General features: G+C 35.7%; 95 protein-coding genes (2 of these 95 only partly in view). 67 read left to right on the forward strand and 28 right to left on the reverse strand.

Annotated elements, in window-relative coordinates; genetic code table 11:
• From AC1RNE_RS16550 to AC1RNE_RS16565, 4 genes are all read left to right on the forward strand, one after another.
• Positions 1-1,171: the final stretch of a 2-oxoglutarate dehydrogenase E1 component gene (locus AC1RNE_RS16550; RefSeq protein WP_492802347.1), read on the forward strand. Its footprint begins 1,577 nt before the window's first position; 1,171 of the gene's 2,748 nt are visible here — the last part of the coding sequence; the start codon falls outside the window, past its left edge; the stop codon is at positions 1,169-1,171.
• A 210-nt stretch (positions 1,172-1,381) separates the two neighbouring features.
• Positions 1,382-2,953 carry a 2-oxoglutarate dehydrogenase complex dihydrolipoyllysine-residue succinyltransferase gene (gene odhB, locus AC1RNE_RS16555; protein WP_492802349.1) on the forward strand — a complete coding sequence of 524 codons (1,572 nt, stop codon included), beginning with the start codon at positions 1,382-1,384 and terminating at the stop codon, positions 2,951-2,953.
• Positions 2,954-3,137: 184 nt separating this feature from the next.
• Positions 3,138-4,538: a dihydrolipoyl dehydrogenase gene (lpdA, locus tag AC1RNE_RS16560; RefSeq protein WP_492802351.1), complete on the forward strand. Its 1,401-nt coding sequence runs from the start codon at positions 3,138-3,140 to the stop codon at positions 4,536-4,538.
• 89 nt (positions 4,539-4,627) lie between these two features.
• Positions 4,628-5,419: a hypothetical protein gene (locus AC1RNE_RS16565; protein WP_492802352.1), complete on the forward strand. Its 792-nt coding sequence runs from the start codon at positions 4,628-4,630 to the stop codon at positions 5,417-5,419.
• A 180-nt stretch (positions 5,420-5,599) separates the two neighbouring features.
• Here AC1RNE_RS16565 and AC1RNE_RS16570 read toward each other — a convergent pair whose 3' ends face one another.
• The 5 genes from AC1RNE_RS16570 to rsmA are packed head-to-tail and all read right to left on the reverse strand — an operon-like array spanning position 5,600 to position 8,964.
• A complete protein-coding gene (locus tag AC1RNE_RS16570) occupies positions 5,600-5,926 on the reverse strand; it encodes a nucleotide pyrophosphohydrolase (protein ID WP_184132504.1) in 327 nt (108 codons plus the stop codon).
• Positions 5,923-6,243 (reverse strand): hypothetical protein, encoded by a 321-nt coding sequence (locus tag AC1RNE_RS16575; RefSeq protein WP_492802353.1) that lies wholly within the window; start codon positions 6,241-6,243, stop codon positions 5,923-5,925. Before AC1RNE_RS16575 ends, AC1RNE_RS16570 begins: the two co-directional genes overlap by 4 nt.
• Positions 6,244-6,253: 10 nt before the next feature.
• On the reverse strand, positions 6,254-6,706 hold the full coding sequence (gene dtd, locus AC1RNE_RS16580; protein WP_492802355.1) for a D-aminoacyl-tRNA deacylase: 453 nt from the start codon (positions 6,704-6,706) through the stop codon (positions 6,254-6,256).
• Between the two features lie 3 nt (positions 6,707-6,709).
• Positions 6,710-8,092 (reverse strand): magnesium transporter, encoded by a 1,383-nt coding sequence (mgtE, locus tag AC1RNE_RS16585; RefSeq protein ID WP_492802357.1) that lies wholly within the window; start codon positions 8,090-8,092, stop codon positions 6,710-6,712.
• Positions 8,093-8,142: 50 nt separating this feature from the next.
• On the reverse strand, positions 8,143-8,964 hold the full coding sequence (gene rsmA, locus AC1RNE_RS16590) for a 16S rRNA (adenine(1518)-N(6)/adenine(1519)-N(6))-dimethyltransferase RsmA (RefSeq protein ID WP_309958959.1): 822 nt from the start codon (positions 8,962-8,964) through the stop codon (positions 8,143-8,145).
• Positions 8,965-9,069: 105 nt separating this feature from the next.
• Here rsmA and AC1RNE_RS16595 point away from each other — a divergent pair, with 105 nt between their 5' ends.
• On the forward strand, positions 9,070-12,456 hold the full coding sequence (locus AC1RNE_RS16595) for a PAS domain S-box protein (protein WP_492802359.1): 3,387 nt from the start codon (positions 9,070-9,072) through the stop codon (positions 12,454-12,456).
• Between the two features lie 346 nt (positions 12,457-12,802).
• Positions 12,803-13,999: a nucleoside permease gene (locus AC1RNE_RS16600; RefSeq protein ID WP_492802360.1), complete on the forward strand. Its 1,197-nt coding sequence runs from the start codon at positions 12,803-12,805 to the stop codon at positions 13,997-13,999.
• Between the two features lie 221 nt (positions 14,000-14,220).
• Here AC1RNE_RS16600 and AC1RNE_RS16605 read toward each other — a convergent pair whose 3' ends face one another.
• A complete protein-coding gene (locus tag AC1RNE_RS16605) occupies positions 14,221-14,472 on the reverse strand; it encodes a hypothetical protein (RefSeq protein WP_492802361.1) in 252 nt (83 codons plus the stop codon).
• A gap of 228 nt (positions 14,473-14,700) precedes the next feature.
• On the opposite strand from AC1RNE_RS16605, the gene AC1RNE_RS16610 reads away from it, so the two are divergent.
• Entirely contained in the window at positions 14,701-15,036 is a 336-nt protein-coding gene (locus AC1RNE_RS16610) for a helix-turn-helix domain-containing protein (protein ID WP_492802363.1), read from the forward strand.
• Between the two features lie 70 nt (positions 15,037-15,106).
• Here the strand turns inward: AC1RNE_RS16610 and AC1RNE_RS16615 are convergent, their stop codons facing one another.
• From AC1RNE_RS16615 to AC1RNE_RS16625, 3 genes are all read right to left on the reverse strand, one after another.
• Entirely contained in the window at positions 15,107-16,255 is a 1,149-nt protein-coding gene (locus AC1RNE_RS16615; RefSeq protein ID WP_492802365.1) for an acyltransferase family protein, read from the reverse strand.
• Positions 16,256-16,324: 69 nt separating this feature from the next.
• Entirely contained in the window at positions 16,325-17,833 is a 1,509-nt protein-coding gene (locus AC1RNE_RS16620) for a glycosyltransferase family protein (protein WP_492802367.1), read from the reverse strand.
• Positions 17,834-17,893: 60 nt separating this feature from the next.
• On the reverse strand, positions 17,894-19,078 hold the full coding sequence (locus AC1RNE_RS16625) for a sensor histidine kinase (RefSeq protein ID WP_492802368.1): 1,185 nt from the start codon (positions 19,076-19,078) through the stop codon (positions 17,894-17,896).
• A gap of 690 nt (positions 19,079-19,768) precedes the next feature.
• Between AC1RNE_RS16625 and AC1RNE_RS16630 the strand changes: the two genes are divergently transcribed.
• From AC1RNE_RS16630 to AC1RNE_RS16670, 9 genes are all read left to right on the forward strand, one after another.
• The gene (locus AC1RNE_RS16630) at positions 19,769-20,743 is read left to right on the forward strand and encodes an N-acetylornithine carbamoyltransferase (protein ID WP_492802369.1); all 975 of its coding nucleotides are present in this window, start codon (positions 19,769-19,771) and stop codon (positions 20,741-20,743) included.
• A 54-nt stretch (positions 20,744-20,797) separates the two neighbouring features.
• The gene (gene argB, locus AC1RNE_RS16635) at positions 20,798-21,583 is read left to right on the forward strand and encodes an acetylglutamate kinase (RefSeq protein ID WP_492802371.1); all 786 of its coding nucleotides are present in this window, start codon (positions 20,798-20,800) and stop codon (positions 21,581-21,583) included.
• Between the two features lie 105 nt (positions 21,584-21,688).
• A complete protein-coding gene (locus AC1RNE_RS16640) occupies positions 21,689-21,922 on the forward strand; it encodes a hypothetical protein (RefSeq protein ID WP_492802373.1) in 234 nt (77 codons plus the stop codon).
• A gap of 3 nt (positions 21,923-21,925) precedes the next feature.
• Positions 21,926-22,300 carry a type II toxin-antitoxin system VapC family toxin gene (locus tag AC1RNE_RS16645; protein WP_492802374.1) on the forward strand — a complete coding sequence of 125 codons (375 nt, stop codon included), beginning with the start codon at positions 21,926-21,928 and terminating at the stop codon, positions 22,298-22,300.
• Between the two features lie 23 nt (positions 22,301-22,323).
• Positions 22,324-23,250 (forward strand): ADP-ribosylglycohydrolase family protein, encoded by a 927-nt coding sequence (locus tag AC1RNE_RS16650; RefSeq protein WP_492802375.1) that lies wholly within the window; start codon positions 22,324-22,326, stop codon positions 23,248-23,250.
• Between the two features lie 34 nt (positions 23,251-23,284).
• Complete coding sequence (locus AC1RNE_RS16655) at positions 23,285-24,364, forward strand: M20 family metallo-hydrolase (protein ID WP_492802377.1); 1,080 nt, start codon at positions 23,285-23,287, stop codon at positions 24,362-24,364.
• Between the two features lie 17 nt (positions 24,365-24,381).
• The gene (locus AC1RNE_RS16660; protein WP_492802379.1) at positions 24,382-25,566 is read left to right on the forward strand and encodes an acyltransferase family protein; all 1,185 of its coding nucleotides are present in this window, start codon (positions 24,382-24,384) and stop codon (positions 25,564-25,566) included.
• Positions 25,567-25,589: 23 nt separating this feature from the next.
• Entirely contained in the window at positions 25,590-26,927 is a 1,338-nt protein-coding gene (gene argH / locus AC1RNE_RS16665; protein ID WP_492802381.1) for an argininosuccinate lyase, read from the forward strand.
• 92 nt (positions 26,928-27,019) lie between these two features.
• Positions 27,020-27,163, forward strand: a complete 144-nt coding sequence (locus AC1RNE_RS16670; RefSeq protein ID WP_309912195.1) for a hypothetical protein — start codon at positions 27,020-27,022, stop codon at positions 27,161-27,163.
• 133 nt (positions 27,164-27,296) lie between these two features.
• On the opposite strand, the gene AC1RNE_RS16675 is transcribed toward AC1RNE_RS16670, so the two are convergent.
• Positions 27,297-28,085 (reverse strand): LytR/AlgR family response regulator transcription factor, encoded by a 789-nt coding sequence (locus AC1RNE_RS16675; RefSeq protein WP_492802383.1) that lies wholly within the window; start codon positions 28,083-28,085, stop codon positions 27,297-27,299.
• A gap of 70 nt (positions 28,086-28,155) precedes the next feature.
• On the opposite strand from AC1RNE_RS16675, the gene AC1RNE_RS16680 reads away from it, so the two are divergent.
• Positions 28,156-28,707, forward strand: a complete 552-nt coding sequence (locus AC1RNE_RS16680; protein ID WP_492802384.1) for a GNAT family N-acetyltransferase — start codon at positions 28,156-28,158, stop codon at positions 28,705-28,707.
• Positions 28,708-28,745: 38 nt separating this feature from the next.
• On the opposite strand, the gene AC1RNE_RS16685 is transcribed toward AC1RNE_RS16680, so the two are convergent.
• From AC1RNE_RS16685 to AC1RNE_RS16695, 3 genes are all read right to left on the reverse strand, one after another.
• Complete coding sequence (locus AC1RNE_RS16685; protein WP_492802386.1) at positions 28,746-29,822, reverse strand: sensor histidine kinase; 1,077 nt, start codon at positions 29,820-29,822, stop codon at positions 28,746-28,748.
• 53 nt (positions 29,823-29,875) lie between these two features.
• Complete coding sequence (locus tag AC1RNE_RS16690) at positions 29,876-30,520, reverse strand: hypothetical protein (RefSeq protein WP_492802387.1); 645 nt, start codon at positions 30,518-30,520, stop codon at positions 29,876-29,878.
• A gap of 153 nt (positions 30,521-30,673) precedes the next feature.
• Positions 30,674-32,878 carry a TonB-dependent receptor gene (locus AC1RNE_RS16695; RefSeq protein WP_492802389.1) on the reverse strand — a complete coding sequence of 735 codons (2,205 nt, stop codon included), beginning with the start codon at positions 32,876-32,878 and terminating at the stop codon, positions 30,674-30,676.
• A 272-nt stretch (positions 32,879-33,150) separates the two neighbouring features.
• On the opposite strand from AC1RNE_RS16695, the gene AC1RNE_RS16700 reads away from it, so the two are divergent.
• The 9 genes from AC1RNE_RS16700 to AC1RNE_RS16740 all read left to right on the forward strand — a co-directional run bounded on the left by AC1RNE_RS16700 (position 33,151) and on the right by AC1RNE_RS16740 (position 48,104).
• A complete protein-coding gene (locus AC1RNE_RS16700) occupies positions 33,151-33,579 on the forward strand; it encodes a MarR family winged helix-turn-helix transcriptional regulator (RefSeq protein ID WP_492802390.1) in 429 nt (142 codons plus the stop codon).
• Between the two features lie 71 nt (positions 33,580-33,650).
• Complete coding sequence (locus AC1RNE_RS16705; protein ID WP_492802391.1) at positions 33,651-34,982, forward strand: TolC family protein; 1,332 nt, start codon at positions 33,651-33,653, stop codon at positions 34,980-34,982.
• A gap of 11 nt (positions 34,983-34,993) precedes the next feature.
• Entirely contained in the window at positions 34,994-36,049 is a 1,056-nt protein-coding gene (locus AC1RNE_RS16710; protein ID WP_492802392.1) for an efflux RND transporter periplasmic adaptor subunit, read from the forward strand.
• Positions 36,050-36,060: 11 nt separating this feature from the next.
• Positions 36,061-39,165 carry an efflux RND transporter permease subunit gene (locus AC1RNE_RS16715; protein WP_492802394.1) on the forward strand — a complete coding sequence of 1,035 codons (3,105 nt, stop codon included), beginning with the start codon at positions 36,061-36,063 and terminating at the stop codon, positions 39,163-39,165.
• A gap of 1,076 nt (positions 39,166-40,241) precedes the next feature.
• Positions 40,242-40,610, forward strand: a complete 369-nt coding sequence (locus AC1RNE_RS16720) for a PadR family transcriptional regulator (RefSeq protein ID WP_492802395.1) — start codon at positions 40,242-40,244, stop codon at positions 40,608-40,610.
• Positions 40,611-40,683: 73 nt separating this feature from the next.
• Positions 40,684-43,119 (forward strand): PspC domain-containing protein, encoded by a 2,436-nt coding sequence (locus AC1RNE_RS16725; RefSeq protein ID WP_492802397.1) that lies wholly within the window; start codon positions 40,684-40,686, stop codon positions 43,117-43,119.
• A 107-nt stretch (positions 43,120-43,226) separates the two neighbouring features.
• A complete protein-coding gene (locus AC1RNE_RS16730) occupies positions 43,227-43,943 on the forward strand; it encodes a head GIN domain-containing protein (protein ID WP_492802398.1) in 717 nt (238 codons plus the stop codon).
• A 206-nt stretch (positions 43,944-44,149) separates the two neighbouring features.
• Entirely contained in the window at positions 44,150-45,145 is a 996-nt protein-coding gene (locus AC1RNE_RS16735) for a YpdA family putative bacillithiol disulfide reductase (RefSeq protein ID WP_492802400.1), read from the forward strand.
• A 370-nt stretch (positions 45,146-45,515) separates the two neighbouring features.
• Positions 45,516-48,104 carry a TonB-dependent receptor gene (locus AC1RNE_RS16740; RefSeq protein ID WP_492802402.1) on the forward strand — a complete coding sequence of 863 codons (2,589 nt, stop codon included), beginning with the start codon at positions 45,516-45,518 and terminating at the stop codon, positions 48,102-48,104.
• Between the two features lie 176 nt (positions 48,105-48,280).
• Here the strand turns inward: AC1RNE_RS16740 and AC1RNE_RS16745 are convergent, their stop codons facing one another.
• The gene (locus AC1RNE_RS16745; protein WP_492802404.1) at positions 48,281-49,105 is read right to left on the reverse strand and encodes an RpnC/YadD family protein; all 825 of its coding nucleotides are present in this window, start codon (positions 49,103-49,105) and stop codon (positions 48,281-48,283) included.
• Between the two features lie 187 nt (positions 49,106-49,292).
• The gene (locus tag AC1RNE_RS16750) at positions 49,293-50,177 is read right to left on the reverse strand and encodes an AraC family transcriptional regulator (RefSeq protein ID WP_492802405.1); all 885 of its coding nucleotides are present in this window, start codon (positions 50,175-50,177) and stop codon (positions 49,293-49,295) included.
• Positions 50,178-50,619: 442 nt separating this feature from the next.
• Between AC1RNE_RS16750 and AC1RNE_RS16755 the strand changes: the two genes are divergently transcribed.
• The 8 genes from AC1RNE_RS16755 (at position 50,620) to pdxH (ending at position 60,911) form a co-directional block, all read left to right on the forward strand.
• The gene (locus AC1RNE_RS16755) at positions 50,620-53,406 is read left to right on the forward strand and encodes a DUF1553 domain-containing protein (protein ID WP_492802406.1); all 2,787 of its coding nucleotides are present in this window, start codon (positions 50,620-50,622) and stop codon (positions 53,404-53,406) included.
• Between the two features lie 136 nt (positions 53,407-53,542).
• On the forward strand, positions 53,543-55,024 hold the full coding sequence (locus AC1RNE_RS16760; RefSeq protein ID WP_492802407.1) for a DUF1501 domain-containing protein: 1,482 nt from the start codon (positions 53,543-53,545) through the stop codon (positions 55,022-55,024).
• A 76-nt stretch (positions 55,025-55,100) separates the two neighbouring features.
• A complete protein-coding gene (locus tag AC1RNE_RS16765) occupies positions 55,101-56,423 on the forward strand; it encodes an alpha-L-fucosidase (RefSeq protein WP_492802408.1) in 1,323 nt (440 codons plus the stop codon).
• 1 nt (position 56,424) lies between these two features.
• On the forward strand, positions 56,425-56,796 hold the full coding sequence (locus tag AC1RNE_RS16770) for a glyoxalase superfamily protein (protein ID WP_492802409.1): 372 nt from the start codon (positions 56,425-56,427) through the stop codon (positions 56,794-56,796).
• Positions 56,797-56,799: 3 nt separating this feature from the next.
• Complete coding sequence (locus tag AC1RNE_RS16775; RefSeq protein ID WP_492802410.1) at positions 56,800-57,873, forward strand: NHL repeat-containing protein; 1,074 nt, start codon at positions 56,800-56,802, stop codon at positions 57,871-57,873.
• A 234-nt stretch (positions 57,874-58,107) separates the two neighbouring features.
• On the forward strand, positions 58,108-59,598 hold the full coding sequence (locus tag AC1RNE_RS16780) for a c-type cytochrome domain-containing protein (RefSeq protein ID WP_492802411.1): 1,491 nt from the start codon (positions 58,108-58,110) through the stop codon (positions 59,596-59,598).
• 127 nt (positions 59,599-59,725) lie between these two features.
• Positions 59,726-60,037, forward strand: a complete 312-nt coding sequence (locus tag AC1RNE_RS16785) for a LytR/AlgR family response regulator transcription factor (protein WP_492802412.1) — start codon at positions 59,726-59,728, stop codon at positions 60,035-60,037.
• A gap of 229 nt (positions 60,038-60,266) precedes the next feature.
• Positions 60,267-60,911 (forward strand): pyridoxamine 5'-phosphate oxidase, encoded by a 645-nt coding sequence (pdxH, locus tag AC1RNE_RS16790; protein WP_492802413.1) that lies wholly within the window; start codon positions 60,267-60,269, stop codon positions 60,909-60,911.
• Between the two features lie 72 nt (positions 60,912-60,983).
• Here the strand turns inward: pdxH and bshB1 are convergent, their stop codons facing one another.
• From bshB1 to AC1RNE_RS16810, 4 genes are all read right to left on the reverse strand, one after another.
• On the reverse strand, positions 60,984-61,703 hold the full coding sequence (gene bshB1 / locus AC1RNE_RS16795; RefSeq protein ID WP_492802415.1) for a bacillithiol biosynthesis deacetylase BshB1: 720 nt from the start codon (positions 61,701-61,703) through the stop codon (positions 60,984-60,986).
• A 125-nt stretch (positions 61,704-61,828) separates the two neighbouring features.
• Positions 61,829-62,947, reverse strand: coding sequence for a peptidoglycan DD-metalloendopeptidase family protein (locus tag AC1RNE_RS16800; RefSeq protein ID WP_492802417.1), 1,119 nt, complete (start codon positions 62,945-62,947; stop codon positions 61,829-61,831).
• Positions 62,948-62,995: 48 nt separating this feature from the next.
• Positions 62,996-63,934, reverse strand: a complete 939-nt coding sequence (gene trxB / locus AC1RNE_RS16805) for a thioredoxin-disulfide reductase (protein ID WP_492802419.1) — start codon at positions 63,932-63,934, stop codon at positions 62,996-62,998.
• Between the two features lie 375 nt (positions 63,935-64,309).
• The gene (locus tag AC1RNE_RS16810) at positions 64,310-65,269 is read right to left on the reverse strand and encodes a purple acid phosphatase family protein (RefSeq protein ID WP_492802420.1); all 960 of its coding nucleotides are present in this window, start codon (positions 65,267-65,269) and stop codon (positions 64,310-64,312) included.
• Positions 65,270-65,475: 206 nt separating this feature from the next.
• On the opposite strand from AC1RNE_RS16810, the gene AC1RNE_RS16815 reads away from it, so the two are divergent.
• From AC1RNE_RS16815 to AC1RNE_RS16855, 9 genes are all read left to right on the forward strand, one after another.
• Complete coding sequence (locus tag AC1RNE_RS16815; protein ID WP_492802422.1) at positions 65,476-66,054, forward strand: RNA polymerase sigma-70 factor; 579 nt, start codon at positions 65,476-65,478, stop codon at positions 66,052-66,054.
• 34 nt (positions 66,055-66,088) lie between these two features.
• Positions 66,089-66,994 carry an Rpn family recombination-promoting nuclease/putative transposase gene (locus AC1RNE_RS16820; protein WP_492802424.1) on the forward strand — a complete coding sequence of 302 codons (906 nt, stop codon included), beginning with the start codon at positions 66,089-66,091 and terminating at the stop codon, positions 66,992-66,994.
• An 11-nt stretch (positions 66,995-67,005) separates the two neighbouring features.
• Entirely contained in the window at positions 67,006-67,176 is a 171-nt protein-coding gene (locus AC1RNE_RS16825) for a hypothetical protein (RefSeq protein WP_492802426.1), read from the forward strand.
• 179 nt (positions 67,177-67,355) lie between these two features.
• Positions 67,356-68,333, forward strand: coding sequence for a FecR family protein (locus AC1RNE_RS16830; protein WP_323249314.1), 978 nt, complete (start codon positions 67,356-67,358; stop codon positions 68,331-68,333).
• A 115-nt stretch (positions 68,334-68,448) separates the two neighbouring features.
• On the forward strand, positions 68,449-71,487 hold the full coding sequence (locus AC1RNE_RS16835) for a TonB-dependent receptor (RefSeq protein ID WP_492802428.1): 3,039 nt from the start codon (positions 68,449-68,451) through the stop codon (positions 71,485-71,487).
• 90 nt (positions 71,488-71,577) lie between these two features.
• The gene (locus AC1RNE_RS16840; RefSeq protein WP_492802429.1) at positions 71,578-72,492 is read left to right on the forward strand and encodes an AEC family transporter; all 915 of its coding nucleotides are present in this window, start codon (positions 71,578-71,580) and stop codon (positions 72,490-72,492) included.
• 251 nt (positions 72,493-72,743) lie between these two features.
• A complete protein-coding gene (locus AC1RNE_RS16845; RefSeq protein WP_492802431.1) occupies positions 72,744-74,006 on the forward strand; it encodes a cation:dicarboxylate symporter family transporter in 1,263 nt (420 codons plus the stop codon).
• Positions 74,007-74,162: 156 nt separating this feature from the next.
• On the forward strand, positions 74,163-75,032 hold the full coding sequence (locus AC1RNE_RS16850; protein WP_492802432.1) for an aldose 1-epimerase family protein: 870 nt from the start codon (positions 74,163-74,165) through the stop codon (positions 75,030-75,032).
• Positions 75,033-75,171: 139 nt separating this feature from the next.
• Complete coding sequence (locus tag AC1RNE_RS16855; RefSeq protein ID WP_309912127.1) at positions 75,172-77,445, forward strand: NADP-dependent malic enzyme; 2,274 nt, start codon at positions 75,172-75,174, stop codon at positions 77,443-77,445.
• A gap of 88 nt (positions 77,446-77,533) precedes the next feature.
• Here AC1RNE_RS16855 and AC1RNE_RS16860 read toward each other — a convergent pair whose 3' ends face one another.
• The gene (locus tag AC1RNE_RS16860; RefSeq protein ID WP_492802434.1) at positions 77,534-78,541 is read right to left on the reverse strand and encodes a helix-turn-helix transcriptional regulator; all 1,008 of its coding nucleotides are present in this window, start codon (positions 78,539-78,541) and stop codon (positions 77,534-77,536) included.
• 141 nt (positions 78,542-78,682) lie between these two features.
• Here AC1RNE_RS16860 and AC1RNE_RS16865 point away from each other — a divergent pair, with 141 nt between their 5' ends.
• The 11 genes from AC1RNE_RS16865 to AC1RNE_RS16915 all read left to right on the forward strand — a co-directional run bounded on the left by AC1RNE_RS16865 (position 78,683) and on the right by AC1RNE_RS16915 (position 90,362).
• Positions 78,683-80,203, forward strand: a complete 1,521-nt coding sequence (locus tag AC1RNE_RS16865; protein ID WP_492802435.1) for a TROVE domain-containing protein — start codon at positions 78,683-78,685, stop codon at positions 80,201-80,203.
• A gap of 370 nt (positions 80,204-80,573) precedes the next feature.
• Positions 80,574-82,112: an RtcB family protein gene (locus AC1RNE_RS16870; protein ID WP_492802437.1), complete on the forward strand. Its 1,539-nt coding sequence runs from the start codon at positions 80,574-80,576 to the stop codon at positions 82,110-82,112.
• A gap of 176 nt (positions 82,113-82,288) precedes the next feature.
• A complete protein-coding gene (locus AC1RNE_RS16875; RefSeq protein ID WP_492802438.1) occupies positions 82,289-82,879 on the forward strand; it encodes a hypothetical protein in 591 nt (196 codons plus the stop codon).
• Between the two features lie 248 nt (positions 82,880-83,127).
• Positions 83,128-83,964 carry an alpha/beta hydrolase gene (locus tag AC1RNE_RS16880; RefSeq protein WP_492802439.1) on the forward strand — a complete coding sequence of 279 codons (837 nt, stop codon included), beginning with the start codon at positions 83,128-83,130 and terminating at the stop codon, positions 83,962-83,964.
• A gap of 253 nt (positions 83,965-84,217) precedes the next feature.
• Entirely contained in the window at positions 84,218-84,832 is a 615-nt protein-coding gene (locus tag AC1RNE_RS16885; RefSeq protein WP_492802441.1) for a hypothetical protein, read from the forward strand.
• Between the two features lie 283 nt (positions 84,833-85,115).
• Positions 85,116-85,553 (forward strand): VOC family protein, encoded by a 438-nt coding sequence (locus tag AC1RNE_RS16890; RefSeq protein ID WP_492802443.1) that lies wholly within the window; start codon positions 85,116-85,118, stop codon positions 85,551-85,553.
• Between the two features lie 172 nt (positions 85,554-85,725).
• Positions 85,726-86,205 carry a group II truncated hemoglobin gene (locus AC1RNE_RS16895; RefSeq protein ID WP_492802445.1) on the forward strand — a complete coding sequence of 160 codons (480 nt, stop codon included), beginning with the start codon at positions 85,726-85,728 and terminating at the stop codon, positions 86,203-86,205.
• A gap of 379 nt (positions 86,206-86,584) precedes the next feature.
• Complete coding sequence (locus AC1RNE_RS16900) at positions 86,585-87,043, forward strand: SRPBCC domain-containing protein (protein ID WP_492802446.1); 459 nt, start codon at positions 86,585-86,587, stop codon at positions 87,041-87,043.
• 177 nt (positions 87,044-87,220) lie between these two features.
• Positions 87,221-87,862: a 7-carboxy-7-deazaguanine synthase QueE gene (locus AC1RNE_RS16905; RefSeq protein WP_492802448.1), complete on the forward strand. Its 642-nt coding sequence runs from the start codon at positions 87,221-87,223 to the stop codon at positions 87,860-87,862.
• 88 nt (positions 87,863-87,950) lie between these two features.
• Positions 87,951-89,849, forward strand: a complete 1,899-nt coding sequence (locus AC1RNE_RS16910; protein ID WP_492802449.1) for an OmpA family protein — start codon at positions 87,951-87,953, stop codon at positions 89,847-89,849.
• A gap of 3 nt (positions 89,850-89,852) precedes the next feature.
• Positions 89,853-90,362: a HEAT-like fold family protein gene (locus AC1RNE_RS16915; protein WP_492802451.1), complete on the forward strand. Its 510-nt coding sequence runs from the start codon at positions 89,853-89,855 to the stop codon at positions 90,360-90,362.
• A gap of 17 nt (positions 90,363-90,379) precedes the next feature.
• Here the strand turns inward: AC1RNE_RS16915 and AC1RNE_RS16920 are convergent, their stop codons facing one another.
• From AC1RNE_RS16920 to AC1RNE_RS16940, 5 genes are all read right to left on the reverse strand, one after another.
• Positions 90,380-91,114, reverse strand: a complete 735-nt coding sequence (locus AC1RNE_RS16920; protein ID WP_492802453.1) for an acyl-[acyl-carrier-protein] thioesterase — start codon at positions 91,112-91,114, stop codon at positions 90,380-90,382.
• Positions 91,115-91,368: 254 nt separating this feature from the next.
• On the reverse strand, positions 91,369-92,094 hold the full coding sequence (locus AC1RNE_RS16925; protein WP_492802454.1) for a carboxypeptidase-like regulatory domain-containing protein: 726 nt from the start codon (positions 92,092-92,094) through the stop codon (positions 91,369-91,371).
• Between the two features lie 123 nt (positions 92,095-92,217).
• Positions 92,218-93,054 carry a phosphatidate cytidylyltransferase gene (locus tag AC1RNE_RS16930; protein WP_492802455.1) on the reverse strand — a complete coding sequence of 279 codons (837 nt, stop codon included), beginning with the start codon at positions 93,052-93,054 and terminating at the stop codon, positions 92,218-92,220.
• 23 nt (positions 93,055-93,077) lie between these two features.
• Positions 93,078-93,305, reverse strand: a complete 228-nt coding sequence (locus tag AC1RNE_RS16935) for a putative signal transducing protein (RefSeq protein WP_309912103.1) — start codon at positions 93,303-93,305, stop codon at positions 93,078-93,080.
• 37 nt (positions 93,306-93,342) lie between these two features.
• Positions 93,343-94,275: a CPBP family intramembrane glutamic endopeptidase gene (locus tag AC1RNE_RS16940; RefSeq protein WP_492802457.1), complete on the reverse strand. Its 933-nt coding sequence runs from the start codon at positions 94,273-94,275 to the stop codon at positions 93,343-93,345.
• A gap of 124 nt (positions 94,276-94,399) precedes the next feature.
• On the opposite strand from AC1RNE_RS16940, the gene dusB reads away from it, so the two are divergent.
• From dusB to frr, 5 genes are all read left to right on the forward strand, one after another.
• On the forward strand, positions 94,400-95,398 hold the full coding sequence (dusB, locus tag AC1RNE_RS16945) for a tRNA dihydrouridine synthase DusB (RefSeq protein WP_492802459.1): 999 nt from the start codon (positions 94,400-94,402) through the stop codon (positions 95,396-95,398).
• Between the two features lie 413 nt (positions 95,399-95,811).
• Entirely contained in the window at positions 95,812-96,723 is a 912-nt protein-coding gene (locus AC1RNE_RS16950; RefSeq protein ID WP_492802460.1) for a DMT family transporter, read from the forward strand.
• Between the two features lie 6 nt (positions 96,724-96,729).
• Complete coding sequence (locus AC1RNE_RS16955; protein ID WP_492802462.1) at positions 96,730-97,227, forward strand: acyl-CoA carboxylase biotin carboxyl carrier protein subunit; 498 nt, start codon at positions 96,730-96,732, stop codon at positions 97,225-97,227.
• A gap of 78 nt (positions 97,228-97,305) precedes the next feature.
• Positions 97,306-98,016: a UMP kinase gene (gene pyrH, locus AC1RNE_RS16960; protein ID WP_492802464.1), complete on the forward strand. Its 711-nt coding sequence runs from the start codon at positions 97,306-97,308 to the stop codon at positions 98,014-98,016.
• A gap of 84 nt (positions 98,017-98,100) precedes the next feature.
• Complete coding sequence (frr, locus tag AC1RNE_RS16965) at positions 98,101-98,661, forward strand: ribosome recycling factor (RefSeq protein ID WP_492802466.1); 561 nt, start codon at positions 98,101-98,103, stop codon at positions 98,659-98,661.
• A 234-nt stretch (positions 98,662-98,895) separates the two neighbouring features.
• Here the strand turns inward: frr and AC1RNE_RS16970 are convergent, their stop codons facing one another.
• Together AC1RNE_RS16970 and AC1RNE_RS16975 are read right to left on the reverse strand one after the other, a co-directional pair.
• Complete coding sequence (locus tag AC1RNE_RS16970) at positions 98,896-99,951, reverse strand: serine hydrolase domain-containing protein (RefSeq protein WP_492802467.1); 1,056 nt, start codon at positions 99,949-99,951, stop codon at positions 98,896-98,898.
• A gap of 238 nt (positions 99,952-100,189) precedes the next feature.
• Entirely contained in the window at positions 100,190-101,134 is a 945-nt protein-coding gene (locus AC1RNE_RS16975) for a patatin-like phospholipase family protein (protein ID WP_492802469.1), read from the reverse strand.
• A gap of 178 nt (positions 101,135-101,312) precedes the next feature.
• Between AC1RNE_RS16975 and AC1RNE_RS16980 the strand changes: the two genes are divergently transcribed.
• Positions 101,313-102,287, forward strand: coding sequence for a polyprenyl synthetase family protein (locus AC1RNE_RS16980; protein WP_492802470.1), 975 nt, complete (start codon positions 101,313-101,315; stop codon positions 102,285-102,287).
• A gap of 128 nt (positions 102,288-102,415) precedes the next feature.
• On the opposite strand, the gene AC1RNE_RS16985 is transcribed toward AC1RNE_RS16980, so the two are convergent.
• On the reverse strand, positions 102,416-103,450 hold the full coding sequence (locus tag AC1RNE_RS16985) for a LacI family DNA-binding transcriptional regulator (RefSeq protein ID WP_492802471.1): 1,035 nt from the start codon (positions 103,448-103,450) through the stop codon (positions 102,416-102,418).
• 492 nt (positions 103,451-103,942) lie between these two features.
• On the opposite strand from AC1RNE_RS16985, the gene AC1RNE_RS16990 reads away from it, so the two are divergent.
• From AC1RNE_RS16990 to AC1RNE_RS17020, 7 genes are all read left to right on the forward strand, one after another.
• Complete coding sequence (locus AC1RNE_RS16990; protein ID WP_492802472.1) at positions 103,943-105,223, forward strand: MFS transporter; 1,281 nt, start codon at positions 103,943-103,945, stop codon at positions 105,221-105,223.
• A gap of 353 nt (positions 105,224-105,576) precedes the next feature.
• Positions 105,577-107,544: a glycoside hydrolase family 88/105 protein gene (locus AC1RNE_RS16995; protein ID WP_492802474.1), complete on the forward strand. Its 1,968-nt coding sequence runs from the start codon at positions 105,577-105,579 to the stop codon at positions 107,542-107,544.
• Between the two features lie 33 nt (positions 107,545-107,577).
• The gene (locus AC1RNE_RS17000; protein ID WP_492802476.1) at positions 107,578-108,006 is read left to right on the forward strand and encodes a nuclear transport factor 2 family protein; all 429 of its coding nucleotides are present in this window, start codon (positions 107,578-107,580) and stop codon (positions 108,004-108,006) included.
• Positions 108,007-108,193: 187 nt separating this feature from the next.
• Entirely contained in the window at positions 108,194-110,446 is a 2,253-nt protein-coding gene (locus AC1RNE_RS17005) for an OmpA family protein (protein WP_492802477.1), read from the forward strand.
• Between the two features lie 378 nt (positions 110,447-110,824).
• Positions 110,825-111,427 carry an RNA polymerase sigma factor gene (locus AC1RNE_RS17010; RefSeq protein WP_492802478.1) on the forward strand — a complete coding sequence of 201 codons (603 nt, stop codon included), beginning with the start codon at positions 110,825-110,827 and terminating at the stop codon, positions 111,425-111,427.
• Positions 111,428-111,537: 110 nt separating this feature from the next.
• The gene (locus AC1RNE_RS17015) at positions 111,538-112,653 is read left to right on the forward strand and encodes a FecR family protein (protein WP_492802480.1); all 1,116 of its coding nucleotides are present in this window, start codon (positions 111,538-111,540) and stop codon (positions 112,651-112,653) included.
• Positions 112,654-112,867: 214 nt separating this feature from the next.
• Positions 112,868-115,343, forward strand: the 5' portion of a protein-coding gene (locus AC1RNE_RS17020) for a TonB-dependent receptor (RefSeq protein ID WP_492802482.1). Its footprint extends 971 nt past the window's final position; only the first 2,476 of its 3,447 coding nucleotides appear in the window; it begins with the start codon at positions 112,868-112,870; its stop codon lies off the right edge, out of view.

Below are 115,343 nucleotides of genomic sequence, written 5' to 3' on the forward strand. Positions count from 1 at the left end.
TGCTAATTTAGCTGATTTTGATAGCTCTCCGAAAACAAGTATTTCAAAAGAAGCCATTGATAAAATTGCTGCATCACTTTCAAAATTGCCTGCTGGTTTTACTGCCTTAAAGCAAATTGAAAAAGTATTATCAGATAGAAAAGGATTCTTTGAAAATGGATTATTGAACTGGGCAACTGCTGAAGCACTGGCGTATGGTTCATTATTGTTGGAAGGCAAACCTGTAAGAGTATCAGGACAAGATGTACAGCGCGGAACGTTCTCGCACCGTCATGCTGTATTACATGATGCTAATACGAACGAATCATATACTTCTTTGAATTATATTGAAGAAGGACAAGAGCAATTACAAATCTTCAACTCATTATTGTCAGAATATGCAGTATTAGGTTTTGAATTTGGTTATGCTTTAGCAAACGCTGATACATTAGTTATTTGGGAAGCACAGTTTGGTGATTTCTCAAACGGCGCCCAAACAATGATTGACCAATTTATTGCTTCTTGTGAGTCTAAATGGGGAACAATGAATGGTTTGGTCATGCAGTTACCACACGGTTATGAAGGTCAGGGACCTGAGCACTCAAACGCTCGTCCAGAAAGATACTTACAATTAGCTGCTGAGGAAAACATTGTAGTAACAAACCTTACTACGCCAGCTAACCTTTTCCACGCTTTGCGTCGTCAATTAGCTTGGGAATTCCGTAAGCCGTTAATAATGATGTCTCCAAAATCATTGTTCCGTCATCCAAAAGTAGTTTCACCAATCAGTGACTTTACAGATGGAAAATTTGAGGAAGTTTATGGAGATACTTTTGTGGAAGCTAAAAAAGTGAAGAAAGTATTGCTTTGTAGCGGTAAAGTTTATTTTGACTTGCTAGACAAGCAAGCTAAAGATAACCGTACAGATGTAGCCATCATTCGTATAGAACAATTACAACCTTTCCCTACTACGAAAGTTCAAGCAGAGATAGATAAATATCCTAAAGCAAAAGTATACTGGGTACAAGAAGAACCAGAAAACATGGGATATTGGTCATTCGTTATTCGTGAATTTGGCTGGAAACCATTTGAAGGCTTAGTAGCACGTAAAAAATCAGCTTCGCCTGCTACAGGTTTCTTAAAAGTTCATAATGAAGAACAAGCAGCATTAATAGAAAGAGCATTCGCGTAATAATAAATTTGTTGGTTACTCATGCTTGAATGGGTAACCAACTTTTATTAATTTATAGGGTTATTAGTGTGTTAGATTAGTTTTAAAGACAACACTTGTAATTCATCAATCAACTTAAATTATAGTAACTAAGTATTTTAATCATATAGTTTTGGTTTTTAGAGATATCATCAATTCTAAAATCTAAATTCTAAATTATAAATTCAGAATATGGCAATTGAAATGAAAGTACCGCCAGTAGGCGAGTCAATAACAGAGGTAACCATCGCCGCTTGGAATAAAAAAGACGGAGATACTGTTAAAATGGATGAAGTTTTGTGTGAACTAGAATCAGACAAAGCCACTTTTGAACTCCCAGCCGAAGCTGAAGGCGTCTTGAAAATCGTTGCTAAAGAAGGTGATACTTTACCGATTGGTGCTGTTATATGTATTATTGAAACAGTGGGAGGACAAGCTGCTCCAACTCCAGCAGAGCCTGCTCCAGCTACTCAAGAAGCACCTGCGCCTGCACCTACTACTGCCCCTGCACCTTCGCAAGCACCAGTAGCTAGTACAGAAGCACCCAAAACGATTGAGATTAAAGTTCCTACTGTCGGAGAATCAATTACAGAAGTAACGGTTTCTTCATGGAATAAAAAAGAAGGAGATTCAGTAAACATGGACGAAGTATTATGTGAACTAGAATCAGATAAAGCAACATTTGAACTTCCTGCTGAAGCAACAGGAACATTACATATTGTAGCCGAAGCAGGAACTACCTTGCCAATCGGTGGAATAGTAGCTACTATCACAGTAGGTGCTGGTCAGACTGTAACGGCGGCTGCACCAGCGGCAGCTCCTGCGCCAGAAGCACCAGCTTCAAGCGCATCAGCTACTAGTTATGCAGCAGGACATGCTTCGCCAGCAGCAGCTAAAGCATTAGCAGAAAAAGGTATCGACCCAGCAAATGTTCAAGGTTCTGGTGTAGGTGGTCGTATTACGAAAGAAGATGCACAATCAGCACAAAAACCAGTAGCTGTGCCAACGCCAGCGCCTGCTAAAGCAGCTGAGCCAGCTCCAGTGGCAGCTCCATCAACATCAGGTAGAGGAGAAAGAACGGAGAAAATGACTTCTTTGCGTAAGACAGTTGCTCGTCGTTTGGTTCAAGTGAAAAACGAAACAGCGATGTTAACTACTTTCAACGAAGTAGACATGAAACCAATCATGGATCTTCGTGGAAAATACAAAGACAAATTCAAAGAAAAACATGGTGTTGGTTTAGGCTTTATGTCGTTCTTTACCAAAGCGGTTTGTGTAGCGTTAAAAGAATTCCCAGCAGTGAATGCGTCAATTGATGGAGAATCAATTGTTTATCATGACTATTGCGATGTTTCAATTGCTGTTTCTGCTCCAAAAGGTTTAGTAGTTCCAGTTATCAGAAATGCTGAGCAATTATCTTTAGCAGGTATTGAATCAGAAGTAATTCGTTTGGCTTTAAAAGCAAGAGATAATAAATTGACTTTACCAGAAATGACTGGTGGAACATTTACGATTACTAACGGTGGTGTATTTGGTTCGATGTTATCAACGCCAATTATCAATGCTCCTCAATCAGCTATTTTAGGGATGCACAATATCGTAGAACGCGCTGTAGTAGTTGGTGGACAGATTGTTGTTCGTCCGATTATGTACATTGCTCTTTCTTATGACCACAGAATTATCGACGGTAGAGAATCAGTTTCATTCTTGGTAAGAGTAAAACAACTTCTTGAAGACCCAACACGTCTATTATTAGATGTATAAATAAAAGGCTGATGGCTTTCAGCAATCGGCAATCAGAACAGATAGCTAAAAATTCCTTAGAAAATAAGGAGTTTTTAGCTATCTTTTTATGAAAGAAAAATAAGAGTCCCCATTTTATAATAAAGTAAATCAACTTATAACTTGATGGTCGTCAGTTAACCACTGAATGCCAAAAGCTAATAATATGCAATACGACGTAATAGTAATCGGTTCTGGGCCGGGTGGCTATGTAGCTGCAATCCGTGCCGCACAATTAGGCAACAAAACTGCCATCATTGAGAAATATTCAGTTTTGGGAGGTACTTGCCTAAATGTAGGTTGTATTCCTTCAAAAGCTCTTTTAGATTCTTCAGAGCATTTTCATAATGCAGCGCATACTTTTGCTGACCACGGTATCGAAATCTCTGCTCCAAAAATTAATATCGAGCAAATGATTAACCGTAAGGCAGGGGTTGTGAAGAAAATGAATGACGGGATTAATTTCTTGATGAAGAAAAACAAGATTACTGTTCATAATGGTTTAGGCTCATTCGTTGACAAAAACACCATTAATGTTGCTAAGGCTGACGGTACTTCTGAACAGATTACAGGTAAAAATATTATCATTGCTACGGGTTCTAAACCAACAGCATTGCCTTTTATTCCTATTGATAAAAAGAGAGTAATTACTTCAACGGAAGCCTTGAATTTACAAGAAGTTCCAAAACACCTTGTGGTGATTGGTGCTGGTGTAATTGGGGCAGAATTAGGTTCTGTATATGCTCGCTTGGGTGCTAAAGTAAGTTTTGTTGAATTTGCTGATTCGATGATTCCTACGATGGATAAAACAATGGGTAAGGAATTGCAAAAAGCAGTTAAGAAATTAGGGGCTGAATATTACTTCTCTCATAAAGTTACGAGTGTTGTAAACAATGGAGACGATGTAACGGTAACAGCTAAAAATAGTAAAGATGAAGACGTACAAATCACAGGCGACTATGTGTTGGTTTGTATTGGTCGTCGTCCATATACTGATGGCTTGAATCTTGAAGCAGCAGGTTTAACAACTGAGCGTGGTAAGATTGAAGTAGACGAGCATACTTTGCAAACAAAAGTACCAGGAATCTATGCCATTGGTGATGTGATTCGTGGAGCCATGTTAGCACACAAAGCAGAAGAAGAAGGTGTTTTTGTAGCAGAGACTATTGCAGGACAAAAACCTCACATCAACTATAATTTGATTCCAGGTGTAGTTTATACTTGGCCAGAAGTAGCTTCTGTAGGTAAAACTGAGGAAGAATTGAAAACTGCTGGAAAGGCTTATAAAGTAGGTTCATTCCCGTTCAAAGCGTTAGGTCGTGCTACAGCATCAGGTGACACTGACGGATTAGTGAAAGTATTAGCAGATAAAACTACTGACGAAATCTTAGGCGTACACATCATTGGTGCAAGAGCAGCGGATATGATTGCCGAAGCAGTAGTAGCGATGGAATATCGTGCTAGTGCAGAAGACGTAGCAAGAATGTCTCACTCGCACCCAACTTACACAGAGGCGATGAAAGAAGCTTGTTTAGCAGCGACTGAAAACCGTTCAATTCATTCTTAATCTAAGAATAAATGATAAAAATCAAAGGCTTGGAGGGTTGTCCCTCCAAGCCTTTTTTATTAGCTTTGGGAAATAAACCAATAATAATCATGGAAAAACCGTTTGTAAGTTTTTTTACTTTAGTTAGAATTTCAATAATTTTTATTTCAGTAGTGTGTTTGAATGGCTGTAGCCAAAAGAAAAATGAAGAGAGCAAGGTAGATTCGAGTACAAATACAAAGCGACATTCAAAAATTATTGCAAGACCAGATACCATTCAAGAACTATATTTAGAGGATATTTTAGCTTGTGTGAATTTTGATGGACTTACTAAAAAGTATGGAGCTGATAATGTCAAGAAAGAGGTGATGATAGAAACTGGTGAAGGACAGTTTAAAATAACAAAGCTTTATCCTGATACTGAAAAGGAAGTAGAAATTTATTGGAAAGACGGCAAAGAATATCAACAGATTCAGGATGTAATGATACGAGTACGTTATACCAAAGATGAGAAAACAGATTTTAGTTCGCCTTGGAGCTCTAAGAATGGCATTCATTTAGGCATGAAGCTGGCTGAAATCGTTCAGTTAAACGGCAAAACGTTTACAATTACTGGCTTTGGATGGGATTTAGGGGGAAGCGTAGTAAGTTGGGAAGGAGGAAAGCTCGCTGGTAAAAATATCAATGTTCGCTTTAATGATTTTTCAGATGATAACGGTGGATTAACTCCTCAAGAATTCAATGCTATTTCAGGTGAGATGGAGTTTGATGTTTTGCATTCGTCTATCACAAAGTTAAACCCTTCAGTTGACCAAATTTCTGTTTTTATTAAACCTGAAATAACAAAAGACCAAGGACAAAAAATGGTAAAAGAAGTAGAAGCTAAGCAGGTGAAGAAGTAGCTTTTAGCTTTCAGAAGTGAGCTATCAGCTATAAGCTTATTGCCTTTAGATTTTTTTAAAAATGTAGATAATACTCATCTAACAGACATAATGTCGAAGTCTTTCTATTAGGGTGCGACTTAAGTCGCACCCTAATAGAAATTATCTCAAAGCTTAAGGCTCAAAGCTCATAGCTGACCGCTATTTAAGCTTCTCATTCTCCAAATGCCTAGTAGCATCCCGTTTAGTTTTCTTGTCTAGGTTTTTTTGTAAAGCTTCTGTCAAATTTATCCCTGTTTGATTCGCAAGACATATCAGCACGAACAATACATCTGCCATTTCATCCCCTAAATCTTTAGCCTTGTCAGATTCTTTTTCAGATTGTTCGCCATATCTGCGAGCAATTATTCTGGCTACTTCGCCCACCTCTTCAGTAAGCATCGCCATATTAGTCAATTCATTAAAATAACGAACGCCAATGGTTTTTATCCAATTATCAACCGTACTTTGTGCTTCTTCGATAGTCATTTTTGATGCATTGTTTTACTGAAAAAACTACCCATAAAGCCACCAAACAAACAAGGGAGAGGCGAAATATAAGTAGAGAATTGATTGATATTAGGAAACTTGGCTTCTATCCCTAAGAACTGCGCAAGATAAAAACCAGCAAAAATTCCGACTGTTAATTGAATAGCTGAAATCCAACCCTTTTTAGGTTCTAAGTAGCCAATTAATAAAGCCGAAAGTAGAATAACAAAAAGCGGCCAATGTACTACATCAGCATTCAGGTTTACTGCTACAATTACCAAAGTGGCAGCAACCGTTACAATAGTATTGCGTATCATTTTAAAAAGACTAAATTTTATGCTTCGAATCTATCACAATCGTAACAGGACCATCATTAATAAGGGATACTTTCATATCAGCCCCAAATTCACCTGTTTGTATATTCTTACCCAAATCTTTCGATAACTGTTGTATCATTTGTTCGTACAAAGGAATAGCAACCTCTGGGCGAGCCGCCTCAATAAAACTCGGTCTGTTGCCCTTTTTGGTACTGGCGTGTAATGTAAATTGACTAATCAGTAAAATATCACCATTTATTGCATTGATGTCGAGATTCATTTTACCTTCTTCATCAGCAAAAATTCTCATGCCAACAATTTTTTTTGAAAGCCATTCTACGTCATCCAAAGTATCTGCATGAGTAATCCCTAATAATATCAAAAAGCCAGTTTGGATACTCCCTTTTATATTCCCTTCTATTTTTACCGAAGCCTCAGCAACTCTTTGTATAACTGCAATCATAATCTACATCAAGAAAAAAACAATTAATAAATAAATGCCATAGCCTAAAAGGTCGTTGGTGGTGGTGATAAACGGCCCCGAAGCAATGGCTGGATTAATCTCAAACTTATTCAGTACCAAAGGAGTAATTGTTCCCATGAAAGATGCTAATAAAACAACTGCAAATAACGATAAAGACACCGTTAGCGATAATTGAACATTAGCACCATCCACCGCTAATGAACCTACAAAAGCTACTACACCAGCGATAAAGGCATTTAATAAAGCTACTTTTAAGACCTTCCAGAGACGTTCCTTTAAAGGAATATCAATACCAGATTTATCGGCTAAACTTTGTACAATCAGTGAAGAAGATTGAATACCTACATTTCCACCTGTTGAACCAATTAAAGGGATAAAGGCAGCAACTGCGGCCGTGATTTCAATGATATTACCAAGCGTGTCGATGAGTTTTGCCGCAATAAAGCTCCCAAACATACCAGCAATCAACCAAGGCAAACGAGAACGCACCAAAAGCCAAACGCTATCGTCTTCTTCTACGTCTTCCGAGATACCAGTCATCGCTTGTACGTCTTCTTGTGCAGACTCCGTAATAAAATCGACCACGTCATCAATGGTAATTCTACCTAACAAACGCCCTTGGATATTTACCACAGGGACAGCATCCAAATCGTATTTCTGCATCACATCAGCAACCTCTTCACCTTTGGCTGTCGTTTTTACAGAAACAATATCTTCATCATATATATCCGATACTTTCGCCCCTCTTTTAGCAAGAATTATTCTTTTTAAAGACATCCTTCCTAATAGAATACTCTCATCATCAACCACATAAACGGCAGATACATTTTCTACATCCTCGGCTTGTCTTCTTATTTCTTCAATACATTCTGTGATAGACTGCTTTATGTTGATTTTGATTAACTCTTTTTGCATCAAACCACCTGCTGAGTCTTCGTCATAGTGCATCAAATCGTTCACAAAACGAGCTTGCTCTCTGTCTTTCAACAAACCGATAATATCCTCAGAAATATCTTTAGGTTGTTCGTTCAGAATATCAACGGCATCATCTGAATCCAACACATCGATGTATTCCGCAATTTCCTTTGCTGAAAAATTCTTGAGGAATTTCTTGCGATCATCGGCATCAAGATTCGTGATGATTTCAGCACCTAATTTTTTGTCTAATAATCTTACTAAATAATGAGACTCTTCACCGTTCAACTCATACAAAATATTAGTTATATCTGCTGGATATAACTCTCCCATTTCAGCGATGATTAACTCATTTTCTTGCTCAGTAATGGCAGTCTGTATTTTTTCTAAGTATTCCTTTGTGAGTTCAAAAGGAGTAAGTTCAAAAGGTTGTTGATTTGTCGATTCCATGATTTTGTAGTCCCAACAATTATTTGGATGGACTAAATAGTTAGAGGATTTTACTCAATAATAGGAGCATTATCTTCGGCTAGCCGAGTTAATTCAAGAAAATCGGCCACAGATAATTGCTCTGCTCGTTTATTTAAAAACGGATTTTCTGGTAATTGTAAGGCTCTCAAGGCATTTCTTAGTGTTTTACGACGTTGATTAAAACCCATTTTTACAATAGCCTTAAATTTACTTTCTGATACGCCCAAATCCGATACATTATTTCTTTTTAGTCGAATTACGCCAGAATTTACTTTTGGCGGTGGCGAAAATACTTCAGGACCCAACGAAAAGCAGTATTCGATATCATAAAATGCCTGTAAGAGGACACTCAGAATACCGTAATCTTTATTACCTGGCTTTGAAGCAATCCTTACCGCTACTTCTTTCTGAAACATACCCGCGATTTCTGGTACATAATCTTTATAGTCGAGGACTTTAAATAAAATCTGTGAAGAAATATTATAAGGAAAATTTCCTACAATGCCGAATTTTTGACCGTTGAAGAAGGTCGATAAATCCTGATGTAAGAAGTCAGCTGAATGGATTCTTCCCTTCAATTGTGGATAATGTATATTGAGGTATTCAACCGACTCACGGTCTAGTTCTACTACCGAAGTTTGATATTCTGTATGTTGTAATAAAAATTGAGTAAGTACGCCCATTCCTGGTCCAATTTCCATCACTTGGTCGTAGCCCCCATGAAGTGACATCAGCTCTACAATTTTTCTTGCTGCCTCTAAATCTCTTAGAAAATGTTGTCCTAGACTTTTTTTAGCTCTTACGTCTTTCAATGATTCTGTCGTTGGTTTTTGGATGTTAAATAATGTCAAAAAGACTAATGAATTGCTTTTATTCCTTAAAATTACGCCGTTTTTTGTACTTTTAAGATAAAATTTCGTTAAAATCGAAAAGGAAAATAACCAAGAACAAAAGCTATGCGTTGGTCTCATAAAACAAAAGAAGAATTAATCATAGAAATTCGTCACCTCAAAAAAGAATTAAGAGTATTAGAAGCCAATGAAAGAGCAGGCGAAATGCCCCCTTCAATGGCTGCTGAGTTAGAAAAGGCTGTAGAGAATCTTAATTTAGTAGGGATGGTGCTAGAGGATAACGGTACGATATTGTATTGTAATGCCTTTTCAATGAGGATGTTAGGGTATCAGCCAGATGAATTGATTGGAAAAAACTTTTTTGATGTATTGGTGCCTAGTGAAGAGAAAGTACAAAGAATAACCTCTTTTCAAGATGCCATGGAAAAAGGAGGATTGTTTGACCAAAAAGAAAGAACAATGCTTGCAAAGAGTGGGCAAGTAAAATATGTTGAACTGAATTCTACTATTTTCAATGACTCAGGCGATGATACAAGATACTTAACCATCATAGGTGAAGATGTTACTGAACGTAGAAAAGTAGCCGAAGCCTTAGCACGTTCGAATGCTCAATTGCAGGATTTGATTACGAATACTACCGACGTAATTCAAATCACGAGTATTTCTGGGCGATTTTTGTATGTAAATAAGTCGTGGTTAGAAACCATGGGTTATGAGTCGAATGAATTAGCTGCCTTAAGACTAAAAGATATTCTTCATCCAGACTTTGCCAAAGATGCCCTTGAAAAATTTGAGAAGGTAAAAAATGGAGTAAATATACCAGACTTTGAAGTAGTTTTTAGAAGAAAAGATGGTCGCCGACTCTACTTAGCGGGTTCAGTAAACTGTCGTTTTGAGAAAGACGTACCAACCGCTTTTCGCTGTATTTTTCATAACTCAACGGCCAAAGTAAGGGCAGAGCGAGCATCAAAACTATATGCAAGTATTGCGCAGGCAACGATTCGTTCTACCAATTTAGATGATTTATATGTCAATATTCATAAAGAACTAGGAGAGGTAATTGACGTAAAGAATTTCTTTATCGCTCAATACGATTCTGCAAAATCCTTCTTGTATTTCCCTTATTATGTCGATGAATATTTTGATAGTCGGGTGAATTTTACCAAACGAAAGTTGGGGAATGGGCTAACAGAATATGCCATTGCAGCAAACAGACCTTTAATTTTGAGGGATGATGACATTTTTAAATTGGCCGAAGACAAAACAATTTATCTATATGGTGTAGTACCCAAAGTGATGATTTGTGTTCCTTTGAGGATAGGCAATAAAGTAACGGGAATCATTGGCTTAAAATCTTATGAACGTCAGAACAAGTATGAGCAAAAAGATTTAGAGTTACTAGACTTTATCTCTGGTCAGGTAGCCTTGGCTATTGCTCGTAAACAAGCAGAAGACATTTTGGCGCGTGAAACAGCCCGATTGAATGCTATTATTGAAGGTAGTTCACACTTAATGTGGTCTGTGAACCGTAAGATGTTGTTAACATCTTTCAATAAAGAGTATTCTCAATTGATAGAAAACCAATTAAATGTAAAACCACAATTGATGCTGAGTACCGAGAAAGTTGGTTTCAGAATGGTTTCGACGACAGATAGGAGGGTATTAGAAGAAAAATATAAAGCTGCATTTAGAGGAGAGCAACAACATTTTGAAGTAAAGCTAGATTCGGAAGATGGTAACCCGAATTGGATAGAAATTTATCTCAATCCGATTTTCCTAAATAATGGTATGATTGAGGAGGTATCAGGGATTGGGAGAGATATAACCGATTTAAAGAAATATCAGCAAGACATTGTTAAAGCAAAAGACGAAGCTGAACGTTCGTTAAAAGTAAAGGAGCGGTTTTTGGCCAATATGAGCCACGAGATTAGGACACCTATGAACGGTGTAATCGGGATGATTGATTTATTGAATGACACCGTACTGGATATAGAACAAAAAGACTATGTTCAAACCATCAAAAAATCATCAGAAACACTCTTACATATCCTGAATGACATTTTAGATTTAGCTAAAATTGAAGCGGGAAAAATGGCTTTGCACGAAGCACCAATTGTTTTCAAAGATGTTTTTGATAGATTACAGGCACTTTTCTCGCAGATTGCTGCTAACAAAGGAAATAGAATTATCTGCGAATTTGGTGAGAGTCTACCAGAATTTGTGATTGCCGACGAGACACGTCTTTTACAAATTTTGTCTAACCTTACTTCAAATGCGTTGAAATTTACCGAGAATGGCACAGTAAATATCAAGGTGAATCTAGTACAAAAAAGAGGTAAGTTTAATAGAATACGGGTTGACATAAAAGACTCTGGTATTGGTATTACAGAAGAAAACCTGAAAATGCTTTTCAATGCATTTCAGCAAGTAGATAATTCTACTAAAAAATCCTTTGGAGGAACAGGCTTAGGATTAGCGATTTCAAAAGAGCTTTGTCGTTTGATGAAAGGAGAAATAGGCGTTTACTCTGACTGGGGTAAGGGTTCTACCTTTTGGTTTATCATCGAAATTAAGCAAACAGATATTAGCCCAATGATGGCTAAAAAAGACGAAGTAGCGTTCCAAGTTGTTGGTCATTTTAGCGATATCACCCCTTATATTTTGCTAGTAGATGATAATGCAACCAACCGAAAAGTGGCCAGTGAAATCATGCGAAAAGCTGGATGTGAAGTAATTACAGCCGATTCGGGTAAGAAAGCCATTGCTTTGGTAGAAAAATCATTAGGAGAAAAACCTTTTGATGTAATATTCATGGATATTCAGATGCCTGAGATGGACGGTGTCGAGACTACTCATCGATTAAGAGCATTGTCAGATAACCTGCCACCGATTATTGCCATGACGGCCTATGCTATGCGAGAAGACCGCGACCGTTTTATGGCCAATGGAATGAATGATTATGTACCTAAACCTATCAGAGCCGAAATTTTGGTAAGAAAAGTTAGAGAATGGGTTGAAAGAGGAAACAATCACAAAAAGAATCCTATTAAAACAATTGGTACGGCAGGTTCAATGAAAGCTGAGATAACCTCAGTAACAGATGATAAATCGCTTGAAAAAGTAAATACTCCTGCTGAAATCTCACTAGATTCACTGCCTGTGCTTGATCAAGAAATTATCAAACAGCTTGCCAATAGTGTTGGCGGAGATATGAGTTTCGTAAGTTCTATTCTGGAAGGTTTTGAAGAGGAAGCTACTGAACAGATTCACCTTGCAATTGAAGGTTTTCATTCAAGCAATTGTAAACAAGTACAAAGCGAGCTACATACTTTAAAAGGTAATTCAGGAACATTGGGAGCATCTCGTTTACACGAGATAACAAGGATTATTGAAGAAAAAGCCAAACACTGCGATTTTACGTTTTTTGAGAAGGAAATCTTGATTTTACAAGATGAATTTGAAGCATTTAAAGAAGCTTATAAGAAGTTATAAAAATAGGTACAATGCCTAAAGCATTGTACCTATAATGAGTGTGTTAAGCAGTACTATATTCTAATAGAATTTTAGCAGATAATTATTTTGTTGATGAAAAAGTCAAAAAATGACCTTACTGTAATTCAAAAAAGTTTGACAAAAATAAAACATGTTTTTTGATATTTTCAAATTTTTTAAAATATCAAAACAACACAAGATTAGATAATTGATTGTATTTTAATTATTTAACATTCCAGTTGATAATTTTAGGGTTAGTCATGACAGAATTTATAAATTTATGAATTAAATTACTTGCTTGAAAATCTTCAATTTTAGGTTTTTCTTACTTTATCTAAAACAAAATATGCGATTAACTACTAGAATTCAACTTATGTTTATGATGTTCCTGATGTTTAGTACATGGGGAGCTTGGTACGGTCAAATGGGTAAGTATTTATTTACGTCATTACATGCTAATGGTGATCAAATAGGAAGTGCTTACGCTACTTTTTCAATTGCTTCAATTTTTGCCCCTTTTTTCGTAGGATTAATTGCTGACAGATTCTTTTCGGCACAAAAAGTAATGGGTGTTTTGAATTTATTAGGAGCTGTTATTTTATATTTCTTAATTCAAAACAAAGATGCAGATACTTTCTTTTGGTATATTTTGGCTTATACCTTGACTTTCGCACCAAATTTGGCTTTGTCTAGTTCGATTGCGATGAATCAGATGAAAGACCCAGGTAAGGAATTTCCTCCCATTAGAGTATTAGGAACGATTGCTTGGATTGTAGTAACCAATATTATTGGCGCATATGAGATTGGGGATAAAGTAACGATTTTCCAAATTGCGATGTTTACCTCTATTGCTTGGGGAATTTATGCTTTTACTTTGCCAAATACACCTCCAAAAGCTACTGGTACAGCCTCTGTTTCGCAAATTTTAGGGACAGATTCATTTGTACTTTTTAAAGATAGATCTTTCTTAATATTTTTTATATCATCGGTTTTAGTATGTATTCCATTAGCATTTTATTATGCTCATGCGAATTTATCACTTACGGAATCACACATGACTAACGTAGAGAACAAGATGTCTTTAGGACAAGTTTCTGAGGTGTTATTTATGCTTTTAATTCCTTTCGCTTTGCAAAAATTTGGTATTAAAAAGATGTTAATCGTTGGTCTTATCGCTTGGATTATCAGATTTATCTGTTTTGGCTATGGGGATGGTATTTCATCAGAATGGATTTTGTATTTAGCTATTATCCTACATGGTGTTTGTTATGATTTCTTCTTTGTTACTGGGCAAATTTATACGGATAACAAAGCTGGCGATAAAATCAAAAACTCGGCACAAGGTTTAATTACATTAGCTACCTATGGTGTTGGAATGGGAATTGGCTCGTTTCTTTCTGGGAAAGTATTGACAAAATATACTACTGGCGATGTCCACGATTGGACTTCTGTATGGATGGTACCTGCTGGTATTGCTGCCATAGTGTTAATTCTGTTCGTGATATTTTTTCACGATAAAAAAACAGAAAAATTAGTGGAATAAAAGATTTTAATTATTAATTTTAATACTCCTAGAAAACGCTTATTACTAGACAAAGCTTTTGAAAGCTTATATCTTAAAATTATCATTAGCAAAAGTTAATAATAATTAAATATAAATAATTTAAGATATTAAAAACAATTTCTGGTAATAAGCGTTTATACTTGTAATGTAACAACATTAATTTTGTTGTCGATTACTAATCTGTTCTCTTCTTTATCAAACTATATTTTTTTAGGATTTTGCCCCTTTTTTTGATTAAACTCTTCTACAATTTTTTCAATTAGCTCTGTAAGACGTAGGTCGGAAGAACGGAGTTTGTAAACATTATCCATTAATCTTGCACCCTTTAAACTATCATACTCAGGTGCGATAATGATAATTCTTTGTCTCCAATTATTGGGTAAAGAATCTTTGCAAACTTTTATCCGGCTTTTAAGTAATTCGGATGTTTTTTTTAGGTCATTTGATGGCATACGAATGTCAGAGCGTTTATATTTGTACCCTACAAATTTTGTTAGACATAATTTGTTAGGTACTAGGTCGATTTTATGTATTAATGACGAATAACTTGATAATGCAAAGCTATAGTTATATGAGTATAACTCAAAATTTACAGTAAATAAATAAGAATAAATCAACTTTAATTATTAAAGATAAATACTAATACTTCTTGAGAATTAGATTATTTACCCAGCACACACATGAAACGAATTGAGGACAGAGTAAGAGTACTAATTGTAGAAAAAGGAATGACGTTATTGCAATTAGCGACTCAATCAAAAATTACCGAAGCTACTTTACATGCTATTTTGAATAGAAACGATGCAAAGTATTCTCAGTTGAAAAGAATGGCGGAAACATTGAATGTAAAAGTGGCTTATTTAACAGGTGAAACAGATATTCCTTCGATGTCTGTAGTACAAGAATCAGAAGCTGGCTATGTTGCGTTGAAAGCTGATGATGTAATTGAAATGCAAAAACAAATTATAGAGCTACAAGGTAAATTACTGATGCAAAATACTCCTAGAGAAAACTGACCCAACGTTGGATCATAGTGATTGATAATCAGAATATTATATTGAAATTAATATTCTGATTATCAAATATTTATCGGTTGAATTTTTCTTTTAAACGTAATAATGGCGTTTCGATAAAACGGAAGGATAAGTCACAAACAAGGATGGTTAAACCGATGGCTGACGTGTATAGAATGACGTTAAAAATAGGAAGGCTCAGGCTATTTCCCAGAAAGTAGTGTATCGCATTGATACAGAACACAATAACTGCTGAATGGTAGATGTAAATACCGTAGGAAATCTTGCCCAAGTAATGAATAATTGGGGTTTCTAGGTTTAGGATTGTATTAGGGTTTGCAGCTACATTGATGATGAAATAGCAAAAGAAAAAGCCATGAAATTCAAGATTGAAACCCGGAATATAGACATTTGAACCAATTATCAATACTGTTATCGTATAAACGATAATCTGCGTGCTCTTTTTGAATAAAAAAGATAAAATCTTTTCTTGCTTACTAAAAACTAAATACGCCCCAATTCCTCCAATTACCATTGTTAGTATTCTAAACTGACTAAAAAATAGGGCAAGATTTTCATAAATCTTTGCTTTGGTTGCTTCTGGTAAGTCACTCAATTTTAGAAAATAGAAAGACGTACTCCCTACTATTGCTACAAATACTGCTACTACAATTAAGAATGATTTTAATGGATTTTTCCTTTTAATAATCCAAGGCCAAATGGCGTAAAATTGTTCTTCAATACCAATAGACCAAGTTTGGGCACACAGATAGGGTGCTCTATAAAATACAAAACCTACATTGGGAAGGAAAAGTAAAAAGAAAGGAAGTCTTTTATAAAAATTAGCATCATAATTAAAGTCATTTCCCAGAGGGCCATAGAAGAAAGAAAACTCTGGAAAGACAAAAAAAGCTAACAAGACGATGATATAATACAATGGCCAAATTCTCAGGATTCGCCTGATATAAAAATCCTTGGTAGAAATATCTCCTCTTCTATCTTTTTCACTCAATAAAAGGTAGGTAATCAAGAAACCACTTAATACAAAAAACAAGCCCACGCCCAACTTCCCCATATTTTTTAAGATAAAGAAATCATAAAAATTTTCAAGACCCATCAAATATTTTATTTGTTCTGTATGATGAATGAGTACTGAAAAAGCGGCAATAAATCGAACTCCATTTAAATTAGGGAAATAAACTGATTGATGAGATTTTTGCATTATTTGCTTTAATATTGGTTAGTTTTAATAATGTAAGGATAGTTGAGTCCAAGTATTTTTGAAAAACTACTATCGGACTATTTTGTAAATAAACCAGGTCTCGTTATGATTGTGTGAAGGATTTAAAACGTAAGCAATGTTATCTATAAAACTTGGTTCTATGTTAGTATCGTGTTGTAAGTTGGGGAATATTTTCTTCATCATCGCAAGCCTTGCTTCCAAATCTGCAGAGCCTACCAAAATTAAATAGTTGGGATATACCTTTTTTCCTGATTTAAGCTCGTTAGGTAACTCTTCAAGTTTTTTAGGGGTATCGATATCATAATAGTCTAATCGTCTGTTTAAATAAAAGATAGCCACTGGTTGCGAAGCCTGAAAGTTCTGGACAACAAAATTCTGAAGGTCGCCTTTTTCTCTAAAATAATTCATACTTTCCACCCTCGAACGTTTGGTGTAGGTTACTGAAAGAATACAAAGTAATATAGTATTAAGGACAATAAACCAATAGACCAGCACCTTAGTAGTAGTCCTGAACCATGCTTTGTTTTGTAATGTTTCGTAAATATCTCTGAAGCCAATTACACCCAATATCAAAAAGAAAGGAATAAAAGGCAGGATGAATCTTTCTTGTTTATTGGGATAATAAGAGTGAAAAGCAAAGAAAAATAATGAAGCCAAAAACAGTATTCGTCTGTTGCCAGCTTGGGTTGCTGTTTTGAAATATCCTGCAAAAAATAATAAGGAAGACAATCCTAAGGTTAAGCCCGCCATTGTTCCAATATACCTATGCCAAGGACCATTAGGGTAAATCTCAATATTCTTTGCATCAGCATTGAATGTGAAATAAGCTTTGATGGAAGCAATAGGATTACCCCAATACACATAATCAAAAACGCCCTGAGTGAGTAAATAAAAAACAATGCATCCGAACCCAAATAAGATGGCTTTTTGCCACTGATTTTTGGTCAATAACCACGCTAAACCAATTGTAAAAGGAATAAATACAATTTGATAACGGAATACAAAAGCTATGACAAACCAAAAAGCTGCCCAGAGAACAGATTTGTTGTCTAATTTTGGATTAACAGCATAGTAACAGGCAATCAATAAAGGAGGTATACAAACAAATTCTCTTAGATTTCTAACCGACATAAACGGGAATACCCAAAATACAGCTAATAATAACCCAACGATTTTTGCATCATTTTTTCGGTTACTTAGGCGTTCCGTCAGTTTATAGCCATAATAAATGCTTAATAACGAGAAAAGGCTATTGACGATTCTTGCGAATAACATTTTTGTTTCGGGATTGGTTGTTCCAAACCATTCGCAAGTAGCAAAAATTAAATAATGAATATAGGGATATATTAAACTGAACAGATAGGCTTCGCCATTTACTAAAAAATCTTGTGTAAAGGGAGAGTCAATTTTGTCAAGCAAATTTTGTGCAAGCACAACTACTTCATAATGGTCGTCTGTAAAAGCATATCCTTTAGAAAAAATAATAGATAATACCCTGAAAAAGAGACCAATAAGTAATATCTTCTTAAGATTTAAAGCATCTAAGTATTGTTGCATAATGTAATTGCCTAAATTGTCGTGCAAAATTAGACATTTTAAGAGCAAAAAGAAAGCTGATTAAACATCTAGCAAAATTCTGAATGTAGTCCCTTTATTTAATTCCGACTGTTTTACAAATAATTTACCATCATGGTATATTTCAATAATACGTTTTGCCAACGTTAGCCCTAAGCCCCAGCCTCTTTTTTTAGTACTAAATCCTGGATTAAAAACCTTGCTGACATTTTGTTTAGAAATCCCTTTGCCACTATCACTTATGTCGATGGCAATTTTATTGTTTTTGGTTTCAGATAAAGTAATTTTTAAAGAGCCCACTCCACCCATGGCATCGACGGCATTCTTACAAATATTTTCGATTACCCATTCAAATAGGTAGCGATTGATATTAACGGTTTGCTTTTCGTTAAGTTGATTATCAAATGAAAAAATAATTTTAGTAGAAATCCTTTTTTGCAAATACGACATAAAAGTCTCTATTGTTTCGATAATATTTTCTGGTTTCAATACTGGAATAGAGCCAATGTTTGAAAAACGAGTTGTAATAATATCTAATCGGGTAACATCTTTTTCTAATTCCTTAACGATTTCGGGGTCATAGGTTGGGTCATTTTTGAAATATTCCACCCATGCCGTAAGGGAGGAAAGAGGAGTGCCTAATTGATGAGCAGTTTCTTTGGCCAAACCTACCCAAACTTGGTTTTGTTCCGAACGCCTCGAGGCATCAAAAAACAAATAAGCTGCCAAGCCAAAGACTAATACTACTGCTAATTGAAAAAGGGGATAATAACGAAGCAAATCTAATAAACGGGAATTGCCATAATAAATATATTCCGTGTGCAGTGTCATATCGAGCTCGATAGGTGGGTTATCGTCTCTGATGATTTCCTCTAGTTTTTGCTGTAAAAAGGTTTGTTGTGCTTTAGAACTCAAGCCCTCGGGCATTTCTATATTTCTAGCAGTCAGATACCCGTTTCCGTCTTTATGAATGATGGGAATGGTATTGTTCTCATTCGATTTTTTTATTTTCTCAAAGAAAAAATTTACATCCTGATTGGGGTCGCTGGTCATGGCATATTTCAGCGATTCAGCATATAATTCTATTTGTTGTTTTTCACGTTCTTCGAGTTTTGAAACTATTTTGTCGGTAAAATATAAAGAAAATATACCGACAACCAAACAAAACCCTAAGAAGGCTACTTTCCACCAAGTATTACGGCTATAAATATCTACAGATAAAATCATAAATAATATGCTAAATAAGCGATTTTAATATCAGGCAATTAGTTTTTTCCTTTTCCCTAACGTCAAATCTACTGCTTTATTTTTTAAAAATAAACGATAAAGTTATGCTGACTGAACTAATAGTTTTTTTAGAAAACATTACTCTTATGGATAATTGATTATACCCAATTCTATTGATAAAATAGGCGTAATTTATATCACGAGATTTTAATAATACGCTATTGATATAGTGGTTTTCTTGAAGGACGACTATTAATTGTAGGGTCATGAAAAAAAATATTTAAAAAAAATAAAAAAAAGTTGAGTTTTTGCAATCCTTTCCTCCATTTCTTACGTAAATACTTTTAAGAAATGAGATTTATTATCTTTTTTAAAGGTATAAGTCTATATTTTGGTGTGTTAGTGGTAGTATGGCGAGTCTTTCTAAGGTTCGCCATATTTTTTTTTGCTTCAGTGTAACATAAAATATCTTAAACTCCTGAATTTTGATAAAAATGTTTTTATCAAAATAAGTTTAATCATTATGAACAATGAACCCTCGATTTAATAGTTCTTTAACTGTTTTAACAAAATCATGCATTATTTTAACAATTGAATTAACTTTGCAAAATCTTCTTCAAAAATATTAATCTGCTTAATCAGGCTTGAAGAAATTTAAATAATATCTAAGATTAAATCAGCTTATAAAATATGCAACATTTTCTGTCGGTCAAAGATGCCATTGATGTACAAGCACTTGTGAAAGAGGCCCTATTATATAAAAAAGCTCCCTATGCAGACAAACACCTAGGTAAAAATAGGACTATGGGTCTTTTGTTTTTTAACTCAAGCCTTCGTACTCGTTTAAGTACACAGCGTGCCGCTCAGAACCTTGGTCTGGAGCTTATGGTAATGAATGTTGGACAGGATGGCTGGGGCTTAGAATTTGAAGATGGTGCCATCATGAATGGAGACAAAGCCGAACATATTAAGGAAGCTGCCCCAGTTGTGGGTCAGTATTGTGATATTGTGGGTATTCGTAGTTTTCCGTCATTAGTAAATCGTGAAGAAGATTATTCAGAAAAAGTAGTCAATCAATTTGTAAAACATACAGGTAAACCAATCGTAAGTTTGGAATCTGCTACTCGTCACCCGCTGCAATCGCTAGCCGATTTAATTACGATTGAGGAATTGAAAACGAAGCCTCGTCCTAAGGTAGTACTTACTTGGGCACCGCACGTAAAAGCTTTGCCACAGGCTGTTCCGAATTCTTTTGCAGAATGGATGAATGCTGCTGATGTTGATTTTGTAATTACACATCCAGAAGGCTATGAGCTTGCTCCTGAATTTGCGGGCAAAGCTAAGGTTACTAATAACCAAGAAGAAGCATTTAAGGATGCCGATTTTATTTACGCCAAAAACTGGTCTTCTTATGAACAATACGGAAAAATATTGAATCAAGACCCAGCGTGGATGGTGACGATGGACAAAATGAAGCTGACTAACAATGCTAAGTTTATGCACTGTCTGCCAGTTCGTAGAAATATTGTAGTAGAAGATGCCGTGTTAGATTCTGATCATTCTGTAGTAGTTCAACAAGCAGGTAATAGAGTATGGTCGGCTCAGGTAGTGTTGAAGCAAATTCTACTTAAAATAATCAAAGAAGAAAGTCCTTATTTATTCTAGCTTTTGTTTTTGAAAATGCTTAATAATTGCCAAAAGCGTTTTCTATAAGATAATATGAAATTAACAGTTGTAAAAATCGGAGGGAACGTTATTGATAATCCTGCTTTTTGTGAACAGTTTCTAAAAGATTTCTCAGATATTCCTGCACCCAAGATTTTGGTACACGGCGGAGGTAAAATAGCCACCCAAGTAGCTGAAAAATTAGGCATTGAAACCGTCATGGTTGAAGGAAGAAGAATCACGGATAAAGCCATGTTAGATGTCGTAACAATGGTGTATGGTGGTTTGGTCAATAAATCATTAGTAGCACGTATGCAACAGTTTGGTGATAATGCCATTGGGTTGACTGGTGCGGATGCGGGTGTGATTTTATCGAAAAAGCGACCAGTAAAAACGATTGACTATGGCTTTGTTGGAGATATTGAAAAAATAAATAGTTCTTTCATTGCTAGTTTGTTAGCACAAGATATTGTGCCAGTGTTTGCCCCTTTGACATACGACAAAGAAGGAAATATGCTAAATACCAATGCTGACACACAAGCACAAGCAATAGCTGTGGCAATGACAGAGGACTATGAAGTAAACTTGGTATATTGCTTTGAGAAAAAAGGGGTACTGTCAGACCCAGAGGATGATGAATCTGTAATAGCAGTATTAAAGCCTGCTGATTATGAGCATTATAAAGCTGAAGGAGCTATTAATAAAGGGATGATACCAAAATTGGATAATGCCTTCAAAGCATTAACTGATGGGGTAGCACAAGTAACAATTTGCCATGCTAAAGAAGTAAAATTAGCCGTTAAAGATGGTATCGCAGGAACAAAACTAGTAGGGGTTTGATATAAAAGAGAATAGTAATATTAAAACTTAGCCTTTTTTATTCAAAACATTGTAAAGCCATTATTTAAAAATTATTTTTACGAAAGAAAATAAAAAAGAGGAATAATGAATGTTACATTTGAAGTAAATACCCAAGCAGAATTGGAAAAGCTTTTTTCATTATTTAAGTCTTTCCAATTAGAAAATATCAGCGTAATTTCATCTGACTTGAAAATCAACCCTTTGATTACGAAAGGGGATAAGTCTATTGACCCAAAAGGTTTGTTCGGAATTTGGAAAGAAAACCCTCGGGATTTAGATGAAATGAGAACTCAGTCATGGAAAAGAAACTGGGAATAATTAATGGTACTTTGCGATACTAATATCTTTATAAGTGCTTTTAATGGTAAAGAGCATGCCATTGATGCAATGGGTAAAATAGGTTTTGATAACATCGTGATTTCATCAATAACATTGATGAAGCTTTATCAAGGGATGAGAAACAAAACCGAGCTTGCCCAAATGAAAAAGAAAATAAAATATTTTGATGTAATAGATATTGATTTAGAAACCTCGAAACTGGCAACTTCTCTGATTGAAAAATTTAAATTGAGTCATGGATTACAAATCCCTGATGCTATTATAGGTGCTACTTCTGTGATTCATCGAATCCCACTATTTACATATAACTTAAAAGATTTCAGCTTTATTCCCAATTTGGATTTGTATGAAGTCTAAAAGAGTTCTAAAAAAATCAAATAATGCGCAGTAAAGGACTACTTTTTGGCATTGCCACTGGTGATGCTTTAGGCGTACCTGTAGAGTTTATGAGTCGTAAACATTTACAAGCAAAACCAGTAGTGGGGATGCGTGAATATGGTACGCATCATCAACCTGCTGGTACTTGGTCAGATGACACTTCCATGTCGCTTTGTTTGGCTGAACAACTCATTGAAGGCTATGATATAGAACAATTAGCCAAGCGTTTGTGTGATTGGTATCAATTCAATGTCTGGACACCCCGAGAGGTAGTTTTTGATGTTGGTGTTGCTACGCGAAATGCTATCGATAAAATATTAAAAGGGGTTTCTCCTTACCAATCTGGTGAATGTGATGATTATTCGAATGGAAATGGGTCATTGATGCGTATTTTACCATTGGCTTTTTACCTGAAAAATAAGTCTATTGACCAACGCTTTTGCATGGTCAGAGAAGTATCTAGCATTACTCATGCGCATGTTCGTACCATTATTGGCTGTTTTTTTGCCGTTGAATTTGTCATAAATCTATTAAAAGAAGAAAATAAATTTGAAGCTTATTACGAAACCCAAAATACTGTTCGTGATTATTTGCATTTAATTCAAATAAAAAATGCTGAAATAGAGCTTTATAATAGAATTTTATTTGATGATATTTTTCACCTCTCTCAAGATGAAATTTTCTCTTCTGGATATATTCTTCATACATTAGAAGCCAGCCTCTGGACATTTCTTACGACCGACAATTTTCATGATGCTGTATTGAAAGGTATAAATTTAGGGGGTGATACCGACACTATTGGCTCTGTAACTGGTGGAATGGCTGGTTTGTATTATGGTTTTGACCAAATTCCAGTAGAGTGGATTAATCAATTAGCTCGCAAAGAAGATATTTTGGCACTGGCAAACCGTTTTTCAAAACTCGGATAAAAAGCTACTTGGTTTCAAAACCAAGTCAAACTATATGACCTTACAACAACAACTTACTCAAGATGCTATCGCTCTTTTAAAACAATTGATTGCCACGCAATCGTTTAGTCGTGAAGAGCAACAAACCGGTGATATTCTTGAAGAATTTTTCAGAGAAAGAAATATGCCCTTTCGCAGAAAAATTAACAACCTCTGGGCAAGAAACAAACATTTCAATTCGTCTTTACCAACGGTACTTCTAAACTCACATCACGATACCGTAAAACCTAATCCTTCTTGGACCTTAAACCCCTTCGAGCCACTCGTGCTAGAAGATAAACTATATGGTTTGGGAAGTAATGATGCGGGAGGATGCTTAGTAAGTTTATTGGCTACTTTTTGTTATTTTTATCATAGAAGTGATTTAAATTTCAATATCCTTTTTGTGGCATCTGCGGAGGAAGAGATTTCAGGCGTAAATGGGCTGGAGTTATTATTGAAAGAAAACGATTTGCCCGAAATATCATTCGCCATAGTAGGAGAGCCGACAGAAATGCACTTGGCAATTGCCGAAAAAGGCTTAATGGTGGTTGATTGTACTGCTCACGGAAAGGCAGGTCATGCTGCTCGGGAAGAAGGAGATAATGCCATTTATAGAGCACTTCGTGATATTAATTGGATTCAAAACTATGAATTTCCAAAAGTATCGCCCGTATTAGGCAAAATGAAAATGTCGGTTACCATTATCAACGCTGGTAAGCAACATAATGTGGTGCCTGATACTTGTAGTTTTACGATTGACTGTCGGGTAACAGAGCAATATTCATTAGAAGAAACACTGGATACTATTCGCCAGCATATTGAATCAGATGCGCAGGCTCGTTCTATTCGCTTGAAACCATCATCTATTCCTTTAGAACACCCTATTGTTCAAGCAGGAATTAAGCTGGGAAGGAATACGTATGGTTCGCCTACTACTTCCGACCAAGCTGTTTTAGACTGCCAGTCGTTGAAATTAGGCCCTGGGCATTCTGGTCGTTCGCATACAGCAGATGAATTTATCTATCTTTCAGAGATAGAAGAAGGGATAGATTTGTATATTAAAATGTTGGGAGAAGTAATCATTGCTAGATAAAATAAACTCAAGAAACAATGTCTCAGTCATTGCCCACTAGTCGCCTTAGTTCAGCAGATGTATATCGTGGCTTCGTGATGTTTTTAATGATGGCCGAGGTATTGAGTTTTGATAAAGTATCACAAGCATTACCCGAAAGTTCCTTTTGGAAAATACTAGCGTTTCATCAATCTCATGTGGAATGGATAGGCTGTTCTTTACATGATTTAATTCAACCTTCCTTTTCTTTTTTAGTAGGCGTAGTACTTCCTTATTCAGTGGCTAATCGTTTGCAACAAGAAGAACGTTTTATCAAGGTGTTTAGTCATGTATTGTGGCGTTCTTTAAAGTTGATTTTGTTAGGCATCTTTCTTCGTTCTCAATGGCGAAACCGAACAAATTTCACGTTTGAAGATACCCTTACCCAAATAGGCTTAGGATATTCTTTCTTGTTCCTATTGAATTTCCGCTCGCAGAAAATACAAATTACTGCCTTAATCATCATTCTTCTGGGATATTGGCTAGTTTTTGCAGTTTATCCATTGCCTGATGCTTCTTTTGATTATTCATCGGTTGGTGTGGATAAAGACTGGCCACATCTGCTCAAAGGTTTTGCTGCCCATTGGAATAAAAACAGCAATTTTGCCGCTCATTTTGATCAATGGTTTTTAAACCTTTTCCCTCGTGAAAATCCTTTTGTTTTCAATGGAGGAGGTTATGTTACTTTGAGTTTTATTCCTACTTTAGGCACCATGATTCTTGGACTTTTGGCTGGCAATATGTTGAAATCAACCATGACTGCTAATCAAAAATTGAGAAACTTTATCATACTAGGAATAGCAGGATTAGTACTAGGCTCGTTGATTAATAGCTTAGGAATATGCCCAAATGTAAAAAGAATATGGACACCTACTTGGGTAATCTTTAGCGGAGGCTGGTGTTTTCTGCTAATGGCATTTTTTTACTGGACGATTGATGTCCTTGAAAAAAGAAATTATGCCTATTTTTTGTTAGTAATTGGTACAAATTCTATCGCTGCCTATATCATAGCACATACGGTAGATTCATACATTGCAAAATCTTTATTCATCCATCTCGGGAAAGATTATGCCATGATTTTTGGGATTCCTTATAAAACCTTGGTGCAAGGAACACTCATTTTATTGTTTGAATGGCTAATTTTGCGATGGATGTATCAAAAGAAGATATTTATTAAGGTTTAAAACGCATTATAAAAGATAAAAAATTGAGCAAACTCTGGCAAAAAGATAATGTTTCGGTAAACGAAAAAATTGAAAAATTTACCGTTGGGCGTGACCCTGAATTTGATGTACTCCTCGCTGAATTTGATGTACTGGGTTCTTTGGCTCATACACAGATGTTAGAAAGCATTGGCTTGCTTGAAAAGTCAGAACTATCTGACATTCAACAAGAACTAAAGGCAATTTATCAAACTATTCAAGCAGGGGATTTTATCATTGAAGAAGGTATTGAAGATGTTCACTCGCAGGTAGAATTGATGCTTACGCGTAAATTGGGGGAAGCTGGTAAAAAAATACATTCAGGACGTTCGCGCAACGACCAAGTGTTGGTAGACCTAAAACTTTTTACCCGTACCCGTTTGCAAGAAGTAGCTGAGTCGTCTAACCAATTGTTTGAATTGTTGATTGCTTTAAGTGAAAAATTCAAAGAGGTATTATTGCCAGGCTATACGCACTTACAAATTGCAATGCCTTCAAGTTTCGGGTTATGGTTTGGTGCTTATGCTGAAAGTTTGGTGGATGATATGGAAATGTTGCAAACAGCTTATCGTTTGGCCAACAAAAACCCGCTAGGTTCTGGGGCGGGCTATGGTTCGTCTTTTCCGTTGAACCGCACGATGACTACTGAATTATTAGGGTTTGACAACCTTCATTATAATGTAGTGTACGCACAGATGTCGCGTGGTAAAACGGAATTGTTTGCTACTACAGCCATTGCTCAATTTGCCTCGACGCTTTCGAGGTTAGCGATGGATATTTGCTTGTACAATTCTCAGAATTTTGGCTTTATTAAATTGCCCGATGAAATGACAACGGGTAGTTCTATCATGCCACATAAAAAGAATCCTGATGTAGCAGAATTGTTAAGAGGGAAAACCAATCGTTTGAAAGGTCTTCCTAATGAAATTATGTTGGTAATGAGCAATTTGCCTTCGGGTTATCATCGTGAAATGCAGATTTTGAAAGAAATCTTAATGCCTGCTTTTGATGAGATACTCAATTGTTTGGACATGACTTACTTCATGCTTTCGAATATTCAAGTAAAAGAAGGTATTTTGGAAGACGCCAAATATGATTTATTATTTTCGGTAGAACGAGTAAACGAGTTAGTATTGCAAGGCGTACCTTTCCGTGAGGCTTATAAAATTATCGGTAACGAAATCAATTCAGACACTTATACACCTAATCGTGATTTAAAACACAGTCATGAAGGTAGTATTGGCAATTTGTGCAACGACCAAATTACAGCCATGATGCAAGAAGTAGTAGGAAGATTTGGCTTTGAAAAAGTACAAAATGCCGTAGATGATTTATTAAAATAGTAGATGCTTTTCAACTCAATGAGAGAAAAATCATTGAGTTGAAAACTATTTAAAAGAGAATGGCGTTAAACTGAAAACCATCATTACAAACTTTGGAAAATAATAATCAACCACCCAAAAAGGACTTTCGTGCATGGCTCAAACGCTTAGGTTGGGCAGGTTTTTTCTTTTTCTTAATCAAAGGATTACTTTGGTTAATCGTTCCATATTTAATAGCGAAAGGAATCTTTAAGTAGTTGTGAGTTAGTGAATTGTGAATTAGTGATTTTTTGTCCTAAAGTTCTTCAGTCGCTAACATCAAAAACTTTTACATCTTGTGTCTAGCATCTTTTGTCTAAAGTCTAAAAATCCTAAAATCCCAACAAAAACCTAAATCTCAAACAAAGCCTTAATAGCTTCCCCAAAAGTCCCACCAGACATCATTTTACTTTGTCCTTTATCCTTCATCGTAATCTGAAATTTTCCATTAAAATGCTTTTCTATTTCTTTGATTTTCTGAGTATTCACAATGTTTGCTCTACTAATTTGTAAGAATTGAGGAGAAGGCAATTTCTCTGCAAGAATAGAAATTGTGTAGCTCGTTAAATATTTTTGTCCGTCGAGGGTAATCAAAAAAACATATTTATCATCAGCCTCAAAATGACTAATATCTTGTAAATCAATCAATAATATTTTGTTGCCCGTTTTTACGGAAATAGAACTAATAGCCTTTTTAGGCTTCATAGCCTCAATCATTTTTAGAAGATTATCATTGAATAGGTTTTCTTGATTGATAGGCTGTTCTATTTTGGCAACAATGTTCGACTGCCAGAGCATTAATTTCTGCACAGTTTTATCCAATCTTTCATATTCTATGGGCTTCAAAAGGTAATCTATTGAGTTTTCTTCAAAAGCTTTGATAGCATATTCGTCGAAAGCCGTGGCAAAAACTACCAAAGGCATAAAAGTAAGACGAGAAAGCATTTCGAAGCCTGTCATGACAGGCATTTCAATATCTAAAAAAATTAAATCAGGACGGAGCGTTTCTACTAGCGAAAGCCCTTCGGCTCCATTGTTTGCACGCCCTATTATTTCAAAAGTATCGTTATATTTGCCAAGCAATCTTTCGAGGCGATTGATAGCTAGTTTTTCGTCGTCGATTAATATTGTTTTAAACATAGTTTTTATCACGATTTGCCAAATCGTTGATTACTTTTTGATACACACGATATGGCAAATCGTGGAGATAATGATGATAGAAATATATTCTGAGCGTTTAAAATTAATACCTTTAGATAATGATTTATTAACGCTTTGGTTTATTCAAAGTAGAGATAAGATGGTGGAAAAATTAGGTTTAAATCCATCTACATGGGAAATTAATGATTTTGACAAAGCTGAAACTTTGGATGCTTTAGTTAATTTTTGGCTTCCGATGACGGCTGAAAATTCTGACATTTTTTTTTGGTACACCACTTGGGAAATAGTTTTAGTTGCTGAAAATATTTCTATTGGTGGTATTGGCTTTGCAGGATTTCCAGATCAAGATGGGGTAACCATGGTAGGCTATTTTATTGATGGCAAGCACCGTGAAAAAGGGTACGCTACCGAAGCCCTGAATTGTTTGATAGATTGGGCGAGCCTTGAACCATCATTAAAAACCATTATTGCCGATACTCCATTTTTTAATTTACCTTCTCAAAACGTACTCAAAAAAGCAGGTTTTAGAGAATTTGGCATTGCCGAAGTACAGCACATCGAAAAAATGCAAGTTAAAAACTGGAAACTAAAAATCCGCTAAACTGAGATTTAAAAAGCTCAAAGCTCATAACTGACGGCTCACAGCTTATCACTATCTACAGGCAAAGCAATAATAACAACTTTCTCTGGTTTATTGGTAAGTTCCATCGAAGCATGTTCGCCTGAAAGTAAGCGAAGTTTATCTTGGATAGATTTTAAACCATAGCCAGAAAAAATATTATCTGGAAAGGGAACACCATTATCAAAAATCTTGATAATTAAGTTGTCTTGTTCCTGCGAGACCTTAATTTTCAAGATACCTTGTCCTGCAATTTTTGAAATACCATGTTTGATGGCATTTTCTATAATAGGCTGTAACAAAAATCTCGGTATTTTATATTTTCTAAAAGCTTCGTCTTCAAATTTAACAGAGTAAACCAATCGCTCATCAAAACGGATTTTCTCAATTTCCAGATAAGTCTTTACAATCTCTAATTCGTTCTCTAAGGTATCAAAATGTTCCTGACTTCGTCCTGTTGAATAGCGATAGAATTTTGATAAATTCAATACCATGTGTTCAGCTTTGTCAGGGTCATCGTGTACTAACGAAGCGATAGAATTCAAAGAATTATACAAAAAATGAGGATTGATTTTAGCCTCTAATGCCTCTAATTCTGCCCTGATTTTAAGGTCGTTTAATTGTAATAGCTGATATTCCTGTTCAGTCATTTTAATAAGCCTAGTGCGTTCATGCGTAAACCAATAGTAGATAATATTAGCCCCAAGTATAGGACCTAATACAAAGAATAAATCGTAATTGTCTCTGGAAAAGTTAGAGACTCTCTCAGGAGTATTTTCTTCAAAAAGGCCGTATAGAAAAGAAAAACTGAAAAATTTTAGGATGGCCGAGACAATCATGCAGAGGGTTAAAATACTATGCTTTACTAAGGAAGATTTACTGAAAGAACCAAACTTGATGAATAGCCAGCACAAACCAATCATCATAGTGGCATCATAGATATTGCTGTAAATTACATTAATAAAGAAATCCTTGTATTGGCTTTTCCCTCTGATAATAGCGATGATAAAATAGAAATGTCCATTAAAGGCCATTACAGTAAAAAAGCCTATCAACCAGAAACGCCCCCAAAAACCTGATTTTAATTCCTTTGCCATAAAAATGAATGACGGCTTTTACACCGTCATGATTCTTGTATAAGTTTATTTTCTTAATTACATGCCTTCGCCATGCCCTTGATTTGCTCTATGCCCCAGTTTGGACTGATTGGGCTTATTGCTTTGAAGTTAGCGAATTTTTCTAAGGCTTTTTGGATTTCAGGACAAGCATTTTTAGCACCTCCACCAAATTGTTCTGGCGTATAAAAAATCATTTGAGCTTTTAATGAATACGCTCTAGGGTTTTCAGGATTAATAGCTTTTGCTTTGTTGACAGCTCCTTCAAAAGCTGAACCGTATTTCATAAATCTCGCTTGCCCATCTACTGAAATACGCATCATCGCTATTTGTGCTTTCAATACTTCTACTTCGTCTAAGCTTGTCACTTTTTGCTGTGCTAATTTATCTACAAAAGTGTCGGCTTTATCTAAGTACTTATCGATATCACCACCATTTTTTTGTTGCATCGCAATTAATGTATACGTCAAGCAAGCATAATAATTAGGCAACCATTCTGTAGCTTCTGAACTCGCTATTCTTTCAAATTTATTAGCCACTTCCTGAAATGCTATTACGTCTTTGGCTTGTCCTAATTGTCCCAAGGTTTCGCCCATGGCTTTATTAAAGCGTTCGTTATCGGTAGCCTTTGAGATAAAAACTGTTAATGCAATAACGAAGGTTAAGAATAGATTTTTCATGATAATATTCGGTTATGTTTTTTGTGTGAGTATTTTCTTTTTGATGTTTCAAAAGTAGGTTACGCTAGCTTTTGAATGAATGTAATTCTGATGAACTAAGTATTTCAAGGGGTGAGTTATCGTTTTCTTAGCGTGAAAAATGTTTGTGTTTTATCAATTTTTACGCATATCTTCTGGCAACACTTTTTTCTTAGAAATCGTGATAAATGTACCAAGCATAATCATGCGATAAGCCGCTGGTCTTACTTCTGTGCGTGTCTTGCCATCAGCTGAATAGCGATAATTATAGACATTGTGCGTTCCTAAGATATTATCAACTGAAAAGTAAACTACCATAAAATTACCTTTGATGTTGGTTAAGTAATTAATCCAAATACTAGTATTATGTACAGCAGGCGTGCGGTCGGACATAAAGACTGGATTATTCGGATTATAGTAGGGGCGACCGCTCGTGAAGGAATATGTTCCCGAAACCGTCATCATAGGTTTGGCAATGTATTGTTTGTAAATAACATTTAGGTTATGGTTTGAGACAAAGCTAGGTTGTGTTTCAGTAAGGTAATTGCCAGACAAACGTTTAGAGTCGCAGTAACTATAATTAATCCACAATTGCCCGTTCTTAAATGATTTGTTATCACGAAAGAATACATCAAGCCCTTGAGCATCGCCAAAACCCGAATTATCTGTTCTCCCATTTGGAAAACGTTGAGGATTGGCATCAAAATAATTTTCTTGGGCAGGATATTCACGAACTAAGTTTGAATACTTTTTATAATAAGCCTCAACCCTAAAAGTACGGTTATCTTTAATAACTTGATAGTTCAATACTGCATGAGTGGCTTTTTCATACCCTAACGTTTTGTTATAGTAATAGTATTGAAAATCAGGTGTTTGGTAAAAGCTACCTCCTGCGGCTGATATTTGAGAATAAAGACCTGTTTTATAAGCCAAAGAAAATCTTGGTGCTACATTAAAGCCTGATGCTAAGGATGAATGCTCGGCTCTAACCCCGATTCTGCCCGCCAATTTACGGGTTAAATAAAACTCTGATTCAGAGAATAACGCTTCAAAATTATCCGTTAATTTATATTGCTTTGCATCGCTCAAAGCTTGGGCTATTGTTAAGCCATACTCAGCAATGTGTCCTTCTGTACCAAATAAAATATTTGAACCATTATCAAATGATTTTATCGCTACAGCTCTGAATTGAGAACGCTGTTCAGTTTTTTCAAAAGCATCAGCATTTACGCTTAGGATATCTTTGTTATAAGAATAAGAAGCACCAGATTTTAATACCCATGCTGCATTTTTATCTAATGCTTTTTGATACGTACTTGTTATTAGGATGTTATTGTTTTTTACCCCAAATCGTGAAAGCGAAAGATTTTGTTCGGTATTATTGAACATCATACCAGACTCGCTTTTGGCATATACTGCATCTAGTTTAAAGGCTGCATCTGCCGAAGGTTTCAAGCGATAGGATGCTGCGGCATTAATTTGTTCTGGAATTTTCACCCAATCTATATTTTGTGGGTATATCTTGAATAAGGGTGTAAGGTTAGTATAAGCCAGCGTTCCGCTGATTGAATGATTGTCGGATAAATTTGTGTAAGCAGTAGAAAGTTGTGCAAAATTGGCATTGACAGTATAACTTGATTCCGTCGCTAAATCAGTGGTGTTCATCAATAATACGGCTGATAAAGCCTGCCCATATTGTGCAGAATAACCACCTGTTGAAAAAGCTGAACCTTTGAACTGAAAAGGAGAGAACCGTGAACGAGAGGCTACATCAGGTGAAGCTGTATTATAAGCATTTTGAACAGTTAGTCCATCAATCAAAATTTTAGATTCCTGTGCCGAACCTCCTCTGACAAACATCCCTGTAGATTCACCATTGCGTTGAGACCCTGGTGTTAGCAATGTCATGGTTTGAGTAATGTCGGCTCCACCACCCGCAGTAGTTACAATATCTAGTGGCTTTATTAGCGTTGTTTTCTTTTCGTCTGACGCCTCAAAAGTACCTGCTGTAACAGTGACGGTATTTAGTTCGTTGGCTGATTCTTTAAGCTTGAAAATAATTTCAATATTCTTCTCATTCATCAAAATACTCTTATTGAAAGTATCAAAGCCTACAAAAGTACAAACAAGTACTTGTTCACCTTTTTCAGTAGAGGTGAATTTGAAATTTCCATCCGCATCAGCAGTAGCACCGTCATAAGAGCCTTTTAAAGAGATGTTTGCCCCTGGTAAGCCTTTGCCTTTTTCATCAAGTACTTTACCTGTTACTGTAGTTTGTGAAAAAACTTGCGTAGCAATAAATAAGAAATAGAGGATTAATAGATAAGTAAAGGTTTTCATCATCGTGTTGTTTAATTGACGATTCAAAACAACTTCAAAATGAATATTTATTGAATTGATTTCCGATGAAGTGATGATTATGATGGATGAACTAAGGATTTTTAAGAGGGAATTTTAATTGAATATTGTGAAATCATCCTATTTTATTCGTTGAATGTTTGCAGGAACTAAAAGTTTCTAAAAAATAATGGTGTAGCAATTTGGAAATCAAAACTTTAGTTGTAATTTTGAATCGTTGTATTTGTCAACTATTTATTTTTACAACTAATAACATGGATATTAATCAAAACTCATTTCAATTTTTATTTGCTACCACAATCAAAGCATTGTTTAAGCAAACGGCTAAAAACTTTGAAGAAAATGGTCTGATGATTACTCCTGAACAAAATTTTATTTTGAAAATCCTCTCTCAAGAAGATTCGATTCAGTCAGACTTAGCAGATATTATGAAAAAAGATAAATCTGCGGTAATGCGTCACATCGACCAGCTTGAAAACTTAGGCTTAGTCGTGCGTGTGAATGACTCAATCGACCGTCGTAAAAAGCATATTGTTATTACTGAAAATGGTTCTGAGATGTTGAAAAAATGCGAGGAAATTATCAATCAGAATACTCATAAGAACCTTAAAGATATTTCAGATGAAGATTTAGCTATTTTCAAAAGTGTATTAATCAAATTAAAAGAAAACGCTGAAAAGTAGTTTTTTTTTGCCCAAAAGGTTGACGTTGTCAATCTTTTCAAATTCAATAATAACCAAATCAACTATATTTTATGAAAACGAGAAAATTGCTCTTCTATTTATGGTTCGCCCTGAGTGGATTTTCAACGCAAGCTCAAAAGGTAATGACCCTAAAAGAATGTATAGAGTTTACCTTGAAAAACCATACAAGCAATAGCATTTATGAAAATGAAATAGCGATTGCCAAAGAAAAATCAAGAGAAGCCTTGGCAGGATATTTACCACAAGTAAATACAACCATTACTTTTGATGATAACCTAAAAAGACAGGTTTCTGTGATTCCAGCAGGTGCTTTTAGTCCCACAGAAATTCGTTTACAATTTGGTAATCAATACAATACCAATGGTACGGCTCAGGTAGACCAAGTGATTTATGATAAATCAATGTTGGTAGGTATTAAAGCAGCCGAACCCAACAATCAAGTTTCGTTATTGAAAAGAGAGCAAAATCAAGATAACCTTATCTATAGCACTACAGGGGCATATTTTCAAGTATTGGTTTATGTAGAACAAGAGAAAATATTGCTTGAAAACGAAAAGAAATACCGTGAATTATTGGGAATATTAAAGCTACGCTTGGATAAAGGGGTTATTAAGAAAACAGAATTTGACCGTACTCAAGTAAGCTTGAATAACATCCTGTCTCAGAAATCTATTCTTCAAGCAAATAAACAAGTGGCTATCAATAAACTGAAAAATGCCATGGGAATGCCTTTGAATGAACCTTTGAATGTTTCTGAAATAACCAACTACGAAAGCTTTGTGGCAGTTTCCGCAGAAAATACAGGGGATATTACGAATCTTTTGGATTATAGAATTCAACAAAATAATATTCTTCTCCAAGAATTTGATGTTAAGCGCAAACACGCGGCATATCTGCCTACTGTAAGTGCCTATGCTCGTTATGGAGTGATGGCGTTTGGCAACGAAATCAATCAATCTTTCAAAAACTGGATAGATTTTTCGTCTATCGGTTTGAAAGTAAATGTGCCAATCTTTAGTGGCTATCGCAAGAGCAGCCAAGTACAACAAGCTGAACTGACGCTACAAAATGCAAGAGCTAATCTGAAAATTAATAGTAATACGATGGATATGCAGTTACAGAATACGAATGCTCAACTACAAAAATCATCATCAGATTTAGCCACCAACCGAGAAAACCTGAATTTAGCCAAAGAGGTTTATAATAATAGCGAATTAGAATATCAAAAGGGCGTAGCTACGCTATCTGACTTACTCAATTCAGATTATTCTTATAAAGAAGCACAGAGTAACTATGTTACATCCTTGATAAATTTCTTAAGCTCGAGACTAGAATACGAAAAATCTAAAGGAACCTTAAAAAGCTATATTAGTCAATTTTAATTCAACCAGATATGAAAAAGTCATTAATCGTCACCCTCACAATATTTGCCATCGCAGGCTTGATAGCCTTTACCTTATTCAGAAATAAGAAAAAAATTGAAGCCAATAAAGTAGTAGTAGACCGTTCTGTTATTCCTGTTTCAGTTTCAACAGCCAAAGCTCAACTATTACCTTTTGATGGAAAGGTATCATTGCCAGCTACCTTAGAATTAAGTAATGAAGCAACCATTGCCGTAGGTATCCAAGGTAAAATTCAAAAATTAACCATTGATATTGGCTCACGTGTTGCCAAAGGACAGATTGTCGGTACACTAGATAATCGTTTGAAAAGTATTTCTTTGAAAGCTAATGAATTAACACTTTCTAAACTTGAACAAGATTATGCTAGAAACAATGATTTATACAAAGGCAATGCGGGGACAGAATTGAGCGTGGTGAATGCTAAATATGATGTAGAAAACACTCGTCTACAAATAGAACAAGTAAAACAGCAAATTGAAGACGGCAATATTATTTCCCCGATTAGTGGCGTGGTTACTGCTCGTAAATTAGTTGCTGGTGAATATGTAAGTCCTGGGACAGTCATTGCAACTGTGACAGATGATATTCACTTAAAGACAGTCGTTTTTGTAAATGAAAAAGATGTCTATCAATTACGTTTAGGACAAACAGCTAAAGTTACCTCTGATGTATTTCCAAATAAAAGCTTCTCAGGTCAAATAAAGTTTATTTCACCAAAAGGGGATGAAAACCATAATTATCGTGTAGAACTCCTATTGAATACCAACGTACTCCGTGCGGGTACTTATGTAATGGTTGATTTTGATTTAGGCAGAAAAGCAACTTTACTACAAATTCCTAAGCTAGCCTTAGCAGAAGGTACGAAGAATCCATTTGTATATGTAGTAGAAGGCAATTCCGCTGTACTCCGTAAAATTACTGTTGGTCGTGAGATAGGCGAAAACATAGAAGTGATTAGTGGCTTAGTAGCTGGTGAAGAAGTAGTTACAAGTGGACAAATCAACTTGGCCAATGGCAGTAAAATTACCAAAACCACCAACCAATAATTTTAAGAAATATGTCAATTACTGAAATAGCCATAAAACGACCATTACTGATTACAGTAATTTTCGTGACGTTGATTTTATTTGGTTTTGTAAGTTATAAACAACTGAATTATAATTTATTACCCAAGTTTGAAGCTAACGTAATCATCGTTCAAACAACGTATCGTGGTGCGTCGTCTGAAGAAGTACAAAATGCAATCACCAAACCTGTGGAAGAAGCCGTTTCGGCCATAGAAGGGGTAGATAAAATTTCGTCGTCATCATCTGAAGGTGTATCATTGATCACCATTCAATTGAAAGCAGGGATTAATACACTGAATGCGCAAAGAGATGCTGAAAGAAAGATTAATCAAATTAAATCAACGCTACCTGATGAGATAGACGACCCCGTAGTGAGTAGATTTAATACCGACGAAATACCTGTATTAAGGATAAGTGCTTCGGCAAAAATGTCGGAACCAGCTTTGTACGACCTTATTGATCAAAAGTTAAAACCGATTTTATCAAATGTGCCAGGTGTAGGAACAGTTCGATTGATTGGAGGTAATGAACGAGAAATTCAGATTACTTTTGATAATGATAAACTACAAGCCTACAATATTTCGTCGGCACAGGCAAGTCAATTGATTGCCAATAGTAATAGTTCCTATCCAGCAGGTAGTGTATTGAATAATGAAAACAGAACTTCTATACGTCTGGATGCAAAAATTGTAAAAGTAGAAGACCTTCGTGAACTAATCGTTCGCCAAAATGCTGACGGTAGTAGAGTTTTATTAAAAGACATTGCCATCATTACAGATGCACAAACAGAAACCAAAACCCTTAACCGAAATAATGGTAAGGCTGGTATAGGGATTGAAATTGTAAAACAAGCCGATGCTAATGCTGTAAACGTAAGTAAACTGGTAAAAGAAAAGTTGAAAACGATTCAAGTACAGTATGCCAGCAAAGGATTTAGCTATGATATTGCCGCTGACCAGTCTATTTATACGCTTGCTTCTGCAGATGCAGTAATACACGATTTATTTCTGGCAATTATCATCGTAGGTTTAGTAATGTTGTTCTTCTTACACAGTTTCCGAAGTTCAATATTTGTATTGATTGCTATTCCTTCGGCCATGATTCCGACGTTCATTTTGATGTACTTATTCGGATTCTCGCTCAACTTAATGAGTTTGATGGGGCTTTCTTTGGTAGTTGGTATTCTAGTAGATGATAGTATTGTGGTATTAGAAAACATCTATCGTTACCTCGAAATGGGTAAATCAAAGATGGATGCGGCTATTGAAGGGCGTAGTGAAATTGGATTTACTGCTATTGCCATTACACTAGTAGACGTTGTGGTATTCCTACCACTTTCAATGAGTGGAGGATTGATTGGAAATATTCTTCGTGAGTTCTCTTTGGTAGTAGTATTCTCTACATTAATGAGTTTATTTGTTTCTTTCACGCTTACTCCTTTGTTGGCATCGCGTTGGGGGAAAATAGAAATCCTCAGTGAAGATACCCTTTGGGGAAAAATAAACCTTGGTTTTGAACGCTTTTTAGATGGGCTGAAAGAAGATTATGGTACTATCTTGAGATGGACGTTAGGACATAAACGCTATGTACTTATCGGTATTATCCTGATGTTCATTGGGTCGATTGCATTATTGGCGAAGGGCTTTATTGGGTCATCATTTGCAGGGTCAGGCGACCGTGGAGAGTTTTCAGTACAATTAGAAATGTCTCCGCAAACACCACTAGCACAAACCAATTTAATGGTAAAACAAGCAGAAGCCATTTTATTGAAAAAGCCAGAAGTAACCAAAGTGTTCTCTAATGTTGGTACACAAACTGGAGCCGTGGGTACAGGTAGTGCTAATTCAAACATCGCAGAGCTTTCGGTTACATTAGTAGACAAGGAGCATCGTAAAATTTCTACAGATGCGATGGGAATGTTGGTGCGAGATGAAATATCAAAAATACCAGGTGTAAAAGTTGTTGTTCGCCCTACTTCACTGACTGGTGGTAGCGAAGCGCCTATCCAAGTAGCGATTAAAGGCACAGATATGGATAAGATTTTGGAAACAGCTAAAATTGTGAAAGAAGTTGTTCGTAAAACACCTGGTACTGACTATGTAGAATTTAGTACTAAAAGTCCGAAAACGGAAATTGCCATTAATCTTGACCGTGAAAAAATCACGAAAGCAGGTTTGACAATTCCTGAGGTGGGTTTGGCAGTACAATTAGCTTTTAGAGGAAACGACCAAAGCAAATTCAAGCAAGGAGGAGAGGAATATCCGATTAATATCTCTTTAGAAAAATCTGATAAGCGTTCTATCGAAAATGTGAGAGAGTTGACGCTTAGAAATAGTCGCGGAGCAATCATTCGTTTAAAAGAAGTAGCCAATGTTAGCGAAATTGTAGGACAAGCTGTGTTAGAGCGTTCAGACCGTATGAATTCTATCAAAGTAACAGCATCAACTGTGGGACGTGCCACGGGAACTGTTGTAGCGGATATTCAAAAAACGTTAAGTACTGTAAAACTACCCGAAGACATTATTATTGAATACCAAGGAGAAGCACAACGCCAAGCAGATGCTTTTGGTAGCTTAGGTTTAGCCATGTTATTAGGTATCTTATTGGTTTACTTAATCATGGTGGCGCTGTACGAAAGTACTATTTATCCATTTGTAGTATTGTTTTCTATTCCTGTTGCTTTGATTGGGGCATTGTTAGCCTTGGCTTTGACGATGGAATCACTGACAATTTTTGCTATCGTAGGGTTGATTATGTTATTAGGGTTAGTAGCCAAAAATGGTATCTTAATTGTAGATTTTACTAATCACCTGAAAGAAAAAGGAATGTCTGTAACAGAAGCTTTAATAGAAGCAGGGAAAGAGCGTTTACGTCCTATTTTGATGACTACCATCGCCATGATAGCAGGGATGTTGCCGATTGCATTAGCCAGTGGTTCAGGAGCGGAAGTAAAAAATGGGATGGCTTGGGTAATTATAGGAGGCTTGACTAGTTCGCTATTATTAACTCTGTTGTTAGTACCAAGTATGTACTACATCATCGAGAGCCTTAAAAATAGAGTCTTGAATTGGAGAAGCAAGAAAGCAAACAATTAGTAGGATAATAAAGTATTATTTTTCTAGCGAAAGCTTTCCTTAAAACGTCATTAATCCTTTTTGAGTATTAGTCTTAAAAAGGATTAATGACGTTTTTATTAGTTGTATATAATATTATACTATGACTTTTAGTTATAATATGACTTGAATAAATAGTGCCTTTAAGCAACGCTTCATCATGTGTTTTAGATCGAATAATTACTTCGGGATAATATATAGATAACAATAGATAAAAAAAATCGAACATTTTTTCTCTAAATGTCTGATTATGGCGACACATTAAGTAAAGTGATTAGTTAGACGAGGGGAAATTATGATATAATGTATAATAAAGCATCTAATGCTAAAAAAACAGGATAAAAAAAATCTTAAGCTTGTTACTTTTGTCTTTTCTTTCGTTTAAATATTGTGCAATACTATATTTAAGTAGTGTTATAGTCATTATTGGATAGAATTAATTGAAATAATGGGCTATTTTTTGAGTTAGATATTAACAATTGATAATAAATGGCAAGTTTATTGCTAATAAATAAGAAAAATATAATTCAAATTTGAATTAACAAGTTATTGTTATAAGTTTGTTATTATCATTTAGTTTAGGTTTTATTTAATTCTTTCAAGTGAAGATCAATTTAGCTGTTTACTTATTGGGTAAATAGTGATATCTATAATTTCAAATAGGTTTTTAGCAAGAAGAGTTATGCTCTTCAAACTCGAAACCATATTTTGGTGTGTTAGTGATACATTTTAGCGAACCTTATTAAGGTTCGCTAAATTTTTTTAGCCCAATGCTACTTTTTCCCCTCTTATTTTCCTGACTTTCTTTTGCCTTTCGTAATTATTTTAATCCTTTTGTATAAATCAAAAAATATTTTACCATAGTACCTTGCATCACATAGTACCTTTTTATATCTTTGTTCAAGCTTTAATGCACAAGCTTTATACATTGGGTAATGAAACAACAGTTAGTAAGCCATTTATTCAATATAAAAAGCCTGCATCACAGCCTACAACCAATCGCTTATCATTCAGAGTTGAACACTTTGAGACCAACAATATAAACAGAACATATACATATGGATTTAGAAAATGCCAAAGTGCAGATGCGGAAAGGAATTTTAGAATTTTGTATCCTGCACATCATTTCCAGAGGAGAAGTTTACGCCTCTGATATGCTTGAGGAGCTAACTTCGGCCAAAATAATGGTTGTGGAAGGAACGCTTTATCCTTTGCTTACTCGGTTAAAAAACTCGGGATTATTAGATTACAAATGGGTAGAGTCGGTATCAGGGCCTCCAAGAAAATATTATATCCTTACAGATACTGGAAGAACATTTTTGGTTCAGTTTGGCGAGACTTGGAGTGAATTACAAACATCTGTCAATCAAATAATTCATGATTCTTTTCATCACCATAACAAAGAATCAGAGCAGGAAGGGGTTTAAGAAAATAGTCTAAATACCGACCAGACAAAACTAATAATAGCATTTGGGTATTAACTCATATATTCATTCAAACATGAAAAAGACCATATCAATCAATATTGCAGGCATAGTTTTTCATATCGAAGAAGACGGCTTCGAGCGATTAAATGCCTATCTGAAATCTATTCAGAAATATTTTGCTTCTTATGAAGGTTCAAAAGAAATTGTTGCAGACATCGAGGCCAGAATTGCAGAAAAATTTTGGACAAAACATAAAAGTGAAGACTCTCAAGTAATTACCATTGAAGACGTAGATGGCTTAATTGCCTCAATGGGTTCAGTGTCAGATTTCGCTGCCATCGAAGAAGATGAAGACTTTGCTGTTGGTGGTCAGAAAAAAGAAGAGCCTAAAGAAGAGAAAAAACAAGAGGAATATCAAGAGCGTAAAGCGCATACTTATGAAAATAATAGGTTTGCTTCAGGTGATAGAAAACTCTACAGAGATGTTAAAAGAAAACTATTAGGGGGCGTTTGTGCAGGACTAGCCCATAATTTAGGTTTTGACCCACTTTGGATTCGCCTAACATTTTTGTTTTTCTTATTGGGCATTGGCCCTATTACAGCAGGAATATTAAGCGGCGTAACATTCGTGTTATACATCGCTTGTTGGATTGCTTTCCCTGCTAATGCTGCGTTGGAAGAAGACGAAAGAATCCGTAAATTTTACCGTAATCCAGACGGCAAAGTAATGGGTGGCGTAGTAAGCGGTATAGCATCTTACACAGGTTGGGATTTAGGCATGCTTCGTTTTGTATTTGTACTTAGTATTTTCCTTTTTGGGTCAGGTGTTGTATTATATTTAATACTATGGGCGATAGCACCAGAAGCTAAGTCTTTGACAGATAAAATGCAAATGTCGGGCGAACCTATTACGCTTGAAAACATCGAATCAAATATCAAAAGAACCTTGCATTCGGAAGATAAACCAGAGGATACCCTTACTAGAATCCTATTATTACCTTTCCGTGTTATTTCGCAAGTATTCAAAGCATTGGGGCCATTCACCGTATTTTTAGCATCCATTGCTAGAATCTTTGTGGGAGGGATGATGACTTTCTCGGGAGTAATATTTATCATAGCACTTTTCTTTTCGCTTTTTGTAGGCTTGACAGCATTAGAAAATGGCAATGTATATATCGGTGACCATTTGCCTGTAGGGTTGATTGCCCGTGATGCTTCTCCATTATTATTTTTAGGCGGTTTCCTAACGTTGGCAGTTCCCGCATTTGTAATAGCTTGTGCAGGTATTTCATTGGTAATTCGCCGAAACCTTTTCAATGCAATCATTTGGCAAAGCTTACTAGGGGTGTTTTTGATTGGCTTACTTAGTACAATGTACACGGGAGTAAAGTATGCTAAAAACTTTGCAAAAACAGCCTCTATTGAAGAAAATGTAACGTTTAACTTCAATCAGAGAACACCTATTTTTGATATCAATTATACAGGATTGGATCAAGACTGGGAGCCTTCTGTTGAGCTAATTGGCTATGATGGTGCTGACATTAAAATAGAGAAAATTTTCAGAGCAGATGGTGCTGACAAAAAAGATGCAGAAACCAATGCAATGGCTGTTACGTATAATATTGTTCAGAAAGACTCTGTTTTGAAATTTGATGACAGATTTGAATTCAAAGATGATGCTCATTTCCGTGACCAAAGAATCAGAATGAAAGTATATATTCCTTATGGAAAAACGTTCTCGATGACTCGTGGCTTTGCCAGTTTTGTGGATAATAATTTTGATGGTGGATATTTTGACGAAAGTACTGGAGATTTATTCAAGGGCTCAATCTGGAAGTTTACCAAAGACGGAGACCTTATTTGCGAGAACCGTTTCCCAAAAAGAAATACTTACAATGATTCTGATGACGAACAACACGGTTTTCCTGATGGCGTATCAATTCAGACTTTGCCCTTAAAAGATTTTGAAAACATAAGAGTCAACCTGTCTGGTATATCAAATGTATTGGTAAATCAAGCAGATGAGTTCAGTGTTGAAGTAAGTAGCGCTGGCGAAAATGCCCTTGAAAAATTAAAATATACGGTGTCTGATGGAACATTGATTATTGAAGCTAAAGACGGACAAAAGCCAAGTGATATTTATGATATCCACATTAGCATGCCAAGGTTAAAAGGCTTTACGATTAAAGGTGGAGTAGGTACTAGCAAAATAAAGAATTTTGACGGAGAAGAACTTTTTGTTGACCTTGCCAATGGTGTAAAACTAAAGGTTAGCGGAAATTACAACAAATTGAAAGCTAAATTAGACAACGAATCAAAATTAGAATCATTCGATTTGGATGTTGTCAGTGCTACTTTAGAAGTAAAAGGCACAGCTTCGGCAGAAATCAATGTTCGTGAAAAACTAGATGCCAAAACTGTAGGCTTCGGTTCTATTCGTTATCGTGGCGAACCTTCAGTGAATCGTTCAGTTCAAGAGGGCGGTTCTATTGAAAAAGAACAAGACTAATAATAGCAGTTTTATCATAATACTAAACCTTTCATAAAAAAAAAGAATAAGCGTGCAACCTTTGTAGCATACATTGCATCTTAATAAAAAATAAAAACAACAAAGACATGAATACTAAAACCTACTTTCGTAACACTTTATTATTGAGTTTTTTATTAGGAATTGCCAACGTAATGTTTGCTCAGAATACCAAAGAGTTTTCTTTGAAAGGTTTTGATAAATTAGAAATGTCAAGTGCTTTTGTAATTGATGTTAAGTATGGTAGTGGATTTAAAGTAGTAGTAGATGCTGAACGTTCGGAAGACCTTGATGATTTAGATGTAAGATTGAGCGGAAGTACACTTATCGCTAAATACCGTGAAGGTAAAGGCGGTTGGAAATGGAATAATAACCGTAAGAAAGTATCCTTCACGATTGTTATGCCTAATATAAAACAAGTGGATTTCTCGGGTGCTACTAGATCTAAAATCTCAGGTTTCAATGATTTAGAAGATGTTACGTTGAAATTTTCAGGAGCCGCCAATACTGAAATTAATATTAATGCCGACAAAGTAAACTTAGATTGCTCTGGAGCATCTAGGGTAAAATTGAACGGTAAAACCTCTAAGCTTAACTTTGACCTTTCTGGTGCAAGTAATGTAGATTCATACAACTTTGTAGCAAGAGATGTAGATGCTGAAGTTTCTGGTGCAAGTTCTGCTAGAGTAAACGCTAGTAAAACATTGAATGTAGAAGCAAGTGGCGCTTCATCTGTAAGATACAAAGGTCAGCCATCAGTAAGATCTGATGTGTCTGGTGCTTCATCAGTAAAGAGTGGAGAGTAAACATTGAATGAATAAATACTTAAACCCCGCAAGTGTTGCAGAACTCTTGCGGGGTTTTGTGTGTTAAAAAAACAGATAAACTTGTTTTATTAAAAGATGACAAGTGTCTATGTAAAATAAATGATGTTGTTGAGTGAATTAAGGTACTGCTGTCAGAATCGCAGTGACGGACGACTCACCACTCACAATTCACAATTATTACTTATATGCAACATTACGATTTGGTTATTATTGGTGGAGGGCCTATTGGTTTGGCTTGTGGATTAGAAGCCCAAACAGCTGGATTAAGCTATGTAATTTTAGAAAAAGGGTGTCTGGTAAATTCGCTTTACAATTATCCTTCAAACATGACTTTTTTTAGTACTTCGGATAGACTTGAAATTGGCGATGTGCCTTTTGTGTCAAATAATGCTAAACCAACTCGTTCTGAAGCGTTAGAATATTATCGGAGGGTGGCTATTCATCGGAAATTGCATCTAAAGCTTTTTGAAGCTGTTGAAAAAATCGACAAGTCGGATGAAAAAGAAGATATTCTCTATACCATTAAAACTACTAAAAGCGAATATCAGGCACAGCATATTATTATTGCTACTGGTTTTTATGATATTCCCTATTTGATGAATGTTCCTGGTGAAGACTTGCCAAAAGTAACTCACTATTATGAAGAACCCCATTTTTATGCTTTACAAAATGTAGTAGTTGTTGGCGCCAATAATTCTGCGGTTGATGCTGCCTTAGAAACATGGCGAAAAGGAGCAAACGTAACCATGGTTATCAGACACGATGAAATAGGGAGTAGGGTAAAATATTGGGCTAAGCCAGATATTGAAAATAGAATCAAAGAAGGTTCTATCAAAGCCTATTTCAATTCAGAGGTTGCTAGTATTCGTCCACATGAAATAGACATCCAAACGCCCGAAGGAATCGTTACGATTGAAAATGATTATGTCATTGCGATGACGGGTTATCAACCTAACTTAGATTTTTTACGTAAAATAGGGATTACTTTATCAAATGATGAAATACTAAAACCTACGTATAATGATGATACACAGGAAACAAATTTGCCTAATGTATATTTAGCAGGAGTAATTTGCGGAGGAATGAATACGCACTCTTTATTTATTGAAAATTCAAGGATTCATGCTACTAAAATTCTACAAAAGATAACTGGAAAAGTTATTCATAATGCCAACTACTAATCACTGTTTTTGATAGCTTCCTCCCGAATACACCTATAAAGAAGGTGAGAAAGTAGGTTAAATCAGCAATAAATTTCATAACCATTACTTAGAAAAGGCATTATTTGTTTGCCTTTTCTAGCTTCGTTAAATTGAGTCCTCAAAAAATTGTCATTCACCGACACACTTCTGTATTTGGTCGAAAATTGTCTGAATCTAAGAGCCGACCGTGCAATTTTTGTGTTCTAATAGTGTCTAATCGATAATTTTTGTGGGTTTTCCACTTATCTCAAATTCAATCCATTTGTACTTTTTTAATTCTTACAACAAATTATTTACTCCAACTTTGCTTCTAATTAAAGAAAAGAGCGAACATTTTAAAAATATATTTATGAAAAAAATATTATTATCCTTAACGTTATTTAGCCTTATCTGTACCAACCTTTTTGCTCAATTTCCAGTAGGAGGAATGGGCGGAATGGGTGGCGGACGTCCCAAAGAAGCTACTGCTATTCCGGGAACGGCTCAAGCTGCGCCAAAAGGGTCAGCAAAAATTACTGGTTATATAATCGACTCCTCGGCTACTAAAGCTGTTGAATTTGCGAGTGTGGCATTATTAGCGAAAGCAACTAACAAACCTGTTGATGGAACAGTTTGTGATGATAAAGGTAAATTTACGTTAGTAAAAGTTGCTACTGGAGACTACGTATTGGCTATTTCATTTTTGGGTTATCACTCAAAAAGAATTGATGTGAAAATTGAGAACAAAAACGATGACATTGATTTAGGTGTGATTAAATTAAACCAAACAAGTCAGGTTTTGCAGGAAGTAACCGTAGAAGGTCAGCGTGCTTTGATTGAAGACAAAGTTGATAGAATGGTTTACAATGCTGAAAAAGATGCAACCAACAAAGGTGGAGATGCAACAGACGTATTAAGAAAAGTACCTTCGTTATCAGTAGATTTAGATGGTAACGTTACGCTTCGTGGTAGCCAAAACGTAAAGGTATTAATCAACAATAAGCCTTCTACGATTGTAGCGAGTAGTATTGCAGATGCCTTGAAACAAATTCCATCAGATATGATTAAGTCGGTTGAAGTAATTACTTCGCCTTCTGCTAAGTATGATGCTGAAGGGTCGTCAGGGATTATCAACATCATTACTAAGAAGAATACTTTACAAGGATTGACATTGAATTTAGATAGTAGTGTAGGTATTCGTGGTGGTAACTTATCGTTGAACGGAAACTATAGAAAAGGAAACATGGGTTTCTCGTTAGGTGGTTTCGGACGTGCTAACTATAATGTAAGTGGTGAGTTTGAAAATACACAACTAGCTAAAGCTGATGGAACAATTACTAAACAAAGTGCTTCAACGAGAAACAACGGTTTATTTGGGTCTTATCAATTTGGATGGGATTGGGATATTAACAAAAATAACTCAATTACAGCTTCAGCTCGTTATGGCGCAAGAAATCAGAATACTTTCCAAGATGCATTATCTACCAATATTATCAGAACAAACGGAAGCAATACATCTACTATCCGTGATGTAGAAACGAAAGATAATTCTGGAACGATAGATTTAAACGTTGACTATACGCATACGTTCAAAAAACCTCAGCAAGAATTTAGTTTGTCAGCACAGTATAGCCGTAACGACCGTAAAAATAATTTTACGAACATTATTTATGGTTTATCTGACTCTTTAGTTCAATTAGGTAGAAACCGTATTTCGAATATCAACCCAAGTTATAACCAAGAAACTACGCTTCAAGCAGATTATCAATCACCAATTGGTAAAACACAAATGATTGAATTTGGTGGGAAAGGAATTTTCAGAACAGTAAATAGTACATTTACTCAAGTTGGAAACAATGGAGCATTAGATTACGACCAGAACATTGCAGCATCTTATCTTTCTTATACTTTAACAACTAAGAAAAAATATAGCTTCAAAGGTGGTGTACGTTATGAACATACTGACATCAATGCAATTCAAACAACGGAAGGTGGAGCAAAAAATAATATTGATATTCCAAGCTACGGAACATTGGTACCAAGTTTCAACGTATCAAAAAGCTTGAAAGGTGGAACTACTTTGAAATTGGCCTATAACCGTCGTATTCAAAGACCATCATTACAGTTCTTAAACCCGAACCGTAATGCTTCTAACCCTTCAAACGTTACAGAAGGTAATCCAAACTTATCGCCTGAATTCACAAACAACTATGAATTTACGATAAATACGTTCTTTAAAAATACGTTCTTGACTACAGCATTGTTTATGCGTAATACTACAGGTTCTATCCAAAGTATTCGTACGAATGAAGTAGACGCACAAGGTAGACCATTCCTTTTAACTTCTTACCGTAACATTGGTAACGAAGATGCTTATGGAATGAACTTGTTTGGTAATGTGAATATCTCTAACAAATTCCAATTGGGTGGAGGAACTGATATTTACTACGCTGTTTTGAATAACAACAACCCTGACCCATTGTTGAATGCTAAAAACCAAGGATGGGTAGCAAGCTTTAGAATGTTTGGTAGTTATAACCTTTCTAAAGGATGGGGCTTACAAGCATTCTCGTTCTATCGTGGTAATCAAGTACAATTACAAGGTAGCCAAGGTGGTTTCGGAATTTATAGCTTAAGCGTTAAGAAAGACTTCGCGAACAAAAAAGGAAGTATTGGTTTTGGTGCTGAAAACTTCTTTACACCAGGAGGTTTCAAGATTAATAATAGCATCGAATCTTCAACGATTTCTCAGCAAAGTACTACTACTTTACGTAACATGAACTTTAAAATTAACTTCAGTTATCGTATTGGTAAGATGTCTTTTGATGCTCCTAAGAAGAGAAAGAAATCTGTTAATAACGACGATTTGAAAGATGGTGGCGACGGTGGCGGAAACGGCGGTGGTCAGCAACAACAGCAAGCAGCTCCAGCAGCTACTGGTGGTGGACGTCCAAGATAATCATAGCATTATATTAGAAACAAAAAAGCGACTTTGAGCAATCAAGGTCGCTTTACGAATCAAGGTAAATATGGATATTAAAATCTGGACCATAGTCTCCTAAAAAATAAAAAAGCCTATCAGAGATTTGTTCTTTGATAGGCTTTTTATCTATTAGCTACATCTTTTATTGATAACTAAACGGAAAGTTTTTGCTTTATATTGTTTACAAATTCTATTGAAACTCCCGCTATATCAGCTATTTGTTCGATAGACAAACTCATTTTTGAAAGCAGGTTTTTAACAAATTTGGTTTGTTCTTTTTCTCTCGCTTCTTTTTGTCCTCTGATATAGAGATAATCATTCTCTGCATCAATATATTTTGCCATATTTTGTATCATATCATCAAATTTTATATCTAATTTACGAAGTTTCGACAATACTCGCAATTGTCTTAAATATTTCTGAAACGTTAACTGATTATTTGTAGTTTCTTCGAGTCTATGTATAATTTGATTAAGAGCATTCTCTGGTTTTTCTTTCCCAAAATCGCTTAATATTGCCAAAATAACCTCTTCTGGATTATCAGATATTAAAAATCTTAAATAATCAAACTGGGTAATATTGATAAGCTGATATTGGAAGTAGTTACCATCTTCTGATAATACATTTTTCATTTTTGGCTCTCCACTTCCAATAAAAATAACGTATTGTCTAACAGGAAATTGATATTTAGATTTAAGTAAAGCCCAATAATCTATCATTCTGTAAATCATCTTAGAATAATCATCAACTTGAAATTCAAGGTGCAAAATGAATTTTTGACCAATTGGGTCTGTAACAATCCGTAAAGCATCAGCCTCTTTTTCTTTGGTTTGTTGTAATTTCTCTTTAATAATTACTGATTCCTGTACATTGAATCCCAAAATACTATTCATTAACGCAGGAATAATGCTTTCTATATTTTCTTTTACAATTTTATCATATTGATTGCCTTCCTGTTTAGAGTTTTTTCTTTCCATTAGTATATGTATAAAACCTTAACAAAGTTAAAAATTGCGAATTAAAAACCAAAGCCTAATTGACAAGTAATCAAGTACTTGAAAAACTAAGGTAAGGACGAGAATAAATTCAATAAACGCTGAAATCTTCTAATACGTGCTATTTAAGCAAAAATTCTGTTTTTGTTCTTCTACAATTCCCTCCCCTTCATTCTTTAATTTTTTTACGGAATTCACGAGGCGAAATACCCATCACTGTCGTAAATATTCTACTAAAATGATAAGGGTCGTTATAACCAATTGTATAAGCAATCTCCTTTACTCTTAATTTGCTATGTTCTAACAAGTTACAAGCTTGTTGAACTTTGAGGAAAGTGAAAAAGTTGATAGGAGAACTCTGTACTTTTTGCCGAAAAACAGCCGAAAAATGTGAGGCAGACATGCCTGCTACATCAGCTAATTGTTCTAATGTCAACGTCTCTGTAAGGTGTTTTTTCATATAAGCAATTACCTTACTGATAGGGTCAGTTTCGGTTGATAACGGTGGATTAGGGTTAAAAACTGAAGCTTTGAAAGTAGTAAGAAAATGGGCAAATTGCGAATTAGCATAAACAATGTTATCATCATTGAATGACATCTCGATATGCGAAATAATGTCATCAAACATGGCTAAACGCTGATGGTTGGGGGGTAAGGCTACAGGAGAATAGTCTTTGGTATTCTCAAACAAAAAATTGATATAGTGGGTCGACAGCGTACCAATAAAATGCACCCAATAGATAGTCCACGGATTATCGATATTTGCGCCATAACTATGTGGAACGTTGGCTGGAATAATAAAAAAATGGTCTTGATTGACAAGATACTTCTGGTTATCTATCATATACCATCCTTGACCCTCCACGCAGTGTATCAAAATATGCTGTCCACAGCCATTCTTACGCTCGCAAGCATGATGATTTGCCTTGAGATAATATCCAATATCTGTAATATGTAAGGTCTCAACCAAAGGGTGCTTGGCAACTCTAGTCAGTAATTCATGAGGCATAATGTATGTCCTCTGTCCTAAAAAGCCTTCTTCTTTAATAATCATTCAAATACCTATTAATAATATTATCTATGTTTTTCATAATAAGAGTCATGTAAATGTAAGACTTGAACAGGTAAATTTGCAATTATATGTTGGCATATTTAAATAAATAAGTATAAATCAAGTATAGAAATACGCGATTTATATGACTTGAGTTTTTTGCCATTTCATCCATAGAGATGATATTTTCCAGTACATTATCCATCTTTATAGGATAAAACTAATGGCTGGTGTATGCTATGAACTTTCACTGGATTTAGTATTATATAAATATTTCAAACTCAAAACCTATCATTCACAATTGTTACTTATTGTATATTTCAAATATTATTTTATAAATAGACGGGAAAAAGCGCATTCAAAATCATTTAGCATTTGAATAAAGTTTTGAGTATTAATTGTTTTGATAACTAAGAGTCACTTCATTGTAAGATTCGAAAAAAATATGAATACCATCAAATTAATCTTTATCAGTTCGATTGTCATTATTGGGGGATATTCTCTGTATTCATTGAATAAGAAAGGCAATGAGGTAGATTATAGTACACAAGTAAAACCCATTTTGAACAAGCACTGTATTGCTTGCCACGGAGGTGTAAAAAAGCAAGGAGGATTTAGTTTGCTATTTAGAGAAGAGGCTTTGGGCAAAACCGAATCAGGAAAGCCAGCTATTATTCCAGGAGATGCTGAGCATTCAGAGTTTATTATCAGACTTACCCATAAAGACCCAGAAGAAAGGATGCCTTTGAAAAAAGAGCCTTTAAAAAAAGAAGAAATTGAAATATTAACAAAGTGGGTTAATCAAGGAGCTAATTGGGGTGAGCATTGGGCTTTTGTAAAACCAACAATGCCTGCTGTGCCGAACAAAGGTTTTTTTGCAGGATTCTTTAGTTTGTTTGGGGATAAATGGGAGAAAAATGATATTGACTATTTTGTAAAAAATAAATTGGAAGAAGAAGCATTAAAGCCTTCTAAACAAGCTGAAAAGTCAATATTGTTAAGAAGACTTTGTTTGGATTTGACAGGCTTACCGCCTACCGAAAAACAAATAGAGACGTTTATGAAAGATGATAGCGACAATGCCTATGAGAAAATAGTAGATAGCTTGCTGGCATCCTCACAATTTGGCGAACGATGGGCAGGAATGTGGCTGGATATGGCTAGATATTCAGATACAAAAGGCTATGAGAAAGATGAAGGCAGGAATATCTGGCAATACAGAGATTACGTCATCAAGGCTTTTAACCAAGATATGCCTTATACTCAGTTTATTAAAGAACAATTGGCAGGAGATTTATTGAAAAACCCAAGCGAACAACAATATATCGCTACGGCCTTTCATCGTAATACGGTTAATAACGACGAGGGGGGTACGGATGATGAAGAGTTTAGAAATGCTACCATGGTAGATAGGGTAAATACGACGTGGGAGGTATTTCAATCAACCACCTTTGCTTGTGTGCAATGCCATTCGCACCCTTATGACCCTATTCGTCATGAAGACTATTATAAATCAATGGCGTTTTTCTACAATACCCGTGATGAGGATGTACCAGATGATTCTCCTTACCTTAGACAGTTTAATAAGCCCGAAGACAAGGCAAAACTAGAGGGTTTACAAACTTGGTTGAAAACTAATTTTAGTACGCAGCAAGAAAAAGATATCACGCAATATTTGACTTTTCTAGAACCTAAAATTCATCCGCACGCAGGCGACCAATTTATCAATGGAGCATTGGCTGACAATAAATATTTAGGCGTAAGAAATGGCGGTTCGGTAAGGTTTAAATCTTTGCCTGTGGAGGGGAAAAGCCAGCTTTTAGTAGCATATGGAAACAAAACTGGAAGTGCTACTTTGATGGAAATTCGCTTAGGCTCATTGACAGGGAAAGTACTCACGACGATAAAATTAGATACTACTCAAAAGGGAGGATGGACCAACTCATGGGATTATCAATTATACGATTTACCTAAAATGAACGGTCGACAAGACTGGTACTTGACTTTCAAGAATACAAAAATTAAACCAGATCAAAGTACTTGTGTGATTGGGAGTTTTACATTATTACCTGAATTTCCCGGAAAAGGAAAACCTGATTATGCTGAAAAAAAGCAATCCTTTTTAGAATTAGTAAGGGCAAATACTGAAAATACGCCCGTTATGCTTGATAATCCTCATGAATATGCCCGACAAACGAATGTTTGGGAAAGAGGAAGTTGGATGGCAAAAACAACAATAGTACAACCTGATATTCCTAAAGCCTTGGGAAGATTACCGAAAGGAGCGCCTAAAAATCGTTTGGGTTTGGCCATGTGGCTAGGAAGCAATGAAAATCCTTTGACTGCCAGAGTAGCAGTGAATCGTTTTTGGGAGCAACTTTTTGGAACTGGCTTGGTAGAGACATTAGAAGATTTTGGTACACAAGGTTTCACGCCTACCAATGCAGGATTATTAGATTTTCTAGCGATAAAATTTATGGATGAATATCAATGGAAGCCTAAAAAACTATTGAAAGAAATGGTCATGTCGGCAACCTATCAGCAAGATTCAAAAGCTAATGAAGATTTATTAGAAAAAGACCCGATGAATCGCTTGTTAGCTCGTGGGCCAAGAGTACGTTTGTCTGCCGAACAAATCAGAGACCAAGCCTTGTTAGTAAGTGGTTTATTAAGTTATAAAATGTATGGTAAAAGTGTAATGCCTTATCAGCCAGATGGCATTTGGAATACGCCCTATAGCAACATGGCTTGGAAACTTAGTGATAAGGAAGATAAATATCGACGTGCGTTATATACTTACTGGCGCCGTTCAACGCCTTATCCATCCATGATAACTTTTGATGGAGCAAACCGTGATATTTGCTTGGCTAGGAGAATCAGGACTAATACGCCTTTGCAGGCACTTGTTACATTAAATGACCCCGTTTATTTAGAATGTGCTAAAAGTTTAGCCAAAAAGATGGAATCTAGCGGAGGAACAATTGATGAGCAAATCACGAAGGCTTATGAATTAACGATGTGTAAAAACATTACAGACAAGAAACTAGGCATCTTGAAAAAGCTTTATACTAACACACTAATAACGTATCAGAAAAGTAAAAATGAGGCCAATATGCTATTGAATATTTGTCCAGACGATAATATCAAACCCAAAAATATTCCCGACTTAGCCGCCAAGACTTTGGTAGCAAGCACCTTGCTGAATTTAGATGAGTTTATTATGAAAGAATAATGTAGTGAGTTGTGAGTGTGGAGTTTAGAATGAGGAGTTTTCTATTATCATATCTGCGAAAATCAGCGAAAAAATCTCTGAAATCTGCGGGTAAAAAAACTCCTGTAGCCAATTAATATAAAGCTTAATAGCAATTATGAAAAACTTACAAGAAGAACTTCTTTTTGAAACGCTTCGTCATGAAACACGTAGGCATTTCCTAAAACAATGCACTACAGGTTTAGGAATGATGGCGATGGGTTCTTTGCTACAGAGTTGTGGAGGCAATCAGCCTTCGGCTATGGCGAATGTTGCTAATCCTTTATCACCTAAAATGCCTCATTTTGCAGGAAAAGCTAAGTCTGTTATTTACTTGCACATGGCGGGTGCTCCTTCGCAATTAGAGTTATTCGACTATAAGCCAGAATTGATGAAATTAGACGGACAGCTTTGTCCTCAGTCATTTTTAGAAGGGAAAAAATTTGCCTTTATTCGTGGCGTACCTCAGATGATGGGCCCACAGGCAAATTTCCAGCAAGTAGGTCAGAGCGGAGCATGGATGTCTGATAAAGTGCCACATTTGCAAACTGTGGCGGATGATATTTCTTTCTTGAAAGCCATGTACACCGACCAGTTTAATCATGCTCCCGCACAATTGCTTTTGCATACAGGTTCGGCACGTTTAGGGCGACCAAGCACGGGTACATGGGCAACGTATGGGTTAGGTTCTGAAAACCAGAATTTGCCTGGCTATATGGTGTTAACATCAGGAGGAAAAAATCCTGACGGCGGAAAAGCATTATGGGGAAGTGGCTTTTTGCCTTCTGTTTATCAAGGAGTACAATGCAGAAACCAAGGAGAACCAGTTTTATATATTTCTGACCCATCAGGAGTAAACCGTGACATCAGAAAAAATACGATTGATGCCATCACTGAAATCAATAAGGAATCATATCAGGAATTTCACGACCCTGAGACCTTAGCCCGAATTTCGCAATACGAAATGGCTTTTAAAATGCAGACTACTGTGCCTGAGGTAATGGATATTTCTAAAGAACCAGCCTACATTCATGAAATGTATGGTACTGAAATGGGAAAAGAATCTTTTGCCAATAACTGTTTATTAGCCAGAAAATTAGTAGAACAGGGAGTGCGATTCGTACAATTATTTGATTGGGGATGGGATTCGCACGGAGGCGCTTCTGAAAGCAGTGATGTTGTGAATGGCTTAACCCACAAATGTGCTACCGTCGACAAAGCCATTACTGCACTGATACAAGATTTAAAGCAACGGGGATTATTAGATGAAACCTTGATTGTGTGGGGTGCCGAATTTGGTAGAACACCTATGCAAGAAAACCGTGAAGGCAAAGCAGCGGCTTTTAAAGGAAGAGACCACCATACTGAAGCCTTTACGGTTTGGATGGCAGGCGGAGGCATCAAAGGGGGATATTCTCATGGTGAAACTGACCCTCTTGGATATGTAGGCACGAAGGATAGAACGTCTGTTTTTGACTTGCAAGCTACCATTATGCACTGCTTAGGTTTCAATCATGAAGAATTCACTTATCCTTTTCAAGGTAGAAACTTTAGATTAACTGACACGGCAGGAAAAGTGATTAAGCCTGTGCTGTCCTGATTAAACAGGATAGTATGAATAGAGTATAATTGACTAGTTGTATCTTACTCTTTTAAATCAAACATTATAAACTATTATGAGAAAGATACAAATAGCCTTGTTGGCTTTATTAACAAGTTTGTCAACATTTGCCCAGACTGGTTATACGCCAAGTCCCGAAAACATTAAAGCACGGGAAGAATTTGAAAAAGCACGTTTTGGAATGTTTATTCACTGGGGCTTATCGAGTGTTTTGGGTGATGGAGAGTGGGTAATGCAAATTAAAAATATTCCTGTAAAAGATTATTCAAGACTCCAAAAAACCTTCAATCCTGTTGATTTTAATGCCAAAACGTGGGTAGATATTGCTAAAGGTGCAGGGATGAAATACATTACCTTGATTACTCGTCACCATGATGGCTTTAGCAATTTCGATACAAAGCAGTCGAGCTGGAATATTATGAATACGCCTTATAAGCGTGATATTGTAAAGGAATTAGCAGACGAATGCCATAAACAAGGGATTAAAATCTGTTTCTATTATTCTTTGTTAGACTGGTACCGTGATGATTATCCTTATGAAACAGGAAAAACTGGAAAAGGAACGGGTCGTACTAAAAAGAGTAATTATGCCAGCTATTTGGCTTTTATGAAAAGTCAATTGACAGAATTATTGACAAAATATGGTGAAGTATCGGCCATCTGGTTTGATGGACACTGGGATCAGCTAGATAACGACCATGACAAAACTTTGCAATCAAAAATTGATTGGAAATATGATGAGATTTATGGCTTGATTCACAAACTTCAGCCTCAATGTTTGATTGGCAATAACCACCATTTAAGTCCACTACCAGGGGAAGATTTTCAGATGTTTGAACGTGATTTACCAGGAGAAAACAAAGGAGGATTGAGCGGACAAGATATTTCAGCGTTGCCACTTGAAACGTGCGAGACGTTGAATGGGGCATGGGGATATAATATCAAAGATGAGCATTATAAAACACCTAAGCAATTGGTAGACTATTTGGTGCGTGCTGCTGGCTACGGTGCCAATTTTCTATTAAATGTGGGTCCAATGCCGAATGGAGAAATTCAACCAGAGTTTGTAGAACGTTTGGCAAAAGTAGGAGAGTGGACTAAAGTGTATGGAGAAACCATTTATGGTTCTAAAGGAGGATTTATTCGTCCGCAGGAATGGGGTGCTGTTACTGAAAAAGGGAACAAAACTTATCTTCATTTATTGAAATACAAAGACGATAAGTTTATGTTGAAAATTCCTCAGGCTTTCAAAAGTGCGAAGTTGTTTAAAAATGGCACTCCTATTAAGTTTCAGAAATTAGATAATAACTATTTCGTATTTGATATTGCGTCATTGGATAAAAACGAATTAGATAACGTCATAGAATTGGAAAAATAGCATGAAAATAGAAAAGACAATTCCTTTATTGAGAATCTTTGATGTCGATAAAGCCCGAGAGTTTTATATTAATTGGCTCGGTTTTCAAGAAGACTGGGTACATCAGTTTGAAGAAAATACGCCTTATTATATCCAGATTTCAAGAGGGGAATTGACTTTTCATCTTACTGAGCATTACGGAGACTGTACTCCTGGAGGAAAAGTTTTTATTGACTGTTCTGATTTAGAAAGTTTCTTCAACGAATTACAAACCAGACCCTATAAATATTATCGCCCGTCTATAGAAGAAGCTTTTTGGGGTGCAAACATCATGAACTTAACTGATCCTTTTGGAAACCGATTAGTATTTAACGAATATAAAAAAACAGTATAATCAATGAACGAGCATCAATCAAGAAGAAACTTTCTTAAAACCAGTAGCTTTGCAGTGGGTTCAGGTCTAATAGCAAATTCAGTCTCAGCTAATAAGATTCAAAAGAACATGGAAAACGTTGTGATTGGGCACAATTCACACAAGTACAAAGTAATAGCAGGGTGGGGCGTATTGGATGCAGACAAAAACCCTGTGAACGATTGTCACGAAATGGTGGAAGATGCCAAAGGACGTTTGATTATGTGTACCAATGAAACCAAAAATAATATCTTGATTTATGATAAATCAGGGAAATTATTAGATGCTTGGGGAACCACCTATCCAGGTGCACACGGTTTAACGATTGCTAACGAAGGCGGAGAACAGTTTTTGTTTATTTGCGATAATGCTCGTCACCAAGTAATTAAAACGGATTTGAAAGGGCGTGAAATAATGAAGCTTGAATACCCTAAAGAAACAGGCGTTTATGAATCACCCAATCGTTTTGTGCCTACCGAAACGGCTGTTAATCCTGTCAATGGAGATATTTATGTAGCCGACGGATATGGGTCGCAATACATTACACAATACGATATAAAAGGAAGATATATCCGTCATTTTGGAGGGTACTCTCAAAAATATACAGATGATAAATTTGATACTTGCCACGGTGTTTTAGTAGATACGCGTGATAAGAAGAATCCAACGTTATTAGTAACTGACCGGGCCCATTCTTGTTTAAAACGCTTTACTTTAGACGGTAAATTCTTAGCAGTCTATCATTTACCAGGCACCTTTGTTTGTCGCCCAGTATTGCGTGGTGATTATATTTTTGCAGCTGTTTATAGAAGCTCTGACCTCTCTTGGAATAATTCAGGCTATATTCAGGTATTAGATAAAGATATGAAAGTAGTTTCAACACCAGGGGGCTCAGAACCAACGTATAAAGATGGTAAATTACAACGTCAGTACAAAGACGACCCTAATCAAGTATTCATGCACCCACATGATGTATATGTAGATTCAGATGAAAATGTGTATGTTCCTCAATGGAATTCTAAAAAAACGTATCCTATTAAATTAGAAAGAATTGCGTAGGAGGGATGAGTTTTTTTGACACTATAATTATAAAAATCATCTATCATGACTAGCGAGGGACTTGAGTCCCTCGCTAGTCATGATAGATGATTTAGCTTAACATAAAAAAGACTCATGTCATGACTTTGCTAGCTTTATCATACTTGCCAAGTAATTGGAAGTCATGCCATGAGTGACCAAGAACTCACAGCTCATTGCTCAAATCTGATTGCTAAAAGCTCAAAACAATAAACAATGATTTTATTACAAACGAATGTTCCTTCTGATTGGGCAATGTTTTTTGGACATTTTCATCCCGTAGTAGTTCACCTACCTATCGGAATGCTGATGATTGCTGCCATATTAGAACTTATTTCTCGTAAAAAAGGACTCGAATCTTTACAACCTGCTATTGCGCCCATTTTGTTTTTGGGCATGATTACGGCAGTTATATCTTGTATTTTTGGTTATTTGCTTTCTACTTCTGGTGAATACAATGAAGAAACATTGTTTCTTCATCAGTGGATGGGTATTGGTGTTGCACTCGTTGCATTGGCGGCTTGGTATATGAAAGTGAATTGGCAACAAGACTCTACCATGAAGAAGGCCTATATGCCTGCTGTTTATTTAATCGTGATTTTATTAACAGGAACAGGACATTTGGGTGGAAATATGACGCATGGTGAAGACTATCTATATGCTTATACACCCGAACCTTTTCGTTCGATAGCAGGATTACCTCCACGAACAAAAGGAGGGGCAGGAGCTAGAAAGAAAATTGAGAATATCAATGAAGCATTGGTCTATCAAGATATTGTTGCCCCAGTGATGGAACAAAAATGTTGGTCTTGCCATAATGCTAATAAAATCAAAGGAGGATTGAGAATGGATACGCAAGCGCTTTTAATAAAAGGTGGAGAAAATGGAGCCATCATTAAAGCAAATGATGCCGCCAATAGCGAATTAATCAAACGCTTGCTATTGCCAGAAGAAGACGAACACCACATGCCACCGAAAGGAAAAACGCCTTTGAGCGAGCAAGAAATCGCACTTTTGCATTGGTGGATTCAAAACGGAGCAGCCTTTGATAAGAAAGTAGCACAGCTAAAACCAGACGAAAAAGTAAAACCATTCTTAGCATCTTTGAGTAGCGGAGGAGAAACGAATACTACTAGTGGCGGAGAAAGTATCTCACCCGTATTTAATGAAAAAGTATCAGCCGCCGCTGAAAGTGATATTCAGAAACTAACAGCTATGAATGTTGTAGTAATGTCTGTATCAAAAGAACAGCACTTTTTAGATGTCAACTTTGTGAATGCTCGTACTTTTGATGATTCAAAAATAAATCTTTTGACCAACCTATCGGATCAAATTATATGGTTAAAGTTGGGTAGTACAAAGATTACAGATAAATCTTTGGCTGAAATTTCTAAATTAAAACATTTAACGCGTTTACATTTAGAACACACATCAATTACAGATGTTGGGCTAGCCCAACTAAAGGATTTGAAGTTTCTGGAATACATCAATTTATTTGATACCCAAATAAGCGATACAGGTATTAAAGAATTGGCAAAATTGAAAAGTTTAAAAAAAGTATATTGTTGGCAAACTAAAGTTACTAAGCAAGGCGTATTAGCTTTACAAAAAGCATTGCCGAATGTAGAGGTAAATATTGGGTGGGAAGATAAAATACCTACTAATGATACCAATAAAGTAAGTACTCAGAAGGTAGTAGCTAAATAAAATTAAGCAAAAACTACATTTATAAATACGGGTTAAATACGGTACACTTTACCGTATTTAGCACATTGTTCTACTTGCCAAATTTTGGGAATATTGTTATGTAAAATCCTCCTAACATAGCAATGCCATGATACCACAACATATTCTGCCAATCCAATTCAAATTAGGGAAAAGATATACTTTTTTTGCGAATGAGATTATATTTTTTGAAGGAGAAATCAATTATACACGCATTCACTTTGCCTTTGGAAAAACAAAGGTTATCGCTAAAACCCTTTCTAAAGTTGAAGGAAGAGTTAACACCGATTCATTTCTGAGAATCAATAGAAAGTATTTAGTAAACCAGAAGTTCATTCGAGAGGTAGATAAGTATGACCTTATTTTGTTAGATGGCAGAATCCTTCCAATTTCACGCAGAAAGCGGTTTTTGCTTGACTGACTAAATCGATTTAATACAGATTTGCGATATAACAATAACTTTACTCATTGTTGCTTTGGTTTATTTTTCCGAAATTGTGCCTTAGTAATGTTGATTTTTTACTCTTTTACGCAACTATTATATACACTTAGTGTTTATTAAAAGTAAATAGAGTAAGAATGATTTTACTAATTTACCAGAGAGATTAACCCAAATAAGACTATATCATAGAAAGGTAGTCAATCCAACAATGATACAAATCGATATTGCTGCACTTCGTGAAAATTATAGCAAGGGCAGTTTAGACGTTCAAGACGTAAGTATTTCTCCGATAGAACAATTTCAAAAATGGTTTCATGAGGCTATCGCCAGTAAATTGCCAGAGCCTAATGCCATGATTGTCTCTACGGTTGGCAGTGATGCTAAGCCTTCGGCAAGGATTGTTTTGTTGAAAGGTATTGATACGGGCTTTACTTTTTATACAAATTACCTTAGCAAGAAAGGCACAGAATTAGCCGAAAACCCTAATGCGTGTATTACATTTTTTTGGAATGAACTTGAGCGACAAGTCCGTATTGAAGGAACAATTGAAAAAGTAAGCGCCGAAGAATCAGATGCTTATTTTCAAAGCCGTCCGTTAGGAAGTCAAATAGGAGCTTGGGTTTCTAATCAAAGCATGGTGATTGAAAATAGGGAAGTGCTTGTAGAAAGAGAAAAATATTTAAGAGAAAAGTTTGGAGATAATCCCATTCCTCGTCCTCCACATTGGGGAGGTTATCGCTTAATACCAACTTATATTGAATTTTGGCAAGGTCGCCCGTCAAGGCTTCACGATAGGATTGCTTATACAAAATTAGAAGAACACGTTTGGAAGATAGAACGCCTATCGCCTTAGGTGTGGTAATGCTGAGTGATTTATTAACAAAATCACTCAGCAATCCATTTACCAATCACTATTTACTACTCACTACTTCAAATCGAACAAATTAGTTACCCCAATTTTTTTGTAAGACGTATAGCCCTCGCCAAACTCCGCACCAATACTATGTCCCATTTCACGATTACGTGCTTCCACAAATTTCAAAAATGCAGGAGAAGAAAGATATGAATCAGGATCTTTAGAAGTTGGGTCATAAAACTGACTTCTGAAAGCTCTGATTGAATCTTCTTTTTGTTGCCAATAAGCCGAAATATCTACTACAAAATCAGGATTAATATATCTATCCTGAATATAATGATACACATTTTTCGGACGCCAAGCTTGTTGTGCTGTTCCATCGTCCTCAAATGTTTCAACCATCCGTAATCCTGATTTAAAACATGAATCTACTGCTAACTCACAGCCTTTAATATGGTCAGGGTGACGGTCGTTAATAGCATTGGCTAAAACGATTTCAGGGCGGTAGCGTCTGATTACCCTGATTAATTTCATCAGATGTTCTTCGTCATTGACAAAGAAACCATCTCTAAAACCAAGGTTTTCGCGTGCATGAACTCCTAGAATTCTGGTAGCTTCAACCGATTCAGCTAAACGGATTTCGGGGGTTCCCCTAGTTCCTAACTCCCCACGAGTAAAATCAACGATACCCACTTTTTTGCCTTGCGCTATTTGCATACAAATCGTTCCAGCACAACCTAATTCGGCATCATCTGGATGTGCCGCCATCACCAATATATCTAACTTCATTGTAATATAAATTCTTATTTCTGAATTGAAAAACGTTGCAATTTAAACAGGAAATTGAGCTAAAAAACAAAAAGAGCCAACAGATTTTGGTGCTGTTGGCTCTTTTTAAATATTATTACTATTAATTAATGAATTCTAAGTCTTCTTCCAATTCTCAAACTAGCAGAAATTCTCATACCATTCATTCTAGCTAATTTATCTACTGAAATGCCTGCTCTGTTAGCGATAGAATATAATGAATCACCAGAACGAACGGTTGTCCAAGCAGTTCTACGTGTTTTTACTTTTCTAGCACTTGAACCATATTCGTTATCCAATGAAAGTCCGTAGGTATCAAAAACTCTAGCAGAAATCAATACATGGTCTGAAACAGGTTCAGTTCTTTCACCAGAAAAATTAAACACATAAATAGCAGGGTTGAAAGGGTTGCCTTCGTAACGAGTCTCAAAGTGCAAGTGCGAACCTGTACTTCTTCCTGTACTACCGCCCAAACCAATTTGGTCACCAGCTTTTACATAAGCGCCAGATTCAAAGTTTTTAGCAGATAAGTGACCATACAATGTTTCTAAACCATTGTAATGGCGAACTACTAAGAATTTACCATATCCACCACCGTCATATCCTGAAACTCTGACGATGCCATCAAAGGCAGCATATACAGGGTCGCCAGTTTCTAAATCTAAATCAACACCTGAGTGCATTCTTCCCCAACGAGGACCAAATACAGATGTTAATTTTGGTGCTGTGTTTGGGACAGACCAGTACCTTCCTTGTTCTTTATTAAATAGCTCAATATCTACTACGTCGTCAAAATCTTTTGGATTAATATCATAAGGGTCGATATTAGTAGCATCCCAAATAGAGAAATAGGTCGCTACTGACACAAAATCATCACTACCTTCTGCTCTGGTCTCTTCTTCAATCTCAACGATTAAAGGCTCTCTTTCGTCAACAGATGTTGTATCAAAAATACTAATCGAAGAATTTAGTTCTTTAGCAGGTTCAAATTTTGAAGAAGCAGTAATAGCCGACGAAGTAGCCACTGGTTCAGGAACATAGTCTGTCCTGAATTGCAGTTTGGGCAATTCATCTAAGGCTTCGTCTAAATTTTTGTTGCTTTTGTCTTTTGCATTTGTTTTCACATTAATCTTAGGGTTTTTCTTGAAACTCCCAGATTCTTGTGAAAAAGAAATGAATGAAACCAAACAAAATACTAAGACTAATAAATTTTTAATTGTATTCATCTGAAATAAAATTAATAAAGAACTAAGACGCCATCAAACGATGTGCTGTTAATGTAAATCATTTTCAGCTAACCATCTTTCTGCATCTAAAGCCGCCATACAGCCAGTTCCTGCTGCTGTAATTGCTTGACGATAAATATTGTCTTGTGCATCACCAGAAGCAAATACACCTGCAATATTAGTACGGCTCGACCCTTTTTCTGTTATGATATACCCCGCTTCATCCATATCCAAGAAACCTTTGAAAATGTCTGTATTAGGTTTATGACCAATTGCTACAAAGAAACCTGTTACTGGTAAAACAGTCGTTTCGTTTGATACTGTATTTTTTACTCTTACGCCTGTTACACCTCCGTCATCTCCTAATACTTCATCTGTTGCTGTATTCCAGTGCATCTGAATTTTAGGATTTGAGGTAACTCTTTTTTGCATAATTTGTGAAGCACGTAACTCATCACGGCGTACAATCATGTGCACTTTTGAACAAAGGTTCGCTAAATAAGTAGCTTCTTCTGCTGCTGTATCCCCGCCACCAACGATTGCTACTTCCTGATTACGGAAAAAGAAACCATCACAAACAGCACAAGCTGATACTCCACGACCATTAAAAGCTTGTTCTGAAGGCAATCCTAACCACTTGGCCGAAGCTCCCGTTGAAATGATAACGGTATCTGCTAAAATTTCGTGTGTATCGTCAATGAAAACTTTTTTTGGACTTACTGAAAAATCTACCGAAGTAGCCATTCCATAACGTACATCAGTACCAAATCTACGAGCCTGCTTTTCTAAGTCTTGCATCATTTCTGGTCCTTGAATTCCATTAGGATATCCTGGGAAGTTCTCTACGTCGTTGGTTATTGTTAACTGCCCGCCTGGTTGTGGGCCTTGATACATTATCGGTGTCAATCCTGCACGTGAAGCGTAAATTGCTGCGGTGTAACCCGCTGGTCCTGAGCCTATAATAAGGCATTTGGTATGCTCTGCCATTGTTAAGTTTAATACTTTTTTTACTTAATCCTTGTAATATTTATACTAGTTTGCTAGTAAAATTAGAACAAAAATTTATACGTAAAAATTGCAGATAAAATCCAGAATGCCAAGAAATTATTCAAAATGAAATGTAGATATAGGTATTAAGTGATTGATTGTCAATAAAATGCACTTGTTTTTGAAGTATGTAAAAATATTTACAAAGAAATATAATTTGTACAAAACCAATTTTTGTACTGATAGTATAGTCAACTGAATTGAAATCTCTTTAAATATTTCCGTGAAATGCAAAAGCGAAATTCGAGTTAAACATTGCCTTTCAAGCATTTAACCGAATCTCGCAGGTATCATATTATTAATTATCTAAAAGCCTTATTTCGTTAATTCAGTCTTATAAACCACTTTCCCTTCTTCATCTATTACTTGAACAAAAAGCTTATTTCCTGTGGCTGAAAATACCATAAACCCATACTCAGAAAGTGCTAATTTACTGATTGGCAAAGTACCAATAGGCGTTTTTTCTGAAGCCGAACCTGATACAAAATAGTGCGTTTTACCCTCTGGTAATAAGTGCTGTAAATCGTGGTCATGTCCACACAGATAAGCATCAACCTTGTGTTTGTCTAATACTGATTTTAACGAAGCACGGATGGCACGTGTGTCATAACTTTCTCTTCTTTTTTCAGTAGCCGTAAAAAGGGGATGATGCCCTACCACAATTTTCCATTTAATTGACGGTGAATTGTTTGAAAGTATTTTCTCTAACCAAACTTTTTGAGCAGTACTATCTTGATTGACAACGGCATTGCTATATTCGCCTTTATAAAACTCAGGGATTAAAGGATTGGTATCAATAAAAGCTATTAATACTTGTTGATTAGCATCACCGTTGATTGAAAACGTTTTTGAATAATAACGAGCTGGCATATTCCAACGGCGACTAATTTTTGAATAAGCTACCTGTGCATCTGGATTCGATTTATAATCATGATTCCCCAACACTGGAAACCAGTCCCATTGCAAAGAGAAATCAGTATAAATATCCTCAAAAGAATATTTCCAAAGTGGGTCAAATTCGCTTCTAACACCACTTGGATAAAAGTTGTCGCCCGTAGCAATGATAAAATCGGCTTTGATTTTTGTAGCTACTTTGCCCATTTGGCTGGCTACTGGTTTTTGATGGTCGGCGCCATTTCTACCCCAGTCGCCCATGACTAAAAAGTTTAAAGCACCTGCATGACTATTTAACTCAGTGGTTTGACCTACAGCTATTCCACTGGTAAACAGTGAGCAAGCTAAACAAAAACGCTTGAAAACATTTATTGACTTCATTCTGTAAAAATTAAAGATAAAATTCGTGATTTTATATGATAAATATATTAACTCACGCTGGTTAGGGTATAAAGACATTGAGTAGCCAAAAATAATCGTCTTTATAAACAATCTTTGTTATGTAAGCGTTAATTTACCCAGATTGCATTAAAAATGCTTTTAACTTGAAGGTTTAGTACAAATATATATTTACTTTGTGCCAAACTATGGAGGTGAAAATATTTAATACAGATCAAGAAATACTTACGTCACTTGCTGAAAGTGATGCAAGAGCTTTTGATTTTTTGTATCAAAAGTTTTTTCCTAAACTTTATGCCGCTGCGTACAAGCGACTCCAAAATCGAGAATTGACAGAAGAGGTAATACAAGAATTGTTTATTTCATTGTGGGAACGTCGTAAGTTGTTGGCTATCACTACAACCATTGAAGCTTACTTATTTACTTCCGTAAAATATCTAGTAATTGCTCAGTACAAGAAAAACAATTTGTTTGAAAAATATTCTAATAGCCTGCAACCAGTAGACGACTATAATTTTACAGAACAGATGGTTGCATTTGACGAATTGAACGAAGCTTATCAAAAAGCGTTACAGTCGTTGCCCGAAAGATGTAGAGAGGTGTTTTTGTTGAAAAGAACGGGGCTATCACAAAGAGAAATTTCTGAACGCCTAGATATTTCAGAAAAAACAGTTGAAAACCAAATGACCAAAGCTTTGAAAATACTAAGAGAAGTATTGAGCGATTATACGGCACTATCTATTATATTAATACCTGCACTACACTAATGTAAAAGTTAATTTATTAAAATGTTCTATCATCATGAGTCAATTAAATAATCCACACGACAAGTTCTTTAAAGAAACGTTCTCTAGGCTTGAGATTGCACAGAGCTTTATGGAAGAAACATTTCCCCCTGAAATTAGAGAGAAAATCAATTTGGTTAAATTAAAGAAAACAAATTCTTCTTTTACCGACGCTGATTTATCAGAGCATTTGGCAGATATTGTTTATCAAACAGAATATGCTGGACAAAAAGCTTTGGTCTCGTTGCTTTTTGAGCACAAATCTTATCCAGAAAAATATCCTCATCTACAGCTTTTGCGTTATATGAATAACGTTTGGCTAGAAGAACAGAAACAAAATAAACAATTATCTGTCGTTATATCCACGGTTATTTATCATGGTGAGACTGTCTGGAAAAAGCTTTCGATGATTGCTTACTTTGGTAATCCTCATGAAAGTCTTCACCAGTTTATTCCTCAATTTGATTACCTACTGTTTTCACTCAATGAGATTGAAGATTATCAAATTGAAAATTTTAAAAGTGATTTGCTTGGTGTTACAACGATGTTAATGAAACACAGTAGAGACAAAGCGAATAACTTTTTGAGTTTAACGCCTTTCTTGGTTAATAAGCTAAACGCGTTAGATGCTGCCCATCAGGATGATTTTATTAAGACTACTTTTCGCTATATCGAAGAAGGTATCAACTTGACACAGAACAAATTATCGCCTATATTTACACAGGTTTCACAAAATGTAAACAATATTGCTATGACTATTGCTGATGAAATTAGAATGGAAGAAAGAGAAAATGTTACTTTCAATAATATAAAAAGCTTACTCCAAAATGGTGCCTCAATTGAATTAATTTCAAAATCTTTTGGCATATCTATTCAAAAGGTAGAAGAAATTATCAAGAAATTGAAAAGCCCTTCTAACTAAACAATATTACCATGACTATTGCAGATGAAATTAGAATGGAAGAGAGAGAAAATGTTACTTTCAGATTTGTGAAAGGACTATTAGAAGACGGTAAAAAAGCAGAATATATTGCTAATGTTTTCAAACTTTCATTTAAAGAAGTTGAAGAAATTATCAAAAAAATAGAAAACACTTCAAAGTAAAGGCTATTCAATTATTTCGTAAAATATATCAAAACAAGCTCAGAAGGCTTGTTTTTTGTTTTTCTTGGAACTAATACTTTCTATTTCGTTCGTAGTAGAAAAATTATTTTTAAAAATATTCCTATGAGCATAGGGGAAAAGTATGACTTGCTTCACTTAGTATTTGAAAGCGAAATAAAATGAAACTAAATCAAGAAATTATTGAACGTTATCTGAACAATGAAGCCTCGGAAGGGGAAATATTCTTTGTTGAAAGATGGTACGCTTCATTTGAAAATAATCCAGATGGACTAAGTGAATTAAGCCAACTAGAACGTATTGAACTTGAAAATAAAATAAAAAAATCTATCCGTGAAGAAATCAAGCGTCAGGAAAGATATACTCCTCCTCGTTGGGTTTGGGCGGTGGCTAGTATGGCAGCTATGCTAGTCATTGTAGCTGGACTTTCGTTTTACTTTATTCCAAATAGCCATGAGAAAATAAGCAAAATCAAGTCTGATATTCCAATTTCGGATTGGGCAAAATATGAAAACTCTTCTGCTAAAATTTTAAAAGTAGTATTGCCAGATGGAAGTGTCGTGCTACTACAACCTAAAACGCAATTGAGTTATAATCAGTCTGATCGTTTGTATAGACAGGTAAACTTAAAAGGGGAAGCTTTTTTTGATGTGAAAAGAGATGAAAGTCGCCCTTTCCTGATTTATTCAGGTAAAATGACTACCACGGTGCTAGGAACTAGTTTCAATGTAAAAGCATATCCTGCTATGGAAACTTTTGAAGTATCAGTCGTTACAGGAAAGGTATCCGTGAAAAATGAAATAGAAAAAGAAGTGATTTTATTACCTAAACAACAAGTGGTATTGGAAACAAAAACGGATGAAATGCTGGTGAATTTATTACCCACTGATAAAACTTTTTACTGGGAATTGTCATCATTACAATTTGATGATGATAACATGCAAAACGTAGTAGAAAGAATTGAACAAAATTTTAATGTAAGTATCGATTTATCTCCTAAACTCCGAAACTGTCGCTTAAGCGGTAATTTTGAAAATGTACACCTCTCTACAATCCTCGAAATAATTTGTAGATCCATCGAAGCTGAGTACGTAATAGATGGACAAAATATTTCACTGAAAGGAAACGGATGCCCTTAAACTAACTATCAAACCAATATTGCTGTAGAATACTTACTGCTCTCGAATCAATTTTGAGAGAGGTGGGATAATATGTCTCAAATAAATCAAAAACAATACTAAATTTAATTAACCGATGAAAAAACTTCTAGCTACAAAGCATCTAATGCTTACGATTATGAAAATTACAATTAGTCAGTGCCTTTTCTTTGCTATTTTTTCGGTGATTGCTCTAGGCTCTCCGAGCAAAGCACAGCAGATTCTCAACAGAGAAGTATCCATGAAACTCAATAATGTGAGTTTGAAAGTGATATTGTTGGAAATAGAAAAACAATCGGGTGTACATTTTGTGTATAGCAATAATTCAATTCATCTTGATAAAGAAGTAAGTCTTGAAGTAAATCGTGAAGCCCTCAGTACAGTATTGCCTAAACTCCTTTTCCCAAACCAAATTCGTTATGAGGTAATTGAAGAACAGATTATTTTGAAAAGGAATAAAGAACAATCAAACGCTTTTCCCAGTGAAAAAGAGGAGGCTATTATTGAAGAAAAAGTATCAGGGAAAGTAGTTAGTGAAAAAGGAGAAGCTTTAATTGGTGTAAATATCTTAATAAAAGGAACTACACGAGGTACCGTGAGCGATGCAGAAGGCAAATTTAGTATGGTAGCCAAAGATGGCGAAGTACTAGTGTTTTCATTCATTGGATTCAAAAAACAGGAAGTAAATGTAAGCCTTAAAGACGTAATGCAGGTTGTTTTGAAAGAAGACAATGAGCAGTTGAGTGAAGTTGTAGTAATTGGGTCACGGTCTACAGTGGCTCGTACGAATGTTGAAAGACCAGTGCCTGTGGATGTAATCAGTGCGAAAGAACTACAATCGACTGGGCAAACGGAATTATCTCAACAAGTACAATTCATGTCACCCTCATTCAATTCGGCCAAAAACGGTATCAATGGTGTAGCGAACTATGCCGACCCAGCATCTTTAAAAGGATTATCTCCCGACCAAATGTTGGTGCTTATTGATGGTAAAAGACATCATCAGTTTGCGGCACTTAATAGTAATGTGACCGTAGGAAAAGGAACAGTTGTGACAGACTTGAACGCCGTACCTTCACTGGCATTGGAAAGAATGGAAATTTTACGCGATGGTGCCGCCGCCCAATATGGCTCTGATGCCATTGCGGGTATAGCCAATTTAGTGTTGAAAAAATCTGTCAACAATGGTTCAGCCCAGATTCAGTATGGTATTACCTCCGAAGGGGACGGCGGTGGATATACTACGGCGGTAAATTATGGATTCTCATTAGGTAAAAAGGCTTCATTGAATATTACAGGAAGCTATCAAGATGTAAAAGGAACTGACCGCTCAGACCCATATAATCCACAGCCAGTAGCAGGAGGGGCTTATACTGGAATTTATACCAACGTAAAAGCAACAGATGAAGCCACCTTGAAATCAAGAGGATACTGGGGAGATGGTACTTATGGTTCATTCCGTCCTACAGCTTATGGAAGTAATGCTATGAAATCTGGTCAAGTATTTTATAACCTTGATATTCCACTAAAAATTGACTGGACTTTATATTCTTTCGGGGGCTTTTCTCAAAAAGATGTGTTTGCACGTGCTTTCCTTCGTACAGCTTTGCCTACTAGTGCTACGTCCAATGTAGATTTATATCCTGATGGTTATGTACCAGAACTACCCGGTACTTCTGTTGATTATTCTTCTTTTGTGGGTATCAAACGTAAGACATTTATAGGTTGGAACTGGGACTTTAGTACTGGATATGGTAGAAACTACCTTGATCAATCTGCTAAAAATTCTTCAAATGCTTCTATGGGAGCATCTTCTCCAAGAGATTTTTACATCGGTAGAATTTCATTTGGTCAAAGTTTGACGGAAATAAATGTCTCAAAAACTATACTTGGTTTGTGGAATACAAAGTCTGTTAACTTTGCTTTCGGTACGCAGTATCGTGTAGATAATTTTTCACTTACTGCTGGTGATGAAGCATCGTATTTAATAGGGCCATTGGCTACTTCAAAAAACAAAACGCCAGGTTCGCAAGGAAGGGTTGGTATTGATAAAGCTGATGTAAAAAGCGTAAACCGTTCTAATATCGGGATATATGCTGATGTGGAAAGCGATATTACTAATAGATTATTAGTGGCAGCAGCCTTACGTTATGAAAACTATAGCGATTTTGGGAGTAATATTTCTGGGAAATTGGCGTCAAGAATCAAAATTACAGAAGATTTATCTATCAGAGGGTCAATCAACAAAGGTTTTAGAGCACCACTGCTTCAACAAATTGCGAATGCTGCCACGACCTCTACCGTACAAAATGGCATAATTAGAAGTACCAAGCAATTGCCTTCTGACGAACCACGATTGAAACAAATCGGCATAGAAGACCCAAAACCAGAAACCTCTTGGAATTATAATTTGGGGATTACGGCAAAAGTAGGCAATAGCCTTTTGTTAACCGTTGATGCTTATCAGATTGACATAACTGATAGAATCATTATTACAGAAAACCTGAATGTTAATAACATAGCTGCCTTGAAAAACCTATTTCCCAATTTTCAAGAAATCACCTTTTTTACAAATGCTATCAATACGGGGACAAAGGGGATAGACGTAGTGGCGTCTTATAAAAATTCAATTAGCCCTAAAAGTAAATTTACGGCGAGTATTGCACTGACAGTGAACAAAACTGAAATTACAAAGATTAAAGCAACGCCTACTGCTTTACAGCAAGACACCAAGACTCCCGTAGTGTTGATTGATACCGTAAGTAGAGCCCTCATAGAAACCAGTCAGCCGCATACTAAAGTTTTGGTATCTTTAGGTTATCAAGTAGGCAAATTGAGTGTGAATTTCAGAAGTTCATATTTTGGTGAAGTAACTGCTTGGGAAAAACCTTCGGGGCTGAACCATCGTAGTCAAACCTTTGGAGGAAAAAATCTATTTGACGCCTCGGTAGTCTATAGTATCAATAAGTCTTTAAGCATTACTATTGGAGGAAACAATTTAACAAACGTTTATCCCGACAAAGTACTGAGCAATTATGCTTCTTATTCAAACGGACAAGTACCATATACCAGAAATGCGAATCAGTTTGGTTTCAATGGGGCATATTATTATGGTAGCCTATCGATTAGGCTGTAAAAAGTATATCAATATTTAAATACTAAGGCTCAAAGCTCATCACTCACAGCTATTATTAATTACTGAGTACAACTTATAACTATTTAAAACTTGACCAATCTATTATTATTACTTATTTGCCTGACCATTGGTGTATTCCTCAGAAAACTGAAAGGTTTTCCTGAGGATGCCCCAACGGTGTTGAATACCATTATTATTTATGTTTGTTTACCTGCGTTGACTTTCCTAAATACTACTGAAATTCATTTTAGTAGCCATTTATTATTGCCTGTTTTGATGCCTTATATTATTTATGTGGGGTCATTCATATTTTTTAATTTGCTAGCAACATTTATAAAAATAGACGATAATACCAAAGGAGCTTTAATTCTTACTGCTGGTATCAGTAGCATTTCATTTGTAGGTTTCCCGATTTTCGAAGTGCTTTTTGGGAAAGAAGGCTTACAATATGGTGTATTAATGAGCCAAGCAGGCTCGTTTGTGGTGTGTGGCACTTTAGGTATTTTTACAGCATCCTATTATTCATCTTCTGCTGATTTTTCATTTGGAAGGGTAGCTATCAATATTTTTAAATTTCCTCCATTTTTAGCTTTTTGTTTAGCATTAATATTGAACCTTTCAAACTATCATTTTCCTGTATGGGGACAGCAAATTTTAGATAAACTCGGAAGTCCATTTAGTTTTTTAGCTTTACTTTCTATTGGCTTACAAATTAATTTTAAAAGAAGTCAATTAGACTTAAAAGCACTCTTCTATGGATTGTTTTATAAATTATTTATCGCTCCATTGCTAATTTTTATCATTTATATGCTCATTTTAGAAGAATATTCAGCATTGGGGAAACTTTGTGTAATTGGGGCTACTTTAGGGTCTATGAATACTGCTACTATCATCGCGGTAACTTATAAACTCAATCCAAGCTTAGCAACCCAAATGGTCAGTATTAGTATTCCTTTATCTTTATTGAATGTGTGTATTTGGTATGGACTAATGCTATATTTTTAACCTTTAACTATTTTGCTTTAGGCTGTAAGCCGTAGGCATTAGGCAAAATGTTCACGATAAATACATATTTATTTTTGCTTATTGCTTAAAGCCTATAGCATATGTCAAATACTTTTATTTTACTCAGAAAACATTGCCAAGAAACAAATTCAAATTAAGCTATTTTTTATTAAACAATTGAGCATCAAATAATTGAAATGCTAATCACTAATCACTATTTACCAATTACTACGTAAACAATTTTAATTTCCATGAAAAAACTATTTAAGAATTTAACTTTTTGGGTACTTACGGCCATTACTGCGGGGGTATTGCTAGGTCATTTCGCACCAGAAATAGCCTTACAGCCTATTTTAGAAAAACCGATAAAATTCAGCCTGTATTTATCTGAATTTGAGATAAAAACCAGTTTTAGTGAATTGCTAAGTAGTATTTTTATCAGCATTGTGAAAATATTTATTTGCCCTATTATTTTCATCACCATCATGCTAGGCATTATTTCGATGGGAGATTTGAAAAAGGTGGGTAAAGTAGGGGCTAAATCGTTGTTGTATTTTGAAGTTGTTACGACATTAGCATTGTTTATTGGAATCATCATGGCAAATATCATTCGTCCAGGCGATGGTGTAGTTACTTCTGAAATAAAAGGAGGAGATATTTCTAAATATACTAAATCTGCCGAGTCATTCAGTTGGCTAAAGTTTTTAATGGATAATGCTACACTTCAAATCCTTATTTTGGCCATTATTTTAGGCATTGTATTGAGTAATTATTCCAAACGAAACGAGATTGTACAATTTCTTCAACCAGTATCTAAGAAAATATTTTGGGCTTTGCATAAAGTAATGCTTTTTGCCCCTGTGGGTGCTTTTGGAGGAATGGCTTTTACCATTGCCAAATATGGTGTTCATACACTTTTGCCGTTGGGAAAATTGATGGTGACGGTTTACTGCACAATGGCGATTTTCATTTTTGTAGTACTATATTTTATTTTGAGAATGTATAAAGTCAATCTCTGGAAATTTTTAAAGTATATTCGTGAAGAGTTATTGATTGTTTTAGGGACATCTTCATCAGAAGCAGCTTTACCGTCGTTGATGGAAAAACTAGAGAAAATGGGTTGTTCAAAATCAGTAGTAGGATTGGTTGTACCAGCAGGATATTCCTTTAATTTAGATGGTACTACCATTTATTTATCAATGGCAGTACTTTTCTTGGCACAAGTATTCAATGTTCATTTAGATTTGCAGCAGATTCTGACAGTCATTGGCATTTTGATGGTAACTTCAAAAGGTGCGGCGGGAGTGACGGGTAGTGGTTTTATCGTACTGGCTTCTACATTAACAGCAATTAAAGTAATACCCGTAGAGGGACTAGCTTTGTTGTTGGGCGTGGATAGATTTATGTCGGAAGCAAGAGCTATTACCAACTTTATCGGAAATGGTGTGGCTACCATCTGGTTAGCCAATAATGAAAAAGAGTTTGACCGCGAACAAATGGAAAGAGTGCTTTGAGCGAGGAGTTTTGAGGGCAGCGTTTTGAATTGTGAATGATGAGTTTTTTATAAAACGTAGCGGCAATCCCTTGCGGTTGCCGCTACTGATTATCTACTGAATATTAATTTTAAAAGAATAAATATATAAACCGACACAATAATACGATAAATAATTATGCAAATAATTGAAAATCAATATTTAAGAGCAAGCATTAATTCGCTAGGAGCAGAGCTTGTGAGCCTATTTAATAAAGAAAATAGTGTGGAATATATGTGGGAAGCTAACCCTACTTTTTGGGGAAAGAGTTCGCCCGTATTATTCCCTATTGTAGGAGCATTAAAGAATAATCAATACATTTATCAAGGACATACCTATACACTTCCTCGCCATGGTTTTGCGCGTGAAAAAGTTTTTAAGGTCGAATCGAAAACAGAAGATAGTATCGTTTTCCTGTTAACGGAAGATGAAGGAACCTTGAAAATATTTCCCTTTACTTTCGAGTTTCGGTTGATTTATACATTAATAGGAAAAACATTATCAGTGTCGTATTCCGTGACAAATACTGGAAATGACGAAATGTATTTTTCAGTAGGCGGTCACCCAGCTTTTGCGGTGCCACTTTCGGAAGATACTGATTATGAAGATTATTATTTGGCGTTTGATAAAACAGAAGATTTTCCACGATGGGAATTAGCCAATGGTGGATTAATCAAAAAAGAAGCGAGTACATTCTTAGAAAACACCAATCGTTTGCCTTTGACAAAAGAATTGTTTTATCAAGATGCCCTTGTTTTCAAATACTTGGAATCTACTGAAGTAGCTTTGAAGACGGATAAAGCTCCCACACAATTGAAATTTACTTTTGAAGGGTTCCCATTTTTAGGAATTTGGGCCGCTATTAATGCCGATTTTGTTTGTATAGAGCCTTGGTGTGGCATTGCTGATAATGAAATTCATGAGCAAGAATTAACAGAAAAGGAAGGTATCGAGAAGCTCTCTTCAAAAGGAAATTTCCTTCGTACATGGACTGTAGAGGTATTCTAAAAGCATTTTTTACGGGTATTGATACTTTGTTTTGCTGGCTTGTCAGTTGAATACAACACGATTTTCTTAGCTTATCAAAAACCATTAGCGTACTTTTGCGACAGTTTTTGAAACAAACCATTTTTTGTGACACTTCATTATGAGCCAAATTTCAATTAGGAAACAAGATGCCTTAGACTATCATTCAAAAGGTCGTCCAGGTAAAATTGCAGTAATTCCCACCAAAGAAACCGAAACACAGAGAGACCTTTCATTAGCTTATTCGCCGGGCGTAGCCGAGCCATGTTTGGCGATTGCTGCCAACCGTGAAGACGTTTATAAATATACTTCTAAAGGTAATTTAGTAGCTGTAATTTCAAATGGTACAGCCGTTTTAGGGCTAGGTAATATCGGAGCCGAAGCCTCTAAACCAGTAATGGAAGGTAAAGGCGTATTATTTAAAATCTTTGCAGATATTGATGTATTTGATATAGAATTGAATACAGAAGACCCAGAAGAAATAATTAGAACTGTAAAGATTCTAGAACCAACTTTTGGAGGAGTAAACCTTGAAGACATCAAGTCGCCAGAGTGTTTTGAAATAGAGGAAAGACTGAGAAAAGACCTCAATATTCCTATCATGCACGATGACCAACACGGCACGGCCATTATCTCGGCAGCCGCTTTGTTGAATGCTTTAGAATTAGTCAACAAACGTATCGAAGAATGTAAATTCACGATTTCGGGTGCTGGAGCTGCTGCTTTATCGTGTGCTAAATTATATTTAGGTTTAGGGGCTAAAGTAGAGAATATATTGATGTTTGATAAAGACGGTCTGGTTTCTAAAGAACGCACAGACTTGAACAAATATGTTCAGCCTTTTGCTACTGAACGTACTGATATTCATAATCTGGCAGAAGCAATGGTTGGTGCAGATGTATTTCTTGGCTTATCAGTCGGTAATATCGTTTCTCAACAGATGATAAAAACAATGGCAAAAGATGCTATTGTTTTTGCGATGGCTAACCCAACACCAGAGATTTCGTATGAAGAAGCAGTAGCTGCTCGTGAGGATATCATCATGGCGACTGGTCGTTCAGATTATCCAAACCAAGTAAACAATGTATTGGGCTTTCCTTATATTTTCAGGGGTGCTTTGGACGTAAGGGCAACTGAAATTGACGAAACGATGAAATTGGCGGCTGCGAAAGCGTTGGCTGAATTAGCCAAAAAGCCAGTGCCAGATATTGTAAACTTAGCTTACAACGAAAAGAATTTATCTTTTGGTAGAAATTATATCATTCCTAAACCTGTTGACCCACGACTGATTACTACGGTAGCACCAGCAGTAGCGAGAGCGGCGATGGAAGCGGGATTAGCACAAAAGCCGATTCTAGATTGGGATGCTTATGAATTAGAATTGAGTAAGCGTTTGGGCTTAGATAACCAATTGATGAAATACATTTTCAACAAAGCAAAACGCTCACCTAAGCGTGTCGTATTTGCTGATGCTGAAAACTTGAAGGTATTGAAATCTGTTCAACAATCGAAAGACGAAGGTATTTGTGTACCGATATTGTTGGGAGACAAGACTAAAATCAGAAGAATTATTCAAGAGAATAACCTAGATTTAAGCGAAGTACAAATCATCGATACACGTGCCCCAGAAACGATTGAACGATTGAAAGAATATGGTGATATATTCTTTAATAAAAGAAAACGCAAAGGCTATAACCAATACGAAGCCCATAAACAGATGCAAGTACGCAGTTACTTTGCCTCGATGATGGTAGAAACTGGTGATGCCGACTGTGTGATTTCGGGTCTTACACGTAACTATCCAGATGCTATTCGTCCAGCTTTACAAATTATTGGTCGTGAAGATGGCGTGAAGAAAGTAGCAGGTATGTATATACTCCTTACTAAAAAAGGACCTGTGTTTTTCTCGGATACCACGGTAAACTTCAACCCAACAGTTGAAGACATCGTAGAAATCACCGAACTAACAGCCAAGGCAGTAGAGCGTTTTAACTTAAAACCAAGAATAGCTTTATTGACTTATTCAAACTTTGGGACTGCCAATGGTGATGATGCTGTAAAAATGCGTGAAGCAACTGCTATTTTACAGAAGAAACATCCAGAAATGATTGTAGAAGGTGAGATGCAAGCACACTTGGCTTTTGATAATGAATTAATTAAGGAAAACTATCCTTTCTCTAAATTAGCAGATGAAGGAGCCAATACTTTAATCTTCCCAAATCTATCAGCTGCCAATATTGCTTATAACTTATTAAAGGAAACCAGTGATATAGAATATATTGGACCAATATTATTAGGACTAAGAAAACCTGTTCACGTACTTCAATTAGGGTCATCTGTGAGAGAGATTGTCAACATGGTAGCCATTGCTGTGGTAGAGGCACAAGGAAAGTAATTTTTGAAAGTACAACTGATGGCATGACTCTAAGTCATGCCATCAGTAATCAGCCCTATCAGTAATTAATACTAATTCAGTAAAAATACTAATATTGATTACTAGCGATTGTTAATCGCTTTTGTATCTTTTCCCTTAATAATTTAGGTTCTAATACTTCCATTCCATCCCCAAAGCCTAATATTTCTCTTTCAAGTTCAAAATTGAGCTGTACTTTTATTTCGATAATGATTCCTTTATGGTTTCTTTCAATCACCTGCTGTGAATGATGAAGCGGTTTAGTTTCTACATAAGGAGCATGAAGATTCCCTACTTGAATTAGTACTTTAGTTGCTCTCATATTATTGCTAACTGTTGCACCAATCACATGATAATAATACAATTCTGGACTATACCTTAAGTTTTCTATATAAGGAAACGCTGCATCAACTTGTAAATCCAAGATTCTATCAAGCGCCAAATTGGTAATAATGTCTTTAGAGTGTTTAACACCTACTGCAAACCACCTATTTTTATATTCCTTCAACCACCATACATGAAAATGAAATTGGTTAGCATCTTTAGCTTTAAATGATTTGTAATTGATATATATCGTCTTTTTCTGGAGGATGGCTTGATAGATAGTATCTAAATAACCAAGTCCTCGCAAATTCTCATTCTTCTCAAAGTCAATTACCGACGCTCTTTTTTCTTTATTACTATAAATATGTTCTTCAAGCTTATTGATTACTTCACTTAGTTGATCAAAATGAGAAAAACCTTTAAATTGTTTCAGCATATCAAGAGCTTCATTCATTCTTGAAACATCTGAACTTGTCAAAGGTGTTTTGGTAATACTAAAATTGGGGTCTTCGTAGGTGTAATACTTTTTATCTATCACCACAATCGGTGCTTCATAGCCCAATTTTTCGCTCCTCATCATTTGAATATCAGCTTGAATACTTCTTCGGCTAATTCCTTTGTCGATGCCCTCATATTCATAAAGGGCTTCTGAGACACTTTCGATTAAATCTTCAAGTGTCCATTTTCGTTGACGATTCTGTAAACAGGTATCAATGGTTTTATAACGAATTAGGGCATTTCTATTAGTAGGCATATAAGTAATAGTTGTGAATGGTGAGTGGTAAGTTGTGTTTTTAAAAATATTTTGCTAAAAATAGAAAATAAATTTTACTACGCAAAAAGACTGCGTTGTGGCTTTGCAACTTTGTAGTGTCAACAATGAAAACAGCCTATAATGATGAAATTTAACTGGTTTAAGAATGCTGGGACTCTCTATAAAAACTATCAAGGAGCACCAGCTTATAAAGTAAGTCCTGAAATGGAATTGTATTCTGCCTCAGTAACAAGTATGATAGAAGCTACCACTTATGAAGATGAGGATAGTAGACAAAAAAGAATTCAGGAATTGATGACTAAAGTGAGTCCAGAATTTGTGGCAAAGCTTGCAGTTTACGTACGTCAGCAAATGTATTTACGAACAGTGCCTGTGTTACTTTCTGTTGAATTGGCAAAAATTAATCAAGGGAATAGTTTAGTTAGAAAAACCATCGAACATATCGTTGTCAGACCAGACGAGATATTAGAAGTATTAGCTTACTATCAAAAAAGCAATATTCGTACAGGTACAAAACAACTTAATAGATTATCAAAACAAATTCAGAAAGGTTTAGCCAATGCGTTTAATAATTTCGACGAATATCAATTTGCAAAATACAATCAGAATAATGGAATTAAGTTGAGAGATGCTTTATTTTTAGTACACCCTAAACCAAAAGACGAAGCTCAGCAACGAATATTTGATAAAATCGCTCAGAATAATTTAGCTATTCCGTACACATGGGAAACTGAACTTTCAGCTTTGGGACAAACGCCTTTTAAAAATAAGGATGAAAGAAAAGTCGCCTTTAAAGAGAAATGGCAAGAACTAATTGATTCTCAGAAAGTAGGCTACATGGCTTTGATGCGTAATCTAAGAAACATACTTGAAGCCGATGTAGAAGAAATATACTTACAAAAAGTATGTAACTATTTATCAGATAGTCGAGCGGTAGCTAATTCAAAACAATTGCCATTTAGATTTTTAGCAGCATATAGGGAGTTATCTAAAGTTAATCATGGCAATGTTCCATTTATTCTGAATGCTTTAGAACAAGCTATCAAATACAGTGTAGCTAGTTTGAAAGGTTTTGACAATCATGTAAAAGTGGTCATTGCTTGCGATGTTTCAGGCTCTATGCAGAAAAGTATCTCTCCTAAAAGTAAGGTTTTATTGTATGATATAGGTTTACTCTTAGGGATGATTTTGCAATCAAAATGCAAAAATATAATAACAGGCATATTTGGCGATACTTGGAAAGTGTTACAATTACCAACCCAAGGAATTTTGGCAAATGTTGATGCTTTTTACCGACGAGAAGGAGAAGTGGGCTATTCAACAAATGGCTATTTGGTCATACAAGATTTGATTAAACGTAAATACATCGCTGATAAAGTAATGATATTTACTGATATGCAGTTGTGGGATTCAAGAGGAACAGAAGAATCTTTATCGCATAATTGGATGCAATATAAGAGAATCGCTCCCAATGCTAAATTGTATTTGTTTGATTTGGCAGGTCATGGTCAAGCACCTATCAATGTGCAAGGAGATGATGTGTTTTTAATTGCAGGTTGGTCAGATAAAATTTTTGATGTATTATCTGCTCTTGAATCAGGAGAATCAGCTTTATCAATGATAGAGAAAATAGAAATTTAGGATATTTACAGGATGCCGTAAATGCTGAGTTACTTCGTAGCTCTGTTAATTATTAGGGGAGGAAATCCCTACGCTCAGCATGCATTTTGCTCTTGTAAAAAATACCTATAATGATTAAATGTTATTTCGTATATAAAGACTTGAACTAAGAGTTTTGAATGCTAAATCATTTAATGAAAGATTAACACCTATATTTTGATAATAACATTAAGTGCCGTAAAAAAGAGATACATCGGATTATTCTATGTGAGTTCGATTCTTACCTTCTCATAATGAGTTGTGGCTGAGTGGCTAAGCAAATAAAGTAATTCTCTTTTTGTTTTTTTGCCTTAATGTTTTGCTTATTAACTATTTTAAAAATTATCAATCAATGAACATTTTAACAGAAGAAACCATCGTCCAAGAAGATTTGCGAGCCTTGGGCGTACAATCAGAAGAAGCTTTAGCCAAGTTTTCAAGAGTTGCTAGTGGCTTAATCAATAATGGCGTATATCCAAAAGCACAAGTGCTATTGATGTTTGCCCAAATGATAGAATCACCCAAGAAATTTTCGTTTTCTAAAAATAAGCTGACGAATCTCGCACTATATACTAAACACCTAAAGGAAATAGGTCAGGAAATCATACTCAGTGATTATGGTAAATCATTAATCGAAGCAGAGAATGCTAAACCTAAATTTGAATTGGCTAAAGTAGGTCGCCAAGCCAATGTAGATGTTGATTTAAGAGAAGATGTTTTAGCATATCAAATTTATGGTGCTGCTCAAATTGAGCAAGGTGCATTAGACCAGATGCAAACTGCCATGAAATTACCTATTTCAGTAGCAGGAGCATTAATGCCTGATGCCCATCAAGGGTATGGTTTGCCAATTGGTGGTGTATTGGCCACAACTGCTAATACCATTATTCCTTATGCAGTCGGCGTTGATATTGCCTGTAGAATGTGTATGAGTATTTTTGATTTGCCAGCCAATATGATTCAAAAAGAAGATAAATTGTTAAAAAAAGTATTGACTGAAAACACTTTCTTTGGAATAGGTGGGGAATCTGGAAAGAAATTTGACGACTCACTTTTTGACCGTTCTGAATGGGGAGCACTCAAAATCACGCGTGATTTAAAAGATAAGGCCTACCGACAATTGGGCACTTCTGGAACAGGAAATCATTTTGTTGAATGGGGCGTTTTAGAGATTTTGGCAGAAGACGATTTAATGAATCTGCCTAAAGGTTCGTACTTAACCTTACTTTCACATTCTGGTTCACGTGGTTTAGGAGGGAATATTGCCAATCATTATTCAAAAATAGCCATGAATAAAACTCGTTTACCTAAAGAAGCAAAACATTTGGCTTGGTTGGATATGAATACCGACGAAGGACAGGAATATTGGTTGGCAATGAATTTAGCAGGAGATTACGCCTCGGCAAATCACCATGAAATTCACAATAAAATTGCGAGAGCCATGAATAAAACTCCTTTAAAACGCATTGAAAACCACCATAATTTTGCTTGGAAAGAGCAATTGTCTGATGGAACAGAGGTGATGGTTCATCGAAAAGGAGCAACGCCAGCAGGAGCTAACGATTTAGGCATTATTCCAGCTTCGATGACACAGCCAGGGTTTGTAATTCGTGGCAAAGGCATTGATGCAGGCATTAATTCCGCTGCACACGGTGCAGGACGAAGGATGTCGCGTACCAAAGCATTGGGAATGATTACTAAAAGTGACTTAAGAGAAGCCCTTGATAAAGCAGGTGTTCAATTGATTGGGGCAGATTTAGATGAAGCTCCGCAAGCATATAAAGACATCAATAAAGTAATGGCATCGCAGGAAGAACTAGTACATGTATTAGCCAGATTTTCTCCTAAAATCGTAAGAATGGCTGATGGGAGAGAGAAAGCTGAGGATTAATAAAACGCTTGGTAGGATATTCTTATCAGGCGTGTTATTATCAGGCATTGCTATTAAGATAAAAGCAATTAGCTGAAATTTAAGTATTTACAAATTGTAAAAATAAAAATATAGTTACTTGTGCTAATTACTTATTTTAGTAATGAAAAAAGCAAACATTCGTATATTTACGAGTTATGCGTCAGCTTAAAGACGACACCACCGACAACAAACAAGCTACCACAATGGGATTTGGTTTTAATTTATTTTTCGTTTTTATTCTTGTTCCATTTACAGGAATTCTTTTAGTTATTTTGTTGGAGACAAGAAGGAAAATATTTGGTAAGACAGTCGGACTAATTTGGCTTGGAATATTTGGACTTGCACTCTTATCTGGGACAGTTCAATGGTTGACAGCTAAAACAGAACTTAAGAAAAAAGACTACTACGGACAATACATTGTTAATCGGGACTATTTCCCTGGCAAACAAACGGAATGGCAATATGAAAAATTCAGGTTTGAAATTAAAAACAACGACTCAATTTATTTTTACTTTACCGAAAAAGAAAAAATATTGAAAACATATCGTGGGACGATTACAGCGACAGACCCAAATCAATACAGTTCAGAAAGACTAATCATAAATATGGAGCAACCAACTCATCATATCTTGACAAGTAATCCGACAACTTATCGTAGTGCTTGGAGTTTCTATTTAGTCTTTTACTCACCTAAATTTAATAACGTTTATTTCAAAAAGGGACAATGGAAACCACTCGACAATTAGATGACAGAAAAGAAAACCGAACGCATAACATGAGGGTTGGCGTTATGGCAACTTGACGAATCTGCCTTCGGCTTTTCCGCCTTTGATTTCTCTATAAAAAAGAGATATTTTGTTTCATTTAAGAAAAAAACAGTTTCACTTGAATGAGAAGACGCTCTTTTTAATTTGAGTAGTAGGAGAGTATACGAGTAGTTATAGAATTTTATTTCAACCGTAAATATTGTAAATTAATTTTAAATAAATACGCTATGTTAATCAATGCTAATGCTATAAAATGCGGGATTTTATTTTTATTGCTTTTCTCATTGCAATCAAAAGCTCAAAGCGTTAAACTGTTCAATCACATTTCAAACGAAGTATATACACTACACTCCAAAGTATTAAATCAAGACAGGCAATTCTATATTCATGTTCCAGCACAGGATTCAACAAAGCCTAAGAAGGCTTTGCCTGTGTTATATTTATTGGATGGAGAAAACCATTTTCATATACTTTCTTCATATATTGATTACCTAAGCCATTATGAAATATTTCCTCAAATAATAGTGGTAGGCATTATTAATATTGACAGAAAAAAAGACCTTACCCCTTCCCATAGTACAAAAACTTACGATGGAAAGGTGGACACTACCCTAAAACTAAGTGGCGGTAATGAGCAATTTCTTCAATTCATAGAAACAGAATTAATGCCTTACATTGAAATAAATCACAAAACGACATCATATAAAATATTGGCGGGGCATTCTTTCGGTGGTATTGCAACCATAAATTGTATGCTCACACATCCTGATATGTTTAATGCGTATATAGCCGTAAGTCCCTCGTTTTGGTGGGACAACAATTATATGCTAAAACTTACAGAAGCTAAATTGGCAAAATTGTCATCTCTCAAAAAACGTTTTTTTTACAGTGACGGAAACGAAGGAACTTTCTTTCATACCGATTTATTAAAATTTGATAGTTTGATTACAAATAGAAAACTGAAAGGACTAGAATATATGTATAAAAACTACCCCGAAGAAACCCACATGACTGAACCAATAGTTGCGTACTTTGACGCATTAAGGTTTATTTTACGAGATTAGAAAGACGTTTTGGAAAAACTTCCACCGTTGGTGTTTGTTGCGGGGGCGCCAAGACCAACAACACGTGCGTAAGCAACGCTCCGGTTTTATCAAAACTATATTTCTATATCAAAAAAAAGACATTTTATTTCATCTAAGAAAAAAATAGCTGAGGAGACGCTCTTTTTTTGAGTCGTAGAAGAGCCTACGACTAGTTATAGAGACACACAGAAAATCTATGGGATTATTTGATAAACTTTTTAAGACAAAGAAAATGCAATACGAATTAGTAAGAGACGAAAATGGAAAACATCAAATTGGTGGTGAAGTTCCACAAGACTTCATTATTCCACCTAATGAGTTCATCGCAGGGTTTCAATATTTAGGCTTTATAGACAATTCAGACTCGTTGTTTTCTTGGCTACCTTTCAAATTGAACTTAATTCATCCAATTTATACTGACGAGTATTCAGTTTTTCTTGATTATTCCAATCCAAACAGTCCGACAATAATTAAACCTTTGGACACAAGAGCATCGACAAGTGCATTTGAAGAAATCGACAAAAAATCAAAAATTATATTTGAAGCTGTAAAAGTAAGTGCTGAAGAAAAAGAAGAAATAAATGAGTACGAAAGTATTGGAATTTGTGGTGAACCAGAGTGGCTTCAAGAAGCGGAAATACCAACTTGCCCAAAGAGTGGAAAACCTATGAAGTTTTTATGCCAATTGGGAAGTTTTGGTGACATTAAATCGATATTTAGCAATGTTGAACCGACACAGGGTATGGCGCAATATTTTGAAAAATTAAACTTTTGGTGTGATGGCAATTTGTATATTTTCATTGAACCAATAACAAGGACAATGTGCTATAGCATGCAAAATACTTAGCTAAGTGTTTCTGCTATTGTTAATGTTTGTTACGGGGTCGCCAAGACCAATAACAATTGGTGAGCAACTCACCAATTATCAAAACTACATTTGTATATCAAAAAAAGATATTTTGTTTTATCGAAGAAAAATAGCTAAGCTGACGCTCTTTTTTTTGAGTCGTATAAGAGTCTACGACTAGTGATAGATATTGGCACAAAGAACCTCTTTTTTGTCGCTTTTAGACCTTGTTTATTTAGTGTTAAAGCTTAGGTTTGTATATAAAGAATTTAACATAAAAATCATGGCACTCATCAATCCCCACATTAACTTCAACGGAAATGCCGAAGAAGCATTCAATTTTTACAAATCAGTATTTGGTGGAGAATTCGCAAAGATTGTGCGTTTCAAAGACCTTGCTAGTCCTGAATTTACAGTCCCAGAAAATGAAGCAAACAAAATAATGCACATTGCTTTGCCGATTGGCAAAAACGTTCTAATGGCTAATGATGTTCCCGAAATTATGGGACGAACAAACGAAAATGAAAACAGAAGTAAAATTTCAATCAGTGCAGCAAGCAAAGAAGAAGCCGACAAATTATTTAACGGACTTTCAGTAGGTGGACAAATTGAAATGCCTATTGCCGACAGTCCTTGGGGTTCATACTTTGGTATGTTTAGAGACAAATATGGAATTGAATGGATGGTAGATTTTGACCCAAATTATGAAGGACAAGTTTAACCGAAGAAAAACAGCGAATACCTAGCAAAAGGTTTGTGCAAGGCTGGCGTACAAAATAAAAATCGGCTGTTGTACTACTCCGTATCAACATTTGTAGTGAAAATTACTACATTCGCCAAGATGTAAAACTTTATCAGTCATTGTAAAATACCAATCTAAAAATTTATAGGAAATGGAAAATATACCAACCTTATATGAATGGGCGGGTGATATGGAAACCTTTGAGACCTTGTTTGCGAAATTTTATGATAAAGTTTTAAAGGACGACTTACTCAGCGAAGTTTTTAAAAATATGTCATCAGAACATGTAAAACACGTTTCTCATTTTGTTGCAGAAGTTTTTGGTGGAGACAAATTATACACAACTGAGGACGGTGGAAGCCATGCTGAAATGATTGGAAAACATATAGGCAAAATGCTTACAGAAAATAAACGCCAACGTTGGGTTCAACTTCTGTTGCAAACGGCTGATGAAGTTGGACTAAAAAGTGACCCTGAATTTCGCTCTGCTTTCGTGGGTTACATTGAATGGGGAACGAGACTCGCAGTCATCAATTCTCAATTGACCAATAATCCATTAGACACAAGCGAACCAATGCCTAAATGGGGGTGGGGAGAAACAGGCGGGCCATATAACCCAAATAATAATTAAATAAAAGCGATATACTACGATCTGTTAAGATTATATTGGCAAAAGGGTAGCCTCACGTGTACATAAAATAAATTCAGTTTTAACTGAATGAAATATTACGAATTACAGCTTTTCTACTAATTCAGAAAGATAAGTAGAAGAGTTGATAAATAGGATTTTTATCTCTGTTTCGATTGCCCTTGGGAATGAATCTAACACAGTGAATGTAGTCGGAGACAGCACATTATTTATGTTATAGGTCTAAAGATGTGGAACAGCAAGGTGCTCTTTTTAATTTGAATCGTAGGAGAGCCTACGACTAGTTATAGACTATGTTATACGACTGCTAAGTATCGGAAAATAACAACTCGAAAGATTAATTTAAACCAATATTTATCTTATGGAAAAGTTACAATTCAAAATAAGCATTAATGCTCCTGTGACCAAGATATATGATTTTATGCTTGGCATTAACAACAAATCAACTTATGAGGAATGGACTTCTTCGTTTAACCCGACATCTACCTATGAAGGAAGTTGGGACAAAGGAAATAAAATGCTATTTATTGGAGTAGATGAGAAAGGAGAAAAGGGAGGTATGGTTTCCAAGATAGCTGAAAACATTCCCAACCAATTTGTATCAATTCAACATTATGGTCTTTTACAAGCTGACAAGGAAATTACAGAAGGACCAGAAGTGGAAAAATGGGCAAACGGATTTGAAAACTACACCTTCGAAGAAAACGATGGAACTACAACCGTAACTGTTGACTTAGACACCACAGAAGATTTTGTAGGTTATATGAATGAGACCTACCCTAAAGCACTCGAAAAGTTGAAGGAACTTTGTGAAAAATAGCATTAACGACTTATTACTCATGGCATGACTCTAATTCTAAGTCATGCCATGAGTTGTAAAGAAATCTATAATCAATCCAGCACCTTCAAATTCACCCCTTTTTCACCTTTCAAACTCCAAATACAATTTACTGCCAGAAATATGTTAATTTTGTGATTATATTTTTACATTATAGTCATGACAGTACAACAAAACGATATAGAAATCCTTTCTCCAACACAACCACTTCCAACAATGGAGGCCTTTTATACGCTTCAGGGCGAAGGGTTTCACCAAGGGAGGGCAGCATATTTTATCCGTCTGGGCGGATGCGATGTGGGTTGCCATTGGTGCGATGTGAAAGAATCTTGGGATATTAATGCACATCCAAAATTAAGTATTAAACAGATTGTTGATGAAGCCTCCGCTCATGCAGGTCGTTTGGCGGTAATTACGGGCGGAGAACCTTTAATGCACAATTTAGATGAATTGACAGATGCTTTGCATCAAGCAGGTTTTGAAACTAATATAGAAACATCAGGTGTTTGCCAACAAGTAACGGGCGCTTGGGATTGGATTTGTTTTTCACCTAAAAAATTTAAAGCTCCTAATCCTGATATTTATCCGAAAGCACACGAATTGAAAGTGATTATTTTCAATCAATCAGACTTTGAATGGGCTGAGAGCTTTGCTGCACTAGTTTCTCCAACATGTATGCTTTATCTTCAACCAGAATGGAGCAGAATGGAACAAATGCTTCCAAAGATTATTGAATACATTAAGAACAATCCGAAATGGAGAATTTCGTTACAAGTACATAAATTTATGGATATTCCTTAGTGGATACTTGGTTAATAGCGCATAACAATTGACTAGTTTCTTACTAAATTGTAAAACAAATTCTTTTGCGCTATTAAACTTGCCATACATGAGAAGTATATTGCTATTCGTTATCTTGATTACTTGTATTTTCCAGTCTAAAGGTCAGAATACACTTTCTTCGACTAATAAAAAAGCAGTTGATGCCTATCAAAAAGGCTTAAATGCATTACAAAATAGGGATATCGAGACGGCTTTTAATGAATTTGAAGAAGCCATCGAAAAAGATAATTTGTTTGCAGAACCCTATTTCCATTTAGGCAAACTGTATGAACAAAACAGGCAGTTTGGCAATGCTATTTTACATTACGAAAAGGCTATCAATGCCCAAGAGAAAACCAGCGTCAGTGAAATTGCTTCGCAACAAGTAGGGATGCTGTATTTAAAAAAAGGCGAATATCAAAAAGCCTTTGTCTATCTTGAAAAAGGACTTCCTGCTGTTTCTCCGTCTAACAAAAAACGTTATTTAGCACGACTTGAAAGTTGTAAGTTTGCCATCAAAGCGATTGAAACACCTTTGAAGATTTCTCCGATAGAACTCCCCAAAACCGTTAATCGTTTTGAATCCCAATATTTTCCAGTACTCTCTGCCGACCGTGAAACACTTATTTTTACTGGTCAAGAAGAAAAAGATGAAAATTTGTACCAATCAATTTTCATAGACAGTACTTGGTCAGTTCCTACATCCATTTCTGATAAAATAAATACGCTTCAAAACGAGGGTACGGCGTCGATTTCGGCTGACGGTAGAATTTTAGTCTTCACTTCTTGCGGAGGGCGAAAAGGCTATGGAAGTTGCGATTTGTTTATTTCTTATAAGCAAGGGGATGATTGGTCACCTCCTCAAAATTTAGGCACTAATATTAATTCTGGTGAATGGGAGTCTCAACCATCTTTATCGGCAGATGGACGCACGCTTTATTTTGTGTCTGATAGAAAGGGAAGTATTGGTAAGCATGATATTTGGGTTAGTCAATTAGATTCCACTAATAACTGGGCAAAAGCAGTGAATCTTGGCAATACTATCAATACGATAGAAGACGATCTTTCCCCATTTATTCATGCCAATGGCAAAACGTTGTTTTTCTCCTCAGAAGGTCATGTTGGCTTGGGAGGGTTAGATTTATTTTTCTCTGAAAATCAGGGAGGAAAATGGAGTATGCCAGAGAATCTAGGATTTCCATTGAATACCCATGAAGACCAAGTAGCTTTATTTATTACATCAGATAGTAAAAAAGCCTATTATTCTTTAGAGCAAAATCAAGATAATAAATATCGTAGGGCTAAAATTGTCGAAATCACCCTCCCTGAAAGTCTGCAAGCTAGGTTTAAGCCTACTTTTTTCTTGAAAGGAATCGTTTCAGATGCCAAGACTCAGCAAACTTTAGCCGCAGATATTGAATTGGTCTCGTTAAAAGACAAGCAAAAGATGGGCTTATTTACCTCAGATAATAAAACGGGTAATTATACTTTTGTACTTACTGCTGGAACAGAATATGCTATTTTTGTCAATAAAAAAGGCTATTTTTTTAAAAGTATTAATGTAGATTTATCCCAACAAATCGGTACAGATAAAGTGCTGAATATCTCGCTTGAGCCTATTCAAAAGAATGCAAAAGAAATCCTAAATAATATCTTTTTTGATACGGGCAAATGGGAATTGCACCCAGAGTCGATGATAGAATTGGATAAACTGATTATTTTGCTGAATGAAAATAAAGAATTACCCATAGAGGTTTCTGGACATACTGATGATGTTGGAAAAGATGCTGAAAACTTGGTACTTTCTCAAAAAAGAGCTAATGCTGTCAGAACATATCTTATTCAAAAAGGGATTAACTCTACCATAATTAAAGCGGAGGGCTATGGAAAAAACAAGCCACTTTTACCCAATACTTCTGCTGATAATAGAAAGCTAAATCGAAGAATTGAAATTAAGTTTTTATAAGTCATGAACCTTAAAGAAGCTATCCCTGACCGCTTTTCAAGAGAAATATTTACGAAAATTATTGACTGGATTGATGGAAAACCTGAAAGGTTTGATGAGTTGATGGCAGTCTTTTTTGAAGGAGATAGCAGAAAGAATCAACATGCTGCCAATATCATGTCGGATTGCATTCATCGCTGGCCTTTTCTGATTACGCCCTATATCGAAAAGATGCTACTTAATCTACAGCAAGACAACTTGCATGATGCCATCAAACGTAATACGGTTAGGGTTCTGCAAGATATTACTATTCCAGAAGAACTGCATGGATTGGCTGTTGATACTTGTTTCAAATACCTAAGTAATCATGACGAAGCCATTGCTATCAGGGTATTCTCTATGACTATTCTATTCAATTTAAGCAAACTATATCCTGAACTAAAAGCGGAATTGAAATTTCTGATAGAAGAACAATTACCCTACCAGTCTCCCGCCTTTAAAAACCGAGCGAATAAGATTTTAAAAGCATTATAAGAGGTATATTATTTATTTTATACCTCCCAAACAGTTGCTCCTGTTACCAATTCCAAACCATTCTGGTTAACCATTTTGTGTATAAAACCTTCTGTTCCTCGCTGACTTTGAGTAATTATTTTATCACCAAAAAGACTTTCATTCTTAAAGATAATCTCAAAGGTTTTCAGCACGCCATCGTTTAATACATTGGTAGGTACGCTTTCCATGAGCCATTCCACATAGCGATTGTTATTAGCGTGTTGGTTTGAATCAATATCATGCCAACGAATATCAAATAGCCTTTGAGTATCAACACAAGTTAAGGGCAAAATTTTTCCAGAAACCTTTTGTACAGGTTTTTCGCTAGCACAAATAGGAGTAATGGCACGCATCCAGTCGGGTACAGACGTAATTCTGCGACGTGCAATGTCAATCAAGCCAAATAGTGCATTGGCACGAATAATCTCTATGCCATTGGCGTCATATACTTTAAAATCACGGTAATAAAAGTATTTATCAATTTCTTGTACATACGTTTTTACAGTAACCGTTTCGTCATAAGAAGGTAATTTTTCAATCCAGATTTTTAAGCGAGATAATACCCAAGTAATATTATGCTGAGCAGTCAGTTCGGGGGCTGATACGTTGGCATCTACTGAATGTCGCCAAGCCATTTCTTGGAAAAGTCCGTTCAATGCAGGAATAGTAAGATTGCTGTGAGCATCTACTTCGGTAATTCTAATGCGATATGATTCTGTAATAAACTCCAATTTTCAAAGTGGTTAATTCGGTTGTAAGTAAAGTAATCAATACAATTTAAGCAAGGTTTTTTTTGTAGTAAACAACTGATAATTAGTAGTTTGACATGCTACTGTGACGACGGGTAGTTCTCCAATCACTATTTTAAAAAAGAAAAAACTTCCAGAAAACAGTTCTATAAACCGTTTTTCTGGAAGTTTCTATAATTAATTGATAAATGCTGTAAAAATTACTGGAAATGTAACTAAGCAAAATAACATTAAATTTAATTTCCAGTTTTTTGTTCTTTCAAGAATTTCTGTCTAGAAATCCCCTCAGAAGGAGCATCTTCGTATGCTTTTTTATACTCAGTCTTTTTTAAATCTCCGTTTTTGATAGACTTGATAAAGTTTGCCCACGCAAAAGGATTAGTCAAAGACATTAAAGGACTTTGAACAAAGCTTCTATTGGCTGCGGCGTAGGTCATTTGGTCTGAGAAATTCTTGAAATTCCCTGCTCCGCTCAAGCCTGCTCTTAATGCTAATACATTCAATTTAGATTGTTCAAGGTTTTTAGCTAATGCTCTTCTTCCTGCTTCATTATCTAACTTCATGTCTAGAAAAGCCTTCTTAAATTCATCCTCAGTACCGTATGGATAAATTTTCACTTCCGCCAACATTCTTGACTCTTCAGTCATGAAAATAGTAGCTACTTGAGTTTGTTCGTTGGTTCTAGGAATGATATAATACTTCTTTTTATAACCTACATAAGTAAATACCACACTATCGCCAGGATATACATACAATGAAAAATTACCAAAATCGTCTGTCAAAGTACCTCTCCCAGATTGTGGGTTGAAAACATAAGCATTAGGCAGAAAATCAGAACTACGGTCAGCAACAACTCTACCCGAGAAAATCACGGTTTTATCCTGTCCTTGTCCAAAGCTTGTGTATTGAGATAGACAAATAAGTAAAGTAACAATTAATATGTATTTAAATCTTAGTAACATCGTTTCACTTTCAGATGATGAATTTTTATGTAAACTTACTCAATATAACGCTTTCAAATGAAAATCTTGTGTGGCTTTAACAGTTTTTAACGTTTGATAAGTTTAGTAGAATTCAGACTAAGTTTAGGTAAATAGCTTTAGAAAAGTAATGATAAACGGAATAGAAAGCAATAAACCATCGAATCTGTCCAAGAAACCACCATGCCCTGGAATGGTCGAAGCTGAATCTTTTATTTTAATACTTCTTTTGAATAATGATTCTACTAAATCTCCATAAGTACCCGCTACTACGATAATAGCACCACAACCAAACCACTGCCAAGGCAAAAGGTCAGTAAAGTATTTTGAAAGAATAAAAGAAACCAACATCGACGCCAGAAATCCTCCTACACTTCCTTCCCATGATTTTTTGGGTGATACTCTTTCAAATAACTTCGTTTTCCCAAATTTTGTTCCAGCAAAATATGCACCAGTGTCGCTTGCCCATAACAAAAATAAGCAACCTAAAGGACGTTGCCAACTAAAATTTGTACTATTTAAAAATGCTAAAATGATAATAAGTGCAAAAGGCAAGGCAACATAAATAACACCTAGAAAAGTATAAGCGATATTTTTAAACGGTTTTTCGTCTTGTGCCTTATAAAGTTTGATAAAAAATATCAACGCCATCAAAGGCGAAAGAATATAATAATTAGCTTCGTGAATAATCCCCTTTTCGATTAAAAAAGTAACTGACACCAAGATGAAACCACAAAAGGTACCATAGTAGGTGAGTGGCTCGTCGCCATCGAGGCCTAATAATTTATAAAATTCAAGCTGTGCTAAAATAGCAATAATAGCAAAAAGCCCAAAGAAAGTCCAATCGCTAAAAACAATGCAAAATATCAAAAAAGGAACAGCCACAACGGCTGCAATTACCCTTTGTTTTAGATTTGACATTCCTTGTAGTTTTTCATTCATATTGATTATTTTTTATTAATAGTTTATGCAATTTCTTTACTTTCTTCAAAACCGCCCTCGTTTTCTAATAAGAATTTCGCCAAAACGGCATCCTTTAAGTGAACATATACTTCACAACGCCCGAAATGATATGAACTGTCTCTTTTACTGATAACCACAGTATTTATTTGATGTTCATCTTCCAAATAAACTTTGGCAAGCTCTGCTCTAAATGGATTTGTAGACTCGTAAATTTTCTTCCAATCTGTCATAAATAGCATTGTTATCAGTTCAAAAAATCCTTTGTAATCAATCTTCGTTTCTATAAATGCTATTAAGCCAGAACCAACGAAGTAAAATGACGGTAAATAAACCAGAAATCAACGCCATTCCTACGGGTACCGTTTTGGTTTGTTCAATATCAGTGTTTGTTACTTTCATTTGATACAAATATGCCATCAATAAAGTAAAGCCATTGTTCACAAAATGGGCAAACATAGAAAGCCACAGATTTTGGGTCCAATAATACAAATATCCAAACATAGCACCTAATAACATCCTAGGAATAAAGCCATAAAATTGGAAATGTATAAAACTAAACCAGAAAGCAGCAAACCAAATGGCTGCATGATGGTTTTTAAAGGCTTTTAACGCTAAGTTTTGTAACACCCCTCTAAATAATAGCTCTTCGCTTACGCCTGCCAATACTGCTACTACTAGCAAGGCTAAAACAAACTGAGCAGGATTGTTAAAGGTTGTAAGAAATTTGGTCAGTTCCCCTGTTGATTTTTCAGCATTTTCCATCCACTCTTCTAATCCCTTTAATGAAGCAGGCAATTGTAGCTTTTGGTTGAGTTCTATAATCAAAGCATCAAAAGGCATAAACCCTATGACTAATACCATCGTAATGAGCAATACATTTAAAATAGTAGGTTGGAAACTTAAAGATTGAATGCTTTGTTTCTCAAAAACGTACCAATACATCAACGATGCACCAATAAATGGCAGCGGTGTAGAAAACACCTGAAGTAGCATGATACCTAGGTAAGTATTAGGGTAGTCGTTGAGATGTTGTTGAAAAGTGATTGCTTTTTCAAACGGAGCACCAGTTACTAATGAAAAGGCAAAAAGCCCTATGGTAGAACCTACAAACATCATAATTAATGTCAATCCAATTAAAATCATTAGCTTGGCAATAAACGGACGGTCAGTTTGTGGGTTAAAAGTATCGAATTCTGTCATAATGGTTGTAAATTTACGTAAAAATTAGCAGTCAACAATTATAGCAAACAGAGTAAAACACAGTTTGAATTAATATTCATGAATAGGATGTGAAAAAACATTCAAGAATAATTGAAAAAGAACAATGGTCAAGATTAAAAACATAGAATTAGGCGAGTTTCCTTTATTACTTGCTCCGATGGAAGACGTTTCCGATCCTCCGTTTCGTGCAGTGTGTAAAGCCAATGGTGCTGATTTGATGTACACTGAATTTATTTCTTCTGAAGGACTCATCCGTGATGCCGCCAAATCCATTCAGAAATTAGATATTTTTGAATACGAACGCCCAATAGGGATTCAGCTTTTTGGTTCAGACATAGAAACGATGCGTAACTGTGGGGAAATAGCCACCAAAGCTGGTCCAGATTTGATAGACATTAATTACGGTTGCCCTGTCAAGCAAGTAGCTTGTCGCGGAGCAGGTGCGGCATTATTGCAAGATATTCCAAAAATGGTATTGATGACCAAAGCCGTAGTAGAGTCAACACATTTACCCGTTACTGTAAAAACACGTTTGGGTTGGGATGATTCCACTAGAAATATAGAAGACGTAGCAGAACGTTTACAAGACATTGGCATTGAAGCCCTGACTATTCATGGAAGAACAAGGGTACAAATGTACAAAGGAGATGCAGACTGGCGATTGATTGCCAAGGTTAGAGAAAACCCAAGAATCAGGATTCCTATTTTTGGAAATGGCGACATAGATTCACCTGAAAAAGCCTTAGAATACAGAAATCGTTATGGTGTAGATGGAATCATGATTGGCAGGGCTTCGATTGGTTATCCGTGGATATTCAATGAAATAAAGCATTTCTTCAATACAGGTGAGCATCTGGCTCCGCCAACGGTGAATGATAGAATAAATGTTTGTAAGCAACACCTAGATTTCAGTATTCGCTGGAAAGGCGAACATACAGGTATTGTAGAAATGAGAAGACATTATGCCAATTACTTCAAAGGCTTGTCTCACTTTAAAGACTTTAGGATGAGATTAGTTACTTCCATGAATTATGAAGAGATTCTAAGTATTCTGAATGAAGTAGCCATATTTTATAGTGAGGAAGAACTCCTTGTTAGGTAAGAGTTGTAAGTGATGAGTTATGAGCAATCAGCCAATACGATTTTAAGGTATTAATGTAAATGCTTTAATTGACACAACGACATCATTTGCTTTACAGAGACTACTTAAAACCCTATCAATTACCCACATCTTTTAAAAAGTTGAAATGGAAATGTTATTATTGATTAAATTAGCTTAAATGTACATAAATAGTCTTTAAAACCAAGCGTTGAAGCCCTCATCCCTAGCGAGGGACTTAAGTCCCTCGCTAGGGATAAGAGATTGATTATTAGTTATTTATATACTTGTGGGTAATCAGTAGACTTAAAGCCCCCAAAAATAGCGAAGTAAATCTTTTCATTTACTTCGCTATTTTTTTAATAATTCAATCAATGCTCAATAAACTTCCCTAATTTTCGACTAAAATCTTTTTTATGAAAACAACCCTTACTACTTCAACAACAATACCTACAAAACTTCAAAATCCTTTACTCGTTTGGGGCTTATTGGCTCTTTTAGCTGGCATTTGGGGAAGTTCGTTTATCCTCGTCAAAAAAAGCTTGACCGTTTTTGACCCTGCGCAAGTCGGTTCAATTCGTATTTTTTCAGCTTTTTGTTTCTTCCTCCCTTTCTTTGTCATCAATATCAAAAAGATTCCTCTTAACAAAGCCGTCTATTTCCTATTGGCAGGTTTATTGGGCAATCTTCTTCCTGCTTATTTGTTCTCGTTTGCAGGGTCAAAATTAGATAGCGGTGTTTCAGGAGCTTTAAATTCTACTACGCCTTTGTTTACGTTGATTGTGGGAGCACTTTTTTTTAGTAACAAAATCACTCAGCGTCAAGGTATCGGCATTGTCCTTGGTTTTGTAGGGGCTTTAGTGCTGATATTGGCTGGTGCTACTGGCTTTCATGTTAATAGCTATGCCTTTTTCGTTATTGCCGCTACATTGCTGTATGGTATCAATTTGAATATTACTAAAAAATACCTGACGGGGTTGGGCATAGATTCTTTCTTAATCACCTCAAGTATTTTTATGACTATCGGGCCTGTAGCAGCGGGAGTATTGTTCTCAACTGACTTTGTGGCTAAACTACAACAGCCTAATGCGCTACAAGCTTTAATCTTTGCCATGTTATTAGGCGTTCTGGGCTCTGCCATTGCAATGGTACTTTTTAATCGTTTAATTCAAATGACGAGTGCCGTGCTAGCAAGCTCTGTTACTTACCTGATTCCAATTGTAGCTATCCTATGGGGGGTACTTGATGGCGAAGCGATAATATTTCAGCATTATTTAGGTATGAGTATCATCCTTATTGGTGTATATTTGGTGAACAAATCTAATTAAACATCCATGTTGAAAGCCACCGTAAATCAGCAAACATTTAACATTGTATCAGATACTACAGGTACAACCATTGATGAACAACCACTAGATTGGGATATTGTTGAAATCAGGAATAATCATTTTCATATCCTGTACAACAATCGTTCGTATAATGCTGAAGTATTAGAGGCTGATTATCAAGCAAAATCGTTCTTGATTAAAATGAATAATCGTCAATATGTGGTCAATGTAAAAGACCGCTTTGATATTTTATTAGAACAATTGGGTATGTCTGAGGCCGCTTCTACCAAAGTTAACGATTTAAAAGCCCCAATGCCGGGACTAATCGTATCCCTATTAGTGCAAGTAGGAGATAGTATTAAGAAGGGCGATTCTTTGCTGATTTTAGAGGCAATGAAAATGGAAAATGTGTTGAAAGCTACAGGTGAGGGTGTTATTAAGAACATTAAAGTGAGTAATAAACAAAATGTGGAAAAAAATCAAGTTTTAATTGAATTTGAATAAGTCTCCTTCGTGAAACCGACAATTTTCCACGCCAAATAAAAAAAAAGTATATCTTTGCCTCCGAAAAAACCTTAAATCATGGACAAACCGAAGTATAAACGAATTCTTCTCAAGCTATCGGGCGAAGCCCTCAGTTCAGATGGTGAAGTAATTGACCCATCAATTTTAGAGCAATACGCTCTTGAAATTAAGAAAGTAAAAGAATTAGGTGTTGAAATTGCCATCGTTATTGGCGGAGGAAATATCTTCCGTGGCGCAGCAGCTGCCAAAGCAGGTATTGATCGTGTTCAGGGAGATTATATGGGAATGCTTGCCACTGTTATCAACGGTATGGCGATTCAGGGTTCTTTAGAAAAACACGGGATGTACACTCGTTTACAAACCGCTATCAAAATGGATGCTGTTTGCGAACCATTTATCCGTCGTAGAGCGATGCGCCATTTAGAAAAAGGTCGTATTGTTATTTTCGGAGCAGGAACAGGAAACCCATATTTTACAACAGACTCAACAGCGGCATTACGTGCTATTGAGATTGAAGCGGATGTAGTATTAAAAGGTACCAGAGTAGATGGCGTTTATACTGCCGACCCTGAAAAAGACCCTACTGCTACGCGTTATACCCACCTTTCGTTTGCAGAAGCTATCAGCAAAGGTTTGAAAATCATGGATACTACGGCATTTACGTTATGCCAAGAAAACAAAGTTCCTATCATTGTATTTGATATGAATAAAAACAACAATTTAGTAGATTTAGCAAAAGGAGAAGAAGTAGGAACTTTAATTAGTTAATGATATAGGTTGACCGATGATGAATTTATAGCAACATCGAAACCTTGTAATCAGCATATAAAATCCGAAATCATATATTAAGCAATGGAAGAAATAGAATTTTACATTGATGCAGCCAAAGAAACGATGGATGGAGCTTTAAAGCACTTAGCGATTGAGCTTTCAAAAATTCGTGCTGGTAAGGCAAGCCCTTCAATGTTAGATGGTATTCAAGTAGATTATTATGGCATGATGACCCCTTTAACAGGTGCGGCATCTATCAATACACCCGATGCTCGTACAATCGTTGTAAAACCTTTTGAAAAAAAGATGATTGCTGAATGTGAAAAAGCAATTCGTAATTCAAACATAGGTTTAACTCCGATGAATGATGGTGAAATTATTCGTTTAAATATTCCACCACTTACCGAAGAGCGTCGTCGTGAATTAGTAAAAAGAGTAAAAGCTGAAATTGAAACAGCTAAAATTAATGTAAGAAACGTTCGTCAAGATGCGAACAGTTCTATTAAGAAATTGAAAAATGAAGGCGTTTCAGAAGATGCTGTAAAAGCTGGCGAAGAACGTATTCAGAAAATCACAGATAGCTATATTGTTAAAGTAGAGGCTGTTTTTGCTGATAAAGAGAAAGATATAATGTCAGTGTAGTGATGAGTTTTGAGTGAAGAGTTTTGAATGCTGAATGATAAATTTTAGTATTCAAAACTCTTTTTTTGTGGGTGTTTTATAAAGATATTAACTTGTTATTACGATACTAACTATGTTTTGATAATTGGTGCGTTGCTGACGCACGAGTTGTTGGTCTTGGCGACCCCGTGACAAATATCAACAACGGCGGAAAAAGTTTTGCATTCGGGCATGGACTCTTTCTGTGTTACATATTTAAGGTTTTGGGCTTCTAAAATAGTAGTCTGATAAAGCTCTGACAATCGCTTTTGGATTAGCTTCGTCTGTATTCGTCATAATAATGATTGTCAAATTGTCATTTACAAAACGGGCATAATGAGAACGAAAACCAACATTAGCACCACCATGCTCAATTACTTTGTGCCCCTTATATTCATCAATTGTCCACCCAAAGCCATAATAGGCTTTTGAGTTGGGGTCGTCTATCGTTTTTATAACAGGTTGCCATAACAGCTCCCAATTCTCTTTTTTCAAGATGATATTTTTCTCTCTCAATACCTTCTCCCATAAAATCATATCGGAGCTAGTGGAAAGAAAACCACCGCTTGGTCGCACTGCATACATCGCATCAGCATTTACCAACACTCCATTTTTGTGCATATAACCATTGGCACGATGAGGAATAATAGGATAAAAATCAGTCATACCGCTATTCTTCATACCGGCAGGAATAAAGAGTTTTTCTTGTATATAATCCTGCCAAGGCATACCGCTTACTTGTTTGATGATTTCTGCCAACATATAATATCCAAGATTACAATATTGGTATTTTTCACCAGTTTTGAAATCAAGCGGCAACGAGTAAGCCGATTTGATAATCACAAGATCAGGTTGGATAATTGAATTATTATAAGCAGGACCTTCTCTTTTTAGTCCAGAAGTATGTGACATCAGGTGTTTCAACCGTATGGGTCTCCATGTTTCAGGAGCATCTGAAAAAAAATTGTGAACAGGATCTTCAATGCTTAGTTTTCCTTCCTCCTGTAATTTCAGAATGGCTGTGGTAAAAAATTGTTTGCTTACAGAGCCGAGCCGAATGACAGTTTCAGCCGTTACAGGTACATTGTGTTCTGCGTTTGCCAAACCATATCCCTTATTCACTAGTGGGTTAGCATTTTTAATCACTGCAAGGGAAAGTCCAACAATTTTTTGCTCGTTCATTATTTTCTGAACAATTAAATCGGTGCTGTCTACCTGCCCATAAGATACTACACTAATTAAAAGGAAAAAGGTAATCATTTTACTTTTCATAAAACGGTATTTTAGAGATTAAATATAACGATTATTGAATTGATTGACTTTTAAATAGTTAATTTTCATTATAATTGATAGTGATATGGATTACATATTCTAACCATGTCAAAGTATTCCTACAAACCATCTCTTCTGATATTATACGATGCTTCATTTAGTGAAATCCATTTTAATCTTTTAACATACGATGAGCTTTTAATTAATTACTCACAATTCACTAACTCATCACTAAAAACTACAACTTATACCCCCTCATTTCCTCCATTCCCTGTTCATAACCTAACAAAATCATTCTTTTGATATCATCACTATTAAAGGCTTGAATATCAATATTCAAATGGTGTTGAGGGCGAATGATTTTTAATTTTATTCTGGATTGCCCCGCCAAAATACCAAATTGACTCGGTGAGCCATCGCCTGGTAAACACTCATTTCTAAACTCTGCCCAATCTAAGTCGGCATTCAAACATTCGTTTACAGCAATATCCATTACTCTGTCAACTAACGCTAAAAGGTTGCCATAAGGGAAATAGCCTCCGTCAATATTACGCGTATGACAGGCTACGCAAATGATTTCAGTACCGCCGTCTTGAATAGCTTTTTTAACAGGGGCTACATCACGCATACCTCCATCCAGAAAAGCCATATTATTTTGCCCACCGATATTGACTACGGGCATCAAAATAGGAATAGCAGAGGATGCCATGATATAGTCTAAGAAATGATCATAAGAGGGATTGGCGTAAACCATATTACCATTAATGATATCCACAGCACCAACTTTTAGTTGCACTGGACTAGCATTAAGGTTTCGCATAGAAATGTTATTATTCAAAATTTCTCTTAAAGGTGTTGTATCCAACAAACCTTCAAAATTCCTGCGAATAGCGCTTAAACCTAACTCATAAGTACCTCTTCTGAGTGATAAACATTCAGGGGCATAGATGTTGTCTACCCAGAAATCGCATAAATCCTTTGATGATTGACTTAGGTTAATATAGCCATCATTTTCAATACTTTGTCTGCCAAAACTGTTCACCAGATAAGAGGCATTCATACTGCCTGCTGAAACACCATAAATGGCATCTGGCGAAAACCCTGTTTCAAAAATTGCTTTAACAACCCCTGCCTGATACGCACCTTTTACCGACCCACCCGCCAAAACTAAAATTTTACTCATAATTAAATATTGATTTTTAATACTCCAGTCAAGGTTTGGTATGCACTTATGAATGAACAATTTAGCAAAACAAACGATTCATTGAATAACGAACTAAAAAAATAAATTTAGGTTATTAATTCAGGCAATATACATTTTTTTAGAGAAAAGCGTAATTTGCAAACCATTTAAAAATAACATGAATTTATCTATCAAAGAAATACAGGCTCCTATCCTTGCCGAAATGAATGCTTTCGAAGGAAAATTTAAGGAGTTTATGAAAACGAAGGTTATGCTGTTGGATACGATTATGAATTATATCGTACAACGCAAAGGCAAGCAATTACGCCCGATGTTTGTGTTTTTATCAGCTGGAATTTGTGGAGAAATCACTGAAAAAACCTATCGTGGTGCTGCTTTAATCGAATTATTGCATACGGCATCATTGGTTCATGATGATGTGGTGGATGATTCTAATTACCGCCGTGGGTTCTTCTCGGTAAATGCGCTTTGGAAAAATAAAATTGCCGTTTTAGTAGGCGATTATTTATTAACCAGAGGGCTTTTATTGTCAGTACAGCATAACGATTTTGAAAATCTGAAAATCATTTCTACTGCTTTCCAAGAAATTACAGAAGGAGAGTTATTGCAGATTGAGAAAGCTCGTCGACTGGATATTACCGAAGATGTTTACTTTGAAATCATTCGTCAAAAAACGGCAACCCTTATTGCTGCTTGTTGTGCCGCTGGTGCTAGTTCAGTAGGGGCAGATGAAGAAACTGTTGCCAAGGCACATTCTTTTGGTGAGAAGGTAGGTATTGCCTTTCAAATCAAAGACGATTTGTTTGATTATGGTGATGCTGAAATTGGTAAACCTTTAGGGATTGACATCAAAGAAAAAAAGATGACGTTACCCTTGATTTATGCACTCAATAAAGCTAATTGGAGTACCAAGCGTAATATCATTAATATCATCAAGAACGAGTCTGATAACCCTAAAAAGGTAGCAGAGGTAATCTCATTCGTAAAACAATCTGGAGGCTTAGAATATGCTACTAAAGTGATGAAAAGCATCGTTGAAGAGGCACAGAATATTCTTTCAACCTTCCCTGATTCTATCTATAGAAAATCATTGGCTGGATTGGTTCAATTTACGATTGAAAGGACTAAATAAATTAAACATAACTTGTTAGATTCTTAAGTAATCAGTACAATTTAAGCAACTTTTTTATTTGACATAAACAAGTGATAACGAGTAAATTGAAATACTACCGCGACGGCAGACCAATCACTATTTACTACTTATAAATCAATCAGAACCTTGTTATCAGATGATTTCCTGATAATCAATTCTGTATATAATTTAAACGTTTGATACTTTTTGGGCAATTTAGACGTACTTTCTATTAGCTCAAACAATAATTCAGCCGAACGCTTACCCATATCTAAAGCAGGCTGTACAATAGTACTAAGTGAAGGAGCTAACAACGACGCCACTTTTAAGTTAGTAAAGCCTATCAAAGCTACCTCCTCGGGAATTTTAATTCCTCTTTTCTGCAGGGTACTCAAACAACCTAGTGCTAGTCTATCACTGGCCGTAAAAATAGCATCAGGCGGGTTGTCGTTTGTAAAAAGCTGGTCTATTACAAACTCAATATCCTGCAAACCATAATTACAATACTTTAGCAAAGATTCATCTACAGGCATTTCATATTTCGCTAAGGCTGCCAAATAACCTTTTACTCTTTCTTTGGAAATTGATAAATGTGGCGAAGCCGCAATATGGGCAATCCTTTTTCTTCCAGTTTGGATTAAATGTTCGGTGCCTGTAAACGAACCCTCAAAATTATCTGAAATTACTTTATGGGTATCTATTTCATCTGAAATACGGTCGAATAAAACGATGGGTAAACCTTTGTCATGCAAGTTTTTCAAATGGTCAACATTAGTCGTTTGTCCCGATAATGAAATCAATAAACCATCTACCCGTCTTGAAGTAATATGCTGTGTATTAATTACTTCTCTTTCGTATGACTCATGACTTTGAAAGATAACTACCTGATAACCTTTGTTATAGGCAATATCTTCAATACCATTAATGGCCTGTGAAAAGAAAGGATTATCAATTTCAGGGACTATTACTCCGATAGATCTGCTCTTGTTTTCTTTTAAACTTAATGCAATTGGATTAGGATGATAATTGAACTTTTCGGCATATTCCATCACCAAACGTTTGGTTTCTGGATTAATCTCATGACTGCCTCTTAACGCCCTCGAAACGGTTGAAGTCGAGAGGCTCAAGGCCTTGGCAATATCTTTAATGGTAATATGTTCCAAAATGTTATTTCTTTGAATTGTACAAATTTTTGATTCCTTTTCTCGTGCCGTTTTTTCTATGTTGAGATGACAATTTTCAGTTAAATATGTTATCCTACAAATATAGAAATTTAAATTTTGTATGAATGGCAACGTTCCCGAAAAGATTTACGAAAAATATTCAATAAAATGTTTGTATCCTTCTACTTTAAGAGATATGTTTATCTAAACCTTTGTTCAGAACAGACAATAGCACAAAATGCCATTTCTTGAAATAATCTAGTTATACTAGTTTACTAAAACGTTTTTTTGGGGGAAAATATTTTTCAATAATTTCTATTAAAAGAATAAGGCTTAAATACTGTATAATTACTCATTAATCTGGAATCATTTTTTATAAATCAAGTAAAAAATAAGTGTTTTTCCCTTTTAGTGAAGTATGATTAATGTTCATTTTTTTAGATAGAGATGAAAATATTAATTGCTTAAATGTTATAGTCTAACCCCAAAAAAATGAACAAGACGATTGGTAAGTACCGTTGGCAAATAGTTGCGCTACTTTTTTTTGCTACAACCATCAACTATTTAGACCGACAAGTGATAGGTCTTTTGAAACCAACTTTAGAGAAGCAATTTAGCTGGACGGAAACAGATTACAGTAGAATAGTAATAGCTTTTCAGGCGGCTTATGCAATAAGTCTAATGGCTTTTGGTGGCATTATTGATAAGATAGGTACAAAACTAGGCTATACAATTTCTGTCATTATGTGGAGTATTGCAGCCATTGCTCATGCGTTTGCAAAAAGTACTTTCGGATTTGGTTTAGCGAGAGCAGCGCTTGGTTTAGGGGAAGCGGGCAACTTTCCAGCAGCCATTAAGGCAACGGCTGAATGGTTTCCTAAAAAAGAAAGAGCTTTGGCAACAGGTATCTTTAACTCAGGAGCTAACATTGGTGCAGTAGTAGCACCCATCATGGTACCTTGGATTTTGGGTTCGTATGGCTGGGAAATGGCTTTTATCATTACAGGGGGAATAGGCTTTATTTGGCTGGTTTTCTGGATAATTTATTATGAAATTCCATCGAGACATAAAAAATTAGAGAAACCTGAATATGATTATATTCATAGTGACGTTGAACCCGTAAATGCTAATGAAAAGCCTGTTACTTGGATAAAGCTTTTTGGTATTCGACAGACCTATGCTTTTGTTTTTGGAAAAATGTTGACAGACCCTATTTGGTGGTTTTTCCTTTTTTGGTTGCCTTCATATTTTTCAACGAGGTTTAATTTAGATTTGAAAAAGCCAAGTTTGCCTTTGATTTTGGTTTATACAGCCACTACCATCGGGAGTATTGGCGGAGGATATTTGTCAGGATACTTTATCAAAAAAGGTTGGGAAATCCCCAAAGCCAGAAAAGTATCGATGTTTATTTTTGCTATTTGTGTAGTGCCAATTATGGCTGCCCGTTATGCCACTAACATCTGGGAAGCCGTAGCGTTAATCAGTATTGCAGCAGCGGCTCACCAAGCGTGGAGTGCTAATATTTACACCGTAGCATCTGATATGTTTCCTAAAAAAGCAATTAGTTCTGTCATTGGTATTGGTGGAATGGCTGGCTCAGTAGGAGGGATGATTTTCCCTTTTGTGGTAGGCTCATTATTGGATACTTACAAGGCCTCTGGTGATATCAATGCAGGGTATAATATCATCTTTTTACTATGTGGAAGTGCGTATATTTTAGCTTGGGGAATTATGCATCTTTTTGCTCCACGCAATGCACAAGTAGAGATTTAAGTAATAGAGTAATTGAGTGATTTAGTGAATGAGTGATTTAGCGATTAATAGTTTCAATATCAATAAATTATCATACACGTGATATCGTTTAGTTTTGATTCATTACTTGTGTAATTGGGCGATTTAATGAATGAGTGATTACTTATATAAATATCAACAGATTGCTATTTATATAAGTCGTTAGCCAATATAAAATAGACGATGTTTTTGTCTGAATTAAAGTGTTGAATATTAATGTTTTCCTAATCAATTGTTACCGTTGGAGGGCAACCTATTTTAGGCAAGGACAACTCACAATTCATCACTCACAACTCATTGCTTACAGCTCAAAACAAATAATTATTTAACAAAAAATGCAAAGAAAACTTTTTTTTACCATTCCTATTGTTAGCAAGTGTAGTGTAATTCTTGCTGGAATTTGCCTGTTCTTTTCGATGAATACTTCGTTTGCACAAACGAAATGGTCTACGAGAATGGCAGATATTATGCTAGATGTTCACAAAGACTCTATTACCTACAAAGAAGAAGGAAAGCGCGCTCGTTGGGACTATGAACAAGCTATTCTTTTGAAAGCCATTGAAAGAGTATGGTATCGTACAGGAGACGCTAAATATTATCGTTTTATCTTGAACAACATGGATTCTTATGTAAACGATAAAGGCGAAATCAAGACATACCGATATGATAATTTCAATTCTGATAACATTACAGGTGGTCGTTCTTTAGTAATGCTTTACCGTGAGTCGGGTAAAGAGAAGTTTAAGTTAGCTGCTGATTTGCTTAGAAAACAACTTTCTGAACAACCACGTACTAAAGAAGGAGGTTTTTGGCACAAACAAATTTATCCAAATCAAATGTGGTTAGATGGTTTATATATGGTAGAGCCTTTCTATGCAGAATATAGCAAAGCTTTTAATCAGCCACAGAATTTTGATGATATCGCCAACCAATTTATTTGGATGGAAAAAAATGCACGTGACCCTAAAACAGGTTTATTATACCACGGTTATGACGAAAGTCGCGAACAAAAATGGGCAAATAAAACCACTGGTGTTTCTCCAAACTTCTGGGGTAGATCAATCGGTTGGTACATCATGGCTTTAGCAGATGTGTTGGATACTTTCCCAAAAGACCATCCAAAACGTAAAGAACTAATCGCAATTTATCAAAGACTAGCGGCTGCCATCGTGAAATATCAAGACCCGAAAGAAGGTTGTTGGTATCAAGTTGTGGATAAAATCAATGGCAAAGGCAATTATCTTGAAGCATCAGGTTCTTCCATGATGGTTTATGGATTGGCAAAAGGTGCTAGAATGGGTTATATCGATAAGGCGTATTATCAAAATGCTAAAAAAGGATATGACGGGATTTTAAGAAACTTTATTTCTACAGAAAGCAATGGCATCAATCACCTTGAAAAAGTAGTATTAGTAAGTGGTTTAGGCGGAAATCCATACCGTGATGGTAGCTATGAATATTACCTTAAAGAGCCTATTCGTCGTGATGACTTAAAAGGCATGGCTCCATTCATCATGGCAAGTGTTGAAATGGAAATTGCTGAAGATTTAGGGGTAGGTGCAGGTAAAAAAGTAGGATTAGATAATTATTTCAACCACGAAATGCGTACTACTCGTGAAGGTATTACCGAGCCATATCACTATACATGGTATGATGGTAAAGACTCAGGCTTTACTTTGTGGGGAAGTATTTTTGAAAATTATGGTGCTGAATTACGTACAGTATCGACTGCACCAAGAGCAGAAAATTTAAAGGATTTAGATGTTTACATCATTGTTGACCCTGATACTAAAAAGGAAACAACAAACCCTAATTTTGTAGAAGCACAGGATATTACAGCGATTGAAAACTGGGTAAAAGCTGGAGGTAATTTAGTATTGATGGCAAATGATTCTGCTAATGTAGAATTACCACATTTCAATAAATTGGCGGCTAAGTTTGGTATTCAGTTTACGAACAAAAGCATCAACATGGTAAAAAATAATGTGTATGAGCAAGGACGAGTAACTGTACCTGCTGGTCACCCTATTTTTAAAGATGTTAGTAAAGTATTCGTAAAAGAGTTATCTGTTTTATCGGTAAAAGCACCAGCAAAAGCGAGTATTTCGGAAGGTAATGACGTTATCATGGCTGTAGCCAAAGTAGGTAAAGGAACAGTATTTGCCATTGGTGACCCTTGGATTTATAATGAATACTTAAACGGAAAGCGTTTGCCAATGGAATTTGAAAATTTCAAAGCGGCTAAAAACTTATCAGTTTGGTTGTTACAAAAAGGCAATACTAAAACACAGATTAAAAAATAAATAATGTGTATTCGCACAATAAATTTTAACATAATGAAAACGCTATTAATATTAAGTACTATCTTATTAGGATCAATAACTATGAGCCAAGCACAAACAGATGATGAAGCAAAAGTAGCTGCTGCCGTCGAGACATTTAGAAAAGCAGTAGTGGATGCAGACAAAGCAACACTAGAAAAAATATTGGATGATGATTTGAGCTACGGACATTCGGGCGGAAGCTTAGAAGGGAAAGCTCATTTAATTGAGACATTGATGAATGGTGATTCTGATTTCAAAACAATGGATTTGACAGAACAAACAATCAAAATAATTGGTAATACTGCCATTGTTCGTCATAAGTTATTTGCTGAAACGAATAATCGTAATGTACCAGCAACAGTGAAATTAGGTATTTTACTTGTTTTCCAGAAAACTAAAAAAGATTGGAAATTAATTGCTAGACAAGCCGTTAAAATCTAAGCATCAAAATATCATTTACCTAGTGAAAGTAAAGGTTTGGATGAATTTCCAAACCTTTTTTATTGGTTTTAATCCTAAAACCTAAATATCTTGTGCTAGTTTTGAGATATTGTTTGTTATTTTAGATGAATAATACCGTTAAACAATTATTATTCAACACATTTATAGGTAGTATACCATTACTTTAATGATAACCCAAATCTATAAAATAGGTCTAGTTTTATGTGTGTTTTTGCTTGGCACATTTGGGGATGTCTATGCTCAAACCAAACTAAAGGCTGCTAATTATCAATTTGAAAAGCTAAGCTACCTTGAAGCTATTCGCTTGTATGAAGATTTTTTACGTGAAAACAAAGACATTCAAAGCACCTTAGAGGCGTTAAGAAAACTGGGTTTTTCGTATCGGAAAATACAAGATACTAAAAATGCAGAAAGAGTATATTTCAATATCATTAAAGATTATCCAGATGTTGAGAGTGAGATTTATTTGTATTATGCACAGGCCTTAGCATCCAATCAAAAATATCGTGAATCGCAGAAATATTATTCATTGTATGGCGAAAAACAAAAAGCAGACTTAAGAGGGAAGCGTTTTACGATTTCATACATGGATATGAATCAGTTTTATCGAGATTCATCTTCTTATAAAATAGAATACCTTAGTATTAATTCTCGCCAAGCAGACTTTAGTCCGATGTATTACAAAGGAGGGTTAGTTTTTTGCTCAGCGCGTGACGAATCTGGGGTAATAAAACGTGTTTTTGGATGGAACCAAACACCTTTTCTAAATTTATACATTGCTACCGATACAGCGTTGTTATCGCCTAAATTAGGTTTACAGGGTGCTGCATCATTAGGGGGAATGTCGTCGAGTACTAGTAATAATGAAGCAGTGGTGCAAGACTTGCCATTAAGCAAAATTGAAGATTTTAGTAGAGTGCTCAATACAAAATACCATGAAGGGCCAGTGAGTTTCTTTAAAGATGAGAAGCGGGTTATTTTTACTAGAAATAATTATAACAATGGTAAAGCGAGGCAATCAAAAAGTGGTACGAATGGACTGAAATTATACATAGCCAACTTAAACAAAACAAACTGGAGTGATGTAAAAGAGTTGCCCTTTAATAGCAATGAGTATTCTTGTGGGCACCCTGCTTTGAATGTGGATAATACTAAATTATATTTTGTTTCTGATATGCCAGGTGGTTTTGGCGGAACGGATATTTATGTAGTTGAATATAATAGTGGGAGATGGGGAACGCCAGTAAATGCGGGACGGGAAATTAATACAGAAGGCAATGAAATGTTTCCTTATGTAGATGAGAACGATAACTTATATTTTGCATCTGACGGACATGAAGGACTGGGCGGATTAGATATTTTTTATGCTGAAAGAAAAGATGGCGCATTCGTTGGTACGGTAGTGAATCTGGGTGCCCCTTTAAACTCAGAAAAAGATGATTTCGGATTGATTACAGATGGTGCTAGAAATTCAGGCTACTTTTCATCAAACCGTAAAAAGGGCATTCATGATGACAATATTTATAGTTTTAGAAGAGAGTGCCATCCATTAAATATTATGGTGTATGATGCTTTGACGAAAGCGCCTTTAGAGGAGGTTGACATCAGAAGTGTAATTAATGGAGAAAATCAAGAATTGAAAGTGACTAATGCAGAAGGGGCGATGTCAATTTGCTTACAATCGCTATCAGAGTATGAGTTCAAAGCCATTAAGGAAGGCTACCAGATGAATTCAATAACTTTCTCTACCAGAAGTAATACTGCTCAGAATACTACCTTGGCTATTTATCTTGAAAAGTCTAATACTTCGGTATTAAAAGGAATTGTGAAGTCGGAAGTAAATCAGAAGCCAATCGCTGGCGTGCAAGTAACCTTAGAAAACCAGAAAGATAATACTAAACAAACTGTCATTACTGGTGAAGATGGAGGATATGAATTTGAAGTTAAACCCGAAGCAGAAAATAAATTAACGGTTGAAAAAGATAATTACGCTACCAATAGCGAAGTAATTAAAGACATAGATAAACGCCAACATGTACAGATGTATGGCAAAGGAGATATTATCAAACTCAATAATATTTATTATAACCTTGATAAGTATTTTATCCGTGCTGATGCAGCCAGAGAATTAGAAAATACGCTTTTGCCAATTCTTCAGAAATACCCTACTATGAAAGTTGAAATTCGTTCACACACTGATTCAAGGGCGAGCGCGACTTATAATTTAGAACTATCAGAAAAACGTGCCAAAGCTGTAGTAGATTTTTTGGTTGAAAGTGGCATAGACCCTAGTCGCCTTGTTGCTAAAGGGTACGGAGAAAATCAACCGATTAATGAATGCATCGACGGGGTGTCTTGTACTGAAGAACAATATCAAGAAAATAGAAGGACAGAGTTTAAAATATTATCAGTTAAATAATATTGCCTAATTCTTGTTTCAAAAAATGCCAAAAACCATTACAGTATGCTGTGGTTTTTGGCATTTTTTGATTTCCATTAACCAAGTTTTTAAGCAGAACTTTTCTAATAATTTATTATATTATAAATAGTTGAGTATTGAACTAACTAAAACCTCTTTATAATAATATCATATTTTAGTTAGTGTATATCGTTACGGTTTTAGTTGATTAAGATTTTGCTGGATAAAACTATCTTTACAGTTTTATGTGTGGTATTGGTATCATGACAGCTTAAGATTTTATTCATATAAATTTAAGTATTTCAATATTTATTTGTAAATTTCCACAGTTATCATTGCTAGTTTACAGTTAACATAATTGCGTATGTCCAAATCTCTATGAAACCTTCTAATCTAAATCCTGAAAATTATATAGACCACTTTGTATGGCTTAGATTTCTTGAAGGCGAGAAATCCGCATTCGAGGAATTGATGAAAGCTAATTTTTCATCATTATTTCATTATGGTTCAAAATTTTCTAAGGATAAGGAGTTTATCAAAGATTGTATTCAAGATTTATTCTTGCAACTATGGGAACGTCGTGAGCACCTATCAAATGATGTTGTAGTAAAACCTTACTTGATGGCTTCATTAAGGCGAAGAATTCATAGAGCCTCTCTTCAACTTCGTTTTTCTGACCCTTATACCGAAGCAAACGATATTTTTGATATTGAATTCTCTATCGAAGAAAAGTTTATTCAGGATGAAACAAGTTTAGTGCTTACGCAACGCATTAAACAAGTAATCGAGACTTTGCCAAAAAGACAGAAAGAAGTTATTTATCTTAAATTTTTCCAAGAATTAGAGCGTGACCAAATCGCTCAGATTATGGATATTGCCCCTCAGACAGCCTCAAATCTTCTTCAGATGGCTATTAAACAACTCAAAAAATATTGGACTACCGAGTTTATTGCGTTGTTTTTACCGCTTTTATTACGCTAATAGAGGCTTCAAAATAATTAATTTAACTTTTTTTATATTTTTTTTAATAATTTATGGTATCTCAATGCCATTAATGTCTAACGCTATATAGAAAGGTATTATTAAGCTATATGAAAAATTATCGTGACTTCAATACAGAAGACTTTGTGTGGGATATTAATTTCCGAAATTGGGTATTAAGTCCAAACAGAGAAGTGAATGCCTTTTGGGAAAAATGGTTAGAGGTAAATCCAGAAAAAATGCCTCAAGTAGAAAAAGCAAAGTCTATTGTAAAAGCACTGGTTATTAAAGAAGTATCATTTGAAAAAGCAGAGGTAGAAGAATTAGTAAAAAATACTATTTCAAAAATTGATGAAAAGGAAAATAATACTACTAAAAAAATACAATGGTTCAACACCCACAAAAATCAATGGCTTAAAGTAGCCGCTTTAATAGCCATCATCATTGGGTTAGGCATTACTTATCACCAACTATTGAATCAGATAAGGGAACCAAAAGGAATTTATGAAAAGTACATTGCTGATAATCCTGATAAGCTAATAGAAGTAAAAAACGACCATGAAAGCCCTTTGCCAATTCAGTTAATTGATGGGAGTTTAGTCTTGCTCAAGAAAGGAAGTAAAGTTAGTTATTCCAAGCAATTTGTGGGTGACAATCGTGAAATCTACCTTTCGGGAGAAGCTTTTTTCGAAGTAACTAAAAATCCAGAGAAACCATTTTTAGTATATGCTAATGGGTTAATTACCAAAGTGTTGGGTACAAGTTTTACTGTTCGTGCTTATGATAAAGAAAAGGAAGTAACCGTAGAAGTGAAAACTGGAAAAGTATCTGTCTTTGCTCAATCAGATACGCGGGTTGAAGAAAAAGCTACAAGCAGAGAATTGAAAGGCGTAGTGCTAACACCTAACCAAAAGATTGTTTATGCCCGCGAAGAAGTAAGAATGGATAAATTGTTGGTTGAACTCCCTAAAATTACCATCAAAAAGAATACAAAACCACAATTTGAATTTGAAGATACCCCTGTAAGTGAAGTGCTACAAACCCTAGAAAAAGCTTATAGTATTGATATTGTTTTTGATGAAGAACTATTATCCAATTGCCCATTGACAGCTTCGTTAACTGATTTACAATTATTCGACAAACTAGATATTATCTGTAAAGGCGTAGAGGCTCGTTACGAAATTCTGGATGGTCAGATTGTAATCTATAGCAAAGGCTGCAAATAAAGTAAACCTTAAACTAAATATTGAATTTTACTTAAACCAAGACTATTTAACTAGATGAAACACTAAAAACCGACTCCACAAAAAAAGTCGGTAATGTTCCCGCATTACCGACCTAGAAAATTCCCTTTTTGGTTTCAGCCAATGAACACTTTACTAGGTAAGGTGCGGGAATTGTTTTGCTCAAATTCAACCTAAACAAAACATTTCCAAATTTATGAAAAAAACATTACAAATCCATAAGTTACTACTTACGGCTATGAAAATTACACTCACTCAAGTTTTTCTTGCAATCGGGCTAATGAGCTCCACTTTTGCGAGTAATACTAATGCCCAAAATGTTCTAAGTCAACGAGTAACATTGCAAGCTCAGGAGTTAGGCATGAGAAGTGTACTAACCCAAATTGAAAAACAAACAGATGTAAAGTTTGTTTTTAGTTCAAAGCTTATCCAATCAAACAGAAAAATTAGTGTTGACTTCCAGAATGCTCAATTATCAAAAATTTTTGATAATCTATTCAAACCTTTGCACCTCACCTATGAGATTTCTGGTAAAATGGTCATCATCAATCGTTCTACGGGGAGTTCCTCTACAACCAATACGCCCCAAGAAAATGATGATATATTAAATATTGAAATTGTAGAGCAAACTATAACAGGAACCGTTACTGACGAAACGGGGCAAGTATTGCCGGGTGTTAACATCCTAATTAAAGGTACCCAGCGAGGAGCCATCACCGATGCTAAAGGGCAATACAAAATATCTGTACCTGATAATAATAGCATTTTGATTTTTAGCTCAATTGGTTTTCAAAAAAGAGAAGTAGTGGTAGGTGGTAAATCAGTACTAAACATCACGTTATCGACTGATGCCCAGTCGCTTGATGAAGTAGTAGTCGTGGGATATGGTACTGAGAAAAAAGTAACCGTAACTGGCTCTGTAGTATCTGTAAAAGGTTCAGAGGTAGTGCAATCTCCATCTATGAATGTCAGTAATAGCTTGGTGGGACGTTTACCCGGCCTAGTCGCTGTAACATCCAGTGGTGAGCCAGGGTATGATGGTGCTACATTACGCATCAGGGGCGTAAACACGCTAGGAGATAGCAGTCCGTTGGTGGTAGTAGATGGTGTCCCTGGTCGTTCGCTTGAAAGATTAGACCCAAGTACGATAGAAAGTATAACTATCTTGAAAGATGCTTCCGCTGCAATTTATGGTGCTCAGGCTGCCAATGGCGTTATTTTAGTAACTACTAAAAGAGGAGCGAGTGGTAAGCCAACGATTACTTTTAACCTTAATCAAGGTTTTGGACAGCCTACCCGCTTGCCAGCGATGGCAAATGCAGCAGAATATGCTACTATGCTCAATGAAATAGATGCTTATGCTAATAGAACAGGTAGATTTACGCCACAAGAAGTTCAAAAGTTTAGAGACGGTTCAGACCCTTGGCGTTATCCTAATACTGATTGGTTTGGAGCTGTACTAAAACCATCTTCTTCACAAAACTATGCTAATATTGGTATTGCTGGAGGAAGTGATAATTTTAAATACTTTGTATCGTTCGGTGCCAAAAGCCAAGATGGTTACTACAAAAATAGTGGTACAAAGTACAGTCAATATGATTTTAGGAGTAATATAGATGCTAAAATTAGCAAAAATATAAGTTTTGGATTTGATGTTTCTGGAAGAATGGAAGATAGAAATTATCCTACACGTTCTGCTGGAAGTATTTTTAGAATGGTGATGCGTGGCAAACCCAATTTGCCTGCTTATTGGCCAGATGGAACCCCTGGTCCAGATATTGAATATGGTGATAACCCAGCAGTAGTAAGTACTGATGCCACAGGATATGATAGGGATAAATGGTATTACCTAAATAGTAATATGAAACTGAATATTCAGATTCCTTGGGTGAAAGGTTTATCTTTTTTAACCACTGCCAGCATAGACAAAGGGCTACGTTTCGATAAGAGATTTGAAACACCTTGGTATTTGTACTCTTGGGATGGTCAGACGGTTGATGCTAGTGGTAAGCCTGTGTTAGTGAAAGGTAAAAAAGGCTTTGATGACGCTCGTTTAACAGAACAGATGGAAGACAATCATAGTATTTTGATGAACGCTATCCTGAATTATGAAAGACAAATTGCTGGTCATCATTATATGAAATTTATGGTTGGTACTGAGTCTCGTTCTGGACAAATGGATAAATTTTCTGCTTATCGTAGGTACTTTGTTTCTACGGCAATTGACCAACTTTTTGCAGGAGGGGATTTACAAAAAGATAACACTGGTTCAGCTTCACAAAATGCACGTAGAAACTTTTTTGGTCGTGTAAACTACAATTATAAAGAAAAATATTTGGCCGAATTTGTATGGCGTTATGATGGCTCATACATTTTCCCTGCCGACAAACGATATGGTTTCTTCCCTGGTGTTTCTTTAGGATGGAGATTGTCGGAAGAAGAATTCTGGAAAGACAAGGTTTCGTTTATTGATAACATGAAGTTGAGGGCATCGTGGGGACAAACTGGTAACGACCGTATTGCAGAATGGCAATATCTTTCTTCTTATGGTTTCTTTGCTAATAGCGGAGGTGTTGCTCAACCACTTATTTTGGGCATAGACCAAGAAAACAAAACCCTTTATGAAACACGTATTCCTAATTTAAACGTAACATGGGAAGTAGCCAATCAGG

It is taken from the genome of Arcicella sp. GW822-FHT02H01 (assembly GCF_058802005.1).

Excerpts from the sequence above, each read along its gene's own strand:
- AC1RNE_RS16700 (WP_492802390.1), top strand. The coding sequence starts at position 33,151 with ATGGATATTAATCAAAACTCATTTCAATTTTTATTTGCTACCACAATC.
- AC1RNE_RS16675 (WP_492802383.1), bottom strand. The coding sequence starts at position 28,085 with ATGTTTAAAACAATATTAATCGACGACGAAAAACTAGCTATCAATCGC.
- AC1RNE_RS16660 (WP_492802379.1), top strand. The coding sequence starts at position 24,382 with ATGTCTCAGTCATTGCCCACTAGTCGCCTTAGTTCAGCAGATGTATAT.
- AC1RNE_RS16815 (WP_492802422.1), top strand. The coding sequence starts at position 65,476 with ATGGAGGTGAAAATATTTAATACAGATCAAGAAATACTTACGTCACTT.
- AC1RNE_RS16755 (WP_492802406.1), top strand. The coding sequence starts at position 50,620 with ATGAATACCATCAAATTAATCTTTATCAGTTCGATTGTCATTATTGGG.
- lpdA (WP_492802351.1), top strand. The coding sequence starts at position 3,138 with ATGCAATACGACGTAATAGTAATCGGTTCTGGGCCGGGTGGCTATGTA.
- AC1RNE_RS16975 (WP_492802469.1), bottom strand. The coding sequence starts at position 101,134 with ATGAGTAAAATTTTAGTTTTGGCGGGTGGGTCGGTAAAAGGTGCGTAT.
- AC1RNE_RS16575 (WP_492802353.1), bottom strand. The coding sequence starts at position 6,243 with ATGATACGCAATACTATTGTAACGGTTGCTGCCACTTTGGTAATTGTA.
- AC1RNE_RS16690 (WP_492802387.1), bottom strand. The coding sequence starts at position 30,520 with ATGAAAAATCTATTCTTAACCTTCGTTATTGCATTAACAGTTTTTATC.
- AC1RNE_RS16595 (WP_492802359.1), top strand. The coding sequence starts at position 9,070 with ATGCGTTGGTCTCATAAAACAAAAGAAGAATTAATCATAGAAATTCGT.
- AC1RNE_RS17005 (WP_492802477.1), top strand. The coding sequence starts at position 108,194 with ATGATAACCCAAATCTATAAAATAGGTCTAGTTTTATGTGTGTTTTTG.
- AC1RNE_RS16705 (WP_492802391.1), top strand. The coding sequence starts at position 33,651 with ATGAAAACGAGAAAATTGCTCTTCTATTTATGGTTCGCCCTGAGTGGA.
- AC1RNE_RS16640 (WP_492802373.1), top strand. The coding sequence starts at position 21,689 with ATGAATGTTACATTTGAAGTAAATACCCAAGCAGAATTGGAAAAGCTT.
- AC1RNE_RS16730 (WP_492802398.1), top strand. The coding sequence starts at position 43,227 with ATGAATACTAAAACCTACTTTCGTAACACTTTATTATTGAGTTTTTTA.
- AC1RNE_RS16610 (WP_492802363.1), top strand. The coding sequence starts at position 14,701 with ATGAAACGAATTGAGGACAGAGTAAGAGTACTAATTGTAGAAAAAGGA.
- AC1RNE_RS16830 (WP_323249314.1), top strand. The coding sequence starts at position 67,356 with ATGAAACTAAATCAAGAAATTATTGAACGTTATCTGAACAATGAAGCC.
- AC1RNE_RS16915 (WP_492802451.1), top strand. The coding sequence starts at position 89,853 with ATGAACCTTAAAGAAGCTATCCCTGACCGCTTTTCAAGAGAAATATTT.
- AC1RNE_RS16875 (WP_492802438.1), top strand. The coding sequence starts at position 82,289 with ATGCGTCAGCTTAAAGACGACACCACCGACAACAAACAAGCTACCACA.
- AC1RNE_RS16680 (WP_492802384.1), top strand. The coding sequence starts at position 28,156 with ATGATGATAGAAATATATTCTGAGCGTTTAAAATTAATACCTTTAGAT.
- AC1RNE_RS16605 (WP_492802361.1), bottom strand. The coding sequence starts at position 14,472 with ATGCCATCAAATGACCTAAAAAAAACATCCGAATTACTTAAAAGCCGG.
- AC1RNE_RS16735 (WP_492802400.1), top strand. The coding sequence starts at position 44,150 with ATGCAACATTACGATTTGGTTATTATTGGTGGAGGGCCTATTGGTTTG.
- AC1RNE_RS16910 (WP_492802449.1), top strand. The coding sequence starts at position 87,951 with ATGAGAAGTATATTGCTATTCGTTATCTTGATTACTTGTATTTTCCAG.
- AC1RNE_RS16645 (WP_492802374.1), top strand. The coding sequence starts at position 21,926 with ATGGTACTTTGCGATACTAATATCTTTATAAGTGCTTTTAATGGTAAA.
- AC1RNE_RS16760 (WP_492802407.1), top strand. The coding sequence starts at position 53,543 with ATGAAAAACTTACAAGAAGAACTTCTTTTTGAAACGCTTCGTCATGAA.
- AC1RNE_RS16745 (WP_492802404.1), bottom strand. The coding sequence starts at position 49,105 with ATGGAAAGAAAAAACTCTAAACAGGAAGGCAATCAATATGATAAAATT.
- dtd (WP_492802355.1), bottom strand. The coding sequence starts at position 6,706 with ATGATTGCAGTTATACAAAGAGTTGCTGAGGCTTCGGTAAAAATAGAA.
- AC1RNE_RS16615 (WP_492802365.1), bottom strand. The coding sequence starts at position 16,255 with ATGCAAAAATCTCATCAATCAGTTTATTTCCCTAATTTAAATGGAGTT.
- AC1RNE_RS16950 (WP_492802460.1), top strand. The coding sequence starts at position 95,812 with ATGAAAACAACCCTTACTACTTCAACAACAATACCTACAAAACTTCAA.
- AC1RNE_RS16880 (WP_492802439.1), top strand. The coding sequence starts at position 83,128 with ATGTTAATCAATGCTAATGCTATAAAATGCGGGATTTTATTTTTATTG.
- AC1RNE_RS16720 (WP_492802395.1), top strand. The coding sequence starts at position 40,242 with ATGGATTTAGAAAATGCCAAAGTGCAGATGCGGAAAGGAATTTTAGAA.
- pyrH (WP_492802464.1), top strand. The coding sequence starts at position 97,306 with ATGGACAAACCGAAGTATAAACGAATTCTTCTCAAGCTATCGGGCGAA.
- frr (WP_492802466.1), top strand. The coding sequence starts at position 98,101 with ATGGAAGAAATAGAATTTTACATTGATGCAGCCAAAGAAACGATGGAT.
- AC1RNE_RS16825 (WP_492802426.1), top strand. The coding sequence starts at position 67,006 with ATGACTATTGCAGATGAAATTAGAATGGAAGAGAGAGAAAATGTTACT.
- AC1RNE_RS16765 (WP_492802408.1), top strand. The coding sequence starts at position 55,101 with ATGAGAAAGATACAAATAGCCTTGTTGGCTTTATTAACAAGTTTGTCA.
- AC1RNE_RS16925 (WP_492802454.1), bottom strand. The coding sequence starts at position 92,094 with ATGTTACTAAGATTTAAATACATATTAATTGTTACTTTACTTATTTGT.
- AC1RNE_RS16650 (WP_492802375.1), top strand. The coding sequence starts at position 22,324 with ATGCGCAGTAAAGGACTACTTTTTGGCATTGCCACTGGTGATGCTTTA.
- AC1RNE_RS16565 (WP_492802352.1), top strand. The coding sequence starts at position 4,628 with ATGGAAAAACCGTTTGTAAGTTTTTTTACTTTAGTTAGAATTTCAATA.
- AC1RNE_RS16800 (WP_492802417.1), bottom strand. The coding sequence starts at position 62,947 with ATGAATACAATTAAAAATTTATTAGTCTTAGTATTTTGTTTGGTTTCA.
- AC1RNE_RS16865 (WP_492802435.1), top strand. The coding sequence starts at position 78,683 with ATGATGAAATTTAACTGGTTTAAGAATGCTGGGACTCTCTATAAAAAC.
- AC1RNE_RS16655 (WP_492802377.1), top strand. The coding sequence starts at position 23,285 with ATGACCTTACAACAACAACTTACTCAAGATGCTATCGCTCTTTTAAAA.
- AC1RNE_RS17000 (WP_492802476.1), top strand. The coding sequence starts at position 107,578 with ATGAAAACGCTATTAATATTAAGTACTATCTTATTAGGATCAATAACT.
- AC1RNE_RS16970 (WP_492802467.1), bottom strand. The coding sequence starts at position 99,951 with ATGAAAAGTAAAATGATTACCTTTTTCCTTTTAATTAGTGTAGTATCT.
- AC1RNE_RS16750 (WP_492802405.1), bottom strand. The coding sequence starts at position 50,177 with ATGATTATTAAAGAAGAAGGCTTTTTAGGACAGAGGACATACATTATG.
- AC1RNE_RS16935 (WP_309912103.1), bottom strand. The coding sequence starts at position 93,305 with ATGACAGATTGGAAGAAAATTTACGAGTCTACAAATCCATTTAGAGCA.
- AC1RNE_RS16895 (WP_492802445.1), top strand. The coding sequence starts at position 85,726 with ATGGAAAATATACCAACCTTATATGAATGGGCGGGTGATATGGAAACC.
- AC1RNE_RS16855 (WP_309912127.1), top strand. The coding sequence starts at position 75,172 with ATGAGCCAAATTTCAATTAGGAAACAAGATGCCTTAGACTATCATTCA.
- AC1RNE_RS16600 (WP_492802360.1), top strand. The coding sequence starts at position 12,803 with ATGCGATTAACTACTAGAATTCAACTTATGTTTATGATGTTCCTGATG.
- AC1RNE_RS16930 (WP_492802455.1), bottom strand. The coding sequence starts at position 93,054 with ATGAATGAAAAACTACAAGGAATGTCAAATCTAAAACAAAGGGTAATT.
- AC1RNE_RS16780 (WP_492802411.1), top strand. The coding sequence starts at position 58,108 with ATGATTTTATTACAAACGAATGTTCCTTCTGATTGGGCAATGTTTTTT.
- AC1RNE_RS16870 (WP_492802437.1), top strand. The coding sequence starts at position 80,574 with ATGAACATTTTAACAGAAGAAACCATCGTCCAAGAAGATTTGCGAGCC.
- AC1RNE_RS16770 (WP_492802409.1), top strand. The coding sequence starts at position 56,425 with ATGAAAATAGAAAAGACAATTCCTTTATTGAGAATCTTTGATGTCGAT.
- AC1RNE_RS16940 (WP_492802457.1), bottom strand. The coding sequence starts at position 94,275 with ATGACAGAATTCGATACTTTTAACCCACAAACTGACCGTCCGTTTATT.
- AC1RNE_RS16715 (WP_492802394.1), top strand. The coding sequence starts at position 36,061 with ATGTCAATTACTGAAATAGCCATAAAACGACCATTACTGATTACAGTA.
- trxB (WP_492802419.1), bottom strand. The coding sequence starts at position 63,934 with ATGGCAGAGCATACCAAATGCCTTATTATAGGCTCAGGACCAGCGGGT.
- AC1RNE_RS16810 (WP_492802420.1), bottom strand. The coding sequence starts at position 65,269 with ATGAAGTCAATAAATGTTTTCAAGCGTTTTTGTTTAGCTTGCTCACTG.
- AC1RNE_RS17010 (WP_492802478.1), top strand. The coding sequence starts at position 110,825 with ATGAAACCTTCTAATCTAAATCCTGAAAATTATATAGACCACTTTGTA.
- dusB (WP_492802459.1), top strand. The coding sequence starts at position 94,400 with ATGGTCAAGATTAAAAACATAGAATTAGGCGAGTTTCCTTTATTACTT.
- bshB1 (WP_492802415.1), bottom strand. The coding sequence starts at position 61,703 with ATGAAGTTAGATATATTGGTGATGGCGGCACATCCAGATGATGCCGAA.
- AC1RNE_RS16885 (WP_492802441.1), top strand. The coding sequence starts at position 84,218 with ATGCAATACGAATTAGTAAGAGACGAAAATGGAAAACATCAAATTGGT.
- pdxH (WP_492802413.1), top strand. The coding sequence starts at position 60,267 with ATGATACAAATCGATATTGCTGCACTTCGTGAAAATTATAGCAAGGGC.
- AC1RNE_RS16995 (WP_492802474.1), top strand. The coding sequence starts at position 105,577 with ATGCAAAGAAAACTTTTTTTTACCATTCCTATTGTTAGCAAGTGTAGT.
- AC1RNE_RS16860 (WP_492802434.1), bottom strand. The coding sequence starts at position 78,541 with ATGCCTACTAATAGAAATGCCCTAATTCGTTATAAAACCATTGATACC.
- AC1RNE_RS16685 (WP_492802386.1), bottom strand. The coding sequence starts at position 29,822 with ATGGCAAAGGAATTAAAATCAGGTTTTTGGGGGCGTTTCTGGTTGATA.
- AC1RNE_RS16955 (WP_492802462.1), top strand. The coding sequence starts at position 96,730 with ATGTTGAAAGCCACCGTAAATCAGCAAACATTTAACATTGTATCAGAT.
- argB (WP_492802371.1), top strand. The coding sequence starts at position 20,798 with ATGAAATTAACAGTTGTAAAAATCGGAGGGAACGTTATTGATAATCCT.
- AC1RNE_RS16620 (WP_492802367.1), bottom strand. The coding sequence starts at position 17,833 with ATGCAACAATACTTAGATGCTTTAAATCTTAAGAAGATATTACTTATT.
- AC1RNE_RS16900 (WP_492802446.1), top strand. The coding sequence starts at position 86,585 with ATGGAAAAGTTACAATTCAAAATAAGCATTAATGCTCCTGTGACCAAG.
- AC1RNE_RS16905 (WP_492802448.1), top strand. The coding sequence starts at position 87,221 with ATGACAGTACAACAAAACGATATAGAAATCCTTTCTCCAACACAACCA.
- AC1RNE_RS16740 (WP_492802402.1), top strand. The coding sequence starts at position 45,516 with ATGAAAAAAATATTATTATCCTTAACGTTATTTAGCCTTATCTGTACC.
- AC1RNE_RS16625 (WP_492802368.1), bottom strand. The coding sequence starts at position 19,078 with ATGATTTTATCTGTAGATATTTATAGCCGTAATACTTGGTGGAAAGTA.
- AC1RNE_RS16890 (WP_492802443.1), top strand. The coding sequence starts at position 85,116 with ATGGCACTCATCAATCCCCACATTAACTTCAACGGAAATGCCGAAGAA.
- AC1RNE_RS16695 (WP_492802389.1), bottom strand. The coding sequence starts at position 32,878 with ATGAAAACCTTTACTTATCTATTAATCCTCTATTTCTTATTTATTGCT.
- AC1RNE_RS16785 (WP_492802412.1), top strand. The coding sequence starts at position 59,726 with ATGATACCACAACATATTCTGCCAATCCAATTCAAATTAGGGAAAAGA.
- AC1RNE_RS17015 (WP_492802480.1), top strand. The coding sequence starts at position 111,538 with ATGAAAAATTATCGTGACTTCAATACAGAAGACTTTGTGTGGGATATT.
- AC1RNE_RS16820 (WP_492802424.1), top strand. The coding sequence starts at position 66,089 with ATGAGTCAATTAAATAATCCACACGACAAGTTCTTTAAAGAAACGTTC.
- mgtE (WP_492802357.1), bottom strand. The coding sequence starts at position 8,092 with ATGGAATCGACAAATCAACAACCTTTTGAACTTACTCCTTTTGAACTC.
- AC1RNE_RS16990 (WP_492802472.1), top strand. The coding sequence starts at position 103,943 with ATGAACAAGACGATTGGTAAGTACCGTTGGCAAATAGTTGCGCTACTT.
- AC1RNE_RS16845 (WP_492802431.1), top strand. The coding sequence starts at position 72,744 with ATGAAAAAACTATTTAAGAATTTAACTTTTTGGGTACTTACGGCCATT.
- odhB (WP_492802349.1), top strand. The coding sequence starts at position 1,382 with ATGGCAATTGAAATGAAAGTACCGCCAGTAGGCGAGTCAATAACAGAG.
- AC1RNE_RS16710 (WP_492802392.1), top strand. The coding sequence starts at position 34,994 with ATGAAAAAGTCATTAATCGTCACCCTCACAATATTTGCCATCGCAGGC.
- AC1RNE_RS16980 (WP_492802470.1), top strand. The coding sequence starts at position 101,313 with ATGAATTTATCTATCAAAGAAATACAGGCTCCTATCCTTGCCGAAATG.
- AC1RNE_RS16630 (WP_492802369.1), top strand. The coding sequence starts at position 19,769 with ATGCAACATTTTCTGTCGGTCAAAGATGCCATTGATGTACAAGCACTT.
- AC1RNE_RS16570 (WP_184132504.1), bottom strand. The coding sequence starts at position 5,926 with ATGACTATCGAAGAAGCACAAAGTACGGTTGATAATTGGATAAAAACC.
- AC1RNE_RS16850 (WP_492802432.1), top strand. The coding sequence starts at position 74,163 with ATGCAAATAATTGAAAATCAATATTTAAGAGCAAGCATTAATTCGCTA.
- AC1RNE_RS16725 (WP_492802397.1), top strand. The coding sequence starts at position 40,684 with ATGAAAAAGACCATATCAATCAATATTGCAGGCATAGTTTTTCATATC.
- AC1RNE_RS16835 (WP_492802428.1), top strand. The coding sequence starts at position 68,449 with ATGAAAAAACTTCTAGCTACAAAGCATCTAATGCTTACGATTATGAAA.
- AC1RNE_RS16775 (WP_492802410.1), top strand. The coding sequence starts at position 56,800 with ATGAACGAGCATCAATCAAGAAGAAACTTTCTTAAAACCAGTAGCTTT.